Here is a 114997-nt window from a genome sequence, read left to right as displayed (position 1 = left end):
CGGCGTCCATACGCTGCGCGCCGTCGAGAACTTTCCGATTTCGGGCCAGACCCTGTCGCAGGCCCCCGACCTGATCAACGCGCTGGCCGCGATCAAGGAGGCCGCCGCCGAGGCCAACTGCCAGCTGGGCATCCTCAGCCGCGAGATCGCCGATGCGATCGGGGCGGCCTGCCGCGAGATCCGGGAAGGCGCGCTGCATGACCAGTTCATCGTCGACCTGATCCAGGGCGGCGCGGGCACCTCGACCAATATGAACGCCAATGAGGTGATCGCGAACCGCGCGCTGGAGCTTATGGGCCATGCCAAGGGCGAATATCAGTTCCTGCACCCGAACGAACACGTCAACATGGGCCAGTCGACGAATGACGTCTATCCGACGGCGCTGAAGCTGGCGGCATGGGCGGGGATCCAGCGGCTGTCGGGCGCGATGGGCGTGCTGCGCACCGCCTTTGCCGAAAAGGCCGTCGAGTTCTCTGACGTGCTGAAAATGGGCCGCACGCAGCTTCAGGACGCGGTGCCGATGACGCTGGGGCAGGAATTCGGCACCTATGCCCGCATGCTTTCGGAAGATGAGCTGCGACTGGCCGAAGCCGCGCAACTGATCTGCGAGATCAACCTTGGTGCCACCGCCATCGGCACCGGCATCACCGCCCACCCGCTTTACGCCGCCAAGGTCTGCGAGAACCTGTCGCGGATCACCGGCATCACGCTGATCACCGCCCCCGACCTGATCGAGGCGACGCAGGATTGCGGCGCCTTCGTGCAGCTGTCGGGCGTCTTGAAGCGCATCGTGGTGAAACTGTCGAAATCCTGCAGCGACCTGCGCCTTCTGTCCTCGGGGCCGCGCGCGGGCTTCAACGAAATCAACCTGCCCGCCATGCAGGCCGGGTCCTCGATCATGCCGGGCAAGGTCAACCCGGTCATCCCCGAGGTGGTCAATCAGGTCGCCTTCGAGGTGATCGGCAATGACGTCACCATCTCGATGGCGGCCGAGGCCGGGCAGTTGCAGCTGAACGCCTTCGAGCCGATCATCTTCTACAGCCTGCACCGCAGCCTGACCCATCTGACCGCCGCCTGCCTGACGCTGGAAAAGAACTGCGTGCGCGGCATCACCGCCAATCGCGAACGCCTGCGCGACATGGTCGAACATTCCATCGGCATCGTCACCGCGCTGAATCCCTATATCGGCTATAGCAACGCCACCGAGGTCGCACTGGAGGCGCATCGCACCGGGCGCGGCGTGGTCGAGATCGTGCTGGAGCGCGGGCTGATGGCCCCTGAAACGCTGAAGGCCGTGCTGCAGCCCGACACCCTGACCCGCCCGACCGAGATTCTGGTCCCGGCCGCCAAGCCCGCCCAGTAAGCTGACGGCCGCGACGGGTCTATCGGGTTTCGGGGATCACCGCCGTGACCTCGATCTCGACCTTGGCGCGGTCCTCGACCAAAGCCACGACCTGTACCAGCGCCATCGCCGGGTAATGCCGACCGATATGCGCCTTATAGGCCGCGCCGATGTCCTTGAGGCTGGCCAGATAATCGTGCTTGTCGGTCACATACCAGGTCATCCGCACGATGTGTTCGGGGCGCGCGCCCGCCTCGGCCAGCACCTCGACGATGGATCGCAGCGCCTGATCGACTTGCCCGGCGAAGTCATCGGTCTCGAACTCGTATTGCGTGTTCCAGCCGATGATGCCCCCGGTCACCACAAGGCGGCCCGTGGCGGCAACGCCGTTCGAATAGCCGCTGGGCTTTTTCCAATGCGACGGGTTCAGAAACTGCAGCGAATTCTGGGTCATGTCCCCTCCTGAAGGGCGGCAAGTCTGGTGCGGATCTGTTCGGGCCAGGGCGTTGCGCGCTTGTCTGCCCCCAGCCAGACCAGCGTGTGCTGGGTCGCGATGCGCGCCTGCCCCGCGCCTTCGGCCGCAAGGGCAAAGCTGGCCGAGCTGGTGCCCAGCCGCGTGACCCGCAGGCTCCAGTCCAGCAGATCGCCCAGACGCGAGGGCGCGGTGAAATCAGTCTCGATCCGCACGGTCGGGGCGCCGAACCCCTCCTCCATCATGCGGTGATAGGGATAGTCCACAACCTCGCGGAAGAAATTCTCCAGCACCGAATTCGCCATCTCGTAATAGCGCGGGAAGAAGACGATGCCCGCAGGGTCGCAATGGTTGAACTCGACCCGGATCTGGCGGCGATAGGTCATGTATTGGCCTCGGGCGGCAGGAAATTCACGTCATGTTCAGCCGAGACGCGCACGACCTCATCAACATCGGTCATCCCGTGCAGCTTTTCGAACAAGGACCGCAGCCGTCCGGCGGGCGAAACCCAGAAGAGCGCGCGGGCAGGCGTGTCGCCCTTGTTGAAATAGCCATGCGGGACACCCTTCGGCATGCGGACCAGATCGCCCGCTTTGGCGACCGACCAGACACCATCCAGCTTCACATGCAGCTCGCCCTCCTGCACCAGAATGAATTCATCCTGCGTCGGGTGGATATGGACGGGGACGAATTGACCAGCCTCGGAATTCGTCTCGAAGGAAAAGCTGCTGGCGCAATCCGATTTCGGAAAATAGCGCTGGCCCAGAATGTTCCATTCCACACCCTCGATACCGTCGCCCGCGCGAGTGATGCCACCGTCCAGTTCCTTGTCCATGCCGATCTCCCTTGGCTATGCGAGGATATTGCGTGCGATAATGACCTTTTGCACGTCGCTTGCACCCTCATAGATGCGCAGGGCGCGAATTTCGCGGTAGAGGCTTTCGACCACCGCGCCCGAGCGTACGCCCTCGCCGCCGAAAAGCTGGACCGCCGTGTCGATGACCTTCTGCGCGGTCTCGGTCGCGTGCAGCTTGGCCATCGCGGCTTCGCGGGTGATGCGGGGCGCGCCCCGGTCCTTGGCCCAGGCGGCGCGATAGACCAGCAGTGCCGAGGCATCGATGCCAAGCGCCATATCGGCCAGATGCCCCTGCACCATCTGCAATTCCGCCAGCGGCTGGCCCTGAATGCGGCGCGCCGTGACGCGGGCCACGGCCTCATCCAGCGCGCGGCGGGCAAAGCCAAGCGCCGCCGCGCCGACGGTCGGGCGAAAGACGTCCAGCACCGACATGGCCAGCTTGAACCCCTCGCCCGGCTTGCCGATCAGCGCATCTGCGGGCAGGCGCAAATCGTCCAGCCGCAGCGTCGCCAGAGGATGGGGCGCGATGGTGTCCAGCCGCTCGGCAATGGTCAAGCCGGGGGTATCGGCGGGCATCAGGAAGGCCGAGAGGCCGCGTGCCCCGGGTGCCTCGCCGGTGCGGGCGAAAATCACGTAGAGATCGGCGATCCCGCCGTTCGAGATCCAGGTCTTCTCACCGTTCAGCACCCATTCCTCGCCCACCCGTTCGGCGGTGGTCGCGGTCGCCGCCACGTCCGAGCCCGAAGCGGGCTCGGTCAGCGCGAAGGCTGAAATGGCCTGCCCGGCGCGGGTCTTTTCCAGCCAGGCGCGCTGCGCGGGCGAGCCGAACAGGCTGACCGCGCCCATGCCAAGCCCCTGCATGGCGAAGGCGAAGTCGGCCAACCCGTCATGGCGGGCCAGCGTCTCGCGGATCAGGCAGAGGCTGCGGACGTCCAGCGCCTCACCCTCACCCGCGCCCGAATGGCGCAGCCAGCCGCCCGCCCCCAGATCCCTGACGAGCGCACGGCAGGCCGCATCGACGTCATGGTGATCGACCGGCAGATGCGCGCCCGCCCAGGCGTCCAGCGCCGCCGCCAGTTCGCGGTGCCGGTCCTCGAAGAACGGCCAGTCCAGAAAGCTGCGGTCGGCCATGTCAGTCCCCCTTGAACACCGGCTTTTCCTTGGCGACGAAGGCGTGGTAGGCGCGCTCAAAATCGCGGGTCTGCATGCAGATTGCCTGTGCCTGCGCCTCGGCCTCGATGGCCTGCTCAAGCCCCATGTTCCATTCCTGATTGAGCTGGGTCTTGGTGATCCCATGGGCGAAGGTCGGCCCGGCGGCCAGACGCTGGGCCAGTTTCAGCGCCTCGATCTCCAGCAGGTCGGCGTGGTGCAGCGCGTTCCAGAAACCCCACCGCTCGCCCTCTTCGCCGGTCATGGCGCGGCCGGTGTAAAGCAGTTCCGCCGCGCGGCCCTGCCCTATGATGCGGGGCAGGATGGCGCAGGCCCCCATGTCGCAGCCCGCCAGCCCGACGCGGGTGAACAGGAACGCGCAGCGCGATTCATGCGTCGCCAGCCGCAGGTCCGAGGCCATGGCGACAATCGCCCCCGCGCCCACGCAGATGCCGTCGACCGCCGCGATGATGGGCTTGCCGCAGCCGATCATCGCCTTGACCAGATCGCCGGTCATGCGGGTGAAGGCCAGCAGGTCCTTCATATCCATGCCCACCAGCGGGCCGATGATGTCATGCACATCCCCGCCCGAGCAGAAATTCCCGCCGTTCGAGGCGAAGATCACCACATCCACATCGGTCGCATAGACCAGCGCGCGGAAGGTGTCGCGCAGCTCGGCATAGCTTTCGAAGGTCAGCGGGTTCTTGCGATCGGGACGGTTCAGACGCACCGTCGCGATGCGGTCCTTGACCTCCCACAGGAAATGCTGCGGCTTCAGCCCGGCCAGTTCGGTCATCTTTTCACTCCGATGCGTTTGAAGACATTGGTCAGCGTCTCGATTTCCTCGCGCGAGAGGTCGCCGAAAATGCGGTCGATTTCCTCTTCATGCTCGGCGGCAAGGCCCTCGAACCCGGCGAGCCCCTCGGGCGTCAGCGCGACGAACACGGTGCGCCGGTCGGTGGGCGAGGGCGTGCGGCGGACATGGCCGTCCTTCTCCAGCCGGTCGACGACCGCCGTGGCATTCCCGTTCGAGACCAGCAGCATGCGCGACAGTTCCGACATGGTGCAGCCCTCGCGCCGGCGATAGAGCGCCGCCAGCACGTCAAAGCGCGGCAGGGTGGTGTCATGGCGCAGGCGCAGGAATTCGCGCAGATCCGCCTCGGCGGCGCGGGTGACGCCCAGCATGCGCACCCACAGCTTCAGCCGGGATTTGGACAGCTCGCTCATATCTCGCCCCCGGCGATGGCGATGGCCTGGCCGTTCATGCCCTCGGCCCCGGCCCCGCATAGCCACAGCGCGGTCGCGGTGACCTCGGCGGGCTGGATCAGGCGGTTCTGCGGGTTGAACGCCTCCAGCGCGGCGCGCGCCTGATCGGCAGAACGCCCGGTCTTGTCGCTGATGTTGCGGATCGAGGCGGCAGTCATCTCGGTGTCCAGAAAGCCCGGACAGATCGCGTTGACGGTGACAGGCGAGCGCGCGACCTCCAGCGCCAGTGAGCGCACCAGCCCCACCACCCCATGCTTGGCAGCGGCATAGGGGGCCACGCGCGCATAGCCCTTCAGCCCCGAGGTCGAAGCAATCGCGATCAGCCGCCCCCAGCCCGGCATCTGCCGCAGCCCTTCGCGGAAGGTCAGGAAAGTGCCGGTCAGGTTGACCACCAGCATCCGGTTCCAATCCTCCAGCGTGGTCTTCGCAAACGGCCCCGAGGTCGACTGCCCGGCATTGGCCACCACCACATCGACCGGACCCGCCGCCTGAAACAGCGCCGCGACCGAGGCCTCATCAGTCACGTCGCAGGCCAGCGGCCGGATGCGCGGATGGGTCGCGACCTCGGCCAGCGCCTGCGGACGCCGCCCGCAGATCACCACCTCGGCCCCGGCATCGGCAAAGCCGCGCGCCAGAGCCGCCCCCGTGCCCGAGCCGCCGCCCGTCACCAGCACCCGCCTGCCCTGCATGGTCATACCCGGATCGCCTCTGCCGCCTTGTCATGCAGCCGACGCGCCTGATCGCGGCCGTTCCAATAGGGCGCGGGCCAGTCGCTGGCCTCATCGCCCATCTGGGTCGCGGCATGCAGCGTCCAATAGGGATCGGCCAGATGCGGGCGGGCCAGACAGACCAGATCGGCGCGCCCGGCCAGCAGGATCGAGTTCACGTGATCCGGCTCGGTGATATTGCCGACGGCCATGGTCGCCAGCCCCGCCTCATTGCGGATGCGGTCGCTGAAGGGGGTCTGGAACATGCGGCCATAGATGGGCTTGGCGTCCGGCGTCGTCTGCCCGGCGGATACGTCGATGATATCGGCCCCGGCGTCATGGAACATGCGGGCGATCTCGACGGCCTCTTCAGGCGTGACGCCCTCGTCCCCGATCCAGTCATTGGCGGAGATCCGGACCGACATCGGCTTTTCGGCGGGCCAGGCGGCCCGCATCGCGCGGAACACCTCCAGCGGATAGCGCATGCGGTTTTCAAGGTCGCCGCCATATTCGTCGCCGCGCCGGTTCGACACCGGCGAGATGAAGCTTGAGATCAGATAGCCGTGCGCCGCATGCAGCTCGACCATGTCAAAGCCCGCCCGCGCGGCCATTTCGGTCGAGGCGACGAACTGCGCCGTCACCGCGTCCATATCGGCGCGCGTCATCTCGCGCGGGATCTGGTTTTCCGGCGACCACGCAATGGCCGAGGGCGCGATCAGCGGCCAGTTCCCGCCGGGCAAGGGCTTGTCCGTCCCCTCCCAGCCCACGCGGGTCGAGGCCTTGCGCCCCGCATGGCCGATCTGCATGCAGATTTTCGCCGTGGTCTCGGCATGAGTGAAATCGACCAGCCGCTTCCACGCGGCCTCATGCTCGGGCGCGTAAAGGCCGGGGCAACCGGGGGTGATGCGGCCCTCGGGCGCCACACAGGTCATCTCGGTATAGACCAGCCCCGCGCCGCCCTTCGCCCGCTCGGCGTAATGGACGAAATGCCAGTCGGTCGGCGTGCCGTCGACGGCCTTGTACTGCGCCATGGGCGAGACGACGATGCGGTTCTTCAACGCCATGTCGCGCAGCTGGAAGGGCGCGAACATCGGCGCGCGCCCGGGTTGGCCGCCCGCCTGCTGCTGAAACCAGTCCTCGGCATGGCCCAGCCATTCGGGGTCGCGCAGGCGCAGGTTTTCATGGCTGATGCGTTGGCTGCGGGTCAGCAGAGAATAGGCGAACTGTTCGGGCGGCAGGTCCAGATAGCGCTCGACCTGCTCGAACCATTCAAGGCTGTTGCGGGCGGCCGATTGCAGGCGCAGCACCTCGACCCGGCGTTCCTCCTGATAGCGCTGGAAGGCGGCCTGCATGTCGGCCTCGCTGTGCAGATACTCGGCCAGCGCGATCGCGCTGTCCATCGCCAGCCGCGTCCCCGACCCGATCGAGAAATGCCCGGTCGCCGCCGCATCGCCCATCAGGACGACATTGCCGTTGTACCAGCGTTCGCAGATGACGCGGGGAAACTGGATCCACACCGCCGAGCCGCGCAGATGCGTGGCGTTCGACATCAGCTCATGCCCGCCCAGATGGCGCGCGAAGATCTTGCGGCAGGTCTCGACGTTTTCTTCCTTCGTCATCTGCTCGAAGCCCAGCCGGTCCCAGGTTTCGGGCAGGGTCTCGACGATGAAGGTCGCGGTGTTGTCGTCGAACTGATAGACATGCGCCCAGACCCAACCGGCCTCGGTCGGCTCGAAGATGAAGGTGAAGGCGTCATCGAATTTCTGATGCGTGCCCAACCAGATGAACTTGCAGCGACGCAGGTCGATGTCGGGCTTGAACACATCCTGATATTCGGTGCGCACGAGGCTGTTGATGCCATCGGCCCCGACCACGAGATCATAATCCTTGCGATAGTCCTCGAAGTCCCTGAAGACGGTTTCGAACTGCAGATTGACGCCCAGCTCACGCGCCCGCGCCTGCAGGATGATCAGCAGTTGCTTGCGCCCGATCCCCGCAAACCCATGCCCGCCCGAGACGGTGCGCCGCCCGTCATGGATCACCGCGATATCGTCCCAATAGGCGAAATGCGACCGGATCGTATCGGTCGACACCGGGTCGTTGCGCTGCATCCGGCCAAGCGCGTCATCCGACAGCACGACGCCCCAGCCGAAGGTGTCATTGGCCTTGTTCCGCTCCAGCACGGTGATATCGTGCGAGGGGTCACGCAGCTTCATCGAGATCGCGAAGTAAAGACCGGCGGGTCCGCCGCCCAGACACAGGATCTTCATCGCAATGCTCCCCCATTCCCTGTCCGTCAGGCTGGCACCGGCGTGAATTTATTTCAAGCTCAAAATAATTTTCTTGCCATCAGGCGCGACCTCGCGACATCCTGCAGACGGGTCAGCACGACAGGGGTGCCTTATGAAGATCGCCGTCATCGGACTTGGCACCATGGGGCTTGGCATTGCCCAGACCTTCGCGCAGGCGGGGTTTGAGGTGCTGGCGACCGACAGCCACGCCCCGGCGCGTGAGAGCGCGATGGAGAGGCTGGCGGCCGCTCTGGCACCGCGCGTCGACAAGGGGGCGATCACGGCGGAGGCGCGCGACGCCATTCTGGCGCGCGTGCGCGTGGTTCCGGCACTTGCAGGCCTCTCAGGTGCCGATCTGGCCATCGAGGCCGTGCTGGAAGACCTGCCCTTGAAGCAGAACATCTTCCGCCAGCTTGAGGCGATTCTGCCAGGCGAGGCGGTGCTGGCCACGAACACCTCCTCGCTGTCGGTCGCAGCGGTCGCGGCGGGGCTGGCGCAGCCGCAGCAACTTCTGGGGCTGCATTTCTTCAACCCGGCCCCGGTGATGAAACTGGTCGAGCTGGTGGCGCATCCCGGCACCGCCTCTGCCGCGCTGTTGCGGGCGCGCGAGGTGGCCGAGGCAGCGGGCAAGACCGTCGTCGACGCCCCGGACCGTCCCGGCTTCATCGTCAATCGCTGCGCCCGCCCCTTCTATGGCGAGGCGCTGGCCCTGCTGGAGGAAGGCCACGGCCCCGCCCAGATCGACGCCGCGATGATGGCGGCGGGCTATCGACTGGGCCCCTTCGCGCTGATCGATCTGGTGGGCGCTGACATCAATCTGGCTGCAACGGAAAGCCTGCTGGCGGCCATGGACGGGCATCCGCGCTATCACGTCTTTGCCGCGCTGCGCGATCAGGTCGCGCGCGGCGATCTGGGTCGCAAGACCGGGCGCGGCTTCCTGTTTCCCGACCGCGCTGGCGAGCCTCCGGATGATGCCCGCGCCATCGCCCTGCGCATCGAGGCAACGCTCATCAATGAGGCCTGCTGGCTGCTGGCCGAGGGCGGCACCACGCGCGAGGGCATCGACACCGCCCTGAAGCTGGGCCTGAATTTCCCGCGCGGCCCGTTCGAGATGCTGGCCAGCCACGGCCCCGCCGCGATCCGGCAGCAACTGGCGGAACTTCAGGAGCGTGCCCCCGTCAGCCTGAAGCCGCGCTACGACCCCGCGCCGCGGCTTGCGCCCTAAAATCAGCTCATTGTGGGTAAAAGCTCAGGCAGTTTCTAGCACCTGAACCCGCCTCAATTCTTCCGCATCGCGTTCAGCAGCGCCGCACCAAGCGCGCCGGTCTGGTTGCTGTCCGCGCCCTTCGGGGCGGCTTTCATCGGACCGCGCGGGGCCTTGCCCTGCGGCTGCCCCTTGCCTACGGACGGCCCGCGCGGCGCAGGCTCGGGCCCGCCATCCTTGCGCATGGTCAGGCCGATGCGCTTGCGGGGAATGTCGACCTCGGTCACCCGGACCTTCACCACATCGCCCGCCTTCACCACCTCATGCGGGTCCTTCACGAAGCGGTCGGCCAGCTGGCTGATATGCACCAGCCCGTCCTGATGGACGCCGATATCGACGAAAGCGCCGAAGGCCGCGACGTTGGTGACCGTGCCCTCAAGCTGCATGCCGGGGCGCAGGTCCTTGATGTCCTCGACCCCGTCGGCGAAGGTCGCGGTCACGAAATCGGGGCGCGGGTCGCGGCCCGGCTTTTCCAGTTCCGACAGGATGTCGCGCACGGTCGGCAGGCCGAATTTCTCATCGACGAACTGCTCGGCCCGCACGCCCTTCAGCGCGCCCGCATTGCCCATCAGCGCGCGAATGTCGCGCCCGCAAGCCTCGACGATACGGCGAGCGACGCCGTAGGCCTCGGGGTGGACGGCCGAGGCGTCCAGCGGCTCATCGCCTTCACGGATGCGCAGGAAGCCCGCCGCCTGCTCGAAGGCGCGCGGCCCAAGGCCCGCCACTTTCAAGAGCGCCTTGCGCGATTTGAACGCGCCGTTTTCATCGCGATGCAGGACGATGTTCTGCGCCAGCGACGGCCCCAGCCCCACCACATGCGACAGCAGCGAGGCCGAGGCGGTGTTGAGGTCGACCCCCACCGCGTTCACCGCATCCTCGACCACGGCCTCCAGCGCGCGGGTCAGCTGGCGCTGGTCGACGTCATGCTGATACTGGCCGACGCCGATCGATTCCGGCGGGATCTTGACCAGTTCGGCCAGCGGGTCCTGCAGCCGCCGCGCGATGGACACCGCGCCGCGCAGACTGACATCCAGACCCGGAAACTCTTTCGCCGCCGTCTCAGAGGCCGAATAGACCGAAGCCCCCGCCTCGGAGACGACCACCTTCGTCGGTGCCTTCACCGTCTTCGGCAGGCGCTTCAGCACCTCGGTCACCAGCCGTTCCGTCTCGCGGCTGGCGGTGCCGTTGCCGATGGCGATCAGGTCGATCTTGTGGCGGGCGATCAGCGCCAGAAGCGCTGCCTCAGCGCCCTGAACATCCATCTTGGGCTGGAAGGGATAGATCGTCGTCGTCTCGACCAGCTTGCCGGTGGCATCGACCACGGCGACCTTGACCCCGGTGCGGATGCCCGGATCAAGGCCGATGGTCGCGCGCGGACCGGCGGGGGCCGAGAACAGCAGATCTTTGAGGTTGCGGCCAAAGACCTTGATCGCATCCTCATGCGCGCGGCGGCGCAGATCGGTCAGCAGGTCGATGTACATAGCGTTCGACAGCCGCACCCGCCAAGTCCAGCCCGCCACGCCCCGCAACCATTTGTCGCCGGGCCGGTCGGCCAGATCGCCGATGGTCGCGGCCACCATGCGTTCGGCCTGCGGGGTGCCGGTTTCGGGATCGGGGGCGATCTCGATGGTCACGACCTCTTCCTTGGCCGCGCGCAGCACCGCCAGCGCCCGGTGCGAGGGCATGTCGGCCCATTTCTCGCGATGGTCGAAGTAATCCGAGAATTTCGCGCCCTCGGTTTCCTTGCCCGGCGTCACCTTGACGGTGACCATCGCCTCGGCCCGCATGAAGTCGCGCAACCGGCCCAGCAGGGTCGCGTTTTCCGAAAGCTCCTCGGTCAGGATGTCGCGCGCGCCATCCAGCGCGGCTTTTACATCGGCGACGTTTTCGCCCAGATAGCCCGCCGCCAGCGCCTGAGGATCGGCGCTGCGATCTTCTTGAATGGCGCGCAGAAGCGGCTCCAGCCCGTTTTCGCGGGCGATCATCGCCTTGGTGCGGCGCTTGGGCTTGAAGGGCAGATAGATGTCCTCAAGGCTGGCCTTGGTCTCGGCCCCGGCGATGGCGCGGGCCAGTTCATCGCTGAGCTTGCCCTGTTCGGTGATCGACTTCAGGATCGCCGCGCGCCGCGCCTCCATGTCGCGCAGATAGGACAGGCGCTCGGCCAGATTGCGCAGTTGCGTATCGTCCAGACCGCCCGTCACCTCTTTGCGATAGCGGGCGACGAAGGGCACGGTCGCGCCGCCGTCCAGAAGTTCGACCGCCGCGCTGACCTGCGATGCGCTGGCCCCGATCTCGGTTGCGATGGTGCGGGCAATGCGGGCGGCGGTGTCCATGGCGATCTCCTGTCAGGTCCGGGAGGCCGTTCTAGCCCCTTGCCGCGCCGCGATCCAGAGAAAGCGGCGCACCCGCCAAACGCAAAAGGGCGCAAGGTTTCCCCTGCGCCCCGTTTTCAATCCCTTGCGGGCAATTATTCAGGAATGACGCGAACCGCGCCCTTGTCGGCCGAAGTCGCGAAAGCCGCATAGACGCGCAGCGCATCGGTGATGCGGCGGCGGCGCGGCTCGGCCGGTTTCCAGCCCTTGGCGTCCTGCTCGGTGCGGCGCTTGGCCAGCTCATCCTCGGCCACTTCCAGCGCGATGGTGCGGTTCGGAATGTCGATGTGGATGGTGTCGCCATCGCGGACCAGACCGATGGTGCCGCCCGCCGCCGCCTCGGGCGAAACGTGGCCGATGGAGAGCCCCGAGGTGCCGCCCGAGAAACGTCCGTCCGTCAGCAGCGCGCAGGATTTCCCCAGACCCTTCGATTTCAGATACGAGGTCGGGTAGAGCATCTCTTGCATGCCCGGCCCGCCCTTCGGGCCCTCATAGCGGATGACGACGACATCGCCCGCGACAACCTTGTTGTTCAGGATGCCATGCACCGCCGCGTCCTGGCTTTCGAAGACCTTCGCCGGGCCCGAGAACACCAGAATCGATTCGTCGACGCCCGCAGTTTTCACCACGCAGCCGTCCAGCGCGATATTGCCCTTCAGCACAGCCAGACCGCCGTCCTTGGTGAAAGCATGCTCGACCGAGCGGATGACGCCGCCCTTGCGGTCCTTGTCGAGGCTGGGCCACATCGCGCTTTGGCTGAAGGCGACCTGCGTCGGCACGCCGCCCGGAGCGGCGAGGAACAGCTTTTCGGCCACGTCGTCATTGCTGCGGGCGATGTCCCACTGGTCGATGGCCGCACCCAGCGTCGGGGCGTGGACGGTGGCGCAATCGCGGTCCAAGAGGCCGCCGCGATCCAGCTCGCCCAGGATCGACATGATGCCACCGGCGCGGTGGACGTCCTCCATATGCACATCGGCCTTGTTCGGCGCGACTTTGCAGAGGCACGGCACATGGCGCGACAACGCGTCGATGTCATCCATGGTGAAGTCGATGCCGCCTTCCTGCGCGGCCGCCAGAATGTGCAGGACCGTGTTGGTCGAGCCCCCCATGGCAATGTCCAGCGACATGGCGTTCTGGAAGGCGCGCTTGTTCATGATATTGCGCGGCAGGACGGATTCGTCGTCGCCTTCGTAATACTGCTTGCACAGCGCGACGATGCGGCGGCCCGCCTCAAGGAACAGGTCCTTGCGCGCGGCATGCGTCGCCAGCGTCGAGCCGTTGCCGGGCAGCGAGACGCCAAGCGCCTCGGTCAGGCAATTCATCGAGTTCGCGGTGAACATGCCCGAGCACGACCCGCAGGTCGGGCAGGCATTCTGTTCGATCGCCAGCACGTCTTCGTCCGAGATCTTGTCATCGGCGGCGGCGACCATGGCGTCGACCAGATCCATGGCGACGGTGCGGCCATCGCCCAGCGTGACCTTGCCCGCCTCCATCGGCCCGCCCGAGACGAAGATGACCGGGATGTTCAGCCGCATCGAGGCGATCAGCATGCCGGGGGTGATCTTGTCACAGTTCGAGATGCAGACCATCGCATCGGCGCAATGCGCGTTGACCATGTATTCGACGCTGTCGGCGATCAATTCGCGCGAGGGCAGCGAATACAGCATCCCGTCATGGCCCATCGCGATGCCGTCATCGACGGCGATGGTGTTGAATTCCTTGGCGATACCGCCTGCCGCCTCGACCTCGCGGGCGACCATCTGGCCCAGGTCCTTCAGGTGGACGTGGCCAGGAACGAACTGGGTGAAGCTGTTCACGATGGCGATGATCGGCTTGCCGAAATCGCTGTCCTTCACCCCGGTGGCGCGCCAAAGGCCACGGGCGCCGGCCATGTTGCGGCCATGGGTGGTGGTACGGGAACGATATGCGGGCATGGGCTGAACCTCTCGGACTGGCGTGCATCAGCGGTTCTGATGTTTCTTTGCGCGGAATGCAACTGCGGCTTCCGTCGCGGAAATGAAAATGCGGACCCGAGGGCCCGCATTCAATGGCATCAACCGCGACGCGGTGGCTTTTTCGGGCCTTTGCCCTTGGTGGGCGCGGCCCATCCGGCCTTGCCGCCCTTGCCGCCTTCGGCCTTGCGGGCGCGGAAGCCTTCGCTGCGGGGCGCGGGGGCTGCGTCACCCTCGCGCTTGCGCCAGGGCTTGCTTTCGGGGGCAGCGCCGGTCTTTGCGGCCTTTTCGGCGGCGCTCCAGCGCGGCTTCTTGGGCTTTTCGGCGTCGGTTGCGGGATCGAAGCTGGCGCGCGGCGCACGCGGAGCCGGGCCCTCAGCCGGGGCGTCGTCATCGACGAAGCGCGAGGGCTTGCGGACGTAAGGCGCCTTTTCGGAGCGCGGCTTTTCGTATTTGGGCTTCTCGGCCCGCGCCGGGCGGTCGTCATATTTGCGCGGCGCGTCGCCTTCGTCGCGGCGCGGGCGTGCGGGACGCTCCCCCCGGTCGTCGAACTTGCGCGGCGCGCGGGCCGGACGCTCGGGGCGTTCGCTGCGCTCGAAGACCGGCTCATCGGCCAGACGGCGCATGAACAGATCATCCTCGATCTGCATGCCGTCCTGGAAGCGGTCGGCCACGTCAGCCGAGATCTGGACGAAGGTTTCATTCGTCTTGACCCGGATGGCGCCGATATTGTCCTTGGTGATCTCTCCGGCCTCGCACAGCTTCGGCAGCAGCCAGCGCGCCTCGGCGCGACCCGAATGGCCGACCGTCAGCAGGAACCAGACAGCGGGGCCGAATTCGCCACGCGGACGCGGGGCGGCAGGGGCACCGACCGGCGCGGTTTCCGAGATTTCCTCGGGCGCGGGGCGGCCTTCGCGCCACAGCTTGATGAAGGCCGAGGCGACCTGTTCGGCCCCGAAGCGCTTGACCAGATGCGCGGCCATCGCGGCCTCGTCTTCCATCGGCTCGCCCAAGGCGGGATGGTCCAGCATGCGCTGGTCGTCCTTGGCGCGGACCTCGTCGGCCGAGGGGGCCTTGCCCCATTCAGCGACGACCTTCGCGCCCTGCAACAGGCGCTGCGCCTTCTTGAATTCCGACGAGGGCACGATCAGCGCCGAGACGCCCTTGGCCCCTGCCCGGCCCGTGCGGCCCGAACGGTGCAGCAAGGTTTCCGAGTTCGTCGGCAGATCGGCGTGGATCACCAGTTCCAGTCCCGGCAGGTCGATGCCGCGCGCCGCGACATCGGTCGCGATACAGATGCGCGCACGCCCATCGCGCAGCGCCTGCAGCGCATGCATACGCTCTTGCTGGCTGAGTTCGCCCGAGAGTGCCACCACGCGGAAGCCACGGTTGCCCATGCGCGACAGCAGATAGTTCACGTTCGCCCGCGTCTTGCAGAAGATGATCGCGGTCTGCGCCTCATAATAGCGCAGCAGGTTGAAGATGGCGTTTTCACGGTCGCGCGGCGTCACGCTGAGCGCACGGTATTCGATGTCGCCATGCTGGCGCGACTCGCCCACGGCGGTGATGCGCAGCGCATCGCTTTGGAAATCCTTGGCCAGCTTTTCGATCGCCGGCGGCACCGTGGCCGAGAACATCAGCGTCCGGCGGTCGGCGGGGGCGGATTCGAGGATGAACTCCAGATCCTCGCGGAAGCCCAGATCCAGCATCTCATCGGCTTCGTCCAGCACGGCGGCGCGCAGGCCCGACAGGTCAAGGCTGCCACGCTCGATATGGTCGCGCAGACGGCCGGGAGTGCCGACGACGATATGCGCGCCACGGTCCAGCGCCCGGCGTTCGTTGCGATAGTCCATGCCACCCACGCAGGTGGCGATCTGCGCGCCGGCCTCGGCGTAAAGCCATTGCAATTCGCGTGCGACCTGCAGCGCCAGTTCGCGCGTGGGGGCAATCGCCAGCGCCAGCGGCTTGTCGGCGGGCATCAGGCGGTCGATCCCGGCCAGCACCTCAGGCGCCATGGCCAGGCCGAAGGCCACGGTCTTGCCCGACCCGGTCTGGGCCGAGACCAGTACGTCGCGGCCCTTCGCGTCTTCGGCCAGCACGGCGGTTTGCACAGAGGTCAGGCTGGCATAGCCTTTGGCCGCCAGCGCCGCAGCCAAAGGCGCGGCAATATCATGTTCAGTCATTCACTTCGCCAGAAAGGGGGATGCCAATGCATCCGATGAGCGGCGCCCATGCCCTTCTGCGCCGGACCTCCCACTGCCCGTCGCCCGGGAAACCGGAGCCGAAGGCAGCGGCCTACAGCCAAGTCCGGCGAAAGTCAAAGAGAAACGCCGGGTGCCTGCCCCCAGGATTTCGCCTCTTCATGCATGAAGCGGGTGAAGCTTTGCACCTTCGAGGTGCGGTGCAGGTCGACATGGGTCACCATCCAGATCGGCGTGCGCCATTCGGGCGGGTCCAGATCGGGCAGGACGGGCACCATGCCCTCATTTTCCGCCAGACGGTTCAGGAACCCGATGCCCACCCCTGACTGAAGCGCCAGATAGGCAGCCGAGACCTGCCCGGTGCGGAAGACGAAACTTTCCTCGGGGATGCGGTCGGCCAGCCAGCGATGGAAGGGGGCGCGCGGCTCTTCCAGCTCGGTGATGACGAAGCGGTGCTCAGCCAGTTCGGCCTCGGTCCGGGGCAGGCCAAAACGCTGGACATAGGATTTCGCCGCATAAAGCGCGTGGCGCGCGTCGTGCAGGCGGCTGACGATGTTGTCGGGGTGGTTGGGCTCGGTGCCCGAGCGCAGGGCCACATGCGCCTCGCCATAGGCCAGGTGATAGGTGCGCACATCCGAATGATAGATGACCTTCAGCTTCGGGTGCTGCGACTGGAAGCGCCCGATCGAGGGCATCACCAGCCGGTCCGCCACCGGGATCGCCGTCACCACAAGCTGACCCGAAACGGTGTCGCGCGCGCTTTCGATGCGGTCCATCATCTCGGTGAACTGATCGTCGACCAGATTGGCGATGCGCAGCAGCTCCTCGCCCGCCTCGGTCGGGGTATAGCCGCGCGCATGGCGCTGAAACAGCTTGGTGCGCATCGCGGCTTCCAGCTGGTCGATGTGGCGGATCACGGTCGAATGGTGCATGCCCAGCACCTCGGCGGCGGCGCTGACCCGACCGGTCCGGGCGACTTGCGCGACGGTCCTGATTTCAGTCCACTGGTTCAGCCGCATGTCTCACCTCGGATTGGCGCAAAGACGTCATCAAAATGTCAGGCTTCATAACGCTGTCACGAAACGGGCGCGAGCGCACGACTTCGTGACCTCGCGCCCGTTCGGCAGGTTCCGGCACAGGCGGGCATCTGGCCCGCCTGCTGATGCGTCAGGATTGATCCGAGACCGCCCTGCCCGCGCGCGTCTTCCAGATCGAGACCAGCACGCCCGCGCCCAGGATCGCGAAGGTGATGCCCAGCGACCAGACGGGGGGGAACTTCTGCCAGCCCATCAGGTCGGCGATGAACATTTTCGAGCCGATGAAGATCAGAAGGATCGACAGCGCATATTTCAGATAGGCGAAGCGGTGCAGGATTGCCGCCAGCGCGAAGAACAGCGCCCGCAGGCCCAGGATCGCGAAGATGTTCGAGGTATAGACGATGAACGGGTCGGTCGTGATGGTGAAGACCGCCGGGACCGAGTCGACCGCAAAGATCAGGTCGGCGAATTCGATCATCACCAGCGCCAGAAACAGCGGCGTGGCAAAGCGCACCATCCGGCCGGTCTGGCTGTCCTTCAGGCGCACGAAGAAGGCATTGCCGTGCAGCTCATCCGTGACGCGCATATGCTTGCGGGCAAAGCGCAGGATGGGGTTCTTGCTCATGTCCGGGGCGTGATCGTCGCCCATGAACAGCATCTTGATGCCGGTGAAGATCAGGAAAACGGCGAAAAGATACAGCACCCAGTGATAATTCGCGACAATCGCCGCACCAAGGCCGATCATGATGCCGCGCAGCACGATCACGCCCAGAATGCCCCAGAACAGCACCCGGTGCTGATATTTGCGCGGGATGGCGAAGAAGCTGAAGATCAGCGCGATGACGAAGATATTGTCCAGCGCCAGCGTCTTTTCGACCACGAAGGCGGTCAGGTATTGCGCCGTCGCCTCGCCGCCCACCTGCCACCAGACGAAGCCCGAAAAGCTCAGTCCCAGCAGGATGTAGAAGGCCGACATCTTCAGGCTTTCGCGGATGCCGATTTCATGGTCCGTCTTGTTGAAGACGCCCAGGTCCAGCACCAGAAGCGCCAGAACGATGCCAATGAACACCAGCCACATCCAGACCGGTGTTCCCATAAACAGTGATGTCAGTAATTCCATGTTCGTCCTCTGTTCGTGTCGCGCCAGAGGACTGCAAGCATGATCACCGGGCTGCCCTCGAGCACATTGCTCGATGTGGTCCGACATCACGGTCGTCAAACCGCCAGAGGGGCCCGGTCCACGCTTGTCAGATGGGGCAGCAAGGCGCGCATTCAACCCCTCGGGGCGATTTTTCTGCGCAAGGCGCATCCGGGCGGCGGACTTGCTTTTTTCGCCCTGCGGCGCGATAAGCCCGGCCTTCCGATATCGCGTGAGGCCCTGTTGTGGCTGACCCCCAAAGCCCGTTGACCACCGTCGCCGCCCTGACCGAGGCAGGGCTTGCACCCGCGCGCGAGACCGAGGTGCTGGAGCAGGTCGCAGCCGAATTCCGCATCCGCATCACGCCCGAGATGATCCGCGCGAGCCGCCCCGACAGCGCCACCCCTGACCCCATTGCCGCGCAATTCGTCCCCGACGCGCGCGAGCTGACGATCCGCCCCGAAGAGCTTTGGGACCCGATCGGGGATGAGGCGCACAGCCCCGTGCCCGGCCTCACGCACCGCTATCCCGACCGGGTGATCCTGCATGTCACCCGCACCTGCGAGGTCTATTGCCGCTTCTGCTTCCGGCGCGAGGTGGTGGGCGAGGAAGGCTCGCTGCCGCCCGAGGATCTGGACCGGGCGCTGGACTATATCGCGCGCACCCCTGCCATTCATGAGGTCATTCTGACCGGCGGCGATCCGATGGTGCTGTCGGCCCGGCGCATGGCCGCGCTGATGCAGCGGCTGGATGCAATTCCGCATGTCGATCTGGTGCGCATTCACACGCGCATCCCGGTCGTCGCGCCCCATCGCGTCGATGCCGCGATGATTGCAGCACTGGCTCCGGGGCGGGTGACGACATGGGTTGTCCTGCACACCAACCACGCCAATGAGCTTGGGGCCGAGCCCTGCGCCGCGCTGGCGCGGTTGGCCGAGGCGGGCATTCCGCTTTTGTCGCAGACCGTGCTGCTGAAAGGGGTGAACGCCGATGCGCAGACGCTGGCCAGCCTGTTCCGCGCCCTGCTGAAGAACCGGGTCAAACCCTATTACCTGCATCATTGCGATCTGGCGCGCGGCACCAGCCATTTCCGCACCACCATCGCCGAGGGGCAGGCGATCATGGCCGCGCTGCGGGGGCGGGTGTCGGGCACTTGCCTTCCGACCTATGTGCTGGACCTGCCGGGCGGCTACGGCAAGGTGCCGCTGTCCCCCGGCCATGTTCAGGAACTGTCACCCGGCCACTACCGCATCACCGATTGGCAGGGGCAGGCGCATGAGTATCGCGACCCGGCCTAATCCGGCAGGTTCTGCCCGACCGTGGCCGAGGATTCCTGCTTCTTGGGCTCCGGGTCGACGACATCCTCGCCGGTGATGACCGAGACGACATCGGCGGCCATCGTGTCCAGAAGCTCCAGCTCTTCCTCGTTCAGCTTGCGCGGCTCGGTATCCAGCAGGCACAGCGCGCCCAGCACCATGCCATCGGCGGTGCGTAGCGGGGCACCGGCATAGAAGCGCGTGCTCCACAACTGGATCGCAGGGTGATCGACAAAGCGTGGATCGCGCTCGGTGTCGTTGACGACCAGCGTCTCGCCCGAGCTGACGACATGGTCGCAGATCGCCTCATCACGCGGCATGGTGATCATGTCGGTGCCGTCGCGCGTCAGATCGCCCGGCAGGTCCATGCTTTGCCCGATGATGAATTCCCGGTCCGCATCGATGGCCGAGATCACCGCGAATTTGACGTGGAACACATCCGCCGCGCGCTTGGCCAGCGCGTCCAGATCTTCGCGCGCACTGCCGTCCAGCACCTCGGTCGCCAGCAGCGCCTCGACGCGTTCGGCGTCGTTTTCGGGCGCGGGGGCGGTCTGTTCCTCGGTGATCGCCTCGGGCGTGATCATACGCCGCACGCGACCCACCGCCTCCGAGATCGAGGTCGCGACCTCATCGGCACCCAGCGACTGCACCTTCTCGGTCTTCAGCAGCGCGGGCTCGGCGTCCCATAGCGTCAGCACGATGCGGATGCCGGGCCAGCGATGGCGCAGGCGGCGACAAATGGCGCGCACGGCGCGTTCCGGGTCGCGGCTGAAATAGCTGAGGCAGACGATATCCACACCGTCCAGCGCCAGCTTGTCGACATAGCGCGCATTGGCGACGCCCGCCGGGCGCGGCACGGCGGCAATCCCCTTCAGTTGCAGCGCATGGGCCAGCATCTCGGCTGCGGCATCGTCGATTTCCCATTTGCCGCCCACGCAGGCCACAACCGGCGGGGTATCGGCGGGGAAGGCGGGGGGATATTCCTCGCGCAGATCCTCAAGGATATCGTCAAGGCCGTTCACCACGCGCAGGCGATGCTCGGCGCGGGCATTGTTCAGATAATCGTCGCGGGCCTGACGCAGCACCGCGATGCCGTGGTCGTTGTAGAACTCTGCCACCTCGCCATCGCCGATGGCGTCGTCGATGATGTCGATGGCCTCATCGGGATCATCCGCGATCAGCCGCTGATAGATTCGCGTCGGCACATCCAGCACGGGTGTCGAGCCCAATAGGATATCGAGGAACTGCAACTGCGGCAGATTGCGACCGACCACCAGCAGGCACACGGTCAGCGGGGTCGAGAGAACCAGCCCGACCGGCCCCCAAAGCGCGGTCCAGAAGGTCGCGGCGGCAATCAGCGACAGCGCCGAAAGGCCGGTGCTGGTGCCGTAAAGCATGGGCTCGATCACGTTGCCGCTGACGGCCTCAAGGATGACGATCAGCGCGACCGTCCACAGCACCATGCTCCAGCCCGGATCGACGGCGAAGGCAAGGCTGATGGGAAAGATCGCCGACAGCATCGGCCCGACATAGGGGATGAAGCGCATGATCGCGGCCAGCGTCCCCCACAGGATCCAGCCCGGCACGCCGATCACCCACAGGCCAAGGGCCATGGGGATGGCGTAAAGCACGTTCACCAGCAGCTGCATCAGCAGGTATTTCGAGATCCGCGTCCCCGCCTCTTCCATGGCGTCGGTCGTGCGGTGCAGGTTCCCGCCCAACAGGCGGATCAGCCGGTCGCGCAGATCGCTGCGGTCCAGCAGCGCCAGAAAGACAAAGACCAGCACGATGCCCGCCGTCGCCACCGGCTCCAGCGCGGGGGCCAGCCAGGTGATCGCGGTCTCGAAGGGCGAGGCGGGCGGATTGACCACCTCGACCTTCTGCGTGGGGGCGACGGGCTCATCGCCCTGCACCGCATGGGCGACCTCTTTCTGCACGGTGTCCACAGTCTCAAGCGCGCCGTCGAAAACGCCCGGTCCGCGCATCTGCTGGCCCAGATCGTCGATCTTGGTGCGGATCGTGCTTTGATAGGTCGGAAGCTGCGCGCTGAGCGTGCGCACCTGAGAGCCGACCAGCAGCCCAAGCGCCCCGAAGAAGGTGCCGACGAACAGCATCACCACGATGACCGACAGGATCCGCGACAACCCCAGCCGGGTGAACCAGCCGACCAGCGGGCTCAGCGCAAAGCTGATCAGGAAGGCGATTGCCAGCGGGATCAACACCCCCTGTCCCAGATAAAGTCCGGCGATGATGATGGCCGCGACGATCAGCCAGGCAGCGAGGTGGAGGATATCTCCCTGCTCTCGCGGCACGACCGGGATGGCGACAGGGGTCTGGGCTTCGACGGCTGTGCGGTGGGATTCAGATGGCATGGGATGATCCGGCTGGGCGAAACGCGACGGCAACTGACATCAACCCGCAAAGGCATGAGTTCGTTCCCCAATTCCTTGCCCTTCGGCGCTGATTTCTGACCGGGCTTCCCCTTGTCGCGACGGGGCATCTGCCGCACAATCGCGGGATCATCGCTTGCGTCAGGATTTCCGCCGTGACTTACGTGCTGCCCCCCGCCGCCCTGCCTTCGCTGCCGGTTCTTGACAGTGACGCGCGCTTCGCCGTCCGCCGGATCTTCTGCGTCGGTCGCAACTATGCCGACCACGCGCGCGAGATGGGCCATGACCCCGAGCGGGAGCCGCCGTTCTTCTTCTCAAAACCCGCTGACGCGCTGCTCTCCGACGGGCACGACCTGCCCTATCCGCCGCAGACCTCTGACCTGCATTACGAGGGTGAACTGGTCGTGGCCCTTGGCGCAGGCGGCGCGAATATTGCCGAGACTGACGCGCAGAACCTGATCTGGGGCTATGCCGCCGGGAATGACTTCACCCGCCGCGACCTGCAGGCCGAGGCGAAGAAGCTGGGCCGCCCCTGGGATCTGGCCAAAGGTTTCGACCATTCCGCCGCCTGCGGAGTCCTGCATCCGGCAAGCCTGACGGGGGTGCTGAGCCATGGCGCCATCACCTCGTTCGTGAATGACGAGCTTCGCCAGTCGGGGGATCTGTCGCAGATGATCTGGTCCGTGCCCGAGGTGATCGCCGCGCTCTCGCGCTCGGTCACGCTGGCGGCGGGCGATCTGATCTTTACCGGCACGCCAGCGGGCGTCGGCTCGATTCAGGCGGGCGATCTGGTCCGGGTCGAGATCGTGGGCCTCTCGGCCCTCTCGACGCGCATCGCATGAGCGCCCCCCCTGCGCATCACCGTCGCCGGAACCGGCGGCACCATCGCCGCGACCGGGGCCAGCGCGACCGAGACAGTCGAGTATCGCGTCACCGCCTCGATCGACGCGCTGGTCGAGGGGCTGGGGCTTGAGGGCGTTGCCGTCTCGACCCGGCAGATCGTCAATGTCGACAGCAGCGAGATCGGCAATGCGCTTTTGCTGCGCATCGCCCATAGCGTGGCCGAAATCCTCGCCGATCCGCAGGTCGATGCGCTGGTGCTGACGCATGGCACCGATACGCTGGAGGAAACCGCCTATTTCCTGCATCTGGTGCTGAAGACCGAAAAGCCCGTGGTGATCGTCGGCGCGATGCGTCCCGCCTCGGCGCTTGGGGCGGATGGTCCGGCCAATCTGCTGACGGCGCTTCGGGTCGCCGCCTCGCCACTGGCGCGGGGCTTGGGCGTGCTGGTGGTCTCGGACGGGGCGATCATCTCGGCCCGCGACCTGACCAAGGTGACCACCGCCGCGATTGGTGCGCTTGGCACGCGGCTGGCGGGGCCCTTGGGTGAGGTCAGCGGCGATGAGGTGCTGATCTGGCACCGCCCCGCCCTGCGCCATACGATGACCAGCGCCTTTGACATTGCGGGCATCTCTGAGCTGCCGCAGGTCGATATCCTTTACGACCATCAGGACGCGCGCGCAGCACTTTACGACGCGGCGATTGCCGGGGGCACGCAGGGGCTGGTGGTGGCAGCCTATGGCAACGGCTCGCTGTCGCCTGCGGCCATAGAAGGCGCGGCACTGGCCGCCGCCACCGGTATTCCCTTCGTCCGCGCCAGCCGCACCGGCGCGGGCGTGGTCGCGCGCAAGCAGACGGATGCGGCTTTGGGCATGGTCAGTGCGCTGTCGCTGAACCCGCAAAAGGCGCGGATCCTGCTGCTTTGCGCCCTGCTGCAGGGCCAGAAGGGCCAGGCGCTGCAACAGGTCTTTGCCAGCTATTAGGTGAAGCTGCGCGTCACCCGGTCGAACACCTTCCGCCCCATCAGCGAGCCGACCAGATCGACCATCAGCTTTGCGGTTCGGCCACGCTCATCCAGAAACGGATTGAGCTCAACGAGATCCAGCGAGGTCATCAGCCCGCTTTCATGCAGCAGTTCGCAGACCAGATGCGCCTCGCGGAAGGTGGCGCCGCCCGGCACCGTCGTGCCGACCGCAGGCGCGATCGAGGGGTCTAGGAAGTCCACGTCCAGCGAGACATGCAGCATCCCGTTTGCCGCGCGCACCTTGTCCAGAAACGCCCGCAGGGGGGCCACGACGCCCTGTTCGTCCAGAACGCGCATGTCATTGATCGCGATGTCGAATTTCAACAGCGCCGCATGTTCTGCCGGATCGACCGAGCGGATGCCGAACATGCAGATCCGCTCACCCGGGATCGGCGCGGGAAAGGGCGGGAAGGCGTCGAAATCCTGCCGCCCGGCGATATAGGCGACCGGCGTGCCGTGCAGGTTCCCCGACACGGTGCTGAGCGGGGTGTGAAAATCGGTATGCGCGTCCAGCCACAGCAGGAACAGGGGCCGCCCTGCCGCAGCCGCATGGCGCGCCGCACCTGAAACCGAGCCCAGCGCCAGCGCGTGATCGCCCCCCATGATGATCGGCAGCTGTCCGGCAGACAGCTCGGCCGCGACGCTGTCGGAGAGGACCTGCGTCCAGCCCAGAGTCTCGGGCAGCTGGTCGACGGCGGGGTTGGTGCAGGTGGCCCCTGACAGAGGCGGCAGCACCAGATCGCCCAGATCGCGGACCTGATGGCCCAGATCGTGCAGGCTTTCCGCCAGCCGCGCGACGCGATAGGCGGCAGGCCCCATCAGGCAGCCACGGTTGCGCTGGCCGGAATCGACGGGCGCGCCGATCAAGCTGATCCCAGTCATCTGTCTTTCTCTCCCCCTGATGGCGGCGGGTCCGCCGCGTCTTTCGCAGGTTGCCGGGCCCTGCCCGCTGACAACCCTATCGACTGTGAAACCGTTTTGCGTCAATCACATGATATCGACAGCGGGTGGCTTCACCCGATCCGGACATCCCGGACCGGACATCCCCCGATGTCACAACATAAAAAACCGAGGGACAAGATGGGATATTTCCCGAACTGGCGCCGGACCGAGAACGTCACGGTTCTGCCTGACGAAAGACTGCCATGGGGTGCGGCCTTCCCCATGGGCGTGCAGCACCTTCTGGCGATGTCGGGCTCGACCATCGTCGCGCCGCTGCTGATGGGCTTTGACCCGAATGTGGCGGTGTTCTTTTCGGGCATCGGCACGCTGATCTTCTTCGTCCTGACCGGAGGACGGGTGCCCAGCTATCTTGGCTCATCCTTCGCCTTTATCGCGGTGGTGATCGCGGCGACCGGCTATGCCGGCAGCGGTGCCAACCCGAATATGGCCGTGGCCCTAGGCGGGATCGTCGCGGCGGGCGCGCTTTACGCGCTGATCGGGCTGGTGGTCATGGCCGTAGGCTCCGGCTGGGTCGAGAAGCTGATGCCCCCCGCCGTCACCGGTGCCATCGGCGTCGCCATCGGCCTGAACCTTGCTCCGGTCGCCGTCGGGCAGCTGAAGGGCACGCATTCGCATATGCTGATCGCGCTGGCGACGGTGCTGTGCATGGCGCTGGTCTCGGTCTATGGGCCGCGGGCCTCGCGCCGGATCGCGGTGCTGATCGCGATTCTGTTCGGCTATCTTCTGGTGCTGGTTCTGGGCAATGGCGCGGGCCTTGTGCCCGGCATCGACTTTGCCGCTGTGGCCGCCGCGCCCTGGTTCGGCATGCCGAAATTCGTCCACCCCGAGTTCAACTGGACCGCCGTCTCGCTGATCGCGCCCGTCGCCATCGTGCTGGTGGCCGAGAATCTGGGCCACATCAAGGCGCTCGGCTCGATCACCGGGCAAAGCATGGACCGCTATATCGGTCGCGGCTTCCTGGGTGACGGTCTGGCCACCATGCTCTCGGGCGCGAATGGCGGCACTGGCGTCACCACCTATGCCGAGAACATCGGCGTCATGGCGATGACCAAGGTCTATTCGACGCTGATCTTCGTGGTCGCGGCGCTGTTTGCGATCCTTTTGGGCATGTCGCCCAAATTCGGCGCGATCCTGCAGACCATCCCCGGCCCGGTGCTGGCGGGTCTGGCGGTCTCGGTCTTCGGGCTGATCGCTTCGGCCATGGCGCGGATCTGGGTCGACAACAAGGTCGACTTCTCGGACCCGAGGAACCTTTTCACCGTGGGCGTGGCGCTGATCTTCGGCGGCGGTGATTTCACCGTGAACATCGGCCAGTTCGCGCTTGGCGGCATCGGCACCTCGACGCTGGCCGCGCTGATCCTGTACCAGATCCTTGGCCTGAAACGCAGCTGATCCCGAATGCGGCGGCCCTTGTGCCGCCGCACTCATTCAAAGCGGCACGAGACCTCGCCATAAGGTCCGAAATCGGCGTGGATCAGCACGCCCGGCGCGGTCTCGATGGGCCGGATGAACGAGCCTGACAGCACCACATCCCCCCGCCGCAGCCTCTGGCCATAGCGCGCCATCCGGTGCACCAGCCAGACGATACCCATGACCGGATCGCCCAGGACCCCCGCCCCCAGACCGGTTTCCTCGACCACATCATCGCGGCGCACGATGGCCCCCATCCAGCGCATGTCGGTGCGCACCGGGTCCAGATGCCGATCGCCCAGCACGATGCCCGCATTGGCGGCATTGTCGGCGATTGTGTCGATCACATTGCGCACATGCCCCGTCGCCGGATCGCGGCGCTGGACGCGGGTGTCGAGAATCTCCAGCGCGGGCGCGATATGCCCGGTCGCCGCCAGCACGTCATCGCGGCTGACATCCGCACCCGCCAGATCCGCAGACATGATGAAGGCGATCTCGGCCTCGACGCGCGGCTGGATGAACCGCCCCGCCGGGATGGTCGCGCCATTCGCGAACAGCATGTCGTCCAGCAGCACCCCCGAATCGGGCGTGTCGATGTTCAGCGCCTGCTGCATCGCGCGCGAGGTCAGGCCGATCTTCCAGCCGATCACCCGCCGCCCCGCCGCCAGCTTCTGCCCGACCCAGGCCGCCTGAACCGCATAGGCGTCATCCATGGTCATGCCGGGATGGGCCTGCGAAATCAGCGGGCATTCCACGCGCTCACGCTCGGCCCGGTCCAGCATATCGGCCAGTTCCCGGGCCTGATCTTCGGTCAACATCAACTCACCTCATCCGCGACGGGATTGCGCAATATGCCGATCCCGTCGGCCTCGACCTCGACCACGTCGCCGGGGGCCAGCCAGCGCGGCGGGTCCATCCGCGCCCCCGCCCCCGAGGGCGTGCCGCAGACCAGCATGTCGCCCGGCATCAGCGTCGTGAAGGTCGAGACATAAGAGATGATCCGGGCAAAGGGAAACAGCATGCGCGAGGTGCGGTCGTCCTGCCGCAGCTCTCCGTTCACACGGGCGGTCAGGCGGATGTCGGCCAGTTGCGCCGGATCGGTGAAGGGCACGATCCACGGCCCGATCGAACCCGAACGGTCCCAGTTCTTGCCCTGCGTCACGTTGAACTTGCCGTGCCGGGTCCAGTCGCGGATCGTGCCCTCGTTGCAAAGGCTCAGGCCCGCGACATGCGCAAGCGCCTGATCTTCGGGGATGCGGCGGCCGCGCTGGCCGATGACCAGCACGATCTCGGCCTCATAATCCAGCTGCGGGCTTTCGGGCGGGCGGATCAGCGGCTGGTCCGCGCCGGTGAAGGACCGGGGGAAGCGCGGGAACAGCGACATATGCTCGGGCTGGTTGCTGCCGTCCTTGTATTCGGCATTGCGGTCGGGAAAGTTCACGCCAACGCAGATGATCTTTTCCGGGTCGGGCACGGGGATGGTCAGCGTCACGGCCTCATGCGCATAATCCGCCCCGCGCGCGGCCCCCATCTCGGCCAGAAGCGGCAGCGCGCCGTCCTGCAGGGCCTGCCGCATCGAGCCGAAGCGGTCCTGATCGGATTGCAGATCGACGATCCCGTCCTCGGTCAAGAGGCCGAACGAGGTCCGGCTGCCGGTGCGAAATGACACGAAACGGTCCATGGCGGTCCCTTTCCTCAGGTCAGGGCGCAACGATGGGTTGCCCTGCCAGAACCGGATCGACGGGCGTCACCCCTTCGAAGGGCACGCCCTGTTCGAACCAGCTGCGCGGCGCGGGCGCCCCCCACAGCGTCTGCCGACGCGGATCCTTCAGGTCCCAGCGGATCGGCTCAAGATCCGGGTCGACCGTCTGGTAATCCGAGCAATAAGTCTCGATCCGGTGACCATCCGGGTCAAGCACGTAAAGGAAAAACGCGTTCGAGATGCCATGCCGCCCCGGCCCCCGCTCGATATTGGCCAGATAGCCCGAGGTCGCCATCAGATCCAGCAGGTCGATGATCACCAGCGGGTTCGAGACCCAATAGGCCAGATGATGCAGCCTTGGGCCGCGCCCGTTGGTGAAGGCGATGTCATGCACGCCGCCCTTGCGATGCATCCAGACCGCCCAGAACCGGCCGCTTTCATCGTCCTGCGTATATTCGGTCAGGCGGAAGCCCATCTCGTTATAGAAGGCATAGGCGGCATCGACATCGGGGCAGAAGACGTTGCAATGGTCGATCCGCAGCGGCCGCACGCCGCGGTAGGCCGCGAATTCCTGATGCGTGGGCGGCAGGCGCTGCATCGTGGCATAGAACTCAAGCGGGACGCCAAACGGGTCCTGCGTCCGCAGGCAGCGCTGGCACTGGCTGCGGGTGACCCATTCGACGGGCAGGCCCTTTGACGCGAACCACTCGGCCGCGCGGTCCAGATCGGCGTCTGCAAAGACCTTGAAGCCAAGGCTCAGCGCGACGGGCTGCGGCGTCTTGCGCAGGATCAGCGAGTGGTGGACTCGCTCTTCCATGCCACGCAGATACAGCGCCTCGTCATCGGCAGCCGAGACACGCAGGCCCAGAATGCCCTCATAGAAGGCGCGCGAGGCCTGCAGGTCGGTCACGCCCAGTTCGACATGGCTCAGCCGCAGGATGTTGAACGGCGGATAGAAATTGGGTGGCGCGATGGTCATGCTTCAAGCCCTCCTGCGGCGGTGACCATGTTTTCCGGAAATTTTCCGGATATTCCAGTGATCTAGGCCATCATCCCTAAGAATCCGTGTCCGCTGCTAGGCCAGCCGCGGCACTGCAGGCGCGGCGGTGGCGAAGGCCACGTTCTTCGTCTCCATGTAGAAATCGAAGGACCACTGCCCCCCGTCACGCCCGATGCCCGAGGATTTCATGCCCCCGAACGGCGTCGGCAGATGGCGCTGGTTTTCGGAATTCACCCAGACCATGCCCGCGACCAGCCCGCCGCTGAAGCGCATGGCGCGGGTCAGATCCTGCGTCCACAGATAGGCGGCCAGCCCATAGCGGGTGCCGTTCGCCAGCTCCAGCGCCTCTTCCTCATCGCGGAAGGGGATGGCGGTCAGCACGGGTCCGAAGATCTCTTCCTGCGCGATGCGCATGGACTGGCGCGCGCCGGTAAATAGCGAGGGCGCCACATAGCAGCCGCCGCCCGGCCCCTCGATCGAGCCGCCCGCCGCCAGCACTGCGCCTTCGCGCTGGCCCAGTTCCAGATAGCTCAGCACCTTGCGCTGGTGGTCGGGATGGATCAGCGGGCCGACGACGGTCTGCGGATCCAGCGGATGGCCGACGCGGATGGCGCGGGCGCGGCTGGCCACCATGTCGGTGAAACGGTCATGGATGCTTTCCTCGACCAGCAGGCGCGAGGAGGAGGTGCAGCGTTCCCCGTTCAGCGAATAGATCATGAAGGCCGCCGCATCGGCCGCCGCCTCCAGATCGGCATCGGCAAAGACCACGATGGCATTCTTGCCGCCCAGTTCGAAATGCACGCGTTTGAGCGTGTCCGCCCCCTGCCGCATGATCTGCGCGCCCGTCGCACTTTCGCCGACAAAGGCGATGGCGCGGATCAAAGGATGCTCGGTCAGGGCGCGACCGGCGGTTTCGCCCGGCCCGTTCACCAGATTCCAGACGCCCTTGGGCAGCCCGGCCTCTTCCGCGATCTCGACCAGCAGGCGGGCAGTCAGCGGAGAAAGCTCGGCCGGTTTGTGAACGACCGTGCAGCCCGCCGCCAGCGCCGGCGCGATTTTCCAGGTCGTCAGCATGAAGGGCGTGTTCCAGGGCGTGATGACGCCGACCGGACCCAGCGGCATGCGGGTCGTGATGTTCGACAGCCCCTCGCTGGGCAGGCTCAGCCCGTCGCGCGCCGTCGGCGCCAGATCGGCGTAAAAACGGAAATTCTCGGCCCCGCGCTGCGCGGCCTTGGACATGAAACGCAGCGCCTGCCCGGTGTCCATACATTCGACAAAGGCGATTTCCTCAGCCCGCGCCTCGATGGCGTCAGCGATGGCATGCAGAAGGTTGCGGCGCTGCCGACCCGGCCAGGCAGACCAGGACTGGAAGGCCTTCTCGGCGGCCATGGCGGCCAGATCGACATCGGCCGCGCCCCCCTTGGCCACCCGCGCCAGCACGCGCAGATCAACCGGGCAGATCGTCTCGAAAGTCTCACCCGAAACCGCATCCAGATCCTGACCGGCAATGCGGTTCTGGACGGGGGCGTTCTGCCATCGCTGCAGATATTTCTCTGCTCGGCCAAGGTTGTCAGCAAGCGATGTCATTCTTCCCCCTTCACGACAGCCGGGTCAGTGCCCCAGCCGCGCGTGTATCGAATTCTTCTTCCAGCTAAGCTCCGGGTCGATATCCCGGATCTCGAAGCTCAGCGCGAAATGAGGCTTTTGGAACAGGGGGGCCAGATAGGCCGTGGCGGCGTCGAAGATCTGCTGCCCGGCCATTTTGCGATCCGCCAGACTGCGGCCCGCGCCCATGCGCAGCACCATGTCGATGAAACCGTTTTCAGTTTCCGCGTCAGCGATGACATAATTCGACACCAGATGGGCCCGCACGCGAATTCCCCCCAGCGGAAACACTCCGCTTTTGACCATCACCTCATGCAGACGGACGCATAATTCCTGCACATCGATGCGCGCGGCAATATTGTCCGAAATCTCCAGCGACAGATGAGGCAAGGTCTTCCCCTCCCCATATAGTTCATATGTTATATATCTTGCAGAAATGCCGCGTTTGTCAATGCGGATGCACAGCCCCCGCAGGCGCATCAATCCGCGCGTGGTTCGGATGTCGCCTCGCCTTCCGCACTGTCGGGCAGGGCCGAGGACAGCTCTTCGCAGAGGCGCGCGGTTTCTGAAAGAAGATCATAGAGATAGTCCATCCGCACCTCGCCAACCGCCTGCCGGACGGCGGAATAGATGCGCCGACTTTCCGGCAGAGCGTTGCCAATGAACTCGACCCCTTTCGGGCTCAAGCGGATTTCGACCTTGCGGCGGTCGTCCTGCGGCCGCTGGATCGTCACCAACCCATTGGTTTCAAGCAGTTTCAGGATGCGCGTCAGGCTGGGCGGCAGGATCGCGGCATCATGTGCCAGGCGCGCCGCATCGCTGACGATATCGGGATAAAGGCAGCGCAGCACCCGCCACTGCTGTTCCGTCACGTCAAGCGATTGCAGCAAGGGCCGGAAATGGGCCATCACCGCTTCCCGTGTGCGCAACAGTTGAATGGTCAACGAACGTTCGATTTCTTTCGGCCGATCAGACATTCCTGCAATCCCCTAAAATTGCCAGAAAAACAAACCCGCTGACTCGTTCGATACCGGAAACTGTCACGCAACACTTGCCGGATGCAATCCTTTTCACACCGCTCACGATAGTCCGACCCCTATGAATGCAACATGAAATTGTGGCTGTTCCTTACGAGTTGATGCAATTCAAAGTCACCGTTCAAAGTCATACGCTTGCCATGCCGTCCAGAATGTTCTGGAATACCGCTGAATCGGAATGCACGCACACGGCCTCACTCTTCAAGGAGATATTCCGCAGGATTATTTCTTTCACCATATTGATGAACATGTTAATGTAAAACTGACGCGAAAAAACCAAAGCGTCAAGGGAGGCGTCATGAAACGCATTCTGCTGAAGGCCGTGCCGGTCGCGATCGCGACGGCATTTTTGAACGCGCCCGCGCAGGCCGAGATCAAGGTCGGGGTCATTCTATCCCTGACCGGTCCGGCGGCTTCTCTGGGTGCCCCAGCCAAGAACACGATCGACATTCTGCCCCGCAAAATGGGGGATGAAGATGTCAGCTACACCGTCCTTGACGATGCGTCGGACCCCTCGGCTGCGGTGCGGGCCGCGCGCAAGCTGGTGGATGAGGACAAGGTCGATGTGATCTTCGGCCCCTCGGTCACGCCCACCTCGCTCGCTGTGGTCGAGGTGGCGGGCCAGTCCGGCCTGCCGATGATCTCCTTCGCGGGCTCGGCGGCCATCGCCTCGCCGGTCGAGGGCAACAAGCAATGGTCCTATGTCCTGGTCGCACCGGAACGGACCATGGCGCATTACGTCTTTGACCAGATGAAGAAGGACGGCGACAAGACGCTGGCCTTCATCAGCTTCAACGACGCCTTCGGCGACAACATCACCCGCGAATTCTCGGCCGCCGCGAAAGAGGCGGGCATTGAGGTCGTCGCGGATGAGCGCTTCAATTCGAAGGACACCTCGGTGACGGCGCAGGCGCTGTCGGCGATGTCGAAAAACCCCGATGCCATCCTGATCGGAGCCTCGGGGACGCCGGGGGTGACGCCGGTGATCGAATTGCGCAATGCCGGATATCAGGGGCAGATCTATCTCAATCAGGGGATGGCCAACCCCGACGTGCTGCGCGTCGGCAAGGATGTGCTGGACGGCGTGATGCTGTCCGTCTCGCCCGTGCTGGTGGCCGAGCAGCTGCCCGCTGACCATCCCGTCAAGGAACGCGCGACCGAATATGTCACGGCCTATGAGGGGAAATACGGCGAGGGCTCGCGCTCGCTGTTTGGCGCGACCGCCTGGGACGCCTTCCTGATCACCGAGGCCGCCGCCGCGCGCGCCAAGGACAGCGGTGCCCCCGGCACGCCCGAATTCCGCAAGGCCCTGTCCGAGCAGATTCAGGCCACGAATGAGCTGGTGGGGGCCGAGGCGGTCTTCTCGATGTCGCCCACCAACCACAACGGCACCGACCTTCGGGCCCAGACGCTGGTCCGGATCGAGGGCGGCAAATGGACCTATGTCCCGCAGGACCAACCGTCGCAATGACGCAAGGGGGCCGGTCGGGGGGACGTCAGGTCAGATGAACGGAATGATCGCGGCACTGCTTGCGCAGGATGCGCTGACCAGTGGCGCGATCTATGCCTTGCTGGCCATCTCTCTGGTGATGGTGTTTTCGACCACCCGCATCCTGCTGATCCCGCAGGGGGAAATCGTCTCTCTGTCCGCGCTGACGCTGGCCTCGCTGGAGGCCGGGCATGTACCGGGCACGCTGTGGCTTCTGGGATTGGGGGGCCTTGTGGTGGCGGGGCTGCAGGCACTCTCGGGGCAGATCCGGGGAGCGGTGTTGTGGCTGGCGATCCCCGGCGCAATCATCGCCGCGACCCGCCTCTTGGCCGCGCATGATCTTGGCGCGGCGGGCCGGATGACGCTGACGCTGGCGATCTGCGCGCCGCTGAGCGTCATCATGTACCGCTTGGCCTTCCGCCCGCTGGCCCGCGCGCCCACGCTGGTGCTGCTGATCGTCGCGATGGCGGTACATGTGCTGCTGACCGGCTTCAGCCTGATGGTCTTTGGCCCGGAGGGCTTCCGCACCCGCCCGCTGCTGCCCGGTACGATCACCGTGGCGGGCATGCCCCTGCGCCTTCAGGCGCTGGTCATCATCGGCACGGCGGCGGTGCTGCTGACGGCGATGGCGCTTTACTTCGGCCGGACGCTGGGCGGCAAGGCCCTGCGCGCCACAGCCTCGAACGCGACCGGAGCCCGGCTGGTCGGCATCCGCCCCGAGGCCGCAGGCGAGGTCGCCTTCCTGCTGGCCGGGCTGATCGGCTGCATCTCGGGCATGTTGATTTCCTCGATGACGACGATCTATTTCGACACCGGCTTCATGATCGGCCTCAAGGGCTTCATGGCGGCAATCATGGCGGGACTGGGTTCCTATCCGCTGGCCGCCGCCGGGGCCGTGCTGATCGGCGGGATCGAGAGCTATGCCTCATTCTATGCCTCGGCCTTCAAGGACGTCATCGTCTTTGCGCTGATCATCCCGGTGCTGATCTGGCGCAACATGATAGACAGCCGGAACCGCGACGAGGAAGAGGAATGAAGGCGCTGGCCCCCTTTGCGGCGGCGCTGTGCCTGGCCGCCCTGCCGCTGGTCCTGCCGCAATACTGGCTGACCCTGATGAATTTCACCGGGCTGGCCGCCATCGTCGTGCTGGGTCTGGTGCTGCTGACCGGGGTGGGCGGCATGACCTCGTTCGGGCAGGCGGCCTTCGTGGGCATCAGCGCCTATACGACCGCATGGTTCACGACGCAGGCGGGGCTCTCGCCCTGGCTGACGCTGCCGCTTTCGCTGGCGGTCACGGCCAGTGCGGCGCTGCTGATCGGGCTGCTGACGCTGGGCCTGCGCGGGCATTACCTGCCGCTTTCGACGCTGGCCTGGTCGATGGCGCTTTTCTATCTGGTCGGCAACCTGCCGCAGCTTGGCAGCCATGATGGCATCGGGAACCTGCCGCCCCTGTCGATTGCGGGCCATGTGCTGGGCGGGCGCGCCTTCACCTGGCTGACATGGGGCGCGGTGGGGCTGGCCTTCCTTTCGGCACGAAATCTTCTCGACAGCCGCACCGGGCGGGCGCTGAGGGCGCTGCGCGGCGGGCGCATCATGCTGCAGGCCTTCGGGGCCGACATCCGCCGCCTGAAGCTGCTGGTCTTCGTCCATGCGGCGGTGCTGGCGGCGCTGTCGGGTTGGCTCTACGCCCATATGATGCGCTTCGTCTCGCCCACGCCCTTCGGGATCAGCGCGGGCATCGACTATCTGTTCATGGCGGTGATCGGCGGCGCCGCCAGCCTCTGGGGGGCAATCATCGGATCGGGCGCGGTGGTGGTGGCGCGCGACCTGCTGCAGGACATCGTCCCCGGCCTGACCGGAGCGACTGGCGCGACCGAGCTGCTGGTCTTCGGCCTCGTCGTCGTGCTGGTCCTGCAACGCGCGCCGGGCGGCATCACCGGACGGTTTGCCCCGCCCCCGCGTCTGCCCCGCGCGGCCCTGTCGCATGACGCCACCCCCTTGCCGCCGCGCCCTGCCATGACCGCCGAGCCGCTGCTGGCGGCGCAGGGGCTGACCCGCCGCTTCGGCGGTCTGACCGCCGCAAATGACATCTCGCTCAGCGTCGAGAAGGGCCGCATCCTTGGCCTGATCGGACCGAATGGCGCGGGCAAAAGCACGGTTTTCGACCTGCTGACCGGGGTGACCGTGCCTGACGCGGGCCGAGTTCTGCTAGCCGGGCAGGACATCACCGACAGCAAGCAGACGGCCATCGCCCGCGCAGGGCTTGCCCGCACCTTCCAGCACACCCGCCTGCGCGGCGATATGACACTGCTAGAGAATGTCGCGATCGGCGCGCATGCGCGGGGGGGCTGCGGCGCGCTTGCCTCGATCTTCCGCCGCGACCGGGCCGAGGAGGCGCGCATCTTCGCCACCGCCCGCGCGCAGCTGCAACGGCTGGGGCTTGAGGCCCGCGCCGAGGTGCTGGCCGGACAACTCTCGCAAGGCGAACGCCGCACGGCCGAGATTGCCCGCGCGCTCGCCTCGGACCCCACGGTCTTGCTGCTGGATGAGCCCGCCGCCGGCCTGCGCCACGCCGAAAAGCAGCACCTAGCAAGCCTGCTGCACCAGCTTCGCGCCGAGGGGCTGGCGATCCTCATCATCGAACATGACATGCGCTTCCTGCTGGATCTGGTGGACCGCGTCGTGGTGCTGAACTTCGGCCAGCAGATCGCCGAGGGCACCCCCGATGAGGTGCGCGCCAATCCCGCCGTGCAAAGCGCCTATCTGGGTGAGGGTGAGGCATGAGCGCGCTTTTGCAGGTCAGCGGCCTTTTCGCCGGATATGGTCAGGTCGAGGTTCTGCACGATCTGACGCTTGAGGTTCCGACCGGCAGCGTCGTCGCCATCATCGGCCCCAATGGCGCGGGCAAGACGACGCTTCTGAAGGCGCTGGCCGGGCTTTTGCCCGCGCGCGGGCAGATGGCGCTGGACGGGATGCCGCTTGCGGGCCTCTCGGTCGAGGCGCGGCTCAGCCATGGCGTCAGCCTTGTTCCCGAAACGCGCGAGCTTTTCGGCGACATGTCGGTGGCCGACAACCTCGCGCTTGGCGGCTTTCGCCACCGCCGCGACCGGGCGGGTCTGGCGCGCGACCTGCAGGCGGCCTTCGCGCGCTTTCCCCGACTGGCCGAGCGGCGCGCGCAATATGCATCGTCCCTCTCGGGCGGAGAGCGGCAGATGCTGGCGCTGGCCCGCGCGATGATGTCGCGGCCGCGCCTGCTGCTGCTTGATGAGCCGTCGCTGGGCCTTGCCCCCCTGATCGTGCGGCAGGTGCTGGAGGATGTGGCAGGGTTGCGCGAACAGGGGATCTCGGTCCTGCTGGTCGAACAGAATGCCCGCGCCGCGCTGAAGATCGCCGATCTGGCCTATGTGCTGGAGGGCGGCCGGATCACCGCAAGCGGCCCCGCCGACACCGTCGCCCAAAGCCCCCGCGTGATGGAAAGCTATCTGGGATAGCCCCCCGTCTCACGGCAGCGTCATTAAGACTTTCTTTACCTAAGCCTCATATTTCTCGAAAGAACCGGGAAGAAGAGGGGTTGTGCGCTTGCCATCGTTTTCACCTCTGTTCATATTCCCGTGAGAATCCCGCGGCGTGACATTCGGCGGGCAGGTATTCGGGGACGGTGACAGTGACATCTATCGATCAGGCGTGACCGCAACCGGTCGCAGCAGGACCTGACCCCCTCCGGGCAAATTCATCTCATTCATCACGACAAGGAAGGCAGACATGGCATATCTGCGCCGGACCGTTATCGCAGGCGTCCTCCTCGCATCGGCGGGGCATGCTCAGGAAGCCTGCGTGCCGCAATATCAGGCCGAAAAGATCTCGCTTTCGCTTGAGGTGAATTCGGTCACGCGCAATCTGCGCCGCCTGCAGGCACGCATCGACGGGCAGGAACTGCGGGTCAGCGATCTGGCCGCGCGCGCCGATGTGGCAATGCTGGCCGATGCCCCTGCCCTGCCGCCGCCTCCGGCTTTTGAGCTGGGGGATGCGAAGGGCTGCTCGCAGCCGCTGACCCAGGAACTCGCCAAGATCGAGGTGATCAAGAAGCTGATCGCGACCGCGCAGGCCGAGATCGAAGCGCGCGAGGATGCGATCACGCGGCTTGAGAATGGGGAAGTTCCAGCCGCCCCCAAGGTCACCGGCGTCCCCGAGCATATCGCAAAGGCCGGGCCGACCGTGGAAGACACGGCAGAGGCGAAGCCCGCCGCCAAGAGCGCCGCCGAGGCCGTGCCTGAAACCGATGGCACCGAGGCCCCCACCGAGACAGCCGAGGCAGAAACGCCCCCGTCCGAGCCGGAGGCCGTGACGGCCACGCCTGCCCCAACTCTGCCTGAAGCCCCGGCGACTGCGGAGGCTGATGTCGAAGCGCCTTCGCCCGAGGCAGAAACCCCCAAGGATACCGCAGGGGCCACGCCCGCCCCCGCGCAACCGGAGGCTCAGCCCGAAACCTCAGCGACCGCCGTTGCAGATGCGGCCCCGGCAGAGCTGGAAACCCCCGCCGCTGCTGAACCCGAGACTGCGGCCACCTCCGATCCGGAGCCTCAGACCGACGCCCCTGTCGTTGCCAGCGCCGAGCCCGAGCCGCAAGCCGCACCCACTGACAGCACGGAAACCAGCACCACAGCCGATGCTGCCGATGCTGCCGATGCTGCCGATGCTGCCGATGCTGCCGATGCTGCCGAAAGCATGGAGCCTGTCCCCGAAGAAACGGCAACCGTCGCACCCGAAAGCGGCACCGAAACCGCCGACGCCGCCCCTGCCGAGGCCCCCGAACCCGGCCTGACGCCCCTGACCGTCGCGGACAACCCCGAGCTTTTCCAGCGCGTGATCTCGATGCCGCAGATGCAGGTCCACGACGCCCCCGGCGTGACCGAGCCGGGCCGCGCCATGGCCGCCTTCTCGGTGCTTTACGTCTTCGAACGGCGCGATCTGGGCGGCGAGGAATGGCTGCAGGTCGGCAGCGCGCTCAATGCCGCGCCCGTCGGCTGGACCCGCAATGCCGAGGCGCTCGACTGGTCCTCAATGCTGGTGATGCAGTTCGCCCCGCGCGGCAAACGCAACCGCGTGCTGTTCTTCGGCAGCGACGCGCCCCTGACCGACATGATCTCGGGCCCCTTCTATCAGACCAGCGCGCTTGGCATCTATGACAAGCTGACCGAAGAGCGTCGCAAGCTGGCGAACGACCCCGGCCATCAGCCCGCCTGGAACCCCGACCTCGTCGCGATCGAGCCCGAAACAGCGGTCCGCTTCGACGACAAGCCCTATCTGCTGCCGATCCTCGACTGGCGGCATGAGATGTTCGACGGCACCGAGGATACGACGCTGGTCAAGGTCGCGGCCCTGCCCGCCCAGCCTGCCGCCAACATCGGCGAGCGTGATGATGCGAGCTTCCAGTCCTCGGCTGCGAAGGCCGCCGAAAACGATGACGAATTCCGCGTGGGCGTCGTCTTCGTGGTCGACACCACGGTCTCGATGCGACCCTTCATCGACCGCACCTATGACGCGATTCAGGGCTTCTACGACGCGTTCAGCAAGCTCGAGAGCGCGAAATATGTCTCATTCGGCCTGATGGGCTTCCGCGACACCATCGAAACCGACCCCGAGAAGCTGGAATATGTCACCCGCAACTTCCAGCCGCTTGATCCGGACGCGCCGCCGCAAAGCCTGCTCAGCAACATGCGCCGGATTGAAGAGGCCAAGGTCTCGAACCTGGGCTTTGCCGAAGATGCCATCGCCGGTGTCGTCGACGCCATCGATGAGAATGACTGGACGCCCTTCGACGCGCGGCTGATCGTGCTGGTGACCGACGCCTCGGCCCGCACCGACGCCAAGGCGAAATATCCCGACATGACGCTGGAGCGGCTGAGCGAGAAGGCCCGCGCCCAGAACATCACCATCGTTCCGATCCATCTGCTGACCCCGGCCAATGACAAGGCCGGAGATGCCGAGATCGCCCGCACCCAGTACCAGAAACTCGCGCAGACCGGCGATCTGGCCGAGAACAAATATCTCGCGCTGGATGCCACGACCGACGACACTTTCGGGCGCGAGCTGACCGAAATGGCGCGCGATCTGGCCACCAAAACCATGCAGGCAAACGCAGGCGAGGTTCTGCGCGACGGGTCCGAGGCGATGGAGCCCATGCCGGACGCAGCACCCGAGGCCGCCCCGGCCGAGGCCCCGGAAACCGGCCGCCTGTCGCAGATCGTCGGGAATGAGATCTTCCGCGCGCAGCTGGAAAGCCTTGGCCGTGTCGAAGGCAGCGCCGCCCCGGCCTTCCTTGCGGGCTGGGCTGCGGATCGCGATCTGGCGAACCCGGATGTCGAAACGCTGGAGGTCAGCGCCTATCTGACCCGCAACCAGCTTTCGACGCTCGACAAGCGGCTAGAGGCGATCATTCAGGCCTTCCGCAGCGGTGGTCAGGACCCGCAGGCCTTCTTTGCCAATCTGCAGATGCTCGCGGCGCAGACCTCGACCGACCCCGACAGCCTGCGTCAGGGCGACCGCGCCACGATCGAGGCGATCCTGCCGAGCTTCCTGAAAAAGCTGCCCTATCGCAGCCAGGTCCTGCGTCTGGACCAATCCTACTGGTCCTCGATGTCGGTCAGCCAGCAGCAGGAGTTCATCGAGAACCTGGAAACCAAGCGGCGCATCTATGCCGACCTGTTCGGTGAAACCGGGATCTGGGCCGATTTCGGCGCGGGCGATCCGGGGCTTGAGGCGACGCCGGTGCGCCTGACGAACCTGCCCTGACGCACGCATGAACGCGGCCTGCTTTGACCTTGCCGATCTGGTGCTGACCCGTGCTGGCCGCACGGGCAGCCCCGCCTATCGGCTGGAGATCCCGCGCCTGACCGTCTGGCCCGGCGCGCGCATCGGACTGGTGGGCGAAAGCGGCATCGGGAAAAGCACGCTTCTGGACATATTGGCGCTGATCCGTCGGCCCGACAGCCTGCGGCACTTCCAGCTTTCGGGACGCGATATTGCGCAGGATCTGACGCGCGGCCGCATGCGCCGCCTGACCCGCATGCGGCGGCGGCACATCAGCTATATCCTGCAGGATGGCGGCCTGCTGCCCTATCTCAGCATCGGCGCGAATGCGCGTCTGGCGCGGCGCTTGGCACGCTCGGATCAGGCAGACGGGATTGAGAACCTCGCCCAAACCCTTGGCATCGCATCGCTTCTTGGAAAACTCCCCTCGGCCCTGTCGGGTGGGCAGCGGCAGCGGGCGGCGGTGCTGCGCGGGCTTGCCTCGGGGGCGCAGGTGATCCTCGCCGATGAGCCGACAGCCGCGCTCGACAGCCAGAACGCGGGGGCCGCGATGCGGCTTCTGGCCGATCTGCCGCGCGACCGTGCGGTGATCGTCAGCAGCCATCAAGAGGCGCTGCTGACCTCTTGCGGCTTCGTCCTGTGGCGTCTGGTCGCGCAAGACCGCAGCGCCGTCGCGACCCGCGTCACCCTGAAGATCGAGGCGGCGTGATGGCGGGCGTGCTGATCCTTCCCTATCTGGCGATCCGCGACCTCTGGCACGGCTGGCGCTCCAGCCTGTGCCTGATGCTGGCGGTGGCGGTGGCCCTTCTGCCGATCCTGTTGCTGGGCGGGCTGGGTCTGGGGGTGGTGAACAACCTGATCGACCGGCTGCGCTCGGACCCGCGCATCGCCGAGATCCGGCTGGCCCGCGACCTGCAGCTTGCGCCCGAATGGTTCGTCACCATGCAAAAGGATGAGCGGGTGGCCTTCCTTCTGCCCCGCTCGCGCTATCTGGCGGCCTCGGTGCGGATGCGCGGCCCGGATACACGCGAACTGCTTGAGCCGCGCTTGCTGCCGACCGCGCCGGGCGATCCGCTGCTGGCGGGGCTTCCCGTGCCGCAGGGCCTCAATGAGACGGTGCTGACCGAACGGCTGGCCATCGCAGCCGGTGCCGCGGCGGGCGATGAGGTCACCCTGACCGTGCTGCGGCAGGTGGGCGACCGCCGCGAAAGCCAGCATCTTTCCGTCAAGGTCATCGGCGTCCTGCCCCGCGATCTGCTGCAAAGCGACGATATTTTCGTCGACCGCGCGCTGGAAACGGCGGTCGAGCGCTGGCGCGAGGGCTTTGCCGTCCCCGAACTCGACTGGCCGGGCGCGAGGGGTGAGGCCAGCGACGCCCCGAACCGCAGCTTTGCCAGCTTTCGGCTTTACGCCCGCGACATCCGCGATGTGCCGGGGCTGCGCGACGATCTGATGCGGCAGGGGCTCGACGTCTCGACCCGCGCTGAAGAAATCGAGACGGCGCTGGCCGTCGAATCCGGCATCGGCTGGGTGTTTTCGCTGGTCACCGTCTTTTCCGTGCTGGGCTTCGTCCTGACGCTGGGGCTGCATCTGGCGGCGGGCGTCATGGAAAAGGCGCGCGAGCTGTCCCTGCTGCGCCTTCTGGGGCTGCAGGCGGAATCGGTCGCGCTGCTGCCCTCGCTTCAGGGGGCGATGATCGCGGGCAGCGGGGCCGCTTTGGCCGGGCTTTCGGCCTGGGCGGTGCAGCCGCTGGTCAACGCGCGACTGGCGGGGCTTGGCGGTCTGGAGGGGCCGATGATGGCGCTTCAGCCGCAGCATCTTTTGTGGGCGGCGGTGCTGGCCGTGGCCGCAGGCGCGCTTTCGGGCTGCGCGGCGGGCTGGCGCGCGGGCCGCATGCAAGTGGCCGAGGGGTTGAGACATGATTAAGCCAAAACTCATTCTGGCGGCCCTGATGCTGACCGCGCCCTTCGCCGCGCCGGTCCGGGCGGCGGAACCCGTTCTCTGGTGCCAGATCGACGATCCCGCCGGTTGGGCGGGCGCGCGTCAGGCGCTGATCGCCTCTGGCGAGACGGATCTTGGCAAGCTGAAATGCCCCGAAACGCCCGCCTCGGGCAGCCTGCCGCAAGAGCTGGCACTGCCCATGCCCTGCGGGCGGCACATGATGTTTCGCCGCATCGACGTGCCTGCGAAGGGCGGTCTCGATCAGGTCAACGCGAGCTTTGGCCGGGTCATCGACATCGCCGCCGAAACGCCGCAGGCGGTGCTGTCGAACAGCCCCTGGAACGCCCCGGTCTCGGGCCCTTTCGCAGTGGATGGCGAGGGCAACGGGCTTGGCTCGGACAAGCTGGCCGATACACAGGCGCGCAGCTTCTATCTTGCCAAATATGAGCTGACCCAGCCGCAATGGCTGGCGTTCGAGGCCGGGCTGCTGGACCAGCCGCCCACCGAAACACTGGCTGAAGACGCGCCCGCCTGCACGGGCTATGTGACGCAACTGGGCGCGATGAACCTGCGCCAGATCGAGGCGAAGGGCGCGCTGTCCTGGTATGATGCCATCGCCTTTTCGCGGGCTTATTCGGCCTGGCTGATCGCGCTGGACGATCAGCGCATCAAGGGTGGCGAAGCGCCAAGCCTGCCTTGGAACCAGGGTGCGACGGGCTATCTGCGCCTGCCCTCCGAGGCGGAATGGGAATTCGCCGCGCGGGGCGGGGCCGCCTATGTCACCGCCCAGAACCGGGGCCGCCAGCTTTATCAGGTCATCGGCACCGAGGGGCAGCCCCGTGACGCCACTCTGGATGAGATCTGCGCGCCGCCGCCGCGCAGCGATACGCCGAAGCCCGGCGCGGTCGGCACGCGCCTGCCGAACCTCTTTGGCCTTTACGACATGCTCTGCAATGCCGAGGAAATCGTGCTGGACCTGTTCCGCCCGACCCGCCCGGACGGGCTGGCCGGTCAGGTCGGCGGGGTGATCGCCAAGGGCGGCTCATCCCTGATCCTGCGCGAGGGCAATGCCATCGGCCGCCGCAGCGAGGCCGCCGCCCTTTTCACCCAGCGGGGTGAGGGGCGGACGCCCGCCATGGGCACGCGGCTGGCAATCTCGGCTCCGGTTTTCCCGGGTCGGCGCGACAGTGAAGCCGCCCCGGTCGAGGGCATGGCCAACCCTGCGCTGGAGGAAAATATGCTGGCCGGACGGCAGGCGCTTTTGCAGGGCGGTGCCCATCTTGACGCCGGGGACGCGCAGCAGATGGGTCAGGAGCTGACCCGCCTGCGCCGCGAAATCGCCGAGCGTGAGCTTTCGCGCGAGGAACTTGAGCGCAAGACCGATGAGCTACAGGTCCAGATGGACCGGATGAACGTGGCGCTGGCCGAAAAGGAAAAAGAGGCCGTCCGCTTCTCGATCCGCTCGGGGATGCTGGCCAGCAACCTGATCGACCGCATCGGCCGCAACATGGGCCTTGCGATGTTCGAGCTGGAGCGGATTGACCGTGCCGCCGAGGACTCGGGCCTCTCGCGGGCCGAGCGTGACGCGCAGCGCAGCCGCGTCCTGACACGTCTGGCCGAGAATGAGACGCGGGTGCAGGACGCCTATGACCTTTACCTGCAGGTGCAGGTCGAACTGGCCGCCCGCCCGGCGCCGCTGGTCGACGGTGCCTTGCGCGACACGCAGGGCGCGCTGGCCGATCTGGGTGGCGAAAGCCTTGCGCAAAATCTGGACCTGCTGGTCCGCCACCTTGGTCTTTTGCGCGAACAGCGCGGCCAGCTGACGGACGGGCTGCGGCAAAGCTGGCTGGTCGATGTCGACGCCACCCGCGCCGAGCGCCAACGCGATTACCCCGAATATCAGCAATAACCCATGGAAGGAGATGCCTGATGTCCCAAAAATCCCGCTTCAAGCTGTTCGGCAAGGGCACCGCCCTGATGCTGGCGGCCACCATGCTGCTGCAGGCCTGCGATGAGCAGATCAATGTCGCGGAAAACGCCCGCGACGCGGGTGACAGCTGCAACAGCTATTACACCGCCATCTCGAACGCGCGCTCGACCGAGATCAACAAGCAGGCGAACAACGCCGCCGCCGGCGCCGTGTTCGGCGCGATTCTGGGCGCGGCCGTTTCGGGCAGCAATGACCGCGCCAAGGGCGCGCTGATCGGCGCGGCGGCCGGTGGTCTCGCGGGCTATTCGGCGACCTATTACCAGCAGAAGGCCAAGAATGCCGCCGATGCGCGCGCGCTGCTGTCCTCGGTCAACGCCGATGCCCGCACCGAGGCGGGTCTTGTGACCGAGACCGGTCGGGCCGTTGCGGGTCTGCGCCAGTGCCGCAGCCAGCAGACCACCGCGCTGGCTCAGGGGATCCGCGCGGGTCGCATCAACAAGACCGACGGCGCGACGCAGCTGGCCACGCTGAAGCGTCGCATCGCGACCGACAACAAGCTGATCTCGGCCTCGTTCAACGGCATCGGCCAACGCGTCGACGGCTATGTCGACGCCTCGGCGGCGGCGGCTCAGGTGAACCGCGCGACCTATCTGGCCTCGCGCGAACAGGCCGCCCGCACCGCCCGCGCCGCGACCCCCAGCGTCGCGACGGTCAGCAGCTCGCTCAACCGGCAGAAGTCGACCGATGATCGGCAGCGCGCCAGCCTTGAGGCGAATGTTCAGGCGATCGAGAAGCTGCTCGGATGATCGGCCGCGCCCCTGCCTTTCGCGCCACGCACCTGCCGGGCCGGATCGGCGGGGCGCTGCTGTCCGTGACACTGGCCTGCGCAGCCCCTGCGCAGGCCGACCTGCCCCGCGCCATCGTCAGCGCCTTCAACCTGACCCCCCCCGAATCCGCCGGGTCCGAGCTGGCCGATATCCAGCGCGACCTGCTGTGGACGGGCCATTATCGCGGCATCATCGACGGGACTGCGGGACCGGGCACCGATGCCGCCATCCGCAGCTTCCAGACCAGCCTCGATCAGGTCGCCACGGGCACGCTGGATGCGGCGTCTCGGGCGACGCTGGCCAAACGCGCGGCCGAGACGCGGCAGGATATGGACCTGCGGGTCTCGACCTCGGACTGGACGGGCATTCGCATGGCGGTGCCGCATGGCTTCGTCTCGGAGCCCCGCATCGACCCGGATGATCCGCTGGACATGCTCTACGAGGGCCGCGCGGCGGTCCCGTTCGAGATCCGGCAGCTGCGCTTTGATTCCGGCGGCGGCGGCTTCAATCCGCGCAGCCTCGCCGCCGATATCGTGAAGGACAAGAAGGACGCCGAGGTGCTGACCGCTGGCACGGCCGAGGGCGTCGGCTACATGCAGATCCGGATCGAGGATCTGGTCTTCTATTCCATCATGGGCCACGAAAAGGGTGAGACGCGGGGCGTCTCGGTCGTGGTTTCCAGCTCGGATTCGATGGCCCTGCTGCCGGTCATGGCCGAGGTTTTCGCCTCGACCGACCTGTTTGCGGGCGACGGCGTGCCCATGGATGACGTGACGCGCAGGCTGTCGCAGGGCCGCTATCCGGGCATGGAGGACCGGCCCGACTGGTACCGCTCGATGAAGGCCAGCGGCTCGGGCTCGCTCGTCTCGACCGAGGGGCATGTGCTGACGAACCACCATGTCATCGCGTCTTGCGACCGGTTGACGGTGAACGGTCAGCCCGCGCTGCTGATCGGCTCGGACGTGCGGCTGGATCTGGCGCTGCTGAAAGCGCAGCGCTTCGCCGGGCGCGAGCCGGTCACCTTCCGCTCACGCGGGCCTGCCTTGGGTGAGGGGATTCTGGTCATGGGCTATCCGGTTTTCAGCCTGACGCAGGCGATGAACGTGACGGACGGGGTGATCTCCAGCACCTTCGGGTTCGAGGGCAGCAGGCTGAGCCTACAGATCACCGCGCCCGTGCAGCCCGGCAACTCGGGCGGGCCGGTCTTTGATCTGGCCGGTCAGCAACTGGCCGTGGTTGCGGCCAAGGCGGGCAAAAGCCTGCGGGCCGAAACCGGGATCGAGAACATGGCCTGGGTCATCCGCGCCGAGGCCGTGCGCGAGTTTCTGGACCGCTATCAGATCCGTTTGCGCACCGCAGATGGGGCGGTGCGGCCTGCGCCGACTGATTCCATCGTGGCCAGCCAGCGCGACAAGGTCCTGCGGGTTGAGTGCCACTGACCGGCGTTCATCCGTACGGCGTCATGGCGAGGCCTTGCTGATCTGACCTTCTGGATGAACGGGCCTCCCGTCGATCGTCGGCGTATTTTCGCCGATGAATGTTTGATGGTCAATTCACCGGCTGGATCAAAAGTTAACACGATAATGTTCTAAATCCGCCCGGTTCAGCGCAATAATCCCCTGAAAATCAGCCAACAACCGGCAGTTGCCTTCGACAAGCCCTGAATGAGTCGCTTGACCCTGACAGTCACGCCCGTTTGATGTTCGCGTGGCAAGCACGCAATCGCGCACTCTGCGGGATCTTGCCCATCGCCAGTCCGAGCGGACGAAAACCTGCTGCCACGCAATTTCATGGCGGCGCCTTGTTCGACCGGCGCGGGCTGCCCGTGCGTGACGTTTCACCCATGCCGCAAGGCAGTCATCCGGCCGGGGCGACCTTGTCCCACGGGTGAAGACGCTTGCCTGCGGATCCACTGTTGAAGCCCGCGAATTCAGGAGCTTGCCCGTGTGCCCCGCTATCTCGAACCCCTCGATCGGCATTGGTTTGAACGGCGTGACCGATTGGACCACGCAATCCCCCTTCATTGACGTCTTCAAGACGGCGCGCGACTGGGTCGGGCATCTGGAGGGGCAATGGGGCGGTGCCTCGGCCGCGCTGATGAAGACGGTCATGGACGCGCAGGGCTGGCTGACCGCCCTGCCCGAGGGCGTGTCCCATGTCAGCACGATGCTGCTGACCAGCCTGCCTGCCGAGATGACTTCGGCCGCCGGACGCTACCGCATGACCTATGAGGGCGAGGGCACCATCGCGATCTATGGCGCGACGAATGTTGTCCAGAATGATGGCGAAATCTGGTTCACCTACACGCCGAACGGCAGCACCGGCATCACCATCGACATTACCGAGATCAATGAAACCGATTACCTGCGCAATGTCTCGGTCGTGCATGAGCGCGACATCGGACGCCTCGAGGATGGCGAGATCTTCAATCCGCGCTGGCTGGATCTGATCCAGGATATGCGCTCGCTTCGGTTCATGGACTGGCAGCACACGAATGGCTCGACGCTGGCCCGCTGGGCCGACCGGGCAACGCAGGACGACGCCACATGGGGCACGGCGGCGGGCGTTCCCCTTGAGGTCATGGTCGAGCTGGCGAACCAGACCGGAACCGATCCCTGGTTCAACATCCCCTTCAACGCGAACCGCGATTTCATCACCCGCTTCGTCCGCTATGTCGAAGAAAACCTCGACCCCGAGCTGAAGCCTTATTTCGAGATGTCGAACGAGGTCTGGAACTGGCAGTTCGGCCAGACCCACACCGCCAACACCGTCGGCCAGTCGAAATGGCCCGGCGTCGGCACGGCCTATCTGCAGGAATATGCCGCGCGCGCGGTCGAGATGGCGAAGGTCATCGATCAGGTCTATGGTGCCAGTGTCAACGACCGGGTCTATAAGGTGATCTCCTCCCAGACCGGCTGGGAGGGGCTGGAGCAGGCGGTGTTCGACGCGCCCGATTACGTCGCCTCGACCGGCAACAACGCCCCCTATACCTATTTTAACAGCTTCGCGATCACCGGCTATTTCGACGGCGCGCTTGGCCGTGACGAAAAGGCCGCGACCGTCAAGACATGGCTCGCGCAGTCGCTGACCCGGGCCGAGCGTGCCGCCGATGCCGCGAACCTGACCGGGGCCGCGCGCGCGGCCTATATCGCCGAGCATCGCTATGACCATGCCGGAACCCTGGCCTTCCGAGAGCTGCGCGATGGCTCGGTCACCGGCGACGCGACCGGATCGCTGCAAAGCCTTTACGCGACCTTCGCCTATTACAAGCGGGTCACGGATGCGCGCGGGCTGGAGCTGGTCATGTATGAGGGCGGCACCCATGTCGTCGGCGTCAACGACTGGCAAAACGATAATGAGCTGACCGATTTCTTCCTGTGGCTGAACCAGCATGACGAAATGGGTACGCTCTATACTGAGCTGTTTCAGGGTTGGCGCGATGCGGGCGGCACCATGTTCAACGCCTTCGTCGACGTGGCCTCGCACAGCAAGTTCGGCTCCTGGGGGGCGCTGCAGCATATCGACGATCAGTCGGCACGGTGGGACGCCCTGACGCGCTTCAATGAGCTTGTCCCCGCGTGGTGGGAGACGCGCGCGCCCGGTGCCTTCATCGGCAGCCGCGAGGATGGCGGCCTGCCCCCCGACAACACCCTGTTCGGCACGCCGGGGCATGACACGATTCAGGGCACCGCAGGCGCCGACCGGATCGACGGTCTGGGCGGCAACGACTCGCTGCGCGGCATGCAGGGCGACGACACGATCTATGGGGGCCCCGGCAATGACACGCTGATCGGGGATGCGGGCTTCGACCAGCTGCACGGAGGCACCGGCAACGACCTCTATATCGTTGATTCTACTGGAGATCTGGTGATCGAGCTGGCCGGTCAGGGGATCGACACGGTGCGGACGCCGGTCAACTGGACCCTGTCGGACCATGTCGAGAATCTGGTGCAGATTGGCACGGCGAACCTGCAGGGCACCGGCAACGCGTTGGACAACACGATCACCGGGAACGCGGGCCACAACACCCTGTCGGGCGGCGCGGGCAATGACACGATCAATGGCGGCAATGGCGACGACCTGATCAATGGCGATGATGGCAATGACATGCTGTCGGGCCAGAACGGCCGGGACACGATCAATGGCGGCGCGGGCGATGACACGCTGCAGGGGCTGAACGACGACGACGTGCTGGACGGCGGCGCGGGCAACGACAGCCTGTCGGGCGGCAATGGCAACGACCGCCTGCAAGGGGGCATCGGCAATGACAGCCTGAACGCGGGCGGCGGAAACGATACGGTCAATGGCGGCAATGGCCACGACTATATCTGGGGCGTGGCGGGCAACAATCTGCTGCAAGGCGGGACCGGCAATGACACGATCGACAGCGGCAATGACAGCTCCACCCTTCAGGGCGGCGCGGGCGATGACCGGCTGATCATCCGCTGGGACCATGGCGCGCGTCACGTCGTCTCGGGCGAGGCCGGGGCGGATACGTTCGACTTCCTGAGCCGCGACTCGGCGCAGACCAGCGTCACCACGATCCGCGATTTCGAGGTGGGTATCGACACGCTGAAGGTCGAAGGCGTGATCGTGTCACGCAGCACGCCGGAAAGCCGGCTGGAGGCGGCGGGGATCAGCTTCTCGACCGCTGCCGATGGCTCTCTGGTGGTGCATTTCGACAGCGGTGACACGATCCGCCTGCTGGGGGTCACCGCCGATCTGTTCTGGGGCTAGATCTCATCGGCGGGGACGCCACCCAGCGCGTTCAGCGGGATCTTCAGATAGCGGGTGCCGTTCGCCTCGGGCTCTGGCAGGCGGCCGCCGTTGATGTTCACCTGCAGCGCCGAGAGGATCAGGCGTGGCATCGGCAGGGTCGCGTCGCGGCGGTCACGGGCGGCGGTGAACTCGGCCATCGTCTTGTAGACCGACAGATGCGTATTCGTCTGCCGCTGCTCGGCCACGGTCGATTCCCATCTGGCCGGGCGACCGCCCTGTTCGTAATCGTGGCCGGTGAACAGCCGCGTGTCGTCGGGCAAGGCCATGATCCCTTGGATCGAGTGCCACAGCGCCTCGGACGAGCCGCCGGGAAAATCCGCCCGTGCGGTGCCGGTGTCGGGCTGGAAGATCGTGTCATGGATGAAGGCCGCATCACCGATGACAAAGGTGATCGAGGCCAGCGTATGCCCCGGCGAATGCATGACGCGCGCCGGGATCGAGCCCAGCATAAACTCTTCCCCGTCCTGAAACAGATGGTCCCACTGGCGGCCATCCTGCGGGAAATCGGGCCAGTTATAGATCCCGGCCCAGAGCTTCTGCACCCGGGTCACATAGCTGCCGGTCGCCATCGGCGCCTCGGTACGCTCTTTCAGATAGGGTGCTGCGGAAAAGTGGTCGGCATGCGGATGGGTGTCGAGGATCCACTGCACCCGATATCCCATTTCCGAGATATAGCCCAGAATGCGGTCGGCATTCTCGGTCCAGGTCCGCCCGGCCTTTTCATCATAGTCCAGAACCGGGTCGATGATCACGCAATCACGGGTCTCGGGATCGGCCACGACATACTGGATCGAGCCGGTCCGGCGGTCGTAAAATCCGGTGACTTCGGGGCGCGGAATATGTTGCATGGGCCTGTCTCTGATCCGGTCATGAAGCTCTCGGAGCATCTGTAAGGCCCCGCATTCCATTTGCAAAGCCGCCAGCACTTGCCAGTTTCGCCACGGCTGGTCAGGGTTGGGGCCAGAGGCGGGGGCAGGACATGTATCTGGGAATTGATCTGGGAACCTCGGGCGTCAAGGTTCTGCTGATGGACGGGGCGCAGCGCGTCCTTGGCTCGGCCCAGGCGGGGCTTGCCGTCTCGCATCCCCATCCCGGCTGGGCCGAGCAGGACCCCGCAGACTGGATCACCGCGACCGAGGCCGCGCTGCGGGATCTGGCCCGGCAATCCGGCGCGGACCTTGCGGCGGTGCGTGCCATCGGCCTTTCGGGGCAGATGCATGGATCGGTGGCGCTCGACGGCTCGGATCGCGTCTTGCGCAAGGCGATCCTGTGGAATGACGGGCGGGCGCAGGATCAGGCGCGGCGGCTGGACGCGCGCCCCGAGTTTCGCGCGATCTCGGGCAATATCGTCTTTCCGGGCTTCACTGCGCCGAAGCTCGTCTGGATGGCCGAGCATGAGCCGCACCTGTTTGCCGCCGTCGCCAAGGTGCTGCTGCCCAAGGATTATCTGCGGCTTTGGCTGACCGGAGAGCATGTGGCCGAGATGTCCGATGCCGCCGGAACCAGCTGGCTTGACACCGGGAACCGCCGCTGGTCGCCCGAGCTTCTGGCAGCCTCGGGCATGCGCCCCGACCAGATGCCGCGTCTGGTCGAGGGGAACGCACCCTCGGGCACGCTGCGCCCGGAACTGGCCCGCCGCTGGGGCATGGGTGCGGGGGTGATTGTCGCGGGCGGGGCGGGCGACAATGCCGCGACCGCCGTCGGGGCGGGCACGGTGCAGCCCGGACAGGGGTTTCTGTCGCTCGGCACCTCGGGCGTGCTCTTCGCCGCGACCGCGCAATATCAGCCGCGTCCGGACAGTGCCGTGCATGTCTTTTGCCACGCCCTGCCCGGCATGTGGCACGCCATGGGCGTCATCCTTGCGGCTGCGGCGGCACTGGACTGGCTGGCGGGCGTGACCGGGACCACGGCGGCCGCGCTGGCCGAGGCACCCGGCCCGACCCTGCGCCCGCCCGGAGAGATCACCTTTCTGCCCTATCTGTCAGGTGAGCGGACGCCGCATAATGACGCGGCACTGCGCGGGCAGTTCTTGGGCCTCTCGATCGGCAGCACCCGGGCCGAGATGGCGCAGGCGGTAATGGAGGGCGTGGCCTTCGCCTTCGCCGACAATCTGCAGGCGCTGCGGATGGCGGGCTCGGACCCGAAGGCGCTGCTTGCCTTTGGTGGCGGCGCGAGCTCGGATTACTGGCTAAAGGCCATTGCCACGGCGCTGGATCTGCCGATCCTCGTGCCCGAGGGACAGCATCTGGGCGCGGCCTTCGGGGCGGCGCGGCTGGGGTTGATGGCGGAAACCGGGGCCTCGGTCGCCGAGATCTGCCAGTCCCCCGCCATCGCCGCTGAAATCCATCCCGACGCAGCGCTGCGCGACGCCTTTGCCGAACGCCACAGCCTGTTTCAAAGCCTGTCGCGATAGCTGCCCGTCAGCGGCTGGCCAATGCGATCAGCTCGGCCAGGGATTTGACGCCCAGCTTTTCCATGATCCGGGCGCGGTGGTGATCGACCGTGCGCGGGCTGATCCCCAGGGCCGAGGCGATTTCCTTGCTGGAGGCCTCGCGCGGGTTTTCCACGATCCGTTCGACAATCTCGCTTTCGCGCGAGGTCAGGCGTCCAAAACGCGCCTGCTGCTGCTCGGATCGGGCCTGCGTTTGGCGCAATTCGCGGGTGATTTGGAAGGCGGTCTCGATGCGGGCGATCAGATCGGCCTGCCGGAACGGCTTTTCCAGAAAATCGACCGCGCCCGCCTTGATCGCCTGAACCGATTCCGGCACGCCGCCATGGCCGGTGATGAAGACGATGGGCAGTTGCGCACCCATGTTGTTCAGATGCCGCTGCAGCTCCAGCCCGTTCATGCCCGGCATGCCGTAATCCAGCACCAGACAGCCGCCCATCCCAAGCTCGAACTCGTCAAGAAATTCGACCGCCGAGGCGAAAGCCGCCACACGATAGCCGCGCAGGCTGAGCGCACGCACCAGCGAAGAGCGGATCCCCGCATCATCATCAACCACGAAAACGGTCATATCTGGATCGGTCATGGCATCATCGATCATATTGATTTTAACAGGTTAAACAATGCCCGTTTCCTGCTTGCTGTCACGCGGCGAATTGTCGGAAGCGGCAAGGGGCGCGGTGAACTGGAAGACCGCGCCGCGTTGCTTGCCCTCTTCGTTCCATAGCTTGCCGCCATTGCCCTCGATGATCGAGCGGCAGATCGAGAGGCCGAGGCCCATCCCGGTCCGCTTGGTCGTGGCGAATTGCGAAAACAGGGCCACATCGGGGTCGATCCCCGGCCCGGTGTCGCTGACCGTCACCAGCAGCATCGGCCCGTCAGTGCGGGCGCTGACCGTCACCAACCGCTCATTATGGCGGTCGGCGCTCATCGCCTCGATGGCGTTGCGGATCAGGTTGACCAGCACCTGCGCGATCTGCACGCGGTTGCCGACGATCTGCCGAAGATCGGCCGGCACATCGGTCTTGATGCGCACGCCCGCCTCGGTCGCCTCGGCGCGCAGAAGCTGCAGGCTCTGGCCCAGCAGTTCGGCAAAGTCGAAGCTGGTGCGCGCCCCTTCGTCCTTGCGGATAAAGCCCCGCAGCGCGCGGATGATGTCGCCCGCGCGGATCGCCTGCTGCTCGATCTCGGTGACGATGTCGCGCAATTCGGGGTCCAGCCCGCCCTCACGCTCCAGCATGAAGATCGCGGTATCGGCATTCTGCGCGATGGCGGTCAGCGGCTGGTTCAGCTCATGCGCAAGCCCCGCCGCCATCTGGCCCATGGTATTGCCGCGCGCCAGATGGCTGAGATCCTTGTTCAGCCGCTGGATTTCCTGCTCGTTGACCTTGCTTTGGGTCACATCATCCAGCGTCACCACGTCATGCAGCGGGCGGCCCGCCGCGTCGCGAATGACGATGGCGCTGACCGAAACCCAGATCGTCGCCCCATCCGCGCGCAGCATCCGCATATTGTGGTTGAGCGCCGAATCCGTCGCATGCGGCGCGGTCCAGAACCTGCGATCCTCGGGGTGCAAGAGGTCGGTGAAGGTCATGCCCGCCAGATCCTCATCGCTGTAGCCGGTGATCTCGGTCAGGCGGGCATTGGCGCGCAGGAAGCGGCCGGTGTCCGGATGAAGCTGCGCCATCCCACGCGAGGACATGTTGAACGTCTCGCCATATTCCTTTTCCGCCGTGCGCCGGGCAGCAATCTCGCGCACCAAGGCGGCATTGGCGCGCTCAAGCTCGCGGAAGGTGCGGGGCATCGGTTCAGAGGCGTCGATTTCCCCCTGAGAGATCAGCGCCGCCCGCGTGGCGAAGGCTCGCACCGGGCGGTGAATATATTCGGCCAGCGCCAGCCCCGCCCCCGCCGTCAGCAATGAGACAACCACCGCCAGCCAGATGTTCTGGGTGCGGTTGCTTTTGATAACGCCGGTGAAATCATCCTCGGGCGCATAGACGGCGATGGTCCAGGGCAGCTTGTCGCTGATGATCGGCAGCGCGGTCGAGACATAGCGCGCGCCCTGATAGACGAATTCCGACGGCGTTTCCTTGGCCACCGGCATGCCGCCCGCAGCGGCCAGCGTGCCGAAGGCGGCGCGTGCGATGGGGTCGTCAATCTCGCCGATATCGGCGAAGCGCAGGGTGCCGTCATCATCCTCGGTCTTGATCAGGTTCTTGTTCGGGTGCGCGATCACGTCGCCGTTGTGGTTGATGATCAGCGCCTTGCCATGCGCGCCGATGTTCAGCCGCGACAGGAAATCCGAGATCATGCTGATCTCGATATCGACCCCGACCGCGCCCCGGACGCTGTGGTCATCCTTCAGGACCGGTGCGGCCAGCGTGATGCCGGGCTGCTGCGAGGTGAAGAAGATATAGGGGTCGGTCCAGATCGTCCCCCGCTCGGCCTTGGATTTGACGTACCAGGGACGCACGCGCGGGTCATAGGGATCGGTCGGGTCCTCCTGTGTCTGCGCGATCGAGAAATCGTCGTTGCGCCAGATCAGCTGCACCCGGCGCTTGCCATTGACATGGGTGATGATCTTGGTGCGATAGACGCCCGGCCCGCTGGGCATCCGCAGGACATGGACGAAATCGCCGTTCTCGGCTCCGTAATAGGCCCCGGCGAATTGCGGCGCGATCTGTAGCTGCTGGAACAGCAACTGCTCCAGCAGGGCCGGATCGTCGCTGGCGATGACGCGGTTTTCGGCCAGCCGCGCGGCCAGTTCCGCCGCACCCTGCGCGGGGCTGAGGAAGCCCTTGGAATGCTCAATCGTATTGACGCCGACATCGCGCAACAGAATCCGCGCATGGTGGATCAGCGCGCTTTCCGAGGTGACATAGGACGAAAAGACCACGGCCAGCACTGCCAGAAGCTGCAACCCGGCCAGCCCTATCGCCAGCAGCGCGCCAAGAGATCTGTTCATCGCAACCCGTCTTCGTCCTGCACCTGCCCGCTCGAACGCCTCGCCATGCAACAGCCGCCGGGTCCGGTCGACAAAGGGTCGAGGGGCCCGAACTCAGCCGTGAGCAAGGAAAATGCGCCGACGTCCTGACGCTCTCATAGCATCAGCCTGCTCCCATATGCAGCGACCAAGTCGCGAAAATACAAGATGACCCAACGGAAGCCTGCCGCCCTGACGCGTATAGGCAAAATTACCTACGTAATCACGCCAATTTACCTTGCGTCGCAAATTTGTAGATATGGTGGCAATAGGTGTTGAAGAACGATGGTCCAGACACGCGGGATTGCCCCCTGACACGCTGGATTGGTGTTGTAGGTTTACGAGTCGACGGCCACAAGCCTGATGTTACGGGCAAACCGGTCGCCAGAAGCGGCAGCTTCCGACGCCGGTTTGCCTATTGTGGTTGAAAACACCCGCGCCCTTCAGGTCGCGGGTGTTTCACTTTTCTTCACTGCCCTTCGTTTTTCTGCACTGCCCGTCGTTTCTTGTCTTTGCAGCCCTCAGCCCTGGAAAATGGCGTCGAGGATCTCGGCCTCGATGGCGGCAAGCTCGGGGCTGCCGCGGCCGACCGGGGCCACACGCACGATCTGCGCCTCATGGATGATCCGGCCCTGCCCCAGCACGATCACCCGATCCGACAGCGCCACGGCCTCGGCCACGTCATGGGTCACAAGGATCGCGGTGAAGCCTGCCTGCTGATGCATTTGCTGGATCAGGTTCTGCATGGTCAGGCGCGTCAGCGCATCCAGAGCGCCCAGCGGCTCATCGAACATCAGAAGGCCCGGGTGGCTGACCAGCGCGCGGGCCAGCGCCACGCGTTGCCGCTGCCCGCCCGAAAGCTGCGCGGGCCAGAAGCTGCCCCTGTCGGACAGTTCGACCGCGCGCAGCGCCTGGGCCACCGCCGCCTTGTCGCGGCCGTTGCGCAGGCCCACCGCGACATTGTCGCTGACGGAGGCCCAGGGCAGCAGGCGCGGCTCTTGGAACATGATGCGCAGCCGGTCCCCGGCCTGTTCGGCGGGCTGGCCGTCAACGGTGATCTGCCCCGCGCTTGGCTGATCGAGGCCCGAGATCAGGCGCAGCAGCGTCGACTTGCCGCAGCCGCTTTTGCCCACGATCGAGACGAACTCACCCGGTCGCACCGTCAGGTTCAGGTCCGAGATGACGCGGTTGTCGTCAAAGCGGCGCGAGAGGTTCCTGACCTCGACCCTGGCACCGGGGGCGGTGCGGGCGACCTGCGCTTCGGGGATGGCGTAATCAGCGATTTGCATAGGCGGGGCTCCATTTCAGGGCGCGGCGTTCCAGCGCGCGGGTCAGGCTGTCGGCCAGTTTGCCCAGCAGCGCGTAAAGCAGGATCGACAGGATCACGACGTCCAGCACCATGAATTCGCGCGCCTTCATCGCCATATAGCCCAGCCCCGAGGAGGCCGAGAGCGTTTCGGCCACGATCAGCGTCAGCCACATGATGCCGAGGCCATAGCGCAGCCCCACGAAGATCGAGGGCAGCGCGCCCGGCAGCACAATGCGCAGGAACAGCTGGCGCGGCGTCATGCCATAGGCGCGGCCCATCTCGATCAGCTGGCCGTCGACATTGCGGATGCCGTGAAGCGTGTTGAGGTAGATCGGGAAGAACACGCCCAAGGCCACCAGAAACAGCTTTGCGCCCTCGCCAATGCCGAACCACAGGATGACCAGCGGGATCAGCGCCAGATGCGGGATATTGCGCACCATCTGCAGGGTGGAATCGGTCAGCGTCTCGCTGATGCGCGAGGTCCCGTTGGCGACCCCCAAGAGGAAGCCGATGCCGCCGCCGACCGCCAGCCCTGCCAGCGCCCGCAGCGCCGAGACGCCCAGATGCGTCAGCAGTTCACCCGACCACAGCATCTGGCTGGCCGTGGCAAGGATCGCCGAGGGGCGCGGCAGCACGGTATCGGCGACCAGACCGGTCGCCCCTGCGATTTCCCACAGGATCAGGATCGCGACGGGGACGGCATAGGGCAGCAGGGCCTCTGCACGCAGGCGCGGCAGGCCGATGCTGCGACCGGCCAGGCGCTTGCTGCGCGAACCGGTCTCGACAAGAAAATCTGCAAGGCTCATCGCGGGGCCTCCTAGCTTGACGTTTCGGGGGTCCAGACGACCGAGGCGATGTCCAGCTTGCGCGGGATGATCCCCAGATCGAAGAAGACGTCGGCGACGCCCTGCTCATAGGCGACATGTTCGGGGCGCACGAAACTGACGCCACCGAGGTTCGCGCCCTTGCGGGTCAGCGAGCGGTTCATGATCTCTTCCGAAAGGCCGGTGGCTTCGGCAAAGACCCGCACCGTTTCGGGCAGGTTCGCCTGCCCCGCCTCGCCGGTCTGTGCGACAACCTCGACCGCCTTGCGGATCAGTTCGGGGTTTTCCCGGGCATAATCGCCATTGGCGGAATAGAAGTTGTATTCGGCCCCGAGTTCCTCGGTCGTCGACAGGACGCGGGTGTTCGGGCGCGCCTCGGCCATGGCGAAATAGGGGTCCCAGATCGTCCAGGCGCCGATGGCCTTGGCATCGAAGGCGGCGATGGCATCGGGGGGCGAAAGGTCCTGCGGCTGGATGTCGTCCAGCGTCAGCCCGACCGTCTCCAGCAGCTTGATGGTCGCGTAATGGGCCGAACTGCCGCGCTTGAACGCCAGCTTCTGCCCCTTCAGCTCCGCCAGCGTCTGGATGGGCGAGTCGGTCGGCACCAGAATGGCATGCCCCTCAAGCGAGCCCTTGCCCGCGCCCACGAACACAAGGTTCCCGCGCGCCGCATGGGCAAAGATCGGCGGCACGTTTCCGGTATAGCCGAAGTCCAGCGCATTGGCCGACAGCGCCTCCAGCAGCGGTGGGCCCGAGGTGAACTCGGCCCAGGAGACCGCAATGCCCTGATCGGCAAAGGCCTTCTCGAACGCGCCCGAGCCTTTCACCAGGCCCAGAAGTCCGCCCTTCTGCCAGCCGACGCGCAGCACCTTGGCGGGCGCGGCCTGCAGGATCGCGGGGCTGGCAAGAAGTGCCGCGCCCATGCCGGCACCAAGGCCAAGGGCCGCGCGGCGGGTCAGTTTGATCGTCATGGGATATCCTTTCAGATGGCCGCCAGCACGGGCGCGCCAGAAACAGAATGAGAGGCCAGGAAGCCGGGCAGATAGGGGCCGAACTGATCCACCGCACGCTCCAGCCGCGCGCGGGCGGCAGGGTCGGCCAGCCGCCCGTCGGTGAAGTCCCGGTCCGAGACGTAAACCCCGGTCGCCAGCGTCTGCGCCTCGAAGAAGCCAAACAGCGGCCGCAGCTGATGTTCGATCACCAGCGCATGGCGATCCCCGCCGCCGCTGGCCGCCAGAAGGATGGGCTTGCCGTAAAGCGCGGTCGGGTCCAGCAGGTCGAAGACATGCTTGAACAGCCCGCCATAGCTGCCCTTGTGAACGGGCGTGGCCAGCACGATGGCATCGGCCTCGACCAGCGATTGCAGCAGATCCTGCGCCTCTTGCGCCAGATCGCCAAAGCGGCGCGCGCGGCCCAGCGACGGGCCAAGGTCCAGCAGATCGAAGACCGATCCCGTGCCGCCATAGCGCTCTGCCGTCAGTTGTACGGCATCCTCGACCACGGCGCGGGTGCGAGAGGGTGCAGAAAGACTTCCGGCGAAACCGGTGATGATCGGATGTGACATGAAAGCTCCTGATTGGTCGGCGGACCCTGTGGTCAGGCCCTTTGCGCGACGGACGCGCCGGGGCCAAGGATCCGGAAGAAGGGCGCAAGGCTGAGTTGCCGGGCGACGTCCTGCGCAAGGTTGCGGGCGTGGCTGGCGCATTCGGGCGCGCCGACCAGTTCCCCCACATGCCCCCGCGCCAGCGGCCCCGCGATCATGATGCGGGCATTTTCCCGGCCGCTGGCATCCATCGCGTGATGCCCGCCGGTCGTCGCCAGCCCCAGCCCCAGCGGATCGGGCGTGATCTGACCCAGCCGGGCCAGCGCACCCAGAAACGGGCTTTGCTCGATACATCGCCCCTGCGCCGGGCCGGTCGTCACGATGACATGGTCGAAATGCTCGGTCTGCACGGCCCGCGATCCGCGGACGCGCCAGCTGACGCTGATGCCATCCTCGCGCGCCTCGGCCGAGATCAGATGCCCGGCCAGATATTCAAGCCGCCCGGCCTCGACCAGCCGGTCGATCACCGCCTCGGCCTGCGGGGCCAGACGATAGCGGTGCACGTCCCAGAAGGTGCGCGCATGACGCAGCAGGGTTTGCCGCCCGGCCTCGTCAAGCTGCGCCCAGATCTGCGCGCCCTGCTGGCGCAGGCGCGACATGGTCGCGTGCCAGCTTTGGCCCTGTGCCAGATCGTCGGTGATCGCATGGCGGATGCGGCGCAAAAGCTCGCTGGGGCGGCGGATCGCGGGATCGGTGAAATCCTCGCGCGATTCGCGCCCGATCACGCGATGCCCGCGCGAGCGCAGGCCGTGGCGCGACAGGCAGCGGATCTGACCGCGAAACCCTTGCGCCTCCAGCGTCGAGATCGCATCGGCCGAGGTCAGCGCCGCGCCCAGCACCAGCACGCGCGCGTCACCCTGAACCTGCGCCAGCCTGTCGGGGGCATAGACGTCTTCGACCAGCCTCTTGTTGCCCGTCAGGCCGCGCAATGCCGGGGGCACTGCAGGCGCAGGATGTCCGGTCGCCAGCACCAGCACCTCGGCCCGCAGGGTGCTGTCATCGGACAGATGCACCAGAACCGAGCCATCCTCTTCCAGCTCGGCGTCAACGGCGCGCTGGCGGATGTGTCTGATGCGCCCCGAGTCCAGCAGCGGTGCCAGTGAATGGGCGACATATTGTCCAAAGACCTCACGGCGCGGGAAACGCTCTCCGTCCGCAGTCAGAAGCTCGGGGTCATCGGCGATCCAGCCGTTGTCCTGCGCCGAGGACAGCCATTCGGCAAACCCCTCGGGCCGGTTCGGGTCCAGCGAGATGCGATGCGCCGGGACGTTCAGCCGATGCGCCGGATCCTGCGTCGAATAGGCCAGACCCCGGCCCAGTTCTTCGCGCGGCTCGATCACGATGATCGTCGCGGGCACCTGCATCCGTGCCAGCTGCCATGCCAGAGATCCGCCGGTAAACCCGCCACCGACAATGACAATTCTGGGCCGCACCGGAGGATGAATGGTCATGGCTCAGCCCCCCGCGACCGCAACGGGGCGCGGGCGCGCCGCCGGGCGGAAATCATTGCCGACGGTTTCACCGAAGGGACCAAGGACAGCGCCCTGCCCGGCATTCGGCAGCGGATGATCCAGCGGCAGGCGCGGCAGCACCCGCTCGCCAAAGCTGTAGGCCTCTTCCAGATGCGGATAGCCCGACAGGATGAAGGTATCGATGCCGATGCGGCGGTATTCGTCGATGCGCTCGGCCACGGTCGCCGGATCGCCCACCAGCGCAGTCCCGGCCCCGCCCCGGACAAGGCCGACGCCCGCCCAGAGGTTGGGGCTGATCTCCAGCTTGTCGCGCTTGCCGCCGTGGAGCTCAGCCATGCGGCGCTGACCGATCGAGTCCATGCGGGCGAAATTCGCCTGCGCCGCCGCGATGGTGTCGTCATCGAGCTTGCTGATCAGCCGATCGGCGGCGGCCCATGCCTCGGCCTCGGTCTCGCGCACGATGACATGCAGGCGGATCCCGAAGCTCAACTCGCGGCCCTGCGCCTCGGCCAGCGCACGCAGACGCTGGACCTTTTCGCCGACGGCAGCCGGAGGCTCGCCCCAGGTCAGGTATTTGTCGACCTGCTTGGCCGCGACCGCATTCCCCGCATCCGACGAGCCGCCGAAGTAAAGCGGAGGCCCGTCCTTCTGCACCGTCTCGAACAGCAGCTTGCCGTCGACGATGTGGAAATGCTTGCTGTGATAGTTGACCGTCTCTCCGGCCAGCAGGGCCTTGTAGACATCCAGAAACTCGCGCGTCACCTCATAGCGTTCGCTGTGGTCCAGATGCAGGCCATCGCCCGCGTTCTCGACCGGGTCGCCGCCGGTCACGACGTTGATCATCAGCCGCCCGTTCGACAGCCGGTCCAGCGTCGCTGTCATGCGCGCGGCCAGCGTCGGCGATTGCAGCCCGGGGCGGACGGCGACCAGAAAGCGCAGCCGCTCGGTCTGCGAGGCCAGCGCCGAGGCGACCAGCCAGCTGTCTTCGCAGCTGCGCCCGGTCGGCAGCAGCACCCCGTAATAGCCCAACCCGTCCGCCGCCTGCGCGATCTGGCGCAGATAGGGCAGATTGACCGCCCGGCCCCCTTCCGACGTGCCCAGATAGTGGCTGTCGCCATGCGTCGGCAGGAACCAAAGAACCTTGATCTTTTCCGGTATCGTCTGGGTCATCATGCGTCCTTCCTTACCTTCGGGCTGCGGGCACAAAGGCTCACCGCGCCGCTTGGTCAGAACAATAACCAAAAAGACGATAGCATATATAGAGATTAAGCTCCGAGCGTTTTTTTGGAAGTTTTGGCGTCCCGAAACGCGCCGAAAGGAAAAATTCTTTTCCGTCAGAGGGATCGTCCGAACAGATTTTTTTCGCCCCGCTTTCGGCGTAGAGGGCGGCGCGTGGCGTCTGCCAGCCTGCCGCACGGGCGCGAATTCGGGCATTGATTCGCGGCGACCCAGGGCGTCGCAGCGCCGGTAAAACTGTACCTAACAGTTTGATTCTTCTTTGCTAATCCGGGCCGGTGCTGAAGCTTTGTCTTGACAGAAGGCCCGGCAAGGCCGTTCCTAAGCGGGACGAAACGGTGAGGGACTGAACCCCGGCCGCCCAGATGGCATGACACGTCCTGCCTCCAGACTGCCCCGGCAAAGCGCCGTGCGTCGTTTTTCTAATCAGTACAGTGATCTGAGGTAATGAAATGTTACAGAAACAACTGGCGGCCGAGGCATTCGGCACGTTCTGGCTGGTCTTCGGCGGCTGCGGCAGCGCCGTTCTGGCAGCGGGCTTCCCGGGACTTGGCATCGGCTTTGCAGGCGTCGCGCTGGCCTTCGGCCTGACGGTGCTGACAATGGCCTATGCGGTCGGCGGAATTTCGGGCGGGCATTTCAACCCTGCCGTGTCCGTCGGGCTGGCGGTGGCCGGGCGGTTTCCGGCCTCGAAACTGCTGCCCTATATCGTCGCCCAGCTGATCGGTGCGATCCTTGCGGCGGCGGTGCTTTACGTGATCGCGACCGGCAAGGCGGGCGTCGATCTGGGCGGCTTCGCCTCGAACGGCTATGGCGCGCATTCGCCGGGCGGCTATTCGCTGACCTCGGCGCTGCTGATCGAGGTGGTGCTGACCGGCTTCTTCCTGATCATCATTCTGGGCGCGACCCATCCGCGCGCGCCCGCTGGCATGGCGCCGCTGGCCATCGGCCTGGCGCTGACGCTGATCCACCTGATCTCGATTCCGGTGACCAATACCTCGGTCAACCCGGCGCGCTCGACCAGCCAGGCACTGTTTGCGGGCGGTCCGGCGATTGCGCAGCTGTGGCTGTTCTGGGTCGCCCCGATCTTGGGCGCGGTGCTGGGCGCGACGCTGTGGAAATGGTTCGGCGAAACCGACTGAGCCAGAATTCAGGGCAGCCCCGCCATGGCGGGGCTGTTTCCTCGACGCAATCGCTAGAAGCTGTTGCGTTCGTTATAGGTGCGCAGGAAGTTCCAGATCCGCTCATCCTTCGGGGCGTGGAAAATGCCAGCGGGGCTGTCGACGGCGACAAGCTCACCCTTTTCAAGGAATGCGACCTGATCGGCCACATGGGCGGCAAAGCCCATCTCATGCGTCACGACGACCATCGTCATGCCCGCCGCGGCCAGCGCCTTCATCACGTTCAGCACCTCGCCCACCAGTTCGGGGTCCAGCGCCGAGGTCGGCTCATCGAACAGCATCAGCTTCGGCTCCATCGCCACGGCGCGGGCAATCGCCACGCGCTGCTGCTGGCCACCCGACAGGCGCGAGGGGTAGTTGCCCAGCTTGTCAGCGAGCCCGACCTTGCCCAGTTCGGTCGCGGCACGGGCCATCGCCTCGGGCTTTGACATGCCGCGCACGCGAACCAGCCCCTCGGCCACGTTTTCCTGCGCGGTCATATGCGGCCACAGGTTGAACTGCTGGAACACCATCCCGATCGAGCGGCGCATCTGGCGCAGGTTGCGCGCCGACATCTTGCGGCCCGGCGCGTCATAGCCGATCAGCTTGCCATCGATGCGGATCTCGCCCCGGTCATATTCCTCAAGGAAGTTCATGCAGCGCAGAAGCGTCGATTTGCCGGACCCGGAAGGCCCGATCAGGCAGGTCACCTTGCCCGCCGGGATCGACAGGCTGACGTTCTTGAGCGCCTGAAACGGGCCATAGAACTTGTCGACGTTCCGGACCTCGACGGATGAAGCTTGGACCATCTTACGGCCTTTCGATCAGATAATGGGTGATGCGCCGCTCGAACCTGCGTCCGATGCGCGAGATGATCTCGACAAAGACCCAGAAGAACAGCGCAAGGACCAGGTTCGCTTCCAGATAGCGGAAGGTCTCGGTCGACATCCGCTGCGTCTGATACAGCAGCTCCGGCACGGTGATGATCGACAGGATGACCGTTTCCTTGGTCAGGATGATCGAGAAGTTCACCAGCGCAGGCAGCGCCGAGACCAGACCCACCGGCAGCAGGATGCGCTGCACGATGGTGGGTTCGGACATGCCGATGGCGCGGGCGGCCTCGATCTGGCCGGTGGGCACGGCGCGGAAGGCCGAGCGGAAAATCTCGGCGAAATAGGGGCTGCCATAGATCGTCAGCCCGACGATGCCCGCGGGCAGCGGGTCCAGCCGGATGCCGACCATTGGCCCGCCGTAATACAGCAGGAACAGCTGCACCAGAAAAGGCGTGCCCCGGATGATCTCGACATAGACCTGCACCAGCCAGCGCACCGGCGCTATGGAATAGCGCTGGATCAGCGCGATGATCAGGCCAAGCGCCATGCCGAAACCCGTGCCAAGGATCCAGCAGAGCACCGTCATGCCGAAGCCCTTCAGCAGCATCGGCCAGTAGTGGGCGAAAATCGACAGCTCCATCAGACGGCCATCCTGTGTTCAAGATAGCGGCCAAGGGCAGCCAGACAAAGGTTGATCGCCAGATAGACGCAGGCGGCCGCCAGATAGACCTCCAGCGGGCGGAAGGTCGAACCGGCCTGCGCCTGACTGGCGCGGGTGATCTCCATGATACCGACGACCGAGACCAGCGACGAGGCCTTCACCAGCAGGATCAGCTCATTGATCAGCGCGGGCAGCGACAGCGAGACAGCCTGCGGCAGCACCACGCGCCGCCAGACATCGCCCGGCGCCATGCCAATCGCGACGGCCGCCTCGGCCTGACCCTTGGGCAGCGCATTGATCGCGCCGCGCCAGATTTCCGAGATATAGGCGCTGGCGACGATGGCCGTCGTGCCGACCGCCGCGACGATGGCCGGCACGTCGATGCCGATCACCGGCAGCAGGTAATAGACGACCAGAAGCTGCACCAGCATCGGCACGCCGCGCAGATAGCTGACCCAGACGGCGGCAAAACCGCGCAGAAAGCCCGATTTCGACATCGAGGCCATGCAGATCAGCGCGCCGATCACCAGCCCGACGGCGATGCCCAGCCCCGAGACCAGCAGGGTGTAGCGGGCCGCCCACATGAGCGGCTCGAAGCTTTCAAGAAAGATCTTGGAGGAAAACATGGGCGCTCCGCCTGGCATGAACGGGCAGAGGGGACCCCTGCCCGTTCACCAGATCACTTGGTGGGAACTTCGCGCGGAAGTTCGGTATAGGTGCCCAGCCATTTTTCCTGGATCGCCTTGACGCGGCCGTCATCGGTCATCTTCAGCACGGCGTCGTTGATCGCTTTCTGGAAGCTGGCGCTGTCTTCACCCGGACGCAGGACCCATGCGAAATAGCTGGGCTCGCCGAACTGGGCGGGCTCGAACAGAGCGAAGGTCTCGGGGCGGTTCTTCACCAGATAGGTCAGGTTCGGCAGCGAACCGGCCACCGCGTCCAGACGACCGGCGGCAAGGTCGGCATAGGCCTCATCCGTGGTGCCATATTCCTTGACGGTCACGCCGCCAAGGCTTTCGCCGTAAGCCTGAAGCTGCTTGAACTGCGCGGTGCCCTGCTGGACGCCGACGGTCTTGCCCTTGATGTCTTCGGGCTTGTTCATCTCGGTGTTGGCGGCGGCCTTGACCAGCGACACGGTCGCATCGGCGATCGGCAGGGTGAAGGTGTAACGCTCAAGCCGTTCGGCGGTGATCGTCACCGGCGCGATGACGATGTCGAATTTCTTGACCTCGAGCCCCGGCAGTTCGGCGGTCCAGGGGATGTCCTGATAGACCGGCTCGACGCCCAGTTCTTTCGAGACCTCGTCGAACAGGTCCTTGGTCATGCCCTCATAGGTGCCATTCGTCAGCATGTCGAAGGGCGCATAGTGCATGTCGGTCGCCGTGACAATCTTGCCAGCCGCCTTGACGTCGGCCAGCTGATCGGCCGAGGCCGCGGTGCCGGTCAGGCCAAGCGCCGCCAGGCCGAACAGCGCCGCCTTGAAACTGGTGTTCATGGTCATGATTCTCTCCTTGTTGGTCACATTCCTTGGGGTCACGCCGCGTTGGGACGGCGCAGTTCCCCCCGAGGAACGTCCGAATGATGAAACCCGTGTTCGGGTGGACAGTCCAGCGCCATTTTACGACCAAAGGCGCGGGTCGCCCGCCGCGACGCCGGTTTGCTCAGCCGCGCAGCGCGTCGGCCTGTTTTTCGCTCAGCGGGCGGATCTTCTTGCCGTCGAGCAGCAGATAGAGCCGCGCCGTCTCTTCCAGCTCTTCCGTCGCATATTGCGCGTCGCGCAAGGTCGCTCCGGCGACGACCGGGCCGTGGTTCGACAGCAGCATGGCGTGATGGCTGGCGGCGGTCTTTTCGACCGCAAGGGCCAGATCGAGGTCGCCCGGCGCGAAATAGGGGATCAGCGGCAGCCGACCGACCCGCATGACGTAATAGGCCGTCAGCGGCGGCAGCAGGTCCTGTGGGTCAAGGTCCGCCAGAACCGACAGCGCCACCGAATGCGTCGAATGCAGATGGACCACCGCCCCGGCGCTGGCGCGCTGGCAATACATGCAGGAATGCAGGAAGGCTTCCTTGGTGGGTTTGTCGCCCGACAGATGATTGCACTGCGCATCCAGATGCGACAGCCGCGCCGGGTCCAGCGCCCCGAGCGATGCATTCGTCGGCGTCATCAGCAGCGACCCATCCGACAGCCGGACCGAGATATTCCCCGTCGAGCCGGGGCTCAGCCCCCGGTCAAACAGCGATTTGCCCACATCGGCGATCAGGTCGCGCATGCGCGTGGCCTCGGACAGGAGCCCGGTCATGGCAGCATCCTCCAGGCCTTGAGGAAGAAATCCTCTGCCCCGAAATTGCCCGATTTCAGCGCCAGAGCCAAAGGTGCCCGCCCCCCGCGAGAGCGCGTCCACGGCACGCCGGGGTCAATTTCGGGGCCGATCTCCAGCGCGGGGACGTCCAGACTTGCGACGACAGCGCCCGAGGTCTCGCCCCCGGCGACGACGAAGCGGTTGAAGCCGCGCGCGGCCAGTTCAGCGGCAGTGCGGGCCAGAAACGCCTCGACCAGCGCGCCAGCCTGTTCGCGGCCCAGAAGCTCCTGCGCCTTGCGCACCTGATCGGGCTCGGCGCTGGACCAGATGAGCGGCGGCAGACCCGCGCCGGCATTCATGCAGAAGGCCACGGCATCGGCGACGGTCACGCGATTTTCGGCGATGCTGACCGGCTCAAGCTGCATGGCCGGAACGCCGTCGGCGATGGCCCGCGCGATCTGCGCCCGCGTCGCGGTCGAGCATGATCCCGCCAGCAGCGCCGTGCGCCCCTCTGGCACCGGCAGCACGGCGTCTTGCGCCGCGCGGCCCGGCGGCAGGAAGTTCGCGGGCAGGCCCAAAGCGATCCCCGAGCCGCCAGTGACCAGCGGTAGGTCGCGCGCGGCCCGACCAATGGCGCGCAGGTCGCCGTCATCGACCGCATCGACGATGGCGATGCCCGCCAGCCCGTCGAAGGCGGCCTTCAGCGCGGCATCGCCTGCGGCCACCGTCTCGCGCGCAATCAGGCTGACCGGGTTCGCGCTTTGCCGCCCCAGCACTCGCACCAGATTGGCGTCGCGCATGGGGGTCAGCGGGTGGTCTTTCATGCTGCTCTCGGACAGCAGCAGGTCGCCCACGAACAGATGCCCGCGATAGACGGTGCGGCCATTCGTCGGAAAGGCCGGGCAGGCAATCGCGCGATCCGTGCCAAGAGCGGCCATCAGCGCATCGGTGACCGGACCGATATTCCCCTGATCGGTGGAATCGAAGGTCGAGCAATATTTGAACAGGAACTGCCGCGCGCCCCAGCCGCGCAGCGCTTCGGCTGCGGCCAGAGACATCGCCACCGCCTCATCTGCCGGATTCGTGCGGGATTTCAGCGCGATGACGACCGCCTCGGCCTCGCCGATGTCCAGATCGGCGGGCGGGATGCCCACGATCTGCAGAACCTTCATCCCCTCGCGCGACAAGGTCAACGACAGGTCCGTGGCCCCCGTCAGATCGTCCGCGATTGCGCCAATGAACATGCCTTGCCGTTCCCTTCCTAACCCTGCCATGGCGCGATCCAGCCCAGCCCCGCCTCGGTCGAGGACAGCGGGCGGTATTCGCAGCCGATATGGCCCTGATAGCCGATCTCATCCAACCATTCGAAGATGCGGGCGTCGTTCAACTCACCCGTGCCCGGCTCATTGCGGGCTGGGACCGAGGCGGTCTGGATATGGCCGATGATCGGCAGCATCTCCTTCAGCGCGGTCAGCACGTCGCCATGCATGATCTGGCGGTGATAGATGTCGAACTGCAGCTTGACGTTGGGGCGCTGAAGCCCTGCGATCTCGGCTGCGGCCATGGCGAAATCCGACAGCAGATAGCCCGGCACATCGCGCCCGTTCAGCGGCTCCAGCAGGATGTCGATGCCAAGGGGGGCGGCGCGCTCGGCGGCCTCGGCGATCGCCTCGCGATAGCGGGCCAGGTGGGTCGCGTCAGCGGGGGCCACGCCCGCCATCAGATGCAGGCGCGGGACCGAAAGCACGGCGGCATAATCAAGCGCGGTCGCGACCGCTCGGCTGAACTCCTCAGCCCGGTCGGGGAAGGCCGCAATCCCCCGCTCACCCGCCGCCCAATCGCCGGGGGGCATGTTGAAGAGCACGATCTGCACCCCCGCCGCCTCGGCCGCCTTGCGAACCGCTTCGGCCGGATGGTCATAGGGGAACAGGAACTCGACCGCGCGAAAGCCCGCATCGGCAGCGGCTGCGAACCGGTCGAGGAACGGCCGCTCATTGAACAACATCGTCAGGTTCGCCGCGAAACGGGGCATATCAGTCTTCCTTTGCCGGGCGTGCTTTGCTGATTTGGCCCTCGGGCCCTATCGCGTTCAATAAAGGCAGAAAATCGCCCTTGCGCGCAAGGGCATCGGCCAGAGTATAGCGATCCAGCACCGCCATGAAACCGGCCAGTGCCTCATCAAAGACCGAGGTCATGCCGCAGGCGGGCGCGATGATGCAGCGGCTGCAACCGACCAGATCGAAATCATCCTCGGTGTGGCGGATCAGCGCACCTACGTTAATCCGATCAGGCGTCCGGCCCAGCCGCACGCCGCCGTTGCGGCCCCGGACGCTGGTCAGATAGCCCGCATTCACCAGATCATTGATGATCTTCATCAGGTGATTTTTCGAGATTCCATAAACCGTTGCGATCTCGGCGATGGAACACAGCCGGTCCTGATGCCGCGCCAGATACAGCAGCACACGCAGCGCATAATCGGTGTATTGCGTCAGCCGCATCGGTGCCCCCCTAAAAGATGTATTTACATTGCATTTATTTTGGCTGATGCAATAGATGTATTCACTATGCATCATTTAGGCCCGCTGGCGCCTCGTGAAAGAAGGAATGCCCCATGCCGAAGACCCTCGACGCCAAGACCATCGCCATCGTCACCGCGACCCTGCCCGCGTTGCAGGACAGCGGTCTGGCCATCGTCCACGAGATGTACGCCCGGATGTTTCGCGACCCGGCGATCCGCGACCTTTTCAACCAGTCGCATCACGGCGTCAGCGATGCGCAGCCCCGCGCGCTGGCCGGCGCGATCCTGGCCTATGCCGCGAATATCGAGAACCTTGGCGCGCTTGCCCCCGCCGTCGAGCGCATCGCGCAAAAGCATGTCGGCCTGCAGATCCAGCCCGAGCATTACCCCCATGTCGGCGAGGCGCTGCTGGGCGCGATCAGCCATGTGCTGGGCGAGGCCGCGACGCCCGAGGTGCTGGAAGCCTGGGGCGAGGCCTACTGGTTCCTGGCCGATATCCTGATCGCCCGCGAAAAGCGCATCTATGCCGCGCAGGTCGATGCGGCGGGTGGCTGGAACGGCTGGCGCGAGTTCCGCATCGAGAGGGTGATCCCCGAAAGCAGCTTGATTTCCTCCTTCATCCTGCGCCCGGTCGATGGCGGCCCGGTGATGGCGCATCGCCCGGGCCAGTATCTGAGCTTCGCCTTCGAGATCCCGGGACACCCCCCGGCCAAGCGCAACTACTCGATCTCGTCGGCGCCGAATGGCGAGAGCTATCGCATCTCGGTCAAGGCCGAGCCGCTGGGTCTGGCCTCGCGCTGGCTGCACAACCAGCCCGAGGGCACGGTGGTGAAGGTCGCGGCCCCTGCGGGCGAGTTCTTCCTTGACCGCCTGCCCGAGCGGCCTGTGGTGCTGCTGTCCGGGGGTGTCGGCCTGACGCCGATGGTGGCGATGCTGGAATGGCTGGTCGATCAGGGCTCGGATCAGCCGGTCCACTACATTCACGGGACGCATGACCGCGACACCCATGCGATGCGCGATCACATCCGGGGCCTTGCCGCACGCGGCCATGCGGTTCAGGTGACGGATTTCCACCAGACCCCGCTGGCGGATGAGGTCGCGGGGCAGGATTACGACGTGGCCGGCCTCATCGCCGATGAATGGCTGATCGCGAATACACCGGCCGCGACGGCGGATTATTATATCTGCGGCCCGAGGCCTTTCCTGCGGGCGGCGGTTTCGGCCCTGTCGCTGGCGGGCGTCGCCGCAAGCCGCATCCATTATGAATTCTTCGGCCCCGCCGATGAGTTGCTGGTGGCCTGAATACAAAAAGCCCCGCCAACGGCGGGGCTTTCGCATCGTCAAAGGCGCGCGGCCTCAGATCATCATGGTGGTGACGGTCATCGTGGTCAGATAGGCCTCGATGCCTTCCGTGCCGCCTTCCGAGCCAAAGCCGGAATCGCGCACGCCGCCGAAGGGCGTCTCGGGCAGGGCCAGCGCGAAATGGTTCACGCCCAGCATGCCGGTCTTCAGCTCATTCTGGACGCGATAGGCGGTCGTCATCGATGAGGTGAACAGATACGACCCCAGCCCCACCGGCAGGCGGTTCGCCTCGGCCAGCGCCTCATCCAGCGAGTTCACGCGGATCACCAGCCCCAGCGGGCCGAAGGGCTCTTCGTTCATCGCCAGCATCTCGGTCGTCATGCCCGAGAGGATCGTGGGCTCATGGAAGAAGCCTTCCTCCCCGATGCGCGAGCCGCCGGTTTCGACCTTGGCCCCCTTGGCGATGGCGTCGGCCACCATCTCCATCACCGTGCCGAGACCACTGGCCGAGGTCAGCGGGCCCATCTGCGTGCCCTCTTGCGTGCCCTTGCCGACCTTCAACTCGCGCGCTTTTTCGGCAAAGCGGCGGACGAATTCGTCATGGATCGCGGCATCGACGATGAAGCGCGTAGGCGAGACGCAGACCTGCCCGCAGTTGCGGAATTTCCACTGCACGGCCAGCGGGATCAGGTGGTCGAGATCAGCATCAGCGGCGACGATGACCGCACCATGGCCGCCCAGCTCCATGGTGACCTTCTTCAGCTCTTCACCTGCCTGCGCGGCGACGATGCGGCCCACGCGGGTCGAGCCGGTCAGCGAGACCTTGTGGATCTCGGGCGCCTTGATCAGCGTGTCCGACAGCTCTGAGGTCGCGCCCCAGATGACCGAGATCGCCTTCGGCGGCAGCCCCGCCTCCAGCAGCGCCTTGCCGATCAGCCAGGCGGTGCCGGGCGTGTCCGAGGCGGGCTTGATGACCACCGGGCAGCCTGCACCAAGCGCGGGGGCGACCTTCTGCATGGTGTTCCAGGCGGGGAAGTTCCAGGGGGTGAAGGCCGCAACCGGGCCGACCGGGTGCTTCAGCACCTGGATCTGGATGTTCGACGCGCGTGAGGGCACGATGCGGCCATAGACGCGGCGACCTTCCTCGGCGAACCAGTCGAGAAGATCGGCCGAGCCCATCCATTCGCCACGCGCCTCGGCCAGGGGCTTGCCCTGCTCCATCGACATGACGCGGGCGGCGTCATCGGCCTGCGCGCGCATGATGTCGGCGGCGCGGCGCATGATCTTCGAGCGTTCGAGCGCCGAAAGCGCGGCCCATTCGGCCCCGCCCTGTTCGGCGGCGCGGGCGGCGTCCAGCGCCTCGGAACGGCCTGCGCGCGGCGCGACGGTCAGCTCGCTGCCGTCCGAGGGGTCGATCAGGCGCAAGGTTCCGGCCGAGCCTTCGCTGCGCTCTTCTCCGCCGACGATAAGGGTGAGGTTGGGATACATCAGCTTCTCCTGCAGAAGTGGGCGGCGTTCAGCGCGCCAGAAGGTTGCGTTCCAGCACCAGATCGGCGCCCTTGGCGGCCAGCATCATCACCGCGGCCTGGGTGTTGCCCGATACCATCTCGGGCATGACCGAGGCGTCGATGACCCGCAAGCCGGAAATGCCATGCACGCGCAATTCGGGATCGACCACCGCCATCGGATCGGTGCCCATGCGGCAGGTTCCGGCGGCGTGATAGATGGTCTGGCCATTGGCGCGGGCGAATTCCAGCCAGTCGGCATCGGCCTCGCAGACCGGGCCGGGGCTCATCTCGGCCACGCGGAAGGCGTCCATCGGGGCCTGCGCGATGATGTTGCGGGCCAGCTTCATGCCATCGACCATGGCGCGGCGGTCTTCCTCGTGATCAAGGAAGTTCGGCACGATGGCCGGCTGCACGTCCAGATCGGGCGAGACCGCGTGGATCGAGCCGCGCGACTGCGGGCGCAGCTGCGTCACCCCCAGCGTCATGCCGGGGAATTTGTCCAGCTTGCGTTCCGCCGCATTGGCATAGCTTGCATGCATGAAGAAGAACTGCACATCCGGCCGGTCCAGATCCGCGCGCGAGCGCAGGAACCCATGCGTCAGGCCCGTGCCATAGGTCAGCACGCCACGCCGTTTCAGCGCGTATTTCAGCACCTCGCCCACCAGCCGGGGGCCGCGCGTCAGCTCATTCAGGGTGACGGGCTGCGAGACGCGCCAGTTCATCCGGGTGCAGAAATGGTCCAGATAATTCTCGCCGACGCCGGGCAGCGCATGGACGGGCTGGATGCCCGCCGCCGCCAGCCGCGCCGGATCGCCGATGCCCGCCAGTTCCAGCAGTTGCGGCGTCTGGATCGAGCCTGCGGCAAGGATCACCTCGCCCGCGCGGACCTGATGGTTCTGGCCCTTATGGGTCAGCGCGACGCCGGTGGCCTGCTTGCCCTCCAGCAGCAGCCGCGTCACCCGCGCGCCGGTCAGCACCGTCAGGTTCGGCCGTTTGCGGGCCGGAGCCAGCCAGGCACGGTCTGCGGAATAGCGCTCTCCGCCCGCCTGATTGACTTGATACCAGCCGACGCCTTCCTGGCTTTTGCCGTTGTAATCGGGGTTGAAGACCTGACCCTGCGCCTCGGCCGCCGCGATGAAGGCGCGGCCGATGTCGTTCTGCTCGATCACCTCATTGATGGGCAGCGGGCCGTCATGGCCGCGCAACCCATCGGGGTCGGGATTGTCCCAACGCTCGATGGCCTTGAAATAGGGCAGCACGCCCTGCCAGTCCCAGCCGGTAGCGCCGCGCTGCTGCCAGAGGTCATAATCCTGCGGCTGGCCGCGCACATAGATCATGCCGTTGATCAGGGTCGAGCCGCCCAGCCCCTTGCCGCGCGGAATGGCGATGCGGCGGTGGTTGGTCGCGGCTTCCTCGGTGCTCCAGAAGCCCCAGTTGTAGCGCTTGTTGACCAAGAGCTTGTAGAAGCCCGCCGGAATGCGGATCCAGGGCGAGCGCGCCTCGCCCCCCGCCTCGCAGAGCAACACCTTCATCCGCCCCGAGCGGGTCAGGGCCTCGGCCAGAATGCAACCTGCGGTCCCGCCGCCAACAATGATAAAATCGAACCGCGCATCCTGCGGAAGGGCGTTTGCCATCTTCTTGACTCCGTGGCCTTGTTCTTACGCGTCAGTCGTATCCGTGACGCCCATATGCCGGGCCATCAGGCGGATCTGCTGGCGCAGCATCGGGCGGCCGAAATGGATCCTTGCGCCCGCCTCGCGCGCGGCAGCCAGCAAGGGGGTGACCTCAGGCTCCATGATCGCCTCGGCGACGATCTGTTTGCCGTGGAAAGCCAGATCCGACAGCGGCAGCGCGTCATCTGCGCGAAGCCCCAGCGAGGTCGCGTTCACGATCAGGTCGCGGCGCGCAGTCTCGGGTGCGCCGGGGGCCACGCGGACGGATGGGTATTTCGCCATCACCCGCTCGGCCAGATTGCGCGCCTTGTCCTCTGACCGGTTCACAATGGTCAGGTTCGCCACCCCGGCCTCGGCCAGTGCGAAGGCGATCGCCGCCCCTGCCCCGCCCGCGCCCAGCAGGCAGGCGTCCATGCCCGCCACGTCGATCCCGTTCACCTCAAGCCCGCTGACGAAGCCCTTGCCGTCCAGCATCGCGCCGATCAGCCGCCCGTCGGGGTCGCGGCGGATCGTGTTGACGGCACCGATGGCCGCCGCATCGCCGACCGTGCCATCGCAGAGCGCCAGCACGTCGGTCTTGTGCGGCACCGTCACGATCAACCCGCCGAAATTCTGCAGCCCCCGCAGCATGTCCATGAACTGTGCGAGGTTTTCGGGCAGCACATGGAACGGCACCAGCGCCCCGTCATAGCCGACCGAGGCGAAGTGATTGTTCATCTCTTCCGGGGTCTTCACATGCGCAATGGGGTTCGCGACGATGCCGTAAAGCTTGGTATGTCCGGTAATCATGGCACCGCCTCAGGTCATGTAAAGACCGCCAGCCACGTCGATGGTCTGGCCGGTCACAAAGCTGGATTCACTCGAGGTCAGCCACAGCGCGACATCGGCCACCTCGGCCGGTTCGCCAAGGCGCGCCATCGGGGTCAGCTTGACCTGTTCGGCATTCACCTCGGGCGCGACACCGGCGACCATGGGGGTCGCGATGCGGCCCGGAGCCAGCGCATTCACCCGGATCGCATAGGGGCCCAGCTCTGCCGCCAGATGCTTGGTAAAGCCGATGACCGCCGATTTCGTCGCCGCGTAATGGCAGGCGACGATGGGCGAATAGGTTTTGCCCGCCACCGAGGAGGTGTTGACGATCCAGCCCCGCTTGGCGGCGATCATGCCGGGCGTCAGGGCGCGGATGGTGTTGAAGCTGCCGGTCAGGTTGACGTCGACAACGCGACGCCACTCCTCGGGCGCCATCTGCCAGACCTTATGCGCGACGCCATCATGCTTGGGCGAGATGCCCGCATTGTTGATGACGGTGTCGAACTCCAGCCCGGTTGCAGCAATCGCCGCCAACAGCGCATCATAATCCGAGACGTCGCAGGCCATGGGCACGGCACGGCCAAGGCCAAGCGCGTTCAGCGCCTCGCAGGTCGCGGCGACGTCTTCGGGGTTCAGGTCGCAGATGCCGACGGTCGCGTCACGCTCGACAAAGGCCTGCGCGATGGCCCGCCCGATGCCGCGCGCGGCTCCGGTGACCAGCACGTTGCGGCCCTGATGCGAGGGGCGCAGGCGGATCGGCTCGGGGGTGATTTCGGTCAGTTCCATGGATCAGATTCCCAGATAGGCGCGGCGGACGTGGTCATTCTTCAGCAGCGCTTCAGAGGTGTCGGCCAGCACGACGCGGCCGTTTTCCAGCACATAGCCCCGATGCGCGACCTTCAGCGTGGTGAAGACGTTCTGTTCGACGATCAGCACGGTCGTGCCGGTGGCCGCGATCTGGCGCACCACGTCAAAGACCTGCGAGACGACAATCGGCGCCAGCCCCAGCGAGGGCTCGTCGAACATCAGGATGCGGGGCTTGGCCATCATGCCGCGCGCGATGGCGACCATCTGCTGCTCGCCCCCCGAAAGCGACGAAGCGTTCTGGTCCAGTCGCTCGCGGACGCGCGGGAAAAGGGACAGGACCTCCTCCAGCCGCTGTTCCTGATTGTCGCGGGCGGCCTTGCGATAGGTCCCCATCTGCAGGTTTTCCCGCACCGTCATATCGGGGAAGAGCTGCCGCCCTTCGGGGACCAGGATGATGCCCCGGTCCACGACCTCATGGGCGGGAAGACGGGTGATGTCCTCGCCCATGAAGCTGATCTTGCCGGCGCGCGGCTTGATCTGGCCGACGATGGTGCGCAGCGTGGTCGTCTTGCCGGCGCCATTGGCGCCGACGATGGTGACGATTTCGCCTTCCTTCACGTCAAGGCTGACATCCTGCAGGATCGTGGTCGGACCATAGCCCGCATCGATGTTCTCAAGCGTGAGCATGGGCAAACTCCTTGCCAAGATAGGCTTCGACAACCTGGGGATCGCGGACGACATCCTGCGGGCGGCCCTCGGCGATGACCTCTCCCGAGGCCAGCACGATGACGCGGTCCGACAGCGACATGACCGCCTGCATCACGTGCTCGATGGCGATGATCGAGACGCCGGTGTCGCGGATCGACAGCATCAGGTCGATGGCGCGGCGCACATCGGTCTGGTTGATCCCGGCCATCACCTCATCGAGCAGCAGGACGCGTGGTTGCATCGCCATGACGCGCGCCACCTCCAGCCGCTTCAGGCCGCCGATGGTCAGGCCGCGCGCCTCGGCGTTCAACAGCGGGCCAAGGCCCATCCGCCAGGCGGTCTCGCGGGCTGCCTCGCGCGCATCCTTTTCGTCGGGGTGACGATAGAAGGCGCCGACCATGATGTTTTCCTCGACCGTCATGGCCGCGAAGGGCTGCACGATCTGGAAGGTCCGGCCCATGCCCAGAGCCGCGAAATCGGCCGGGTTGTTCGGTTGGTGGAACTGGCCATCGAGGCCGCGCACGCTGACCTTGCCTTCATCCGGGGCCAGAAAGCCCGAGATCATGTTGAACAGCGTGGTCTTGCCCGCGCCGTTCGGACCGATCAGGCCCAGCACCTCGCCCTCGCGCAGCGTGAAGTTCACGTCGCGGGTGACATAGAGGCCGCCGAAATGCTTGTTCAGGTTCTCGACCTTCAGGATATCCTGCCCGATGCCGGGACGGTCGGGATCGGGGGTGGCGAAGGCGCTGGCCGGGGCGATGATCGGGTCGGTCTCGGTCTGCGCGGGCTCGTCAGCGGCTTTCGCCTTCTTGTGGCTGAAGCGCTTGATGACGCCCATGATCCCGTTCGGCATGAACAGAACGCAAACGATCAGCACGATCCCGTAGACGAAGCCATGCAGGCCAAGCGCCGAGGAGCCCAGCGAGGCGCGGGCCCATTCGGTGATCGGCACCAGCAGCGCCGCACCCAGCAGCGGACCCGCCACCGTGCCGATGCCGCCGATCAGCGCGAACATCGCAATCTGGATCGAGAAGGCCAGCGCGAACATGGCCGCGGGCTCGATGAAGGTCAGATACATTGCGTGGAACGTGCCCAGCATCGCACAGAGCGCCGAGGAGATCGCCACCGCGATCAGCCGCACGCGCACCGTGCGCACACCCGCCGCGCGGGCCGCCGATTCACGTTCGCGCGTGGCGACCAGATAGAAGCCAAGGCGCGACCGGCGGATCGCCCAGGACACGGCCAGCGTCAGCAGCAGCATGCCAAAGACGATCAGCAGCGACGGCCAGCGCTCGCGGAAGACCATCCAGGTCCAGCCAAGGCGCAGGTCGATCATCAGGCCGGTGGCACCGCCGGTCAGGTCCTTGAAATGCAAGGACAGGACGCGGATCACCTCAAGGAAAGCAATCGAGGCCAGCGTGTAGAACGGGCCGCGCAGCCGGAAACAGGGGTAGGAAATCAGCATGCCGACCACGGCGGCCACGGCCGCGCCGACGAACATGCCGATCCAGGGCGTGACGCCCAGATTGAACAGGATCACCCCGGCATAGCCGCCGATGCCATAGAAGACGGCATGGCCCAGCGACAGCTGGCCGGCAAAGCCGCCGACGATGTTCCAGGCCGTCGACAGCGCGGCGAAGAGGCAAATGGTGATGAAGACATGCGACACGAAGGCGTTGTCGATGCCAAGCGGGATCAGAAGAAGCGAAGCCAGTAGCACCCCGAAGGCGATCTGCGGCCAGCTGAGGTTGCGGGTTTTCGTACCGGTCCCGCTTTGGATGTCGCTGATGCTCATGTGGTTTCCTCAGGACAGATGCGAAAGGGTCATCCGCTTGCCGAACAGACCGGAAGGCTTCAGGATGAGGATGAGAAGGAAGATGCCGAAGACTACGGCCTCGCGCAGGTCCGAGCCGATGTAGAAGCCCGACAGCGAATCCACGAGCCCGATGACCAGCGCGCCGAAGAACGCGCCCGGGATCGAGCCGAGCCCGCCCAGAACCACGACGACGAAGGCGGTCAGCACGAAATAGGTCCCGATGTTCGACGAGGTCGGGTAAAGCGGCGCGATCAGCACGGCGGCCAGACCGACGCAGGCGGCACCCAGACCGAAGCTGAGGATATAGATGCGCGGCACGTTGACACCCATCAGCTCGGCTGCAACGCGGTGCTGGGCGACGGCGCGAATGGCGCGGCCGGTCTGGCTGTTCTTCAGGAACAGCTGCAGCGCGATGACCAGGATGATGGCGGCGATGAAGATGTAAAGCTGGCCGGTCAGCACGCGGACCGGGCCGATCTCGATCGGGGTGCGCAGGCCGAAGTTCGGCGTATTGGCGATATCCGCGCCAAAGATCAGCAGGGCAAGGTTGATCATCGCCGTCGACAGGCCAACCGTGGCGAAGATCTGGACGTGATCGTCCTCGGCCGACATCAGGGGCTGGATCAGCAGCCTCTGGGTCAAGGCACCCAAGAGGAACATCATCGGGACGACGATGATGACGGATGCATAGGGATGAAGCCCCAGCCGCGTGGTGATCAGCCATGTCACGAACATGCCCGCCATCAGGAATTCGCCGTGGGCGAAGTTCACCACTTTGACAATGCCGAAAATCAGCGTCAGGCCGATGGCGACAATCGCGAACAGCCCACCAAGCATGAGGCCGTTCAAAAGAACTTGCAGAAAGGTCGTCATTACAGGCTTCCCCGGGGAAAGGGGGGCGGCTGGTCAAGGCCGCCCCGGTATCATCATTTGCCGAAGCGCATGTCCGTCACGGCGGCGCTTTCGGGGTAAACCGTGACCAGCTTGCCGTCCTGCCACTGCATGCCCATCATGCTGGCGCGTTCGTTCTGGTTGTTTTCCCCGAACTTGACGCCATAGCCTGCGGCGGTGGTGCCGTCGGCCACGTCGATGGCCTTGACGGCGGCGACGATCTGGTCGGGCTCGAAGCCCTCGCCTGCGTTCAGCGCCTCAAGCACGACCTTCGCGCCGACATAGTTGTTCAGCGAATGGCCCGAGCGCGGGTCGGTGCCGTATTTCGCCTTATAGGCCTCGACGAACTTGTCGAGCCCCGGGGTCGCGTCGTGGTTCACCTCGAACTGGGTGAAGTCGACGTCATAGACGCCTTCGATCACGTCATGCCCGACCGCATCGGCCGTCGGCTGCATCGAGTAGCCGCCGCCACCGCCGATGATCGCCAGCGGCTTGTAGCCCGCCTCGTTCGACTGCTGCAGGAACAGCACCGAGTCGTTCTGGTACGAGGTCTGCAGGACCACATCGACGCCCTTCTCGCGCAGTTCCAGCACCAGCGAGGACATGTCGACGGTGTTCGCCGGATAGCCCGACTTCAGCACCACGTTCAGGCCGTTGGCCTTGGCGTTCGCGTCCTGGTGACCGGCGACCGAGGTGCCATAGGACGAGTCTTCATAGATGATGCCGATCTTCAGGTCCTTCGGGTCCTTGCCAAGGCCGGGGGCGATGGCATTGGCCAGCATCTCGATGGAATCCTTGCCCATGTTCGCCGCCGTCGGGTTGGTGCGGAACAGGTAGGTCAGGCCACGGCCGGTCACTTCATCGGCCACCGCGCCCAGTTCGAAATAGGGCACGCCCGCCAGTTCGCTGACCTGCGAGGCAGCAATCACGCGGGCCGAGGAATAGGTGCCGAAGATCGCCTTCACACCGACCAGAGAGATCAGGCGGCGCGCTTCGCCAGTGGCCTGGTTGTTGTCAACGGCGTCGCCGCGCTCGAGCACGATCTTTTCGCCCTTGATGCCACCGGCGGCGTTGACCTCGTCCACGGCCAGTTCCAGACCGCGTGCGCTTTCCTCGCCCAGCAGGGCCAGCGGGCCGCTGATCGGATAAAGCGAGCCGAATTTGACATCGGCGAAAGCGGGCGAGGCAAGGGCCAGGCCCATGGCCGCGCCCATCAGGAATTTCGTCAGTTTCATTCATTCACTCCCTGGTGTTGTTCAGTAGTCCAGCGCCTGTTTGCCGGTGAAGCTGGTGACAGGCGGATAGGCGCGCTCGTCGGTGACGACGTCGATGACGGTCAGGACATTGGACGAAAGCGCCGTCTCAAGTGCGGCCGGAAGATCGGCCGGATTGTCGATGCGGATGCCTTCGACGCCGCAGGCACGCGCAATAGCTGCGTGGTCAACAGGCTGGAAATGCACCACGTCGGTATGCGCGCCGAACAGCGTCAGCTCGGCGTGTTTCTGATAGCCGAGGATCTGGTTGTTCAGCACCACGACCACGACCGGCAGGTTCATCCGCTTCGAGGTCTCGATTTCGCCCCAGACATGGGCAAAGCCGCCATCGCCGGTCAGGCAGACGACCGGCGCATCGGGCTGCGCGGCCTTCGCGCCAAGCGCATAGGGCAGACCCCAGCCCAGACCCGCAAGGCCACGCGGCGTCAGCACGCGCTGGCCGGGCTGGCGGATGGTGATGCCATCGGCCACCCAGATCGAGGAGTAAGAGGCGTCGGCCACCACGATGGCATCCGGCCCGATCAGCCTGTCGATCTCGGCCACGACACGCTCGGGACGCAGCGGGCTGGCGTCGGAATTGCGACGCGCGTCGCGGGCAGCGGCCCCCTTGGCCAGACCTTCGGCGATCTCAGCCTCGACGCCCGGACGGGCGGCGGCCCGGGCCGAAAGATCCTTGCCTTTCAGCGCCGCGACCAGCGCCTCAAGCCCAAGGCGCGCGTCGCCCACAAGGCGCAGCGCCTCATAGTTGCGACCAACCTCGCTGCCGTCGATGTCGAGCTGAATATAGCGCGCCCCTTCCGGGTAAAGCTTCCAGCTGTCGGTGCCGTTCTGGTTGGTGCGATTGCCGACCAGCAGGATCACATCGGCCTCGCGCACCATCTGCGCAAGCTCGGCCGCGCGGGCGCCGGGGCCCATGAAGTAACCGGCGATGCCCAGCGTCAGCGGATGCGTCTCATCGACGGCACCCTTGCCCATGACGGTGGTGGCAATCGGGAAGCCCAGTTCCTGCAATTCGCCCAAGGCGGCGTAGGCGCGGGCGCTGTGCACGCCGCCACCGGCGATGACCAGCGGGCGTTCGGCCCCGGCCAGCAGCGCCGCCGCCTCGGCCACGCGGGCCGGATCGGGCGCGACCGGGTCCAGCGGATAGCGACCCAGCGAGGCCTGACGCGGGGTCTGCGGCACGCCTGCGCGCAGTTCGTCCAGAATATCCAGCGGCACCAGCAGGACCGCCGGACCGGCGCGGCCGGTCGCGGCGGCGGCGAAGGCCATGTCGACGTAATCCTCGATCCGCGAGATCTCGGTCACGCGGCGGACCCATTTCGCCACGCCGCTGAACAGGGCCAGATGGTCCAGTTCCTGAAACGCGTTCTTGTCGGTGTGCAGGCGGCTCACGTCCTGCACGATGGCCACGACCGGGATCGAGGCTTTCAGCGCCTCGGCCAGCCCCGGCACCAGCAACGTCGCCGCCGGGCCGTTCTGCGCGGTCACCACCGCCACCTGACCCGAGATGCGGGCGAAGGCATCGGCCATGGCCGCGCCACCGTTCTCGGTCCGGTAGCCGACCTGACGGATGCCGTAATCAGGCGCCGCAAGGAAGAAGGCCGAGGGGATCGACTGGCCGAACACCTGCGTCACGCCATGGCGCTGCAGCGCCTCGGCCAGAACATGTGCGCCGCTGCGGTTCGAGCGGAGATTTGCGTCTTTCATCGGATCACTCCTCGGTGCAGGCGGCGGTTTTCAGGATGATCTTGCCGGTATGGGCCGACGCTTCGAGATGGGCGTGCGCGGACTGCACATCGGTCAGATCAAAGACGGAATCGATGGCCGGACGAGCGCCCTTTTCCATGATCAGCGGGATGACCTCGGCCTCCACGGCGCGGGTCAGCGCGGCCTTCATCGGGATCGGCCGCGCCCGCAGGGTCGAACCGGAAAGGGTCAGCCGCTTGAACAGCAGCGGGCCCATGTCCATGTCGGCGCGCGCGCCCTGCTGGAAGGCGATCTGGGCGATGCGGCCATCCTCGGCCACCAGCTCAAGGTTGCGCTGCATATAGCTGCCGCCAACCATGTCGACGACGACCTCGGGGCCGCGTCCTTCGGTCAGCGCCCGGCCCTCGGCCACGAAATCCTGCGTGCGATAGTTGATCGAGGCCGAGGCCCCCAGCGCGATCGAGGCCGCGCATTTGTCGTCCGAGCCGCAGGTGGTGATCATCCGTGCCCCGACGGCGCGGGCCAGCAGCGTCGCCGTGACGCCGATGCCCGATGTGCCGCCATGCAGAAGCACGGTCTCACCCGCCTTCAGACCGGCACGTTGGAACAGGTTGCTCCAGACGGTGAAATAGGTCTCGGGGATGCCTGCCGCCTCGATCATAGACAGGCCCGCCGGAACGGGGATGCAGACATCGGCCTGCACCACGGCTTCCTCGGCATAGGCGCCGCCCGCGACCAGCGCCATGACGCGGTCGCCGGGCTGGAAGCGGGTCACATCGGCGGCGGTCTCGATCACCTCACCCGCCAGTTCCAGCCCCAGCACATCGGTCACGCCGGGCGGCGGCGGATAGTTTCCGGCGCGCTGCATCGCATCGGGGCGGTTCACCCCGGCGGCGTGGACGCGCACGCGCATCTCGCCCGGTTTCAGCGACGGCAATTCGCGGCGCACCAGTGCAAGCACCTCGGGACCGCCAGCGCGGGTCGCGATGACGGACAAAGTCCCGGCTTCAGACATTTTCCTTAACCTCCCCAGGGAAAAGCATCACTTTCAGCGCCGCACCCTGACGGGCCAGCGCGAACCCGTCCTCGGCCTGCGCGAGCGGCAGCCGGTGGGTGATCATTCGGGCGTAAAGACCGGGCTCGGCCGCGAGGCGCGCAATCGCCTCGGCAAAGGCCTGCGGGGTCGAATCATGCGCGCCGCGCAGCTGCTTCTTGCCGCGCACCAGCAGGTTCAAGTCCAAAGACAGCGGCTGGGCATGGATGCCGACCACCGCCAACACGCCGCCCGGACGCAGGATCGCCAGCCCCTCGGTCACGCTGGAAGCGTGGCCCGTGGCCTCAAGAACGACATCCGGCGCGCCGCCGAAATGCGCCTGCGCGGCCTCGGCCAAAGTGACCTGCGCCAGATCGGCCACGGCCTTGAGGCCCATGTCCCGCGCCAACGCCAGCCGCGCATCATCGCGAAAGCCCGCCAGCAGCACATCCGCGCCGCGCGCCTGCGCGACAAGCGCGATGCCCATGCCGATGGGCCCCGGCCCCAGCACCACCACGCGGTCGCCTTTCGCGACGCCCGCCACATCGACCGCATTGATCGACACCGCCAGCGGTTCGGTCAGCGCTGCCACGTCCAGCGGCAGGCCGTCAGGCAGGCGCAGCGCGTTCGCTGCAGGCATCCGCACGCTGTCGGCAAAGCCGCCGTCGCGATGCAGGCCGATGACCCGGCGCGCCTCACAGCCGCCCGGACGCCCCGCCCGACACGCGGCACAAGTGCCACAGGTCACGGTTGGCCAACAGACGATGCTGTCTCCGACCGAGATTTCGGTAACATCAGGTGCAACGGCTGCAACAACTCCGGAAAACTCGTGCCCCAATGTCAGGGGCAGAAAGGGCGACATGAAAGCATAGGACGCATCCCAGGCATGGGCATGCAGATCGCTGCCGCAAATCCCGGCCGCGCGCACATCGACCCGGATCTCGCCCGAGGCGAGCGGCTCGCTTTGGCCACACCGGACCAGCTCGGCCCCCGGGCCGGGTATGTTTTTGCGCAGCGCAAGCATGTAACCCTCCACTGGTGCCGCTGGCTCCTCACCGCTAGCATGCACCATTAATACGCGTTATAAGCCACATGTTATAACACTAAGTCAATTCCAATCCGCCGCTTTGGCGGCAACCGAGCGGGGGAAAATTTGGAGCCAGCAACCAGCGAGTGGATAAAACCCATTCAACGCCAGAACCTTAGCGAGCTTGCCTATACCAATCTGCGCGAGGCGCTGATGGAGGGCCGGATGAAGCCGGGGGATGAATTGCCCCTGCGCCCGATCTCGAAAAGCTTTGGAATCAGCGCGACCCCGATGCGCGAGGCGCTGCTGCGTCTGGTGACCGAGCACGCGCTGGAGATGGACGGGCGCGGCCGGATCTCGGTCCCGCATCTGACGCGGGCGACGCTGATCGAGGTGCGCAAGATCCGCGGCTTTCTTGAGGGCAATGCCGCGCGTCAGGCCGCGCTGACCGCCACCCCCGAAGCCGTGGACGAGCTGGAACAGGTGCATGTCGACCTTGTCGTCGCGCAGGATGCGGGCGAGTTTTCCCGCGCCATCGGCCTCAACACCAAGTTTCACCTGAAGCTTTGCGAGATCGCGGGCCTGCCCGTGTCCTACGAGGTCGTGTCGAACCTTTGGGTCCGCTGCGGGCCGCTTTTGTCGCATCTTTACGATGGCGGGCTGCCGCCGAACTGGGACCCGCATCCGCATGTGCGCATCGTCACGGCGATCCGCAACAAGGATCCCGACGGCGCTTATGAGGCGCTGAACATGGACATCGAAGGGGGCGGCGCCGGGCTTCTGGCCCATGTCCGCGACTAGCGCCGCCATCAGGCGGGCACCCTGGCAAAGCGCGCCTCGACCCAGTCAATGGCGCGGATCAGCCCCGCCACGTCGATGGGCTGCGGCAGATGGCCGATATGGGGCGCGGTCATCGTGGCCTCGGCAATGCGGGCGATCTCATCGGGCCGGGCCGCGCGCCCGCCCAGATCTGCCAGCGTGACCGGCAGGCCGATGCGGCGGCAAAAGCCTGCAAAGGCGTCGATTTCGGCCTCGGGCGCGCTCTGGGCGCGCATCTGGACGACACTCGCATAGGCCACCTGAAACCCGTGCATCTGCCGCGACCAGGGCTCCAGCGCGGTCAGGCCGCGCGTCATCGAATGCGCAACCGACAGGCCGCCGCTTTCGAAGGCCAGCCCGCTCATCAGGACGGTCGCCTCGACCACGCGCTCAAGCGCGGCATCGGGGGTCTGGCGGGCGACAGCGGCCAGCGCTGCTTCGCCATCGGTCAGGATGATCTGGTGGCAGGCGCGAGCCAGCGCCACCGCCGTCAGGGCCGAGCGCCCGCCGAAGATATTCGCCCCATCCGCCTCGGCGCAGCAGCGCACCTCATGGATCTTGCCGATGGCATCGCCGATCCCGGCCAGAAACAGCGGGACGGGCGCGGCGGCAATGACGGCGGTATCGACCAGCACCAGCTCGGGGTTCAGGGGCAGTTTGCGGACCGCGACCATCTGGTGATTCGCATCATAGACCACATAGTTGTGCGAGGTTGGCGCGTCGGTCGAGGCGATGCTGGGCACCGTCACCACCCGCGCGCCCAGCCGATGCGCCAGAGCCTTGCCCGCATCGATGCATTTGCCGCCGCCAATCGCGCCGACGATCCGGGGCGCGTCTGAAAGCCCCGCCGCCAGCCGGTCAATCTCGGCATCCGTGCATTCGCCGCCAAAGACCAGCATCTGCGGCGCGACATCGGCGTGCGCACAGGCCACGCGGATCGCCGCGCCGTGGCGGGCCTCGATCACCGGGTCGATCACCAGCGCGACGGAGCCGCCCATGCGCGCGAGCTCGGTCCCGATGCGATCCAGCGCTCCGGCACCCTGCACATATCTTGACGGCGATCCGAAGACGATCACGGCGGCTCTCCCACTTTTCCGCATCACATATCATATATGATGCTTGATACATCTTACGCGAGTCAATATCCTTCCACTCATCGGGCGGAAATGAATCGCCCGGCAGCATTGCAGGGCGCGCCCCAGATCCCGCGCCCCTCACAGGAGACCAAGAATGACCCTGCCCTCGCCCCTCGGGCTGACGCCCGGCGCGAACAGCTATGCCCCTGATGACGCGACCATCGCCCGCCTGCGCGAGCGCGCGCAGTTCATCCGGCTGGAGACCGTCCGCCTGATCGATATTGCGAAGACCGGGCATTACAGCTCGGTCTTTTCGGCGGCCGAGATGTTTTCGGCGCTCTATTATGACGTGATGAACCTGCGCCGGGGCGAGCCGGGCTGGGACGGGCGTGACCGCTTCACCATTGGCAAGGGCCATGCCGCCGTCGGGCTGTTCCCGATCTATGCGGATCTGGAGTTCTTCCCCAAGGAATGGCTGGACGACTATACCCGCCTTGGCAGCCCGCTGGGCGATCACCCGGACATGCGCAAGGTGCCGGGGGTCGACTTCTCGTCCGGATCAATCGGGCATGCGCTGTCCAATGCCATCGGCATCGCGCTGGCGCAGCGCTGGACCGGCAAGGATTACAAGGTCTTCTGCATGATGGGCGATGGCGAGATGCAGGAAGGCCAGGTCTGGGAGGCCGCGCTTTTCGCCGCCCAGAACCGCATGAAGAACCTGATCGCGATTGTCGACCGCAACGGCTACCAGCTGGACGGCAAGGTTGATGACGTCATGAACATCGAGCCGCTCGATGAAAAATGGCGCGCCTTCGGCTGGGAGGTCCACAGCGTCGACGGCCATGACATCGCCGCCGTGACCGAGCTTATGCGCCGCCTGCGCGCCGATGACACGCGCGAGAAACCGGCGCTGGTCATCTCGAAAACCGTGAAGGGCAAGGGTGTCTCCTACATGGAAACCGAGCCGGGCTGGCATCTGGGCTGGCTGGACAGCTCTGACGCCGATGACGCCATCGCCGAAATCAAATCGAAGGTTATCTGACATGAATGGTCCGAAATCCCCCAATTCCTGGCAATATCGCGGGCTGAACGCGGTGAACCCGGGGCTTGACCACCTGTCGAACGGCCTTCTGCAACTGGTCGAGGCCGGTCACAACGTCGTCGCCGGCTCAGCCGATCTGCAATATTCGAACGGGCTGAACCGCTTTGCCGCTGTGCATCCGGACCGCTACATCTCGTTCGGTATCTCGGAACAGAACATGGTCTCGGTCGCGGCGGGCATTGCCACCACCGGCGTCACGCCTTTCGTCGCGACGTTTTCCTCCTTCCTTGGCCTGCTGGCCTGCGAACAGATCCGCATGGACATCGCCTATTCGGCGCAGCCCGTGCGGCTCATTGGGCATCACACCGGCATCTCGCTGGGCTTTTACGGCACCTCACATCACGCGACCGAGGATATCGGGACCATGCGCTCGATCGCCGATCTGGCCATCGTCTCGCCCTCGGACGGGGCGCAGCTGGAGGCCGCGATCCGCGCTTCGGCCGATTGGGACCAGCCGATCTATTTCCGCATCGGGCGCGGCCGCGACCCCATCGTCTATGAGGGCGGGACCGAGTTCCGTTTCGGCAAGGCGCATGTGCATTCACAGGGAGAGGAGCTGACGCTGATCGCCTGCGGGATCACCGTGCATGCAGCAATTGAGGCGGCGGCGGCGATGAATGCGGCGGGACGCTCGGTCGGCGTGATCGACATGGCCTCGATCAAGCCGCTGGACCGGGACGCGGTGCTGGCGGCGGCGGAACAGTCGCGCTGCATCATGACGGTCGAGGAACATAACGTCATGGGCGGGCTCGGCTCTGCCGTGGCCGAGGTTCTGGCCGATGAGGGCAAGGGCGTGCGGCTGAAGCGTCACGGCATCTATGACGAATATGCGCTGATCGCGCCGCCGACGCATCTTTACGCCCATTACAAGCTGGATGGCGCGGGCATTCGCGAGGTGGCGGAAGCCTTCCTTGCCCGCAAGTCGTAAGGGGGCAAGCGCATGAAAACCGCAATCATCACCGGCGGCGGCACCGGCATCGGCCTTGCCACCAGCCGCCACCTGCTAACCCAGGGCTGGCGCGTCATCGCGGGCGGGATCGACCATGAGGACGATCTGCCCGAGGGGCTGGAATTCCATCGCACCGACGTCACCAGCGCCGAGGATCTGGCCGCGCTGATGGCCCGCGCCGATCAGATCGACGCGCTGGTCAATTGCGCGGGCATCATCCGGCAGATGCGCGAATGGCACGCGGATGAGTTTAACGCCGTGCTGAACGTGAACCTGACCGCCTCGCTGGCCGCGGCGACGGCTGCGCGTGAGAAGCTCGTCGCCTCGGGCGGGTCCATCGTGAACCTCGCCTCGATGTGGAGCTGGTTCGGCTCTGCGCGCTCTCCGGCTTACGCGGCCTCGAAGGGGGCCATCGTGGCGCTGACCCGCTCGATCGCGGTGGCCTGGGGCCCCGAGGGCGTGCGCTGCAACGCCATTGCGCCCGGCTGGATCAACACCCGCATGGGGGCCGGAGCGAAGAACGATCCCACGCGCGAACCGGGCATCACCGCGCGCATTCCGCTGGGCCGCTGGGGGGAGCCGGACGAGATCGCCGAGGTCATCGGCTTTCTGGTCTCACCCGCCGCGCGCTATGTGAACGGCGCGCTGCTGCCGGTCGACGGCGGCTATTCCATCGCCTGATTAGATCGCCTGACAAAAAAGGGGCGCCCGCTTGGGCGCCCTTTCAGCTTTCGCCTGCCTCGATCCGCGCGATCAGCTCGTTCGCCCAGTCGATATCGGCCTGCATCGCGGCCTGCGCCGCAGCCGCATCATTCTGGCGCAGCGCGTCGATGAAGCGGAAATGCTGGTGGTCCTGCCCCGAGAGCCGCCGCACCGGCATCCGCTCATGGAAAGTGCGCAGGAACGGCCCCATCATCGCCCACATGTTTTCGCAGATGGTTTCGACATAGGGCAGCTCGGCCCGGCGCAGGATCAGAAAATGAAACTCACGGTTGCTTTGCGCGGCCTCGCGGGGGTCGGTCGCGGCGGCAGCGATGAAGCTGGCGTTCAGCGCCTCGAATTCGGCGACCATCTCGGGCGTGGCGATCTGGCCGACGCGATGGGCGGCCATGCCCTCCAGCTTGTCGCGGATCGCCACGATCTCGCGCAGGTCGCGCGGCGTCAGTTCCGGCACCACGACCGAGGTCGCCGCCGTGAAGGTCAGCACCTGCTCTGATGCCAGCCGCATGATCGCCTCACGCACAGGGGTGATCGAGGTGCCGTAAAGCTCGGCCACGCCGCTGATCGTCAGCCGCTCACCCGGGCGATATTCGCCCTCCATCAGCGCCAGCCGCAGATGGCCATAGATCTGTTCCGAAAGATTAGCCTTGATGACTTTGCCGATGGCCATGCGGTCGCTTTCTTGTTTTCCCCGATTTATCGCAGGAAAAGCGCGGGTTGGCCAGAACACCCGCGCGATCTGACAGGTTAGACCTGCAAGGCGTCGGCGATCATCCCAAGCGGGTGACGCAGCTTCGCGTCGCTGAGGCGTTCGGCCTGACAACGGCAGGAAAACCCGGTGGCCAGCACCGGCGCGTCACCCTCGACCTGATCCCGCCAAGACATGTCGTAAAGCCTGCGCGACACGGTCTGGTGCCGTTCCTGATGCCCGAACAGCCCCGCCATGCCGCAGCAGCCCGAGGGGCTGGGCGTGGCCTTCAGCCCAAGTCCCGCAAAGACCTGCGCCCAAAGCGCCCCGGCATTCGGCAGCGCCGTCTGCTCGGTACAATGCGTGAGGATGCGGGGCACGGCCCCCTGCCCGCGCACCTGCGGGAAACGCCGCCCCGAGGCGATCTCGGCCACCAGAAACTCCTGCGCCAGCATCACGCGCGGCGGGGCCAGCCCGGCCTTGGGGTAATCCTGCCGCAGCATCATCACGAAGGCCGGATCCAGACCGATCATCGGCGCGCCCGTCGCCGCCCCTTTTTCCAGCGCCGCGACCAGCCGCTTGGCCATGCGCCGGAAGGCGGCCTCGGCCCCCATGTTCTGCGCGGCCTTGCCTGCAGGGCGCATGGAAACCAGCAACGGGTGATAGCCAAGGGCGCTGAGGCCCGCGACGGCGTCCTGCGCGACCTCGGCATCAAAGAGGGCAGTGAACCAGTCCTGCCACAGCAGCACCGTGTTTTCGGGCAGCGGGTGGCCCAGATCCGAGAGTTTGATGCGATGCCGCGCCGCCACCGGCCGGGCCAGACGGGCGGGCATGTCGACCGTCTTCAACGTCCGCTCAGCCAGTCGTCGCGCCAGGGGCCAGAGCGGGCGCAGCAGCGGGGCAAGCGCCACCGTCAGCGGGCTGAACCGCTCAGCCAACAGCACCAGGTGGTCCGAGAGTGGCCGCGCATTGCGGCTGTAGTGATCGGCATAAAAGGCCGCCCGCATCGAGGGGATGTCGACCTGCACCGGGCAAGTCGAGGCGCAAGCCTTGCAGCCAAGGCAGGTGTCCAGCGCCGCCATCAGATCGCCCTCGGGTGCGGGCTGGCCCGCGTCCCGCGCGACCTTCCACGCACGCAGCGCATCCGCGCGTCCTTTCGGCGAATGGCGCAGATCGCCCGTCGCCTTGAACGAAGGGCACATAGGCGCCGCCGCCTGATAGCTGAGGCATTGCGCATTCCCGTTGCAGCGAAACGCCTTCTCCAGCGCGTCACCGGGCCTTGCGTTGAAGGGCCGGAAGGGCGTCGTCGCGATGCCCATGCGCGGGCGGTTCAGCGTGACCAGCTTGCCGGGGTTGAACCGCTCGGCGGGATCAAACGCCTGTTTGACCGCTTGCAGCGCGGCATAGGCCTTGGGCCCGATCCATTCGGGCAGATAGGCACCCCGCACGCCCTTGCCATGCTCACCCCAGAAAATGCCGCCATATTTCCGCGTCAGCGCGAAGACCGCATCCGAGACCGCGACCAGCTTCGCCCGATCCGTCGTCTCATCAATGTTCAGCGCGGGACGGATGTGCAGGCAGCCCACATCGACATGGCCATAGATGCCGAAGCCCAGCCCGTTCTCCTTCAGGACCATGAGGAAGTCATCGACAAAGCCCGGCAGGTTTTCCGGCGGGACCACGCAATCCTCGACGAAGGCAATGGGGCGTGCGGGACCGTCGACCTTGCCCAGAAGCCCCACCCCGGCGGAACGGATCGCCCAAAGCTCTCGGATCTCGGCCAGATCACGGGCCTGATGCAGGGCGATCTGGCCCTGCAGGCTGCGGAGGCGCTGCATGCAGGTGTCGATGCGCGCGGCCATCTCGGCGGGATCATGTCCGTTGAACTCGATGAAAACATAGGCGACCGGACCATCGGGGCGCAGGTTTTCGGGCAGGCGCGCCAGAATGCCCGCATCCTGCGCGATGCGCTGGACCCATTCGTCCATCACCTCGATGGCGGTTGGATTATCGGCCAGAAGCGGCGTCGCCGCAGCCAAGGCGTCGCGGAAACTGGCGAAACCAGCGACGATCAGGCGCTTTTCAGACTCAATCCGGCGCAGTTTGACCCGGATGCGGGTGATCGGGCCCAGCGTGCCCTCGGCCCCCAAGAAGAGCCGCCACCATTCAAAACCGCCCGTCTCTGGGCAGGCGCGGTCCAGATCATAGCCGGTGAAGCGGCGGTTCAGGCGCGGGGTCACGGCAATGAACGCCGCCCGCCCCTGCCGCGCGGCGGCCTCGGCCGCGTCCAGCATCGGCCCTGCCCAATCGGGCGCAGGCACAAGGCTAGACAGCAGCCCCTCGGGGCGCGCGATCTCGAGCCCAAGGATATTGTCCGAGGTCTTGCCATAGATCCGCGACCCCTTCCCCGAGGCATCGGTCGAGACCATGCCGCCGATGGTGCAGCGGGTCGAGGTCGAGGTCTCGGGCGCAAAGAACCAGCCATGCGGGCGCAACGCATCATTGAGCGCATCCAGCACCACGCCCGGCTCGACATCCGCCCAACCCTCGGTCGCGTTGATCTGCAGGACCCGGTTCATGTGCCGCCGCATGTCGAGGATCAGCCCCCGGTTCAGCGCCTGCCCGTTCGTCCCGGTGCCGCCGCCGCGCGCGGTCAGCGCCACATCGGCGAAGGCGGGATCCTGCAGCACAGCCAGCGCCCGCACCACATCCTGCCCGTCGCGCGGCGCGGCGATCAGATCGGGGGTGATCTGATAGACCGAATTGTCCGTCGACATCGCGGCGCGCAGGGCGCGGTCCGTCTCGATCCCGCCTTGGAAACCGGCCGCGCGCAGGGCGTGGGTCAGGGACGGGATGGGCTGGCTGTCAAACATGGCGACCTTTCGGGATTTTGCCTGTTGAACCACGGATCTCATCTTCATAAAAATAGAATGTAATGAAGATAAATTCGCAGAATACGAACCTGAACCTGCGCCATCTGCGCGCCCTTCATGCCATCAGCTCCGAGGGGTCATTTGCGCGCGCCGCCGACCGGCTGGGCGTCGTGCCCTCGGCCCTGACCGAGACCATCCGCCAGCTTGAGGACAGCGCAGGCGTGCCGCTGTTTGACCGCCGCATGCGCCCGCCGCAGCTGACCGAGGCCGGGCTGGAGTTTCTCGAGGACACCCGCCCCGCGCTTGAGGCGCTGGACATGGCGCTGGAGCGGTTGCAGGAAAACGCCGATCTGGAGCGCGGGCGGCTGGCGCTTGGGGCCTCGCCTTCGACCATCGGCGATCTGGTCGCGCCCGCGCTGCGCCGCTTTCGCGCCGATCATCCCGCCATCGCCGTGCGCCTGCACGACGGCCCGGCCGAGGATCTGGCGCGCATGGTCGCGGATGGCGATCTGGACCTTGCCATCGCGGGCTATTCCGGCACTTCGCCGCTTCTTAAGACGCAAGAGATCGCGCGCGATCCCTTTGGCCTTGTGGTTCCGGTCGGCCACCCGCTGACCCGTCTGGGCCGCCTGCCCCGGTTGGAGGACGTCGATGCGGCCACCCTGATCCACCTCGACGAAGGCGCGGGCACGGCGCGGCTGCTGGCGGAGGCGCCCGACCTGCCCCCGGCGCTGAAAAGCGGGCCGATGCGCGTCGCCTCGACCTTCGGGCAGCTGTGCCTGATCCGCGCGGGCATGGGCATGGGCCTTCTGCCGCAGAAGGCCGCGATGCTGTTCGATGACCCGCAGCTCGCGTTTCTGAGGCTTGCCGATCTGCAACTCGAGCGGCGAATCCTGCTGATCTGGCCCGCGCGCCGGGCGCTGTCGCATGTGGCCGCCCGCTTCATGACGCTGTGCGGGGCGGAGGATCAGGGCTGACGAGGCCCGTAAATCGCTACGAAACCCCGGTATTTCGGTCGCAGAACCAAGAACTCGCCCCGCTACACTCTTTCTAAACCAATTGTCGTTAAGACCGGATCTAACAAGATTGGGGAGTGACCTGATTGTTTGACCGGATCGAAACGCTGCGCATGGCCAGTTCCATGACGTCTCATGGCGCTCAGCGGCAAAAGCTGGTGGCGCGGAATGTCGCAAATGCCGATACGCCGGGCTACCGCGCCCGCGACCTCACGGATTTCACCGCGACCTATCGCCGGGCCGAGCCGATGGGCATGCGCGCAACCCGGCCTGCCCATGTCGCGGCCGGGGAATGGGGGGGCGGACAAGGCCGTCCCTTCGACACCGAAGGCGAACCCGCGCCCAACGGCAACACCGTCTCGATCGAGGATGAGATGGTGCGGATGGCCGATGCCAAGCGCGAATTCGACCTGTCGCTGGCCATCACCAAATCATCGCTGGGCCTGATCCGCACCAGCCTTGGCCGCCGCGCATAAGGAGGAGGAAAGATGAGCGACAATCTGACCGCCACGCAGATCGCGGCCTCAGGCATGAAGGCGCAGGCCGTGCGTCTGCGCCATGTCTCGGAAAACATCGCCAATGCCGATACGCCCGGCTATCGCCGCAAGCTGGTCGCCTTTCAAGAGGCCGTCGAATTCGGTCGCCGAAAGGGCGGTGTCGAGACCAGCCCCACGCGGCTCGATCGCCGCGAACTGCCCCAGATCTTCGACCCCGCCCATCCGATGGCCGATGACAGCGGCTATTACCTTGGCTCCAACGTCGATCTGGTCATCGAGATCGCCGACGCCCGCGAAGCCAACCGCAGCTATGAGGCCAATCTTCGTGTCTTTGAACAATCGCGGCAGATGAGTTCGTCTCTGCTGGATCTGATCCGTCGTTGAAAGGAAACGTATGTTCACCTCGAATATTGCCGCGCAAGCCTATGCCTCTGCCCGTCCGGCGGTCGAACCCGCGCAGGGCCTGCCGAAAGGCGTCACGAACGCCGCCTCCGAATTCGCCCAGGTGATGGAGCAGGTCGATACCGCCTCGATGGGGGCGATGACCGGCAAGAACGACACGCACCAGCTGGTCCAGTCCATCGCCCAGGCCGAGATCGCGCTCGATGCCGCCGTCGCCATCCGCGACAAGGTGGTCGAGGCTTATCAGGAAATCCTGCGGATGCCGGTCTGATCCGATGGATGAAAACCTCATCTTCGACCTGACCCGACAGGCGCTATGGATCGCGGTCCGCATGTCCGCGCCGCTGCTGATCGTGGCGCTGGTCACGGGTGTGGTCATCGGCCTTTTCCAGGCCCTGACCTCGGTTCAGGAGATGACGCTGACCTTCGTGCCGAAGATCGGCCTGATGCTGGTCGTTTTCTGGGTCAGCATGAGCTTCATGACCGCCACTCTGGTCGGATTTTTCACCGATCAGATCATTCCCCAGATCATCGGATCCTGACCCGTGGACAACGCCATCTACGCCGCCCTGACGCGCCAATCGGGCCTGACCCGAGAGATGCGGACCATCGCGAACAACATCGCCAACGTGAACACCACCGGTTTTCGGCGCGAAGGCGTGGTGTTCTCGGAATATATGGTCGCCCTCGACCGGCGGGGGGAAACGCTGGCGATGGCGAATGCCCGCGGCCGGATGGTCGACCTCAGCGCCGGGTCGATGACCCTGACGAATGGCCAGTTCGACCTTGCGATCGAAGGCGAGGGCTATTTCCTTGTCCAGACGCCGCAAGGCAATCGCCTGACACGCGCGGGTGCCTTCATGCCGAATGCCGGGGGGGAGCTTGTGAACCCCGACGGCCATCATCTTCTGGATGACGGACAGGCCCCCATCATCGTTCCAGACGGCATCCGCCATGTCGGGGTTGGCGACGACGGCACGATCACCGCGGACGGCCTGCCAATCGGCCGCGTCGGCGTCTTCGGCCCGCCCGATCCCTCGCAGATGCTGCACGAGGCCGGGACCCTGTTTACGCCGGGAACCGAAATTGTCGCCCGTGAAGAGGGGCGCGTGCGTCAAGGCTTCCTCGAGGAATCGAACGTCAATCCGGTGCTGGAAATCTCACGCATGATCGAGGTCCAGCGCGCCTACGAACTCGGCCAGTCCTTCCTTGATGGCGAAGATCAACGGATCCGCGCCGCCATCACCGCCATGACCCGCTAACAGGAGAATCCGCATGCGAGCCCTGCAAATCGCCGCAACCGGCATGAGCGCCCAGAACATGCGCGTCGAGGTCATCTCGAACAACCTCGCCAACATGTCGACCACCGGCTACAACGCCCGCCGGGCCGAGTTCGCCGACCTGCAATACCAGCAGGCCACGCGCCCGGGCACCCTGACCTCGACGAACGGCACGATGGTTCCCGCAGGCGTCCAGCTTGGTCTTGGCGTCCGGCCCTCGGCGGTCACGGTCACCCTCGCGCAGGGGACGCTTTTGCAAACGAACGGCGATCTTGATGTCGCCATCGACGGCAACGGCTATCTGGAGGTGACCCTGCCCTCGGGCATCTCGGCCTATACCCGCGACGGGAGCCTGAAACGTTCGGCCGAGGGGCAGATCGTGACCTCGGACGGCTTTCCGCTGGTCCCCGACATCACCATCCCGGCCGAGGCGCGCTCGATCACGATCAATGCTTCGGGCGAGGTCTTTGCCTATTTCAGCGACCGCGTAGAGCCCGAAAACCTGGGCCAGATCACGCTGGCGGATTTCATCAACGAAAAGGGTTTGGAAGCGATCGGCTCGAACCTGTTTCTGGAAACGGAAGCCTCCGGCAATGCCCAGGTCGCATTGCCCGGAGAACAGGGGCTGGGCACTTTGCGCGCCGGATACCTTGAGGAAAGCTCGGTCGACCCCGTTCGTGAAATCACCGAACTCATCAAGGCTCAGCGGGGCTATGAGATGAATTCGAAGGTGATCACCGCCGCCGACCAGATGCTGGGCGCTACGGTGCAGATCCGATGAGATATCTTCTTCCCATACTGGCCGCCCTCTGCCCCGCTGTTGCCAGCGCCGAAGCCGTGACCGCCGCCCGCACCCTTCCGGCTGGCACCGTCATCGCCGCAAGCGATGTCATCGCGGCCAACACAAACGAGGTCGACCCCATTCTCGGCCGTCAGACCCGCGTCACCATCTATGAGGGCCGTCAGATCAACCCCGCGACCCTGACAACCCCCACGCTGATCGACCGCAACCAGATCGTGACCATTTCATATGTGAACGCATCCCTCCGGATTGATGCCGAAGGCCGGGCGCTTTCTGCCGGAAGCGCCGGGGAAACCATCCGGGTCATGAACAACGCCTCGCGTATCACCGTCTCCGGACGCGTCGCCGCCGACGGAACCGTCGTCGTGCGGCAATATTAGGACAATCGCCATGATTTCTGTTGCAACGACCCGCCACGCCGCCCTGGGCGGATGCCTGCTCCTTGCCCTCATCACCTCGGCCTGCGGGCGGATCTCGAATGTCGGCAGCGTGCCTGACATGTCACCCGGAGACGACTCGGCCGAATTTCAGGCCATGTCCCAGTCCCGCTATGACCTGCCCGTCTTCGAGGAAGGCGCGGCGGAAGGGCGTGCCTCGCTTTGGGCGGGCGGACAATCGGCCATCGTCGGTGATCGACGGGCCCAGCAAAGAGGCGACATCCTGACCGTCGTGATCCAGATCGACGATCGGGCCGAGATGCAGAACAGCTCGGGCCGGACGCGCAGCGCGAACGACTCTGTCTCGCTCCCGTCGATGATGGGCATTCCTCAGCGCATCGACAGCGTCCTGCCCGAAGGCGCAAGCATGGACGAACTGGCCAAGGCCAGCGGCGCGTCGGCCTTCAAGGGCAGCGGCAACATCTCGCGCCGCGACAAGCTGACTTTGCGCATCGCCGCCACCGTCACCGAGCGGCTGCCAAACGGGGTGCTGCGCATTCAGGGCACGCAAGAGGTCCGTGTGAACTACGAAATCCGCGAACTGACGGTCAGTGGCTTCGTCCGCCCCTCGGACATCGGCCGCAAGAATGAGATCGCCTATGACCGTATTGCAGGCGCGCGGATCTCGTACGGCGGGCGCGGCCAGATCAGCGATGTGCAGCAGCCGCGCTATGGCCAGCAGATCGCCGACATCATCCTGCCCTATTGACGAGCCCGCCCGATGAAAAAACTGATTGTGATCCTCCTCTGCGTGGCGGGGTTTGCCGCAGGCGCCTTCGGCGGAAGCTGGTTGCGTGGCGCTGATCCCGCGAAGGCCGAGGCGGATGCAGAAGAAGCAGCCTCCACGCCGGACACCACCAGCAAAGAACCGGTGAAGGCCGCCTGGTTTCGCATGCCGACCGAGTTCTTCATTCCGATCCTGCGCAACGACAATGTTCAGTCGGTGATGATCCTGACCCTGACGGTCGAAACCGCCGAAGAGAACCTGTCGATGGTTCAGGCAAGCGAGCACAAGCTGCGGGATTCGCTGCTGAGCGCGTTGATGATCCACGCCAATACCGGCGGCTTCGACGGGAACTTTACCGCCGAGGCACATCTGGCGAAGCTGCGCGCTGGACTGCTGAATGCCGCACAGAAGGCGACGGACGGGCTCGCGACCGGCATTCTGATCGAAAACATCGCCCGGCAGGAACAATAGCCGCAACGATCTGGAATTCCGCAAACAAGGGGAGTAGTCAGCGCAAACGAGCACCTGTAAACGCAGGTTTTGCCTGCCAGGAAAGACCGTGCACCCACCGATCACCATCGCGCTTGCCACCTATAACGGCAGTCCGTTCCTGCGCGAGCAGTTGGCCAGCATCGCGGCGCAGTCCGACGACGGCTGGAACCTGCTGGTCTCGGATGACGGCTCGACCGACGGCACGCTGGATATGATTGCGGAGTTTGGTGCCTCGCAGCCCGCGCATAAGTTGCGGGTGATCGACGGGCCGCGCAAGGGGGCCACCCGGAACTTCCTGCATCTGATCGGTCAGGCCGATCCGGATGGCTGGTTCGCCTTCTGCGATCAGGACGATGTCTGGAGGCCGGAAAAGCTGGCTCTTGCCGCCCGCTATCTGGAGGGGCGCGACGGGCCCGCGGTCTATGCCGCCCGCACCACCATCTGTGACGAGAGCCTGAACGTCCTGACGCCTGCGCCGCATTACGCGCGCGGATTGCACTTTCGCAACGCGCTGATTCAGGCCTGCATGCCCGGCAACACCATTGTCGCGAACTCGGCGGCCCTAAGGCTGATGCAGAAGGCCGCCCCTTATGCGGCGGCGGCGAATGTCGTGTCGCATGACTGGTGGACCTATCAGTTGATGAGTGCGGCCGGGGCGCAGATCACCCGCGATGCCGCGCAGGTGCTGTTCTATCGCCAGCACCCGGGCAATCTGATGGGGCGCAATGACACGTCGCGGGCAAAGGCGGCACGGCTTTCGATGCTGTTTGACGGAACCTTCGCGGGCTGGATCGGGCAGAACCAGGACGCCCTCGCGCCGGTGGCGGAGCTGATGACGGCTGAGAACCGGGTGCTGTTTGGTCGCTTTGACGCGGCGGTCCGTTCAAACGGCGCGGTGACGGCGGCGGCGTTCCTGCAGATGGGGCTTTACCGGCAGACGCGTGCCGGAACGGCCGCGCTGATGGCGGCCGCCCTTGCGGGACGGCTGCGTCAGCCGCGCGAGATCTGACAAAAAAGGCGGGCCATCGATGCCCGCCTTTTGGAAACGCAAAATCCCCGACCGTTAGCCCAGAAGCCGCAGGAGATACTGGCCATAGGCGTTCTTCGAGAAAAGCTTGGCCCGTGCCCGCAGCGCATCGGCGTCAATCCAGCGATGATTGAAGGCGATTTCCTCGGGGCAGCCGGTCTGCAGGCCCTGACGCTGTTCCAGCGTGCGGACGAAGTTTCCTGCGTCCAGAAGGCTCGCATGCGTGCCGGTATCCAGCCAGGCATAGCCCCGGCCCATGCGCTCGACCGTCAGCTGCCCGTCATGCAGATAGGTTTCGAGCAGAGTCGTGATCTCCAGCTCTCCCCGGTCCGAGGGCTTGACGCCGCGCGCGCGCTCGGGCGCGGTGCCATCGAGGAAATAGAGACCGGTCACCGCATAATCGGAAGGCGGTTCCGACGGCTTTTCGATGATGGATTTCACCACGCCCGCCTCGTCGAAGGCCACGACGCCGTAACGCTCGGGGTCGGCGACGCGATAGCCGAAGACCGTGCCGCCCTCGGTCCGCGCATTCGCCGCCGCCAGCAGACCCGGAAGGCCGCCGCCGAAATAAATGTTGTCGCCCAGCACCATGGCCGAGGGCGCGCCCGCGAGGAAGTCCTCGGCCAGAAGATAGGCCTGCGCCAGCCCGTCGGGCGAGGGCTGGACCAGATATTCGAAGCGCAGCCCCCACTGTGAGCCGTCCGACAGCAGGCGACGGAACTGTTCCTGATCCTCGGGCGTGGTGATGATCGCGATCTCGCGGATGCCGGCCAGCATCAGGACCGAGATCGGATAGTAGATCATCGGCTTGTCATAGATCGGCAGAAGCTGCTTCGACACACCCATGGTGATCGGGTAAAGCCGCGTGCCCGAGCCCCCGGCCAGAATGATGCCTTTGCGCGCGACCGCGCCAGTCTCGGGGGTCTTATCCATCTTGTTTCAGCTCCGTCAAAACCTTGGCCAGCCCCAGTTTCCAGTCCGGGCGCTGAAGCCCGAAGTCACGGGCGATGGCAGAGCAGTCCAGACGGGAATTGGTCGGACGCCGTGCCGGGGTCGGGTATTCAGTCGACGCAATGTCGATGATCTGGCAGTTCAGCCCCGCCTGCGCCATGATTTCCCGGGCAAATCCGGCCCAGGTCGTATCCGGCTCACCGGCGAAATGATAGATGCCGCGACGCTTGGGGTCAGCGCGCATCCCTTCGATGACGCGCAGGCAGGCCGCCGCGATATCGGCAGCCGGGGTCGGCCCGCCGAACTGGTCAGCGACCACGCGCAACTCATCACGCTCGGCGCCAAGGCGCAGCATCGTCTTGACGAAATTGCTGCCATGGGCGGAAAACACCCATGACGTCCGCAGGATCACCGCCTGACCGCGGGCCGCAGCGACCCCACGCTCTCCGGCCAGCTTTGATGAGCCATAAACGCCCAGCGGACGCCCCGGATCACCCTCGACCCAGGGCTCTTTGCCGCAGCCGTCGAAGACGTAATCGGTCGAGATATGGACGAAAGGAATGCCGAGCTGCGCGGCCTCGGCGGCCATGGCGGCGGGCGCGCTGGCATTGATCGCGAAGGCCAGTTCCTTTTCGGCCTCGGCCTGATCGACCGCCGTATAGGCGGCGGCGTTGATCACCGCATCGCAGCCCGAGGCGCGGATGGCGGCAGCACAGGCCTCGGCATCGGTCAGATCGACGTCATCGCGGCCCAGAAACGTCGCATCGGGGGCAAGAAGCGCAAGTTCGGTCGCAACCTGACCCGTCCGCCCGAAAATCAGCAAACTCGTCATGCTTTTCCAAGCCTTTCCCCGACGCCCTGACGCTCCAGCAGCGGACGCCACCAGTCTTCATTCGCCAGATACCATTCCACCGTCTTGCGCAGCCCCTCCTCGACCGTGACCGAGGGACGCCAGCCCAGCTCGGTGCGGATCCGGGTGGGGTCGATGGCATAGCGGCGATCGTGGCCGGGCCGGTCGGTGACGAAAGAGATCAGCGCGTCATGCGGCGCGCTTTCGGGGCGCAGCCGATCCATCTCGGCGCAGATCGTGCGCACCAGATCGATGTTCTTCGCCTCATTCTCGCCGCCGATGTTGTAGCTGCGGCCGATCTCGCCCTTTTCCAGCACCAGAAGCAGCGCGTCGGCGTGATCCTCGACGTAAAGCCAGTCGCGGACGTTGCCGCCATCGCCATAGACCGGGATCGGCTTGCCCGAGAGCGCGTTCAGGATCACCACCGGCACCAGCTTTTCGGGGAAGTGGAACGGCCCGTAATTGTTCGAGCAATTCGTCAGCACCACCGGCAGGCCATAGGTTTCATGCCAGGCGCGGACCAGATGGTCCGAGGCCGCCTTGCTGGAGGAATAGGGACTGCGCGGATCATAGGGCGTCGTTTCGGTGAACTGCCCTTCCTCGCCCAGCGAACCGAAGACCTCATCGGTCGAGATGTGGTGGAAGCGGAACCCCTCGGGCTTGCCAGCCGCCAGCCAATAGGCGCGCGCGGCCTCCAGCAGGTTGTAGGTGCCGTTGACGTTCGTTTCGATGAAGGCACCCGGCCCGTCGATCGAACGATCGACATGGCTTTCGGCGGCCAGATGCATGATCGCGTCGGGACGGTGCTTTTCCAGCACACGGTCCAGCGCGGCACGGTCGCGGATATCGGCCTCTTCAAAGCTGTAAAGCGGGCTGTTCGTCACCGAGGCCACATTTTCCAGATTCGCCGCATAGGTCAGCGCGTCGAGGTTCACCACCTCATGCCCGCGCGCCACAGCAAGGCGCACGACAGCCGAACCGATGAAGCCCGCACCGCCGGTCACTAGAATCTTCATGCGTACTCCTCATAGGTGAAGGGGCTTTTGAATTCGGCAAACGGCACTGCCGCTTTGTCTTTGGCCGAAAGGACGGGCTCGGCCGTCACGCCCCAGTCGATACCGACACTGTCCCAGGCGACGCTGCCGTCGCATTCCGGAGCATAGTGGTCGGTACATTTATAAGCAATTTCCGTGTCCGGCTCGCGGGTCAGGAAACCATGCAGGAAGCCTGCAGGGACCCACAGCTGGCGGCCATTCTCGAAGGACAGCTCCTCGGCCACCCATTGGCCATAGGTCGGGCTGCCAAGGCGCACATCCACCGCGACGTCCAGCAAACGGCCGCGCACGCAGCGCACCAGCTTGCCCTGCGCATGCGGGGGCGCCTGAAAATGCAGCCCGCGCAAGGTGCCGGTCGCGGCCGACAGCGAATGGTTGTCCTGCACGAATTCGGGCAGGTCGACACCCGCCTCACGCAGGGTCTTGCGATTCCAGCTTTCCGAGAAGAAGCCGCGGGCATCACCATGCCTTGCGGGGGTCAGCACCAGCACCCCTGCAAGGGCGGTCGGTTCAATCTGCATCGTCTACCTTTTGGATCCGATTTCGCGGAAAACCTATGGCCCAGAGGCCCCAAAGACGCAAGTCGCATGGCATTTGCGACGCAGCGGATGCGGCAGTTTAGCCTAAAATGCTTGGGAAAAAGCCACTTCCGGGCGCGCGGATGGCTGCGGAAGATTAACCTGCCGGGGCTAGCCTTGGGACTGCCCTACCCTTTGCGCCAGTCTGGACATGCTCCGTTACCGTCATATTGCGACCTTCCTTCAGCCCGAATCCGTCTTCCTGTCGAACATCGCCGATCTGGCGGTCTATCACGGAAAAGGCGGCAGCGCGCTTTATTCGGTCACTCATACCGGGGGTGGCATCGGGGCTTACCGGATCACCGCAGCCGACCAGCCGATCACATGGATGGCGGGGCGCGCCTTCGGTCCGGCCATGGGCTATATCGGCACGCCCTCGGCCGAGGTGCTGAACTGGAACTCCGGCGCGGCGGTCTTTGGCGTGGGCATTCGCCATGCGACAGGCGGTGGCGTCATGCTGGGCGACAGCGGCGATCTGATGGGGCAGACGGCGCTTTCCAAACTGTCGGCCGAGGTGATCCACCTTGGCCAGTTCTCGACCGCGCAGGGGCAGTTTATCTATTCGGCGCGCGACGGCACGCAGGCCTTCGACATCTGGAAAACGGGCGCGAATGGCGCGCTCAGCCATATGGGCACCACGACGCTGCACCAGTCGCCGACGGTCAAGGGCGCCGAACTCAGTGACGTCACCACGGTAGAGGTGGGCGGGCGGGTGTTTCTGCTGACCGCCTCTGCACTGGGGAATTACGTCTCGATCCATGCGGTGCACCCGAACGGCAAGACCTGGCCCACCGAGACGATCTGGTCAGACCGGGGCACCGGGCTGAACCAGCCCACCCATCTGGAAACGGTAAAGGTGGGGGGCATCACCTATCTGATCGTGGGTTCGTCGCAAAGCTCGTCACTGACGACCATGCGCATCACCTCGGCCGGTGGGCTTGAACCCATCGATCACGTCATCGACGAGCGCACGACCCGTTTCGACGGCATCACCGCCCTGACCACAGTCACGCTGAACGGGCGCGCCTTTGTCTTCGCGGGGGGCGGCGATGACGGGCTGACGGTCTTCACCGTGCTGCCCGATGGCAAGCTTTTGCATGTCGAGACGCTGGTTGACGCCGATGAATGGTCGCTGGCCAAGGTCTCGGCTTTGTCGGCGACGGTGATCGGCGGCAAGATCGTGCTGTTCGTCGCCTCGAAAACCGAAAGCGGCATCACCCAGATCATGTTCGATCCCGGTCGGATCGGCCAGACGAGGCTGGTGGGTGCCGGGCGTCAGGACGGTACCACCGGCAACGACCTTATGCAGGCGACGCGCAGCACCACCTCGCTGCATGGCGGCGATGGCGACGACACGCTGATCGGCGGCGGCGGGACCATCACCATGAGGGGTGGGAACGGAGCCGATACTTTCGTGCCGCTGCCGACCAATGGACGCATCAATATCATGGATTTTGAGCCTGGCGTCGACCGGCTGGACCTGTCGATGCTGGGCATGATCCGCAGCATCTGGCAGCTGACCATCGTCCCGCAGCCGGACGGGATCAAGCTGTTCTTCGGCGACTCGGTCATCTGGATCAGAACCCGTGACGGCAGGACCATCCAGCGCGACTTTTTCGGCAATGAGGTCTTCCACATCGCCCACTACGCCCCGCCCGACATGACCACCTATATCACCGGCACGGTGAAGAACGACAGGCTGGTGGCCACGCGCTATGGCTCGGTGATCGAGGGGCTGGCGGGCAACGACATGCTGCTGGGCGGGACCGGAAACGACGTCCTGAACGGTGGATTGGGCAATGACACGCTGTTGGGCGGCGCGGGCCGGGACACGCTGCGCGGGCAGGATGGCAATGACACGCTGCGAGGTGAGGCTGGCGACGACAAGCTTTATGGTGGGCCGGGGAACGACCTGTTGTTTGGCGATTTCGGCAATGACATGCTGTCGGGAGGTGCGGGGAACGACACCCTTTGGGGCGGCGAGGGCAATGACCTGCTATTAGGTGAGGCCGGAAACGACAAGTTGTATGGCGGGGCAGGCAATGACACCCTCTATGGTGGTCCCGGTGATGACACCCTTATGGGTGACGCGGGCAATGACCTGATCGGCGATCTGTTCGGGCGCAACCTCGTCGTGGGCGGAGAGGGCAACGACACGATCCAGACCGGCGGGGGGAACGACACGCTTTACGGCGGCGGCGGCAACGACCTGATCTATGCCGGGGGCGGCAATGATACCGTCGCCGGCGGGGTGGGCCATGACACGATCTTCGGCCATGACGGCAATGACGTTCTGGATGGTGGCGAAGGTAATGACCTGCTGTTTGGTGGGGGCGGCAATGATCGCCTGATGGGGCGCCATGGCCACGACACGCTGCATGGAGGGGCGGGCAACGACCAGCTTTTCGGCGGCATCGGCAATGACAGTCTGCTGGGCAATGATGGCAATGACACGCTGGATGGCAGCGACGGCAACGATTCTCTGTTCGGCGGCGCGGGCAATGACTTCCTGTCAGGCGGCTTCGGCAATGACCAGTTGTGGGGCGCCAGTGGCAATGACGTTTTGTGGGGCGGTGCCGGGCATGACCTTCTGGCAGGCCAGAACGGCAATGACACGCTGTCGGGTGGTGCGGGTAACGACACCCTCTGGGGGGGCGAAGGGAACGACTCGATGGATGGCGGTGACGGCAACGACATCCTTCTGGGGGCAGCCGGGCAGGACACGCTTTGGGGCCGCGCGGGCAACGACACCCTGCAAGGCGGACAGGGAGCGGATCGGCTGACGGGTGGAGCAGGCCGGGATGTCTTCGTGTTCTATCCCGCCGATTTCGACAATCAACGCGACACCATCACTGATTTCACCGTCGGCCAGGATATGATCGACCTGCGCGGGTCGGGTCTTTCGTTCATCGGCTGGGCTGCCTTTTCGGGCAGCGCCCCCGAGGTGCGACTCGAATGGATCAAGGGGCTGGGGCGTATGCTCTGCATTGATCGAAACGGCGACGGGCGCATCGACCACTCGATCCAGCTTCTGGGGGCCGGAGCCATCAGCGAATCAGATCTTCTGCTCTAGCGTTCCAGCAGGCGGCGGTAATTCCGTACCAGCAGCAGCAGGCCAAGCAGCAGCAGCGCAACCGATACCCCGATCACATAGCCGTGACTCACATAGTCGCTCTTGTAGGTCGGATAGATCCCTGACCGCAAAAGACCAATGCAGTGGATCAGCGGATTGTACCACAGAATCGCCTGCGCCTTCGGCGGCATCATGTCATAGAGGAAGAAGATCCCCGAGATCAGGAACAGCGGCCGGGTGATGATCTGCCAGGCGCGCTCCCAAATCGGGAAGGTCGAAATCAGGTAGCAGTTGACCGTCCCGACCCCCGCGGCCAGCAGGGTCAGCAGCACCAGCGCCTCGGCCACCGGCCCCAGATCGATGACCAGCGGCAGCTGAAAAATCACGAAGATGCCGACCAGCACGATGGCCAGAACTGCCGTATGTGTCAGCGCATTCAACAGCAAACGCGCGACCATCGAGTCCAGAAAGGTCACGCTGGGATAGGCCAGAAACGGCTTCGAGAACCGGATCGATTGCGCGATCTTGTTCGACATGTCGTTGAACATGACGAAGGGCAGGAAGCCCGTCGCATAGAACAGCGGGAAGTTTGTCCCCAGGCTGGGCTTGGCCAGCGTCATGCTGAAAATGACCGTCAGCAGGGTCACGCCCAGCACCGGCTCAAGCACGGCCCACAGATATCCGCCTGCCGAGCGACCATAGGTCGTCGAGATCTCACGCAGCATAAGCGCCACGATGATTCGCACCGAGCGGAAGCGGGGCCCGATCTTTCCGGGCTTCTGAGGTTTGCGGTTTGGAATGGGAATATCGGACATGTGAACGCAGAGGCTGGTCTTGGCGCGCGGCAATATGTAACAAATGCGGCGAAAAGGTAAACCAGCGAAAGCGTCATTAACGTGACCAACCAGCCTAATCCGGCCAATGCACGGAATGATCAGTCGGCCGGTCAGGACAAGATCCTCTCCTCCGATCAGCCGAATTCGACTGAAACCGAGCGCCCATTCCAAAGCCGCCCGCTGACCCAGCAGGCGCAACCTGCCCCTGCGCCGCAGGGCCAGCAGGGCGCAACCCAACAGCCAGCCGCCACACCGGCAGCGCAGCCTGCAAAGCCTCAGGGTCAAACGATGCCGCCTCAGGGTCAGGCACCCGCGGCACAGGGCGCGCCCGCCCAGCCGCAGCAACAGCGCCCCGCCGCAGCCGGGCAGCCGCAGGCGCCGCAAGGCCAGCAGCCGCAGGCCAAACCCACCCAAGGCCAGCCGATGCAAGCCCAGCCAATGCAAGCCCAGGCAAAGCCTGCGCAGCCGCTTCAGGCGCAACCGCTGCAGGCCCAGCCCGCCGGGAATGCCGTCCCGGTCGCGCGCCCGCAGCAGCAACCGATTCCCGTGCGCCCCGTCGCTCAGCCGGTGGCTCAAGCCGTCGCGCAGCCCGTGGCGCGCCCTGCCCCGCCGCAGAACGCGACGCCCATCCGCCCGACGGTGGCGATTGCCCAGCCGCGCAAGCGGCATTGGCTTTTGCTGATCTCGTTCATCGTGATCGTGGTCATTCCGTCGATCCTCTGGGGCATCTACCTCTGGACGCGCGCCGAGGATCAATATGTCTCGAGCGTCGGCTTCTCGGTCCACAAAGAGGATTCGTCGCCCACGATTGACCTGCTGGGTGGCCTTGCGCCTCTGGCCGGGGGCAGCGGAACAACCTCGGACACCGATATTCTTTACGAATACATCCGCAGCCAGGACATGGTCGAGAAGATCGACGAAAAGCTGGACCTGCGGGCGCGTTTCTCGCGCGATTGGCCGCAGGACTTCGTCTTTGCCTTCAACCCGGCCGGCCATATCGAGGATCTGACGGATTACTGGCAGCGGCAGGTCCGCGTGCTTTACGACACCAGCACGCAGCTGATCACGCTGCGCATCAGCGCCTTCTCACCCGAAGATGCGCAAGAGATCGCACAGGCGGTGTTTGACGAAAGCTCGGACAAGATCAACGAGTTGTCGGCCATCGCACGCGAGGATGCGACCCGCCTTGCCGGGGCCGAGCTGGAAAAGGCCCGGCTGGAGTTGACCACGACACGTCAGGCGATGACGGCCTTCCGGATGAGCTCTCTGATCGTCGATCCGCAGGCCGATCTGGCCGGGCAGATGGGCGTGCTCAGCGGGCTGCAGGCGCAGCTGGCCGAGGCGCTGGTCGCCCATGACCTGCTGCTGGAGAACGCGCGCCCCACGGACCACCGCGTCACGCAATCGCAGCAGAAAATCGACGCGCTGCGCCGCCTGATCGACACCGAGCGTGGCAAGTTCGGCAATCCGGGTCAAGGACCCGAGGGCGAAAGCTATGCCCAGCTGATGGCCGAATACGAAAAACTGGCCGTCGACCGTGAGTTTGCCGAAGGCGCCTATCGCGCCGCCCGCGTCAACTATGAGGCGGCGACGGTCGAAGCCCAGCGCAAGTCGCGCTATCTGGCCGCACATATCACGCCAAAGATCGCGCAAAGCTCGATCGAACCGGCGCGGCTGTGGCTGCTGGCGATGGTGGCGGGCCTTCTGCTGGTTGGCTGGTCCATCATGGCGCTGGTTTACTACAGTATCCGCGACCGTAGCTGACCCATGATCCGGCTGGAGAACCTGACCAAGATCTATCGCCTGAAGGGGCGGCTGCATTGCGTGGCGGACAATCTGAACGCCTATTTCCCCACCGGCTCGTCGGTGGCGCTGCTGGGCCGCAACGGCGCGGGGAAATCGACGCTTTTGCGGATGATCGCGGGCACCGTGTCGCCGACCAGTGGCAAGGTGCTGTCCAACGGGACCATTTCATGGCCCGTTGGCTTTGCGGGCAGCTTCCACCCCGAATTGACCGGGGCCCAGAACGTGCGTTTCGTCGCGCGCATCTATGGCGTCGACACCGATGAGCTGGTCGATTACGTCGCCGATTTCGCGGAACTGGGCGCGCATTACCACCAGCCGTTCATGAGCTACTCCTCGGGGATGCGCTCGCGTCTGGCGATGGGCACCAGCATGGGCATCCATTTCGACACCTATCTGGTGGACGAGGTGACCAGCGTCGGCGACGCCGATTTCCGCGCCAAATCGCAGCGCGTCTTCAATGAGCGGATGAGCACTTCGGGCGCCATCGTGGTCAGCCACTCGATGCCGACGATCCGGGGCATGTGCAACATGGGCGCGGTGCTGGATCGCGGGCACCTGACCGTCTGCGAGGATCTGGAAGAGGCCATCGCGCTGCATGAGGCGATCCTGCGCGTGCCACATTCGGCCCCGGCGGCACAACCGGCGCAGCTGACGAAATAAGGCGCGCTCAGCCCTTCAGCAGGGCTTCGATCTCGGCCTGTTTGGCGGCGACCAGCGCCGCATCCCCGCGCGATTCGACGTTCAGACGCACCACCGGCTCGGTGTTCGAGCGGCGCAGGTTGAAGCGCCAGTTCGCGAATTCCAGGCTGATCCCGTCCAGATCGTCACGACGCTCGGCCTTGGGGCCGAACTGCGCGACGACGCGGGCGATGGCACCGTCGGGGTCCGCCAGCCGGAAGTTGATCTCACCCGAGGAGGGATAGGCCTGCATCCGCGCCGACAGCAGATCGGCCAGCGACAGGTTCTTCAGCGACAGAAGCTCGACCACCAGCAGCCAGGGGATCATGCCGCTGTCGGCAAAGTGGAAATCGCGGAAATAATGGTGGGCCGACATCTCGCCACCATAGATCGCGCCCGACTGGCGCATGGCGCGCTTGAGGAAGGCATGCCCGGTCCGGGCCTCGACCGCGACGCCCCCGGCATCGGCGATCATCGCACGGGTGTTCAGGACGACGCGCGGGTCATGGACGATCTTCGCGCCGGGATGCTTTTCCAGAAACGCGGCGGACAGCAGCCCGACGATATATTCGCCCGCGATGAACCGGCCGGTCGCATCGAAGAAGAAGCAGCGGTCGAAATCGCCGTCCCAGGCGACGCCTAGATCGGCCCCATGCGCGCGCACGGCCTCGGCGGTCATGGGCTGGTTTTCCGGCAGAAGCGGGTTCGGGATGCCGTTCGGGAAGCTGGCATCGGAGTCATGGTTCAGCCGGATGAACTCCAGCGGCGCGCCACGGCGGGCCAGCTCATCGGCGATGACATCGAAGGTCGGCCCGGCGGTGCCGTTCCCGGCGTTCACCAGCACGCGCATCGGGCGGATCGCGCTGGCGTCGATGAAATCGGCCACGGCGCTGGCGTAGGCCGCGCGCGCCTCGGGGAAGGGGCGGGTCTGGCCCTGACGCGGCGCGGGGGCAAACCCGCCCGCCGAGGCAAAGCGCGCCAGTTCGGCAAACTCGGTCTCGGGGTCCAGCGGTGCTGCGCCTGCGCCCACCAGCTTCATGCCGTTATAGTCGATGGGATTGTGCGAGGCCGTCACCTCGATCCCGCCATCGGCACCGAAATGGGCGGTGGCAAAGTACATTTCCTCGGTGCCGGCAAGGCCCAGATCGCGCACATCCGCGCCGCCATCGTTCAGGCCACGGATCAGGGCGGCGGCCAGTTCGGGTGATGTGGCGCGGCTGTCGCGCCCGACGATCACCTGACGCGCCTGCCGCGACTGGGCGAAGGCACGGCCGATCCGATAGGCGACATCGGCGTCCAGCTCGGTCCCCAGCCGACCGCGCACGTCATAGGCCTTGAAGCAGTCAATCTGGCGCGGGGGCATCACTTCAACCATCAGAACAGGTCCTTGCACGGGCTATGGGCGGCGTGCCCTGCCGCTACACGAGTTGCGCCGGAATGGGAACGGAATTGTCGCCCCGGTCCCGGTCCCCCTAAGGGTGGAGGTGACGCGCCCCCTTTGGCAAGGTAGACCGGGGAAAACCTGCAGGAGACCGCCATGGATACCAAAGCCCTGATCGCCGCCTATTACGACGCCTTCAACGCCGGACGTACCGACGAGATGCTGACCTATCTGCATGATGAGGTCGAGCATCACGTGAACGAAGGCGGCATCCGTCGCGGCAAGGACATGTTCGCCGAATTCAACGCGCATATGACCACCAGCTACAAGGAAAACCTGACCGATATCGTGATCTTCGCGAATGAGGCGGGCGACCGTGCGGCGGCGGAATTTGTGGTGAACGGGACCTATCTGAAAACCGATGAGGGCCTGCCCGAGGCTGCGGGCCAGACCTATCGCCTGCCCGCTGGCACCTTCTTCACCATCCGCGACGGCAAGATCGCGCGCGTGACCACCTATTACAACCTGAACGAATGGACCCGGCAGGTCGTCGGATGATCACCACCCGTATCCTGACGGGCGAGGCGGTGGGCGAGGTTCTGGAGGATCTGGCCCGCCTGCGCATCGCCGTGTTCAGGGACTGGCCCTATCTTTACGACGGCGATCTGGATTATGAGCGCGACTATCTGAAGGCCTATCAGTCGCCCGGCTCGGTCGTCGTCGCGGCCTATGACGGCCAGCGGATGGTCGGCGCCTCGACCGGCGCGCCGATGGAGGATCACGCGGGCGATTTCGCCGCCGCCTTCGCCCACCGCCCCGAGAAGCTGGACGAAATCTTCTATTGCGCGGAATCGGTGCTGCTGCCGGAATATCGCGGCCATGGCCTCGGCCACGCCTTCTTCGACGGGCGTGAGGCGCAGGGCCGCGCCCTTGGCCGCCGCTACAGCACCTTCTGCCGCGTCGTCCGCCCCGACGATCACCCCGCGCATCCCGCCGATTACCGCCCGCTGGACGGGTTCTGGCGCAAGCGCGGCTATGCCCCCCTGCCGGGCGTCATCGCCGAGTTCGACTGGAAAGACATCGGCGAAGCGTCCTCTACCAAGAAACCTCTGCAATTCTGGATGAAATCGCTGTGACCAAGGTCAGGATCGCCACCTCTGCCTATCCGTTCGACTGGTTCGACAGCTTTGCCGATTACGCGGCGAAGATCACCCGCTGGGTCGAGGAGGTCGCGGATTGCGACCTGATCGTCTTCCCCGAATATGGCGCGATGGAGCTGGCCTCGCTGGGTGGGCGCGAGATCGCGGCCGATCTGGAGCAGTCGCTGCATGAGGTCGCCCGCCATGCCGAGGCCCGCGACCGGCTGCATCTGGATCTGGCGAAGGCGCATGCCCTTTACATCCTCGCCGCCTCCGGCCCGGTGTTCGAAGCGGGCCGCCCCTATAACCGCGCGGTCCTGTTTGGCCCCGAGGGCATCGTCGGCCATCAGGACAAGCAGGTGATGACCCGGTTCGAGCGTGAGGATTGGGACGTCATCGGCGCCCCCGGCCTGCGCGTCTTTGACACCAGGGTCGGGCGTTTGGGCGTGCTGATCTGCTATGACAGCGAGTTTCCCCTGCTGGGCCGCACGCTGGCCGAGGCCGGGGCCGAGATCATCCTCGTGCCCTCCTGCACCGATACGGTCGCGGGCTTCAACCGGGTGCGCATCGGCTCGATGGCCCGCGCGCTGGAGTGTCAATGCGTGATCGTCCAATCGCCCACGGTCGGCGATTGCGACTGGAACCCGGCGATTGACGAAAACCGGGGGATCGCGGCGATCTATGCACCCTCGGACGGGCTCTGGCCGGAATCGGGCATCATTGCCGAGGGACAGATGGACCAGCCGGGCTGGGTCACGGCCGAGGTTGATCTGGCGCTGGTCGCCGAAAGCCGCCGCGACGGCAGGGTGCTGCCCTTCGCGCATTGGCCCGAAAGCGCGGCCAGCCGTCTGATCGACTAGGGCCGAAGCGCCGCGACCTTATTCGGTCGCGGGTTCTGCCGGCACCGTGGCCTCGGGCGTCTGGGGCGCGGGAGCATCCGGCGCAGCCTCGCCCGTGGCATCATCGGGCTTGGCCAGACGGTTGTCCTGCCATTCGCCGGAGTCGACCTCGCCCGTGGCATAGCGCATGACGCCATTGCCCTGCCGCTTTCCGGCGACGAAATGGCCGGTATAGACATCGCCGTTGCGATAGGTGGCAACGCCGTCGCCATCGATCTCGCCGTCTTTCCAGTTGCCCTCATAGCGGAAACCGTCGGGCGCGATCAGGCGGCCTTTGCCCTCGCGCAGGCCATCGACGAAATTGCCGTCATAGGTGGTGCCATCGGCATAGGTCGCCTGCCCCATGCCGTGGCGCTGCCCCTCGCGCCAGGCGCCGTTATAGACATAGCCGTCGGGATAGGTCATGCGCCCCTGGCCTTCGTTGCGGCCGCGCTTGAAGCCGCCCTCATAGACCAGACCGTTGGCGTATTTCGCGACGCCCTGCCCCTCGATCACGCCCGAGAGCCAGTCGCCCTCATAGGTCGCGCCATCGGGATAGGTGATCAGCCCGCGCCCGTCGGGCATGTCGTTCTTCAGCGCGCCTTCATAGACCGAGCCGTCGGGATAGGTGATGCGGCCAAGGCCCTCCATGCGGCCCTGCACCCAGTCGCCGACATAGACATAGCCGTCCGTGCCGGTAAAGGTGCCAGTGCCGTCATGCTTGTCGGCGCGGAAATTGCCCTCATAGCGGTCGCCGTTCGAATAGACGGCGATGCCCTGCCCCTCACGCTTGCCATTGGCCATGCGCCCTTCATAGGTGTCGCCCGAGGGCTGGACCAGCTTGCCCTGCCCGCTCATCTGCCCGGCCGACCACTCGCCCTCATAGGCCAGCCCGTCGGGCATCGTCAGCTTCCCGCGACCCGAGCGCTGGTTGCCCACCATGCCGCCTTCATAGATCGCGCCATCGGGATAGGTGATCTTGCCCTGCCCCTCTTTGACGCCCTGTTTCCAGTCGCCCTGATAGCGATAGCCGTTGGGCTGCGTCAGCACGCCCTGCCCGTCATGCAGCGCGTTCAGGAACCCGCCTTCATAGACCGAGCCATTGGCGTAATTCGCGATCCCCTGCCCGGTGATCTGGCCGTCCAGCCAGTCGCCCTCATAGGTGCCCTTGTCGGCATAGGTGATCTTGCCTTTGCCGTTCGGGCGGCCCTTGGCAAAGCTGCCCTCATAGACCGAGCCATTGGGGAATTTGGCGATGCCCTGCCCCAGGATCTCGCCCTCGACCCAATCGCCGGTATATTCGAACCCCGAGGGCAGCCGATAGGTGCCGCGCCCGTGCTGCTTGCCGTTGCGAAAGGTGCCCTCATAGACACCGCCATCGTCATATTGCTTGGTGACGACCGCCTGTGCACCGGCCATGCCCGCGCCGGCCAGTATCATCGCCATCGCGACAATCGCTGCCTTCATCGGTCCTGCCTCCGCCTGTTTGTTCTTCACGCCCCTTTACCCGATGGCGCGCCCGGGCGCAAAGGCCGACTTTTCCTTTGCCGCGTCGTCGCCTATCACTTGAACCAAATCCAGCAGGGAGACCGTGATGGCCGATCGTTTCCGCCTTACTCTTGGACAGCTGAACCCGACCGTCGGAGATCTTGCGGGCAATGCCGCCAAGGCCCGCGCCGCATGGGAGCAGGCGCGTCAGGCGGATGCCCAGATGCTGGCGCTGCCGGAGATGTTCATCACCGGCTATCAGACGCAGGATCTGGTGCTGAAACATGTCTTCGCCGATCAGGCGGTCGCCGCCATCGAGGCACTGGCGCAGGATTGCGCAGACGGTCCCGCCATCGGCATCGGTGGCCCCTTCCGGCAGGGCGACAAGCTTTACAACGCCTATTTCATCCTGGAAGGCGGCAAGGTCATTGCCCGCGTGCTGAAGCACGATCTGCCGCACAAGCAGTTGTTCGATGAGCTGCGCCTGTTCGATCCGGGCCCGATCAGCGGCCCCTACAGCATCAACGGCGTGCGCATCGGCAGCCCCATTTGCGAGGACGCCTGGTGGCCCGATGTCACCGAGACGCTGGCCGAAAGCGGGGCCGAGATCCTCGTGATCCCGAACGGCAGCCCCTATCACCGCAACAAGCTGGACCTGCGCATGTCGCATCTGGTGGCCCGCGTCGTGGAAAGCGATCTGCCGGTGGTCTATCTGAACTCGGTCGGCGGGCAGGATGACCAGATCTATGACGGCGCGAGTTTCGTCCTGAACCCCGGACCGCAGGGCGGCGCCGAAAAGGTCGTCCAGCTGGCTCCGTTTGACGAGATCGTCACCCATGTCGATTTCATCCGCACGCCGCAGGGCTGGCGGGCCGAAAAGGGTCGCATGGACCATCAGCCCGATGAATGGGAACAGGATTACCGCGCGATCACCGAGGGTTTGCGCGACTACATGCACAAATCGGGCTTCAAGACGGCGCTGCTGGGAATGTCGGGCGGCATCGACTCGGCGCTGGTCGCGACTATCGCCGCCGATGCCATCGGCCCCGAAAATGTGCGCTGCGTGATGCTGCCCAGCGAATACACCTCGGCCGCGAGCCTTGAGGATGCCAGCGACTGCGCCGGGCGTCTGGGCATCCGCATCGACACCGTGCAGATCGACGGTGCCCGTGACGCGGTGACGGATGCACTTGCCCATCTGATGGAGGGCACCAAGCCCGACACGACCGAGGAAAACATCCAGTCCCGCCTGCGCGGCGTGATGCTGATGGCGATTTCGAACAAGTTCGGGGGCCTTTTGCTGACCACCGGCAACAAATCCGAGGTCGCGGTCGGCTATGCCACCATCTATGGCGACATGGCGGGCGGCTATAATCCCCTGAAGGATCTTTATAAAACCCGCGTCTTCGAGACCTGCCGCTGGCGCAACCAGAACCATCGCGACTGGATGCTGGGCCGCGCGGGCGAGGTCATCACGCCGCGCATCATCTCGAAACCGCCCTCGGCCGAGCTGCGCCCCGACCAGAAGGATCAGGACAGCCTGCCGCCCTATGACGTGCTGGACGCCATCCTGACCGGGCTGATCGAGGATGACGCCTCGGTCAAGGAAATCGTCGCCCGCGGCTTTGACGCCGACACGGTGATGAAGGTCCAGCATCTGCTGCTGACCAGCGAATGGAAACGCTATCAGGCAGCACCCGGGCCTCGCGTCTCGACCCGCGCCTTCTGGCTGGACCGCCGCTATCCGCTGGTCAACAAATGGCGCGACAGGCCTTAAATTCATGGCCGTCGGGGCGATCCCGGCGGTGCAGGCCAGTGCAAAAACCCGACCTGACAAACAGGAACGAACCAAATGAATGCCAAGAAGCGCATCGTGCTGTCCAGCGATCACTCGGCCCTGCGGCTGCGCGGCCTGATCGCCACCCATCTGACCGAGAAGGGCTGGGAAGTGGTCGATATTGGCCCCATGACCGAGGAAAGCACGCCCTATCCCCAACATGGCGAGGCCGCCGCGCATCGTGTCGCCTCGGGCGATTGCAGGCTTGGGATCATCCTCTGCGGCACCGGACAGGGCATCATGATGGCCGCGAACAAGGTGAAGGGCATCCGCTGCGGCGTCTGTTCCGAAGCATTCTCGGCCCGCATGATCCGGCAGCACAATGACGCCAATATGCTGTCGATCGGCGCGCGCGTCGTGGGTGACGCGCTGGCGCTGGATATTGTCGACGCCTTCCTCGGCGCGGAATTCGAAGGCGGCCGCCACGCCACGCGGGTCGAGATGATCGCCGCGATGGAGTGAGGTCCCCTAGACCTCGACCTTCATCGCCTTCTGCGCGCCGACCTCGAAGATGCGCTTGTAGCGCTCG

General features: G+C 65.6%; 103 protein-coding genes (2 of these 103 running past the window's edge). 43 read left to right on the top strand and 60 right to left on the bottom strand.

Annotation, left to right across the window (positions count from 1 at the left end):
* On the top strand, positions 1–1363 hold the 3' portion of the coding sequence (gene aspA, locus IQ24_RS05935; protein WP_145396889.1) for an aspartate ammonia-lyase. 77 nt of this gene lie to the left of the window's left edge; only the last 1363 of its 1440 coding nucleotides appear in the window; its start codon lies off the left edge, out of view; it ends in the stop codon at positions 1361–1363.
* 19 nt (positions 1364–1382) lie between these two features.
* Here the strand turns inward: aspA and IQ24_RS05930 are convergent, their stop codons facing one another.
* From IQ24_RS05930 to IQ24_RS05895, 8 genes are read right to left on the bottom strand one after another with little or no spacing between them, the layout of a single operon-like run.
* The gene (locus IQ24_RS05930) at positions 1383–1796 is read right to left on the bottom strand and encodes a RidA family protein (protein ID WP_145396888.1); all 414 of its coding nucleotides are present in this window, start codon (positions 1794–1796) and stop codon (positions 1383–1385) included.
* On the bottom strand, positions 1793–2200 hold the full coding sequence (locus IQ24_RS05925; protein ID WP_145396887.1) for an acyl-CoA thioesterase: 408 nt from the start codon (positions 2198–2200) through the stop codon (positions 1793–1795). Before IQ24_RS05925 ends, IQ24_RS05930 begins: the two co-directional genes overlap by 4 nt.
* Positions 2197–2649, bottom strand: a complete 453-nt coding sequence (locus IQ24_RS05920; RefSeq protein ID WP_145396886.1) for a cupin domain-containing protein — start codon at positions 2647–2649, stop codon at positions 2197–2199. The genes IQ24_RS05925 and IQ24_RS05920 overlap by 4 nt, the downstream gene beginning before the upstream one ends.
* A 15-nt stretch (positions 2650–2664) precedes the next feature.
* Positions 2665–3801, bottom strand: coding sequence for an acyl-CoA dehydrogenase family protein (locus IQ24_RS05915; protein WP_145396885.1), 1137 nt, complete (start codon positions 3799–3801; stop codon positions 2665–2667).
* 1 nt (position 3802) lies between these two features.
* Positions 3803–4615 (bottom strand): enoyl-CoA hydratase family protein, encoded by an 813-nt coding sequence (locus IQ24_RS05910; RefSeq protein WP_145396884.1) that lies wholly within the window; start codon positions 4613–4615, stop codon positions 3803–3805.
* Positions 4612–5046 (bottom strand): MarR family winged helix-turn-helix transcriptional regulator, encoded by a 435-nt coding sequence (locus IQ24_RS05905; RefSeq protein ID WP_145396883.1) that lies wholly within the window; start codon positions 5044–5046, stop codon positions 4612–4614. Before IQ24_RS05905 ends, IQ24_RS05910 begins: the two co-directional genes overlap by 4 nt.
* A complete protein-coding gene (locus tag IQ24_RS05900) occupies positions 5043–5780 on the bottom strand; it encodes an SDR family NAD(P)-dependent oxidoreductase (protein ID WP_145396882.1) in 738 nt (245 codons plus the stop codon). Before IQ24_RS05900 ends, IQ24_RS05905 begins: the two co-directional genes overlap by 4 nt.
* Positions 5777–8062: a bifunctional salicylyl-CoA 5-hydroxylase/oxidoreductase gene (locus IQ24_RS05895; protein WP_145396881.1), complete on the bottom strand. Its 2286-nt coding sequence runs from the start codon at positions 8060–8062 to the stop codon at positions 5777–5779. Before IQ24_RS05895 ends, IQ24_RS05900 begins: the two co-directional genes overlap by 4 nt.
* 133 nt (positions 8063–8195) lie before the next feature.
* Here IQ24_RS05895 and IQ24_RS05890 point away from each other — a divergent pair, with 133 nt between their 5' ends.
* Positions 8196–9308 carry a 3-hydroxyacyl-CoA dehydrogenase gene (locus IQ24_RS05890; protein ID WP_145396880.1) on the top strand — a complete coding sequence of 371 codons (1113 nt, stop codon included), beginning with the start codon at positions 8196–8198 and terminating at the stop codon, positions 9306–9308.
* Between the two features lie 53 nt (positions 9309–9361).
* Here IQ24_RS05890 and IQ24_RS05885 read toward each other — a convergent pair whose 3' ends face one another.
* The 5 genes from IQ24_RS05885 to IQ24_RS05865 form a co-directional block, all read right to left on the bottom strand.
* Entirely contained in the window at positions 9362–11680 is a 2319-nt protein-coding gene (locus tag IQ24_RS05885) for a Tex family protein (RefSeq protein ID WP_145396879.1), read from the bottom strand.
* A 134-nt stretch (positions 11681–11814) separates the two neighbouring features.
* Complete coding sequence (gene ilvD, locus IQ24_RS05880; RefSeq protein ID WP_145396878.1) at positions 11815–13653, bottom strand: dihydroxy-acid dehydratase; 1839 nt, start codon at positions 13651–13653, stop codon at positions 11815–11817.
* A 119-nt stretch (positions 13654–13772) separates the two neighbouring features.
* On the bottom strand, positions 13773–15854 hold the full coding sequence (locus IQ24_RS05875; RefSeq protein ID WP_145396877.1) for a DEAD/DEAH box helicase: 2082 nt from the start codon (positions 15852–15854) through the stop codon (positions 13773–13775).
* 134 nt (positions 15855–15988) lie between these two features.
* The gene (locus tag IQ24_RS05870) at positions 15989–16891 is read right to left on the bottom strand and encodes a LysR family transcriptional regulator (protein WP_199756500.1); all 903 of its coding nucleotides are present in this window, start codon (positions 16889–16891) and stop codon (positions 15989–15991) included.
* A 148-nt stretch (positions 16892–17039) separates the two neighbouring features.
* Positions 17040–18029 carry a TerC family protein gene (locus IQ24_RS05865; RefSeq protein ID WP_145396876.1) on the bottom strand — a complete coding sequence of 330 codons (990 nt, stop codon included), beginning with the start codon at positions 18027–18029 and terminating at the stop codon, positions 17040–17042.
* Between the two features lie 263 nt (positions 18030–18292).
* Between IQ24_RS05865 and IQ24_RS05860 the strand changes: the two genes are divergently transcribed.
* Positions 18293–19345 carry a lysine-2,3-aminomutase-like protein gene (locus tag IQ24_RS05860; RefSeq protein ID WP_145396875.1) on the top strand — a complete coding sequence of 351 codons (1053 nt, stop codon included), beginning with the start codon at positions 18293–18295 and terminating at the stop codon, positions 19343–19345.
* Here the strand turns inward: IQ24_RS05860 and IQ24_RS05855 are convergent.
* Positions 19342–21735, bottom strand: a complete 2394-nt coding sequence (locus IQ24_RS05855) for an AI-2E family transporter (RefSeq protein ID WP_145396874.1) — start codon at positions 21733–21735, stop codon at positions 19342–19344. The two genes, IQ24_RS05860 and IQ24_RS05855, sit on opposite strands and share 4 nt — an antisense overlap.
* A gap of 173 nt (positions 21736–21908) precedes the next feature.
* On the opposite strand from IQ24_RS05855, the gene IQ24_RS05850 reads away from it, so the two are divergent.
* Positions 21909–22595, top strand: a complete 687-nt coding sequence (locus IQ24_RS05850; protein WP_145396873.1) for a fumarylacetoacetate hydrolase family protein — start codon at positions 21909–21911, stop codon at positions 22593–22595.
* Positions 22596–22604: 9 nt separating this feature from the next.
* Positions 22605–23576 carry an asparaginase domain-containing protein gene (locus IQ24_RS05845; RefSeq protein ID WP_145396872.1) on the top strand — a complete coding sequence of 324 codons (972 nt, stop codon included), beginning with the start codon at positions 22605–22607 and terminating at the stop codon, positions 23574–23576.
* Here IQ24_RS05845 and rocF read toward each other — a convergent pair.
* Positions 23573–24499 (bottom strand): arginase, encoded by a 927-nt coding sequence (gene rocF / locus IQ24_RS05840; RefSeq protein WP_145396871.1) that lies wholly within the window; start codon positions 24497–24499, stop codon positions 23573–23575. The two genes, IQ24_RS05845 and rocF, sit on opposite strands and share 4 nt — an antisense overlap.
* Before the next feature lie 198 nt (positions 24500–24697).
* Between rocF and IQ24_RS05835 the strand changes: the two genes are divergently transcribed.
* On the top strand, positions 24698–25972 hold the full coding sequence (locus IQ24_RS05835) for a solute carrier family 23 protein (protein ID WP_145396870.1): 1275 nt from the start codon (positions 24698–24700) through the stop codon (positions 25970–25972).
* Positions 25973–26004: 32 nt separating this feature from the next.
* On the opposite strand, the gene hpaH is transcribed toward IQ24_RS05835, so the two are convergent.
* The 6 genes from hpaH to hpaR all read right to left on the bottom strand — a co-directional run bounded on the left by hpaH (position 26005) and on the right by hpaR (position 31274).
* Positions 26005–26805: a 2-oxo-hept-4-ene-1,7-dioate hydratase gene (hpaH, locus tag IQ24_RS05830; RefSeq protein WP_145397105.1), complete on the bottom strand. Its 801-nt coding sequence runs from the start codon at positions 26803–26805 to the stop codon at positions 26005–26007.
* A gap of 2 nt (positions 26806–26807) precedes the next feature.
* The gene (locus tag IQ24_RS05825) at positions 26808–27671 is read right to left on the bottom strand and encodes a fumarylacetoacetate hydrolase family protein (RefSeq protein WP_145396869.1); all 864 of its coding nucleotides are present in this window, start codon (positions 27669–27671) and stop codon (positions 26808–26810) included.
* 19 nt (positions 27672–27690) lie between these two features.
* The gene (gene hpaD, locus IQ24_RS05820) at positions 27691–28671 is read right to left on the bottom strand and encodes a 3,4-dihydroxyphenylacetate 2,3-dioxygenase (protein WP_145396868.1); all 981 of its coding nucleotides are present in this window, start codon (positions 28669–28671) and stop codon (positions 27691–27693) included.
* Positions 28672–28767: 96 nt separating this feature from the next.
* Positions 28768–30279 carry a 5-carboxymethyl-2-hydroxymuconate semialdehyde dehydrogenase gene (hpaE, locus tag IQ24_RS05815; RefSeq protein WP_145396867.1) on the bottom strand — a complete coding sequence of 504 codons (1512 nt, stop codon included), beginning with the start codon at positions 30277–30279 and terminating at the stop codon, positions 28768–28770.
* Positions 30280–30303: 24 nt separating this feature from the next.
* A complete protein-coding gene (locus IQ24_RS05810) occupies positions 30304–30777 on the bottom strand; it encodes a 5-carboxymethyl-2-hydroxymuconate Delta-isomerase (protein ID WP_199756497.1) in 474 nt (157 codons plus the stop codon).
* A complete protein-coding gene (gene hpaR, locus IQ24_RS05805) occupies positions 30777–31274 on the bottom strand; it encodes a homoprotocatechuate degradation operon regulator HpaR (RefSeq protein WP_145396866.1) in 498 nt (165 codons plus the stop codon). Before hpaR ends, IQ24_RS05810 begins: the two co-directional genes overlap by 1 nt.
* A 358-nt stretch (positions 31275–31632) precedes the next feature.
* Between hpaR and IQ24_RS05800 the strand changes: the two genes are divergently transcribed.
* The 11 genes from IQ24_RS05800 (at position 31633) to IQ24_RS05755 (ending at position 49068) form a co-directional block, all read left to right on the top strand.
* A complete protein-coding gene (locus IQ24_RS05800; protein WP_145396865.1) occupies positions 31633–32805 on the top strand; it encodes an ABC transporter substrate-binding protein in 1173 nt (390 codons plus the stop codon).
* 34 nt (positions 32806–32839) lie between these two features.
* Complete coding sequence (locus IQ24_RS20205) at positions 32840–33859, top strand: branched-chain amino acid ABC transporter permease (protein WP_199756496.1); 1020 nt, start codon at positions 32840–32842, stop codon at positions 33857–33859.
* A complete protein-coding gene (locus tag IQ24_RS20200; RefSeq protein WP_199756495.1) occupies positions 33856–35607 on the top strand; it encodes a branched-chain amino acid ABC transporter ATP-binding protein/permease in 1752 nt (583 codons plus the stop codon). The genes IQ24_RS20205 and IQ24_RS20200 overlap by 4 nt, the downstream gene beginning before the upstream one ends.
* Positions 35604–36314, top strand: coding sequence for an ABC transporter ATP-binding protein (locus IQ24_RS05790; RefSeq protein WP_145396864.1), 711 nt, complete (start codon positions 35604–35606; stop codon positions 36312–36314). Before IQ24_RS20200 ends, IQ24_RS05790 begins: the two co-directional genes overlap by 4 nt.
* Before the next feature lie 271 nt (positions 36315–36585).
* Positions 36586–39615 carry a vWA domain-containing protein gene (locus IQ24_RS05785; protein ID WP_145396863.1) on the top strand — a complete coding sequence of 1010 codons (3030 nt, stop codon included), beginning with the start codon at positions 36586–36588 and terminating at the stop codon, positions 39613–39615.
* 7 nt (positions 39616–39622) lie between these two features.
* Positions 39623–40342 (top strand): ATP-binding cassette domain-containing protein, encoded by a 720-nt coding sequence (locus tag IQ24_RS05780; RefSeq protein WP_145396862.1) that lies wholly within the window; start codon positions 39623–39625, stop codon positions 40340–40342.
* Positions 40342–41559: an FtsX-like permease family protein gene (locus IQ24_RS05775; RefSeq protein WP_145396861.1), complete on the top strand. Its 1218-nt coding sequence runs from the start codon at positions 40342–40344 to the stop codon at positions 41557–41559. Before IQ24_RS05780 ends, IQ24_RS05775 begins: the two co-directional genes overlap by 1 nt.
* Complete coding sequence (locus IQ24_RS05770) at positions 41552–43483, top strand: formylglycine-generating enzyme family protein (RefSeq protein WP_145396860.1); 1932 nt, start codon at positions 41552–41554, stop codon at positions 43481–43483. The genes IQ24_RS05775 and IQ24_RS05770 overlap by 8 nt, the downstream gene beginning before the upstream one ends.
* Positions 43484–43503: 20 nt before the next feature.
* Positions 43504–44310 (top strand): YMGG-like glycine zipper-containing protein, encoded by an 807-nt coding sequence (locus IQ24_RS05765; protein ID WP_242007936.1) that lies wholly within the window; start codon positions 43504–43506, stop codon positions 44308–44310.
* Positions 44307–45770 carry a trypsin-like peptidase domain-containing protein gene (locus IQ24_RS05760; RefSeq protein ID WP_145396859.1) on the top strand — a complete coding sequence of 488 codons (1464 nt, stop codon included), beginning with the start codon at positions 44307–44309 and terminating at the stop codon, positions 45768–45770. Before IQ24_RS05765 ends, IQ24_RS05760 begins: the two co-directional genes overlap by 4 nt.
* Before the next feature lie 505 nt (positions 45771–46275).
* Positions 46276–49068, top strand: coding sequence for a calcium-binding protein (locus IQ24_RS05755; protein ID WP_145396858.1), 2793 nt, complete (start codon positions 46276–46278; stop codon positions 49066–49068).
* Here the strand turns inward: IQ24_RS05755 and IQ24_RS05750 are convergent.
* Positions 49065–49958 carry an MBL fold metallo-hydrolase gene (locus IQ24_RS05750; protein ID WP_145396857.1) on the bottom strand — a complete coding sequence of 298 codons (894 nt, stop codon included), beginning with the start codon at positions 49956–49958 and terminating at the stop codon, positions 49065–49067. The genes IQ24_RS05755 and IQ24_RS05750 overlap by 4 nt on opposite strands.
* Positions 49959–50089: 131 nt before the next feature.
* On the opposite strand from IQ24_RS05750, the gene xylB reads away from it, so the two are divergent.
* Positions 50090–51523 carry a xylulokinase gene (gene xylB, locus IQ24_RS05745; protein ID WP_145396856.1) on the top strand — a complete coding sequence of 478 codons (1434 nt, stop codon included), beginning with the start codon at positions 50090–50092 and terminating at the stop codon, positions 51521–51523.
* Positions 51524–51530: 7 nt separating this feature from the next.
* Here xylB and IQ24_RS05740 read toward each other — a convergent pair whose 3' ends face one another.
* The 8 genes from IQ24_RS05740 to ssuD all read right to left on the bottom strand — a co-directional run bounded on the left by IQ24_RS05740 (position 51531) and on the right by ssuD (position 60917).
* Positions 51531–52142 carry a response regulator transcription factor gene (locus IQ24_RS05740; RefSeq protein WP_145396855.1) on the bottom strand — a complete coding sequence of 204 codons (612 nt, stop codon included), beginning with the start codon at positions 52140–52142 and terminating at the stop codon, positions 51531–51533.
* A 30-nt stretch (positions 52143–52172) separates the two neighbouring features.
* Positions 52173–54521 (bottom strand): cache domain-containing protein, encoded by a 2349-nt coding sequence (locus tag IQ24_RS05735; protein WP_145396854.1) that lies wholly within the window; start codon positions 54519–54521, stop codon positions 52173–52175.
* 539 nt (positions 54522–55060) lie between these two features.
* Complete coding sequence (locus IQ24_RS05730) at positions 55061–55828, bottom strand: ABC transporter ATP-binding protein (RefSeq protein ID WP_145396853.1); 768 nt, start codon at positions 55826–55828, stop codon at positions 55061–55063.
* Positions 55815–56654, bottom strand: coding sequence for an ABC transporter permease subunit (locus tag IQ24_RS05725; protein WP_145396852.1), 840 nt, complete (start codon positions 56652–56654; stop codon positions 55815–55817). Before IQ24_RS05725 ends, IQ24_RS05730 begins: the two co-directional genes overlap by 14 nt.
* Before the next feature lie 11 nt (positions 56655–56665).
* Positions 56666–57643, bottom strand: a complete 978-nt coding sequence (locus IQ24_RS05720; RefSeq protein WP_145396851.1) for an aliphatic sulfonate ABC transporter substrate-binding protein — start codon at positions 57641–57643, stop codon at positions 56666–56668.
* Between the two features lie 11 nt (positions 57644–57654).
* Positions 57655–58236 carry an NAD(P)H-dependent oxidoreductase gene (locus tag IQ24_RS05715; RefSeq protein WP_145396850.1) on the bottom strand — a complete coding sequence of 194 codons (582 nt, stop codon included), beginning with the start codon at positions 58234–58236 and terminating at the stop codon, positions 57655–57657.
* Between the two features lie 32 nt (positions 58237–58268).
* A complete protein-coding gene (locus IQ24_RS05710; RefSeq protein WP_145396849.1) occupies positions 58269–59726 on the bottom strand; it encodes an FAD/NAD(P)-binding protein in 1458 nt (485 codons plus the stop codon).
* A 3-nt stretch (positions 59727–59729) separates the two neighbouring features.
* Positions 59730–60917 carry an FMNH2-dependent alkanesulfonate monooxygenase gene (gene ssuD / locus IQ24_RS05705; RefSeq protein WP_145396848.1) on the bottom strand — a complete coding sequence of 396 codons (1188 nt, stop codon included), beginning with the start codon at positions 60915–60917 and terminating at the stop codon, positions 59730–59732.
* 518 nt (positions 60918–61435) lie between these two features.
* Here ssuD and aqpZ point away from each other — a divergent pair.
* On the top strand, positions 61436–62125 hold the full coding sequence (gene aqpZ, locus IQ24_RS05700) for an aquaporin Z (RefSeq protein WP_145396847.1): 690 nt from the start codon (positions 61436–61438) through the stop codon (positions 62123–62125).
* 53 nt (positions 62126–62178) lie between these two features.
* On the opposite strand, the gene IQ24_RS05695 is transcribed toward aqpZ, so the two are convergent.
* The 8 genes from IQ24_RS05695 to IQ24_RS05660 form a co-directional block, all read right to left on the bottom strand.
* A complete protein-coding gene (locus IQ24_RS05695) occupies positions 62179–62952 on the bottom strand; it encodes an amino acid ABC transporter ATP-binding protein (protein WP_145396846.1) in 774 nt (257 codons plus the stop codon).
* A gap of 1 nt (position 62953) precedes the next feature.
* Positions 62954–63616, bottom strand: a complete 663-nt coding sequence (locus IQ24_RS05690) for an amino acid ABC transporter permease (protein ID WP_145396845.1) — start codon at positions 63614–63616, stop codon at positions 62954–62956.
* Positions 63616–64263 (bottom strand): amino acid ABC transporter permease, encoded by a 648-nt coding sequence (locus IQ24_RS05685; protein ID WP_145396844.1) that lies wholly within the window; start codon positions 64261–64263, stop codon positions 63616–63618. Before IQ24_RS05685 ends, IQ24_RS05690 begins: the two co-directional genes overlap by 1 nt.
* A gap of 53 nt (positions 64264–64316) precedes the next feature.
* A complete protein-coding gene (locus IQ24_RS05680) occupies positions 64317–65138 on the bottom strand; it encodes a transporter substrate-binding domain-containing protein (RefSeq protein WP_145396843.1) in 822 nt (273 codons plus the stop codon).
* A 160-nt stretch (positions 65139–65298) separates the two neighbouring features.
* Positions 65299–65937, bottom strand: a complete 639-nt coding sequence (otnC, locus tag IQ24_RS05675) for a 3-oxo-tetronate 4-phosphate decarboxylase (protein WP_145396842.1) — start codon at positions 65935–65937, stop codon at positions 65299–65301.
* Positions 65934–67181 (bottom strand): 3-oxo-tetronate kinase, encoded by a 1248-nt coding sequence (gene otnK / locus IQ24_RS05670; protein ID WP_145396841.1) that lies wholly within the window; start codon positions 67179–67181, stop codon positions 65934–65936. The genes otnC and otnK overlap by 4 nt, the downstream gene beginning before the upstream one ends.
* Before the next feature lie 17 nt (positions 67182–67198).
* Positions 67199–67969, bottom strand: a complete 771-nt coding sequence (otnI, locus tag IQ24_RS05665; RefSeq protein WP_145396840.1) for a 2-oxo-tetronate isomerase — start codon at positions 67967–67969, stop codon at positions 67199–67201.
* Between the two features lies 1 nt (position 67970).
* Positions 67971–68435 carry an RrF2 family transcriptional regulator gene (locus tag IQ24_RS05660; protein ID WP_145396839.1) on the bottom strand — a complete coding sequence of 155 codons (465 nt, stop codon included), beginning with the start codon at positions 68433–68435 and terminating at the stop codon, positions 67971–67973.
* A 113-nt stretch (positions 68436–68548) separates the two neighbouring features.
* Here IQ24_RS05660 and hmpA point away from each other — a divergent pair, with 113 nt between their 5' ends.
* Positions 68549–69757 carry an NO-inducible flavohemoprotein gene (gene hmpA, locus IQ24_RS05655; protein WP_145396838.1) on the top strand — a complete coding sequence of 403 codons (1209 nt, stop codon included), beginning with the start codon at positions 68549–68551 and terminating at the stop codon, positions 69755–69757.
* Between the two features lie 54 nt (positions 69758–69811).
* Here the strand turns inward: hmpA and IQ24_RS05650 are convergent, their stop codons facing one another.
* The 11 genes from IQ24_RS05650 to IQ24_RS05600 are packed head-to-tail and all read right to left on the bottom strand — an operon-like array spanning position 69812 to position 83008.
* On the bottom strand, positions 69812–71245 hold the full coding sequence (locus IQ24_RS05650) for an NAD-dependent succinate-semialdehyde dehydrogenase (protein WP_145396837.1): 1434 nt from the start codon (positions 71243–71245) through the stop codon (positions 69812–69814).
* Between the two features lie 28 nt (positions 71246–71273).
* The gene (locus tag IQ24_RS05645; protein WP_145396836.1) at positions 71274–72899 is read right to left on the bottom strand and encodes a GMC family oxidoreductase; all 1626 of its coding nucleotides are present in this window, start codon (positions 72897–72899) and stop codon (positions 71274–71276) included.
* Between the two features lie 24 nt (positions 72900–72923).
* A complete protein-coding gene (locus IQ24_RS05640; protein WP_145396835.1) occupies positions 72924–73727 on the bottom strand; it encodes a shikimate dehydrogenase family protein in 804 nt (267 codons plus the stop codon).
* Positions 73728–73736: 9 nt separating this feature from the next.
* Positions 73737–74534: a 3-oxoacyl-ACP reductase FabG gene (gene fabG, locus IQ24_RS05635; RefSeq protein WP_145396834.1), complete on the bottom strand. Its 798-nt coding sequence runs from the start codon at positions 74532–74534 to the stop codon at positions 73737–73739.
* 3 nt (positions 74535–74537) lie between these two features.
* Positions 74538–75242, bottom strand: coding sequence for an ABC transporter ATP-binding protein (locus tag IQ24_RS05630; RefSeq protein WP_145396833.1), 705 nt, complete (start codon positions 75240–75242; stop codon positions 74538–74540).
* Positions 75229–77058, bottom strand: a complete 1830-nt coding sequence (locus tag IQ24_RS05625; RefSeq protein ID WP_145396832.1) for a branched-chain amino acid ABC transporter ATP-binding protein/permease — start codon at positions 77056–77058, stop codon at positions 75229–75231. The genes IQ24_RS05630 and IQ24_RS05625 overlap by 14 nt, the downstream gene beginning before the upstream one ends.
* Before the next feature lie 9 nt (positions 77059–77067).
* On the bottom strand, positions 77068–77952 hold the full coding sequence (locus tag IQ24_RS05620) for a branched-chain amino acid ABC transporter permease (protein ID WP_145396831.1): 885 nt from the start codon (positions 77950–77952) through the stop codon (positions 77068–77070).
* Between the two features lie 53 nt (positions 77953–78005).
* Positions 78006–79205 (bottom strand): ABC transporter substrate-binding protein, encoded by a 1200-nt coding sequence (locus IQ24_RS05615; protein ID WP_145396830.1) that lies wholly within the window; start codon positions 79203–79205, stop codon positions 78006–78008.
* Between the two features lie 21 nt (positions 79206–79226).
* On the bottom strand, positions 79227–80951 hold the full coding sequence (locus IQ24_RS05610; RefSeq protein WP_145396829.1) for an acetolactate synthase catalytic subunit: 1725 nt from the start codon (positions 80949–80951) through the stop codon (positions 79227–79229).
* Between the two features lie 4 nt (positions 80952–80955).
* Positions 80956–81966, bottom strand: coding sequence for an NAD(P)H-quinone oxidoreductase (locus IQ24_RS05605; protein ID WP_145396828.1), 1011 nt, complete (start codon positions 81964–81966; stop codon positions 80956–80958).
* On the bottom strand, positions 81959–83008 hold the full coding sequence (locus IQ24_RS05600; RefSeq protein ID WP_145396827.1) for a zinc-dependent alcohol dehydrogenase: 1050 nt from the start codon (positions 83006–83008) through the stop codon (positions 81959–81961). The genes IQ24_RS05605 and IQ24_RS05600 overlap by 8 nt, the downstream gene beginning before the upstream one ends.
* A 129-nt stretch (positions 83009–83137) precedes the next feature.
* On the opposite strand from IQ24_RS05600, the gene IQ24_RS05595 reads away from it, so the two are divergent.
* A complete protein-coding gene (locus IQ24_RS05595) occupies positions 83138–83812 on the top strand; it encodes a GntR family transcriptional regulator (RefSeq protein WP_199756494.1) in 675 nt (224 codons plus the stop codon).
* A gap of 8 nt (positions 83813–83820) precedes the next feature.
* Here the strand turns inward: IQ24_RS05595 and IQ24_RS05590 are convergent, their stop codons facing one another.
* Positions 83821–84906, bottom strand: coding sequence for a glycerol dehydrogenase (locus IQ24_RS05590; RefSeq protein ID WP_199756493.1), 1086 nt, complete (start codon positions 84904–84906; stop codon positions 83821–83823).
* 154 nt (positions 84907–85060) lie between these two features.
* On the opposite strand from IQ24_RS05590, the gene IQ24_RS05585 reads away from it, so the two are divergent.
* From IQ24_RS05585 to IQ24_RS05575, 3 genes are read left to right on the top strand one after another with little or no spacing between them, the layout of a single operon-like run.
* A complete protein-coding gene (locus IQ24_RS05585) occupies positions 85061–85948 on the top strand; it encodes a transketolase (protein ID WP_145396825.1) in 888 nt (295 codons plus the stop codon).
* A 1-nt stretch (position 85949) separates the two neighbouring features.
* A complete protein-coding gene (locus tag IQ24_RS05580) occupies positions 85950–86936 on the top strand; it encodes a transketolase family protein (RefSeq protein ID WP_145396824.1) in 987 nt (328 codons plus the stop codon).
* Positions 86937–86948: 12 nt separating this feature from the next.
* Positions 86949–87638, top strand: coding sequence for an SDR family NAD(P)-dependent oxidoreductase (locus IQ24_RS05575; protein ID WP_145396823.1), 690 nt, complete (start codon positions 86949–86951; stop codon positions 87636–87638).
* Between the two features lie 43 nt (positions 87639–87681).
* Here IQ24_RS05575 and IQ24_RS05570 read toward each other — a convergent pair whose 3' ends face one another.
* Together IQ24_RS05570 and IQ24_RS05565 are read right to left on the bottom strand one after the other, a co-directional pair.
* Positions 87682–88347: a GntR family transcriptional regulator gene (locus IQ24_RS05570; RefSeq protein WP_145396822.1), complete on the bottom strand. Its 666-nt coding sequence runs from the start codon at positions 88345–88347 to the stop codon at positions 87682–87684.
* Positions 88348–88424: 77 nt separating this feature from the next.
* Positions 88425–91238 (bottom strand): FAD-binding and (Fe-S)-binding domain-containing protein, encoded by a 2814-nt coding sequence (locus IQ24_RS05565; RefSeq protein ID WP_145396821.1) that lies wholly within the window; start codon positions 91236–91238, stop codon positions 88425–88427.
* A 62-nt stretch (positions 91239–91300) separates the two neighbouring features.
* On the opposite strand from IQ24_RS05565, the gene IQ24_RS05560 reads away from it, so the two are divergent.
* The 11 genes from IQ24_RS05560 to IQ24_RS05510 all read left to right on the top strand — a co-directional run bounded on the left by IQ24_RS05560 (position 91301) and on the right by IQ24_RS05510 (position 97900).
* Entirely contained in the window at positions 91301–92215 is a 915-nt protein-coding gene (locus IQ24_RS05560; protein ID WP_145396820.1) for a LysR family transcriptional regulator, read from the top strand.
* A gap of 125 nt (positions 92216–92340) precedes the next feature.
* Entirely contained in the window at positions 92341–92730 is a 390-nt protein-coding gene (locus IQ24_RS05555) for a FlgB family protein (protein ID WP_145396819.1), read from the top strand.
* 12 nt (positions 92731–92742) lie between these two features.
* The gene (flgC, locus tag IQ24_RS05550) at positions 92743–93135 is read left to right on the top strand and encodes a flagellar basal body rod protein FlgC (protein WP_145396818.1); all 393 of its coding nucleotides are present in this window, start codon (positions 92743–92745) and stop codon (positions 93133–93135) included.
* A gap of 10 nt (positions 93136–93145) precedes the next feature.
* Positions 93146–93424, top strand: coding sequence for a flagellar hook-basal body complex protein FliE (gene fliE / locus IQ24_RS05545; RefSeq protein ID WP_145396817.1), 279 nt, complete (start codon positions 93146–93148; stop codon positions 93422–93424).
* A gap of 4 nt (positions 93425–93428) precedes the next feature.
* Complete coding sequence (locus IQ24_RS05540; RefSeq protein WP_145396816.1) at positions 93429–93695, top strand: flagellar biosynthetic protein FliQ; 267 nt, start codon at positions 93429–93431, stop codon at positions 93693–93695.
* 3 nt (positions 93696–93698) lie between these two features.
* Positions 93699–94415 carry a flagellar hook-basal body complex protein gene (locus IQ24_RS05535; protein WP_145396815.1) on the top strand — a complete coding sequence of 239 codons (717 nt, stop codon included), beginning with the start codon at positions 93699–93701 and terminating at the stop codon, positions 94413–94415.
* Positions 94416–94428: 13 nt separating this feature from the next.
* Positions 94429–95214, top strand: coding sequence for a flagellar basal-body rod protein FlgG (flgG, locus tag IQ24_RS05530; RefSeq protein WP_145396814.1), 786 nt, complete (start codon positions 94429–94431; stop codon positions 95212–95214).
* A complete protein-coding gene (gene flgA / locus IQ24_RS05525; RefSeq protein ID WP_145396813.1) occupies positions 95211–95615 on the top strand; it encodes a flagellar basal body P-ring formation chaperone FlgA in 405 nt (134 codons plus the stop codon). Before flgG ends, flgA begins: the two co-directional genes overlap by 4 nt.
* Positions 95616–95625: 10 nt before the next feature.
* On the top strand, positions 95626–96381 hold the full coding sequence (flgH, locus tag IQ24_RS05520) for a flagellar basal body L-ring protein FlgH (RefSeq protein WP_145396812.1): 756 nt from the start codon (positions 95626–95628) through the stop codon (positions 96379–96381).
* Between the two features lie 12 nt (positions 96382–96393).
* Positions 96394–96870, top strand: coding sequence for a hypothetical protein (locus IQ24_RS05515; protein WP_145396811.1), 477 nt, complete (start codon positions 96394–96396; stop codon positions 96868–96870).
* Between the two features lie 88 nt (positions 96871–96958).
* On the top strand, positions 96959–97900 hold the full coding sequence (locus IQ24_RS05510; protein WP_158637479.1) for a glycosyltransferase: 942 nt from the start codon (positions 96959–96961) through the stop codon (positions 97898–97900).
* A gap of 54 nt (positions 97901–97954) precedes the next feature.
* On the opposite strand, the gene rfbA is transcribed toward IQ24_RS05510, so the two are convergent.
* The 4 genes from rfbA to rfbC are packed head-to-tail and all read right to left on the bottom strand — an operon-like array spanning position 97955 to position 101295.
* Complete coding sequence (gene rfbA / locus IQ24_RS05505; protein WP_145396809.1) at positions 97955–98851, bottom strand: glucose-1-phosphate thymidylyltransferase RfbA; 897 nt, start codon at positions 98849–98851, stop codon at positions 97955–97957.
* Positions 98844–99701: a dTDP-4-dehydrorhamnose reductase gene (gene rfbD / locus IQ24_RS05500; RefSeq protein WP_145396808.1), complete on the bottom strand. Its 858-nt coding sequence runs from the start codon at positions 99699–99701 to the stop codon at positions 98844–98846. Before rfbD ends, rfbA begins: the two co-directional genes overlap by 8 nt.
* Complete coding sequence (gene rfbB, locus IQ24_RS05495) at positions 99698–100735, bottom strand: dTDP-glucose 4,6-dehydratase (RefSeq protein WP_145396807.1); 1038 nt, start codon at positions 100733–100735, stop codon at positions 99698–99700. The genes rfbD and rfbB overlap by 4 nt, the downstream gene beginning before the upstream one ends.
* Positions 100732–101295 carry a dTDP-4-dehydrorhamnose 3,5-epimerase gene (gene rfbC / locus IQ24_RS05490; RefSeq protein ID WP_145396806.1) on the bottom strand — a complete coding sequence of 188 codons (564 nt, stop codon included), beginning with the start codon at positions 101293–101295 and terminating at the stop codon, positions 100732–100734. Before rfbC ends, rfbB begins: the two co-directional genes overlap by 4 nt.
* Positions 101296–101503: 208 nt before the next feature.
* On the opposite strand from rfbC, the gene IQ24_RS05485 reads away from it, so the two are divergent.
* Complete coding sequence (locus tag IQ24_RS05485) at positions 101504–104425, top strand: calcium-binding protein (protein ID WP_145396805.1); 2922 nt, start codon at positions 101504–101506, stop codon at positions 104423–104425.
* Here the strand turns inward: IQ24_RS05485 and IQ24_RS05480 are convergent.
* Positions 104422–105240: an ABC transporter permease gene (locus tag IQ24_RS05480; RefSeq protein ID WP_145396804.1), complete on the bottom strand. Its 819-nt coding sequence runs from the start codon at positions 105238–105240 to the stop codon at positions 104422–104424. The genes IQ24_RS05485 and IQ24_RS05480 overlap by 4 nt on opposite strands.
* An 81-nt stretch (positions 105241–105321) precedes the next feature.
* On the opposite strand from IQ24_RS05480, the gene IQ24_RS05475 reads away from it, so the two are divergent.
* Positions 105322–107025 carry a capsule biosynthesis protein gene (locus IQ24_RS05475; protein ID WP_242007933.1) on the top strand — a complete coding sequence of 568 codons (1704 nt, stop codon included), beginning with the start codon at positions 105322–105324 and terminating at the stop codon, positions 107023–107025.
* A gap of 3 nt (positions 107026–107028) precedes the next feature.
* Positions 107029–107727 (top strand): ABC transporter ATP-binding protein, encoded by a 699-nt coding sequence (locus IQ24_RS05470; protein ID WP_145396803.1) that lies wholly within the window; start codon positions 107029–107031, stop codon positions 107725–107727.
* 7 nt (positions 107728–107734) lie between these two features.
* On the opposite strand, the gene IQ24_RS05465 is transcribed toward IQ24_RS05470, so the two are convergent.
* Positions 107735–109120 (bottom strand): phosphohexomutase domain-containing protein, encoded by a 1386-nt coding sequence (locus tag IQ24_RS05465; RefSeq protein ID WP_145396802.1) that lies wholly within the window; start codon positions 109118–109120, stop codon positions 107735–107737.
* A 162-nt stretch (positions 109121–109282) separates the two neighbouring features.
* On the opposite strand from IQ24_RS05465, the gene IQ24_RS05460 reads away from it, so the two are divergent.
* From IQ24_RS05460 to IQ24_RS05450, 3 genes are read left to right on the top strand one after another with little or no spacing between them, the layout of a single operon-like run.
* Complete coding sequence (locus IQ24_RS05460) at positions 109283–109684, top strand: ketosteroid isomerase-related protein (protein WP_145396801.1); 402 nt, start codon at positions 109283–109285, stop codon at positions 109682–109684.
* Entirely contained in the window at positions 109681–110262 is a 582-nt protein-coding gene (locus IQ24_RS05455) for a GNAT family N-acetyltransferase (RefSeq protein ID WP_145396800.1), read from the top strand. Before IQ24_RS05460 ends, IQ24_RS05455 begins: the two co-directional genes overlap by 4 nt.
* Positions 110259–111125, top strand: a complete 867-nt coding sequence (locus IQ24_RS05450; protein WP_145396799.1) for a carbon-nitrogen hydrolase family protein — start codon at positions 110259–110261, stop codon at positions 111123–111125. The genes IQ24_RS05455 and IQ24_RS05450 overlap by 4 nt, the downstream gene beginning before the upstream one ends.
* Positions 111126–111143: 18 nt before the next feature.
* On the opposite strand, the gene IQ24_RS05445 is transcribed toward IQ24_RS05450, so the two are convergent.
* Positions 111144–112610 carry an MORN repeat-containing protein gene (locus tag IQ24_RS05445; RefSeq protein ID WP_145396798.1) on the bottom strand — a complete coding sequence of 489 codons (1467 nt, stop codon included), beginning with the start codon at positions 112608–112610 and terminating at the stop codon, positions 111144–111146.
* A 127-nt stretch (positions 112611–112737) separates the two neighbouring features.
* Here IQ24_RS05445 and IQ24_RS05440 point away from each other — a divergent pair, with 127 nt between their 5' ends.
* Together IQ24_RS05440 and rpiB are read left to right on the top strand one after the other, a co-directional pair.
* Positions 112738–114408 carry an NAD+ synthase gene (locus IQ24_RS05440; RefSeq protein WP_145396797.1) on the top strand — a complete coding sequence of 557 codons (1671 nt, stop codon included), beginning with the start codon at positions 112738–112740 and terminating at the stop codon, positions 114406–114408.
* Positions 114409–114483: 75 nt separating this feature from the next.
* Positions 114484–114930 (top strand): ribose 5-phosphate isomerase B, encoded by a 447-nt coding sequence (rpiB, locus tag IQ24_RS05435; protein ID WP_145396796.1) that lies wholly within the window; start codon positions 114484–114486, stop codon positions 114928–114930.
* Between the two features lie 6 nt (positions 114931–114936).
* On the opposite strand, the gene pncB is transcribed toward rpiB, so the two are convergent.
* Positions 114937–114997, bottom strand: the 3' end of a protein-coding gene (pncB, locus tag IQ24_RS05430) for a nicotinate phosphoribosyltransferase (protein ID WP_199756492.1). Its footprint extends 1247 nt past the window's final position; the window shows 61 of its 1308 coding nt (coding positions 1248–1308); its start codon lies off the right edge, out of view; the stop codon is at positions 114937–114939.

The organism is Paracoccus sulfuroxidans (assembly GCF_007830335.1).
GTDB classification, from domain to species: Bacteria; Pseudomonadota; Alphaproteobacteria; order Rhodobacterales; family Rhodobacteraceae; genus Paracoccus; species Paracoccus sulfuroxidans.
The sequence above is the reverse complement of the archived record's forward strand: the minus strand, read 5'-3'. Positions and strand labels throughout refer to the sequence as shown.

Coding starts and splice junctions, on each gene's coding strand:
- IQ24_RS05930 (WP_145396888.1), bottom strand. CDS start 1,796: ATGACCCAGAATTCGCTGCAGTTTCTGAACCCGTCGCATTGGAAAAAG.
- IQ24_RS05925 (WP_145396887.1), bottom strand. CDS start 2,200: ATGACCTATCGCCGCCAGATCCGGGTCGAGTTCAACCATTGCGACCCT.
- IQ24_RS05920 (WP_145396886.1), bottom strand. CDS start 2,649: ATGGACAAGGAACTGGACGGTGGCATCACTCGCGCGGGCGACGGTATC.
- IQ24_RS05915 (WP_145396885.1), bottom strand. CDS start 3,801: ATGGCCGACCGCAGCTTTCTGGACTGGCCGTTCTTCGAGGACCGGCAC.
- IQ24_RS05910 (WP_145396884.1), bottom strand. CDS start 4,615: ATGACCGAACTGGCCGGGCTGAAGCCGCAGCATTTCCTGTGGGAGGTC.
- IQ24_RS05905 (WP_145396883.1), bottom strand. CDS start 5,046: ATGAGCGAGCTGTCCAAATCCCGGCTGAAGCTGTGGGTGCGCATGCTG.
- IQ24_RS05900 (WP_145396882.1), bottom strand. CDS start 5,780: ATGACCATGCAGGGCAGGCGGGTGCTGGTGACGGGCGGCGGCTCGGGC.
- IQ24_RS05895 (WP_145396881.1), bottom strand. CDS start 8,062: ATGAAGATCCTGTGTCTGGGCGGCGGACCCGCCGGTCTTTACTTCGCG.
- IQ24_RS05890 (WP_145396880.1), top strand. CDS start 8,196: ATGAAGATCGCCGTCATCGGACTTGGCACCATGGGGCTTGGCATTGCC.
- IQ24_RS05885 (WP_145396879.1), bottom strand. CDS start 11,680: ATGGACACCGCCGCCCGCATTGCCCGCACCATCGCAACCGAGATCGGG.
- ilvD (WP_145396878.1), bottom strand. CDS start 13,653: ATGCCCGCATATCGTTCCCGTACCACCACCCATGGCCGCAACATGGCC.
- IQ24_RS05875 (WP_145396877.1), bottom strand. CDS start 15,854: ATGACTGAACATGATATTGCCGCGCCTTTGGCTGCGGCGCTGGCGGCC.
- IQ24_RS05870 (WP_199756500.1), bottom strand. CDS start 16,891: ATGCGGCTGAACCAGTGGACTGAAATCAGGACCGTCGCGCAAGTCGCC.
- IQ24_RS05865 (WP_145396876.1), bottom strand. CDS start 18,029: ATGGAATTACTGACATCACTGTTTATGGGAACACCGGTCTGGATGTGG.
- IQ24_RS05855 (WP_145396874.1), bottom strand. CDS start 21,735: ATGCCATCTGAATCCCACCGCACAGCCGTCGAAGCCCAGACCCCTGTC.
- rocF (WP_145396871.1), bottom strand. CDS start 24,499: ATGACTGGGATCAGCTTGATCGGCGCGCCCGTCGATTCCGGCCAGCGC.
- IQ24_RS05835 (WP_145396870.1), top strand. CDS start 24,698: ATGGGATATTTCCCGAACTGGCGCCGGACCGAGAACGTCACGGTTCTG.
- IQ24_RS05825 (WP_145396869.1), bottom strand. CDS start 27,671: ATGGACCGTTTCGTGTCATTTCGCACCGGCAGCCGGACCTCGTTCGGC.
- hpaD (WP_145396868.1), bottom strand. CDS start 28,671: ATGACCATCGCGCCACCCAATTTCTATCCGCCGTTCAACATCCTGCGG.
- hpaE (WP_145396867.1), bottom strand. CDS start 30,279: ATGACATCGCTTGCTGACAACCTTGGCCGAGCAGAGAAATATCTGCAG.
- IQ24_RS05810 (WP_199756497.1), bottom strand. CDS start 30,777: ATGCGCCTGCGGGGGCTGTGCATCCGCATTGACAAACGCGGCATTTCT.
- hpaR (WP_145396866.1), bottom strand. CDS start 31,274: ATGTCTGATCGGCCGAAAGAAATCGAACGTTCGTTGACCATTCAACTG.
- IQ24_RS05800 (WP_145396865.1), top strand. CDS start 31,633: ATGAAACGCATTCTGCTGAAGGCCGTGCCGGTCGCGATCGCGACGGCA.
- IQ24_RS20205 (WP_199756496.1), top strand. CDS start 32,840: ATGAACGGAATGATCGCGGCACTGCTTGCGCAGGATGCGCTGACCAGT.
- IQ24_RS20200 (WP_199756495.1), top strand. CDS start 33,856: ATGAAGGCGCTGGCCCCCTTTGCGGCGGCGCTGTGCCTGGCCGCCCTG.
- IQ24_RS05790 (WP_145396864.1), top strand. CDS start 35,604: ATGAGCGCGCTTTTGCAGGTCAGCGGCCTTTTCGCCGGATATGGTCAG.
- IQ24_RS05785 (WP_145396863.1), top strand. CDS start 36,586: ATGGCATATCTGCGCCGGACCGTTATCGCAGGCGTCCTCCTCGCATCG.
- IQ24_RS05780 (WP_145396862.1), top strand. CDS start 39,623: ATGAACGCGGCCTGCTTTGACCTTGCCGATCTGGTGCTGACCCGTGCT.
- IQ24_RS05775 (WP_145396861.1), top strand. CDS start 40,342: ATGGCGGGCGTGCTGATCCTTCCCTATCTGGCGATCCGCGACCTCTGG.
- IQ24_RS05770 (WP_145396860.1), top strand. CDS start 41,552: ATGATTAAGCCAAAACTCATTCTGGCGGCCCTGATGCTGACCGCGCCC.
- IQ24_RS05765 (WP_242007936.1), top strand. CDS start 43,504: ATGTCCCAAAAATCCCGCTTCAAGCTGTTCGGCAAGGGCACCGCCCTG.
- IQ24_RS05760 (WP_145396859.1), top strand. CDS start 44,307: ATGATCGGCCGCGCCCCTGCCTTTCGCGCCACGCACCTGCCGGGCCGG.
- IQ24_RS05750 (WP_145396857.1), bottom strand. CDS start 49,958: ATGCAACATATTCCGCGCCCCGAAGTCACCGGATTTTACGACCGCCGG.
- xylB (WP_145396856.1), top strand. CDS start 50,090: ATGTATCTGGGAATTGATCTGGGAACCTCGGGCGTCAAGGTTCTGCTG.
- IQ24_RS05740 (WP_145396855.1), bottom strand. CDS start 52,142: ATGACCGATCCAGATATGACCGTTTTCGTGGTTGATGATGATGCGGGG.
- IQ24_RS05735 (WP_145396854.1), bottom strand. CDS start 54,521: ATGAACAGATCTCTTGGCGCGCTGCTGGCGATAGGGCTGGCCGGGTTG.
- IQ24_RS05730 (WP_145396853.1), bottom strand. CDS start 55,828: ATGCAAATCGCTGATTACGCCATCCCCGAAGCGCAGGTCGCCCGCACC.
- IQ24_RS05725 (WP_145396852.1), bottom strand. CDS start 56,654: ATGAGCCTTGCAGATTTTCTTGTCGAGACCGGTTCGCGCAGCAAGCGC.
- IQ24_RS05720 (WP_145396851.1), bottom strand. CDS start 57,643: ATGACGATCAAACTGACCCGCCGCGCGGCCCTTGGCCTTGGTGCCGGC.
- IQ24_RS05715 (WP_145396850.1), bottom strand. CDS start 58,236: ATGTCACATCCGATCATCACCGGTTTCGCCGGAAGTCTTTCTGCACCC.
- IQ24_RS05710 (WP_145396849.1), bottom strand. CDS start 59,726: ATGACCATTCATCCTCCGGTGCGGCCCAGAATTGTCATTGTCGGTGGC.
- ssuD (WP_145396848.1), bottom strand. CDS start 60,917: ATGACCCAGACGATACCGGAAAAGATCAAGGTTCTTTGGTTCCTGCCG.
- aqpZ (WP_145396847.1), top strand. CDS start 61,436: ATGTTACAGAAACAACTGGCGGCCGAGGCATTCGGCACGTTCTGGCTG.
- IQ24_RS05695 (WP_145396846.1), bottom strand. CDS start 62,952: ATGGTCCAAGCTTCATCCGTCGAGGTCCGGAACGTCGACAAGTTCTAT.
- IQ24_RS05690 (WP_145396845.1), bottom strand. CDS start 63,616: ATGGAGCTGTCGATTTTCGCCCACTACTGGCCGATGCTGCTGAAGGGC.
- IQ24_RS05685 (WP_145396844.1), bottom strand. CDS start 64,263: ATGTTTTCCTCCAAGATCTTTCTTGAAAGCTTCGAGCCGCTCATGTGG.
- IQ24_RS05680 (WP_145396843.1), bottom strand. CDS start 65,138: ATGACCATGAACACCAGTTTCAAGGCGGCGCTGTTCGGCCTGGCGGCG.
- otnC (WP_145396842.1), bottom strand. CDS start 65,937: ATGACCGGGCTCCTGTCCGAGGCCACGCGCATGCGCGACCTGATCGCC.
- otnK (WP_145396841.1), bottom strand. CDS start 67,181: ATGTTCATTGGCGCAATCGCGGACGATCTGACGGGGGCCACGGACCTG.
- otnI (WP_145396840.1), bottom strand. CDS start 67,969: ATGCCCCGTTTCGCGGCGAACCTGACGATGTTGTTCAATGAGCGGCCG.
- IQ24_RS05660 (WP_145396839.1), bottom strand. CDS start 68,435: ATGCGGCTGACGCAATACACCGATTATGCGCTGCGTGTGCTGCTGTAT.
- hmpA (WP_145396838.1), top strand. CDS start 68,549: ATGCCGAAGACCCTCGACGCCAAGACCATCGCCATCGTCACCGCGACC.
- IQ24_RS05650 (WP_145396837.1), bottom strand. CDS start 71,245: ATGTATCCCAACCTCACCCTTATCGTCGGCGGAGAAGAGCGCAGCGAA.
- IQ24_RS05645 (WP_145396836.1), bottom strand. CDS start 72,899: ATGGCAAACGCCCTTCCGCAGGATGCGCGGTTCGATTTTATCATTGTT.
- IQ24_RS05640 (WP_145396835.1), bottom strand. CDS start 73,727: ATGATTACCGGACATACCAAGCTTTACGGCATCGTCGCGAACCCCATT.
- fabG (WP_145396834.1), bottom strand. CDS start 74,534: ATGGAACTGACCGAAATCACCCCCGAGCCGATCCGCCTGCGCCCCTCG.
- IQ24_RS05630 (WP_145396833.1), bottom strand. CDS start 75,242: ATGCTCACGCTTGAGAACATCGATGCGGGCTATGGTCCGACCACGATC.
- IQ24_RS05625 (WP_145396832.1), bottom strand. CDS start 77,058: ATGAGCATCAGCGACATCCAAAGCGGGACCGGTACGAAAACCCGCAAC.
- IQ24_RS05620 (WP_145396831.1), bottom strand. CDS start 77,952: ATGACGACCTTTCTGCAAGTTCTTTTGAACGGCCTCATGCTTGGTGGG.
- IQ24_RS05615 (WP_145396830.1), bottom strand. CDS start 79,205: ATGAAACTGACGAAATTCCTGATGGGCGCGGCCATGGGCCTGGCCCTT.
- IQ24_RS05610 (WP_145396829.1), bottom strand. CDS start 80,951: ATGAAAGACGCAAATCTCCGCTCGAACCGCAGCGGCGCACATGTTCTG.
- IQ24_RS05605 (WP_145396828.1), bottom strand. CDS start 81,966: ATGTCTGAAGCCGGGACTTTGTCCGTCATCGCGACCCGCGCTGGCGGT.
- IQ24_RS05600 (WP_145396827.1), bottom strand. CDS start 83,008: ATGCTTGCGCTGCGCAAAAACATACCCGGCCCGGGGGCCGAGCTGGTC.
- IQ24_RS05585 (WP_145396825.1), top strand. CDS start 85,061: ATGACCCTGCCCTCGCCCCTCGGGCTGACGCCCGGCGCGAACAGCTAT.
- IQ24_RS05580 (WP_145396824.1), top strand. CDS start 85,950: ATGAATGGTCCGAAATCCCCCAATTCCTGGCAATATCGCGGGCTGAAC.
- IQ24_RS05575 (WP_145396823.1), top strand. CDS start 86,949: ATGAAAACCGCAATCATCACCGGCGGCGGCACCGGCATCGGCCTTGCC.
- IQ24_RS05570 (WP_145396822.1), bottom strand. CDS start 88,347: ATGGCCATCGGCAAAGTCATCAAGGCTAATCTTTCGGAACAGATCTAT.
- IQ24_RS05565 (WP_145396821.1), bottom strand. CDS start 91,238: ATGTTTGACAGCCAGCCCATCCCGTCCCTGACCCACGCCCTGCGCGCG.
- IQ24_RS05560 (WP_145396820.1), top strand. CDS start 91,301: ATGAAGATAAATTCGCAGAATACGAACCTGAACCTGCGCCATCTGCGC.
- flgC (WP_145396818.1), top strand. CDS start 92,743: ATGAGCGACAATCTGACCGCCACGCAGATCGCGGCCTCAGGCATGAAG.
- fliE (WP_145396817.1), top strand. CDS start 93,146: ATGTTCACCTCGAATATTGCCGCGCAAGCCTATGCCTCTGCCCGTCCG.
- IQ24_RS05540 (WP_145396816.1), top strand. CDS start 93,429: ATGGATGAAAACCTCATCTTCGACCTGACCCGACAGGCGCTATGGATC.
- flgG (WP_145396814.1), top strand. CDS start 94,429: ATGCGAGCCCTGCAAATCGCCGCAACCGGCATGAGCGCCCAGAACATG.
- flgA (WP_145396813.1), top strand. CDS start 95,211: ATGAGATATCTTCTTCCCATACTGGCCGCCCTCTGCCCCGCTGTTGCC.
- flgH (WP_145396812.1), top strand. CDS start 95,626: ATGATTTCTGTTGCAACGACCCGCCACGCCGCCCTGGGCGGATGCCTG.
- IQ24_RS05515 (WP_145396811.1), top strand. CDS start 96,394: ATGAAAAAACTGATTGTGATCCTCCTCTGCGTGGCGGGGTTTGCCGCA.
- rfbA (WP_145396809.1), bottom strand. CDS start 98,851: ATGGATAAGACCCCCGAGACTGGCGCGGTCGCGCGCAAAGGCATCATT.
- rfbD (WP_145396808.1), bottom strand. CDS start 99,701: ATGACGAGTTTGCTGATTTTCGGGCGGACGGGTCAGGTTGCGACCGAA.
- rfbB (WP_145396807.1), bottom strand. CDS start 100,735: ATGAAGATTCTAGTGACCGGCGGTGCGGGCTTCATCGGTTCGGCTGTC.
- rfbC (WP_145396806.1), bottom strand. CDS start 101,295: ATGCAGATTGAACCGACCGCCCTTGCAGGGGTGCTGGTGCTGACCCCC.
- IQ24_RS05485 (WP_145396805.1), top strand. CDS start 101,504: ATGCTCCGTTACCGTCATATTGCGACCTTCCTTCAGCCCGAATCCGTC.
- IQ24_RS05480 (WP_145396804.1), bottom strand. CDS start 105,240: ATGTCCGATATTCCCATTCCAAACCGCAAACCTCAGAAGCCCGGAAAG.
- IQ24_RS05470 (WP_145396803.1), top strand. CDS start 107,029: ATGATCCGGCTGGAGAACCTGACCAAGATCTATCGCCTGAAGGGGCGG.
- IQ24_RS05465 (WP_145396802.1), bottom strand. CDS start 109,120: ATGGTTGAAGTGATGCCCCCGCGCCAGATTGACTGCTTCAAGGCCTAT.
- IQ24_RS05460 (WP_145396801.1), top strand. CDS start 109,283: ATGGATACCAAAGCCCTGATCGCCGCCTATTACGACGCCTTCAACGCC.
- IQ24_RS05455 (WP_145396800.1), top strand. CDS start 109,681: ATGATCACCACCCGTATCCTGACGGGCGAGGCGGTGGGCGAGGTTCTG.
- IQ24_RS05445 (WP_145396798.1), bottom strand. CDS start 112,610: ATGAAGGCAGCGATTGTCGCGATGGCGATGATACTGGCCGGCGCGGGC.
- IQ24_RS05440 (WP_145396797.1), top strand. CDS start 112,738: ATGGCCGATCGTTTCCGCCTTACTCTTGGACAGCTGAACCCGACCGTC.
- rpiB (WP_145396796.1), top strand. CDS start 114,484: ATGAATGCCAAGAAGCGCATCGTGCTGTCCAGCGATCACTCGGCCCTG.